Below are 112213 nucleotides of genomic sequence, written 5' to 3' on the forward strand. Positions count from 1 at the left end.
TCGCGCTGGCCGACAGCCGCACCGGCAGGCCGGCGGCTGACGAGGCCATGGGCGGCACGTTCAGCGTGACGGTCGGCGCCGTGGTGTCGGCGGGCGCACGCACGATCACCTGTGCCGACGCGACCTCGGCATTGCCCGCGGCGTCGATGGCGATCACGCGAATGATCTGCACGCCCGGCGCGGTCGGCGTCCAGTGGCAGGTGTAGGGCGGGGCGGTGAAGGTGCAGATCGGCAGGCTGTCGGTGCCGATCACCTTCACGCCGAAGACGCCGACGTTGTCGACCGCCACGGGCGCCAGCGCCACGGGCTGGCCCACGGTCGCCATCGCGGGTGCGGCCAGGGACACGGCCGGCTTCTGGCTGTCGGGCACGCCCAGTGGCAGGTCGATGGTGAAGGCCGCCTGCCCCTGCACCGCCTTCTGCTCGAAGGCATCGAAGATGGTGAACCAGGTGGCGCCCGGCGCGCGGCCCGGGGCCTGGGCCTTCACGAGCAGCGTGGTCTTGCCGACGGCGAAGCAGCTGAAGCCGCAGCGCCAGTCGAAGACGAAACGGCCGTCGGCATTCGTCGTGCCCTGCGCGATCGGCTCCAGCAGCTTGCCGGCGCCCGGGTCGCGCCACACCGAGACCGGCGCGCCGGCCAGCGCGGCGCCGCTCTCGCGCTCGGTCACGCGCACCTGCGTGGCGGTGGTCGCGGCCATGAACTTCGAGCTGCCGAGCTTGGGCCAGTCGCGCCAGTCGGTGTTGATCTGCGCCTTGGTGCCTTCGGTGAAACGGATCAGGCCGAGCGTGGCGACGCGGTTGGCGGCCGGGTCGTAGCGCTGCTCGAACACGGTGCCCAGCAGCGGGTCGAGGCGCCAGTGCTGGCGCGTCCACCAGTAGCGGTCGGTGTGCTTCACGAGGGCGAGGTCGCTGGCGGGCGCGGTCTCGGTGGTGTCGGCGACGGCGATGGCGTTGTAGTACTCGCCCGAGCCGGCGCCGAACACATGCTCCAGCTCGTGCAGCAGGGTCTTGAGCTGGCGGCCGAGGTAGTCCTTCTCGGTGGACTCGGGCGCGGCCGGCGTGATGGCGCGCGACAGGCGCAGCGGGTCGTGGATGGCGGTCCAGTTCAGGTTCCAGGTCACGCCGGTGGGCGGGAAGGTGGTGCTGGTGGTCAGGCCGCCGTGGCTGTAGCCGCGCTTCGAGGGGCCGGTGCACAGCACGATCTCGCCGCCGGCCACGCCGCTGAAGCCGCAGGGCGGCGCCGCGCCGGGCGCGACGATCTGCAGGTCTTTCGCGGGGTCGAAGGTGAAGCTGCGCACGGTCTCGCGCTGGAACACGGTGTTGAGGTCGGCCACGTACTGCGCGAGCCGGCGGCCGGCCTCGGGCGCGCCGATGTCGGCCGCCAGTTGCGGGTCGATGAAGAAGCGCAGTCGGTGCACGCTCGGCGTGGCGCGGCCGACTTCGTTCAGGGCCGCCCAGGTGGGAGCGGCGGACAACGGCAGCAGCAGGGCCCAAACGACAGGCAAGGCTGCGCCCAGCCGGCGCGCGAGCGCCAGCAGCGAATCAATGAAAGGCATCGATTTTTCTCCCCGTGCTCAGGGGAATCCGGCAGTGATCGACAACAAAGGGGACCGCTTCGGGCCGCGCGAAGGTGTCGCCCGGCGCCCAGCGCACAGACCCCGCGGCGACCGCCTTTGCCGGTCACGCTCCTGCATCGCATCGAGGTCGCCGAAGGCGATACGCCCTGACGGACGCCGATGCTTCTGAAGTGCGGGGGGACTACTGGTTGCTCATTCAGTGCAGAGGGCGGGCGGACCGCTCATTCCTCCACACGATGTGGCAACAATCAGTGAACCTTTATCTTAATTTCTGGGCTCGTAGGAAGGGAACTTGCCTCGCTGTAGTGGTGCCTGTTATTTGGGCACTTTCTCACGACAACGGCGGTACGAATGGCGCTTCGGTGGGCCCCATGAGGCCGGGCCGGAGCGGGCTGCCCCGCAATGCAGGGGGCTCCGGAAGAACGGTCATCCACCGGAACCGGTGGCGATTCTAGTGTGAATGTTCAATTGGTTGCAATTGTGTTGCATTCGTGCATCTTGGGCGATGCACCGCCCGCCTACAGCTGGAAGGCGACGGTCAGCAGCAGCCCTTCGGCCACGTCGCGCAGCAGCCCCGGGCGCCGCGCGCGGTAGGGCTCGCCGGCCGAGGCGGTGGTCTCGATCCATTCGGCCAGCCATTCGATGTCGTCGTGGCCGTAGAACACCACCGCCGCCTCGTGGTTCAGCAGCAGGCTGCGCAGGTCGAGGTTGATCGAGCCGCACATCGCCAGTTCGTCGTCGACCACCACGGCCTTGGCGTGGGCCATGAAGGGCAGCATGCGAAAGCTCACGCCCGCGCGTGCGAGGTCACGCATGGCGCGTGCGCGCACGAAGTCGGCCAGCCGGTGGTTCGACTGCGCGGGCATCGCGATGGTCACCTGCACGCCGCGCCGCGCGGCGAGGCGCAGCGCATCGCGCAGGCCGTCGCCGGGCACGAAGTAGGGCGTGATCGCAAGGATGCGGTGCTCGGCGCGAAAGCAGGCGTCGATGAGCAGCGCGTGCGCCGTGTCCTCGGTCTGGTCGGGGCCGCTCGGCAGGAACTGGGCCATCGCGCAGCCGGGGCCCGCGGGCACGTCGGCGGCGGTGATGGCGCGCGCCTTGCGCCCGCGCACCGAGCTCCAGTCGTGGTCGAACTGGCGCGCGGCGGCGGCGGCCACGCTGCCCTGCAGGTCGAACGACAGGTCGTGCCAGGCTTCGGGGTGTTTGTCGTTGCCGGAGAAGTACTCGCCCGCGAGGTTGCGCCCGCCCGACCACAGCCAGCGGTCGTCGGCGATGGTGAGCTTGCGGTGGTTGCGCAGGTTGCGCGGCCCGATGCGGCGCAGGCTGAAGAAGGGGCGGAACACCGCCACCTCGCCGCCGGCCGCGCGCAGCCGGTCGAAGTGATGGCGCGGCAGCGAGAGCGCGCCGAAGCCGTCGAGCAGCACGCGCACCTTGACGCCTTCGCGCGCGCGCTGCGCGAGCCGCGCCAGCACGGCGTGGCCGAGCGCGTCGTCGCCGATGATGAAGGTGCACACGTCCAGGCGCTGGCGCGCACCGTCGATCACCTCGAACAGCGCCTCGCGCGCGGCTTCGCCGTCAGCGTGCATGCGGATCGCGCAGCGCCCGGGCGGCGCCAGCCCGAAGCTCTCGATCAGGTCGGCCGCCCAGTGGCCCGGCGGCAGCGACCGCGGCGGCCGGGGCGCGCCGGCCGGGCGCAGCTTGCGCTGGCCGAACAGCAGGTACATCGGAAGGATCACGTACGGCATGAGCACCAGCCCCATGACCCACGCGATGGCGGTGGTGGGGGCGCGCTGCTCGCGGCGCGTGCGCGTGGTCAGCACATAGACCAGCAACGCGAAAGTGACGACAAGAAAGTGCTGCGAAGGGGAGGGCAGCCAGTCGAAGAGGGTGTCCGGCATGGGCGGGTGATGCCTCGGTGCCCGCTCAGCGCTGCAGGAAGGCCGGCACGCCGCGCCCTTGCGAAGCCAGGAACCGCATCATCGGATCGACCACCGTGCGCACCGCGGGCCGCGCGCCCACGCGCTCGCGCCACGCCACGAGGCGCGGCGTGGCGTCGGTCATGCCGGCGCCCTTGCGGTCGGCGAACACATGCGCCATGTAGAAGGCGATGTCGGCGAAGGAGTAGGGGCCGGCCAGGAACTCGCGCGTGGCGAGCAGGCCTTCCATCTCTTCGTAGAAGCGCGCGCAGCCGGCGCATGCGGCCACGGCCGGCGCGCTTTGCATGGCGTCCTGCAGGCCGAAGAGCTTGATGACGTTGGGGAAGAACACCTCGTCCGACTTCTGCTCCAGCTGCCGCGCGCGGGCCCGGTCGGCGATGCCTTCGGGCCACAGCGCGGGCTGGGGGTAGCGGTCTTCGAGGTACTCGAAGATCTGCGTCGAGTCGAACAGCGCCACCTCGTCGTCGACCAGCACTGGCACCTGCTGCTTCACCGGGTTCACGCGCAGCACCTCGGGGTGCTTGGGCTCGTAGGCGTCGTCGGTGGTGAACGGCACCATGGTGAGCTCGAAAGTGATGCCTTTTTCGTACGCGGCGATCTGTACCTTCGCGCCGAACATGCTGAGGGGGCCGGAGTAAATCTGCGTCGTCGTCATGCCCCCGACTTCAACAGAAAGCGCGCGTCAGGTCGAGCCCCAGACTTCCTGCGCCGTCTCGACCACGAGGCGCAGCTTGTTGCGCTGCGCTTCGACGGCGATGTTGTTGCCGTGCACGGTGCTGGAGAAGCCGCACTGCGGCGACAGCGCGAGCTGGTCGAGCGAGGCGTACTTGCTGGCGTCCTCGATGCGGCGCTTGAGCTCGTCCTTGTCTTCCATCTCGCCGAACTTCGTGGTCACGAGGCCGAGCACCACCGTCTTGCCCTTGGGCAGGTAGCGCAGCGGCTTGAAGTCGCCCGAGCGGGCGTCGTCGTACTCCATGAAGTAGGCGTCGAGGTCCATTTCCTTCAGCAGCGCCTCGGCCACCGGCTCGTAGTTGCCGGCCGCGGCGTGCGTGCTCTTGAAGTTGCCGCGGCACAGGTGCATGGCCAGCAGCATGCCCGGCGGCTTCTGCGCCACCACCTTGTTGATGAACGCGGCATAGCGGTGCGGCAGTTCGTTCGGGTCGTCGCCGCGCTTGCGGGCGGCTTCGCGCATGTGTTCGTCGCACAGGTAGGCGAGGTTGGTGTCGTCCATCTGCACGTAGGTGCAGCCGGCCGCGGCCAGCGAGCGCAGCTCGTCGCCATAGGCCTTGGCCACGTCGTCGTAGAACACCGGGTCGAGCTCGGGGTACGCGTCCTTGCTTATGCCGGCGCGTCCGCCGCGGAAGTGCAGCATCGTCGGCGACGGGATCGTCACCTTCGGCGTGCGGCCGGCCGAGACCTGGCTCTTGAGGTACTGGAAGTCGGCGAGCTGGATGTCCTTCACGTGGCGCACCTTGTCGATCACGCGCATCGCGGGCGGCGCCAGTTCCTCGGTGCCGTCGGGGCGGCGGATGGTGACCGGGATGTCGGTCTTCACGCCGCCGAGCTGGTCGAGGAAGTCGATGTGGAAGTAAGTGCGGCGGAACTCGCCGTCGGTGATGCTTTTCAGGCCGATGTCTTCCTGGAAGCGGACGATTTCGGTGATGGCCTTGTCTTCGACCTCGCGCAGTTGCTCGGGCGTGATCTGGCCCTTGGCTTTCTGCTCGCGGGCTTCGAGCAGGTACTGCGGGCGCAGGAAGCTGCCCACGTGGTCGTAGCGGGCGGGCAGGGCGGCATGCTGGGACATGGAATGAACTCCGTCGTGACTGTGAACGAGCGGAATCCTAGCGCCTTCGTGAAAAGCCTGTTTGTATACGTAGGAGTCAGTGTTTACCCTCGAATAAGGGGTTCAGCTCTGGAATTTCTCGCTGTTCTGTATACATTGCGTATTCATGAAGACGCCCACGACCGCCTTTCCGCTCAACGCTTGGTATGCCGCCGCCTACGACGTCGAAGTGCGTCACGCGCTGCTGCCACGCACCATCTGCAACCAGAAAGTGGTGCTGTTCCGCCGCACCGACGGCCAGGTGGCCGCGCTCGAAGACGCCTGCTGGCACCGGCTGATGCCGCTGTCGCTGGGCCGCCTCGAGGGCGACGAGCTGGTCTGCGGCTACCACGGCCTGGTCTACAACAGCCAGGGCCGCTGCACCCACATGCCGAGCCAGGAAACGCTCAACCCCTCGGCCTGCGTGCGCAGCTTTCCGGTGGTCGAGAAGCATCGCTTCGTGTGGATCTGGCCCGGCGACCCGGCCAAGGCCGACCCGGCGCTGGTGCCCGACATGCACTGGAACGACGACCCGGCCTGGGCCGGCGACGGCAAGATGATCCGCGTCCACTGCGACTACCGGCTCGTGGTCGACAACCTCATGGACCTCACGCACGAGACCTTCGTGCACGGCTCGTCGATCGGCAACCGCGAGGTGGCCGAGGCGCCCTTCGTGGCCACGCACGGCGACCGCTCGGCCACCGTCACGCGCTGGATGGAGAACATCGACGCGCCGCCGTTCTGGGGCAACCAGATCCGCCACGCGCGCGGCTACACGGGCAAGGTCGACCGCTGGCAGATCATCCGTTTCGAAGGCCCGTGCACGGTGAACATCGACGTCGGCGTGGCCGAGGCGGGCAGCGGCGCGGTGCCGTCGAACGACAACGCCGGTGACCGCAGCAAGGGCGTCAACGGTTATGTGCTCAACACCATCACGCCCGAGACCGACAAGACCTGCCTGTACTTCTGGGCCTTCGCGCGCAACTACTGCCTGGGCGAGCAGCGCCTCACGCACGAGCTGCGCGAGGGCGTCTCGGGCATCTTCCGCGAGGACGAGATCGTGCTCGAGGCACAGCAGAAAGCCATCGACGAGCACCCCGACCACCAGTTCTACAACCTCAACATCGACGCCGGCTCGATGTGGGCGCGCCGCCTCATCGACCGCATGATCGAGAAGGAGCGGCCCGCGCGCGCCGCGATCCCGATCCGTCCCGCCCCAGAGAGCCAGGCCGCGTGATGAAGGTCGCCACCGTCTCTCCCGCCGAGCCCGGCGACAGCGGCAGCTCGCAGGCCGTGAAGGCGCAGCTGCGGCTGCGCGAGATGATCCTGGCGGGCGAGTTGCCCGGCGGCGCACGCATTGCGGAGGTCGCCATTTCCGAACAGCTCGGCGTGTCGCGCACGCCGGTGCGCAGCGCGCTCATGCGTCTCGAACAGGAAGGGCTGCTCGAGGCGCTGCCCAACGGCGGCTATGCGGTGCGCACCTTTTCCGAACGCGACGTGGCCGACGCCATCGAGTTGCGCGGCACCCTCGAAGGCCTCGTGGCGCGGCTGGCGGCCGAGCGCGGCGCGGCGCCCGTGGTGCTGCGCGAGGCGCGCGCCTGCCTCACGCGCATCGACGAGCTGCTGCGCGAGCCCGCGCTCGACGACGCAGCCTTCTCGCGCTACGTCACGCACAACGAGAAATTCCATGCGCTGCTGTGCGAGATGGCGGGCAGCCCCGTCATCGCGCAACAGCTCGAACGCGTGGTCAACCTGCCGTTCGCCTCGCCCTCGGGCTTCGTCATCGTGCAGGCCAATTCGCCAGCCGCGCGCGACATGCTCGTGATCGCGCAGGACCAGCACCTGCAGGTGCTCGACGCCATCGAGTCCGGCGAGGGCTCGCGCGCCGAGGCGCTGATGCGCGAGCACAGCCGCATCGCGCGGCGCAACCTGCGCGAGGCGCTGCACGGCACGCCGAGCGCCGAACAGCGTCCGCTGCCGGGCGTGCAACTGATCCGCCGTCGCGGCTGATCGACGGCTTCTTTTTCTTCTCTTTCCCCGCTGGTGTTCCCCCGATGAAAAGCGATCTTCAATGGATGCAGGCGCAGGTGGTGGCGCTGCGCGACGTCACGCCCACCGTGCGCGAGTTCACGCTGCGCCCCGACACCGACTTCGTTGCCGCGCATGAGCCCGGTGCCCACCTGCAGGTGCAGGTGATGACCGAGCAGGGCCGCATGCAGACGCGCTCCTACTCGCTGGTGGGCGAGGGCGACGGCAGCTGCTGGCGCATCGCCGTCAAGCGGCTGGACGACGGCCGTGGCGGCTCGCGCGCGATGTGGCGGCTGGCCGAGGGCGACCGGCTGCAGGTGAGCGCGCCGCAGAACCACTTTCCGCTCGACCTCGCGGCGCCCGGCTACCTGCTCGTGGCCGGCGGCATCGGCATCACGCCGCTGGTGTTGATGGCGCAGCGCCTGGGCGCGCTGGCCCGACGCCGCGGCGTGCCGGTGGCCATGCTGTACGGCGCGCGCCACGCGGGCGAGTTCGGCTACCTCGACACCCTGCGCGACGCGCTGGGCGAGGCCGGTGTGCAGGCGCACGAAGGCGCCGCGCCCATCGACTTCGACGCCGCCATCGCCGCACTGCCGCCCGGCGGCCAGCTCTACACCTGCGGCCCGGTGCCGATGCTCGAGGCCGTCAAGCGCGCCTGGGCCGCAGCGGGCCGGCCGCTCGCCGACCTGCGCTTCGAAACCTTCGGCAGCAGCGGCCGGCTTGCCACGCAGGCCTTCACCGTGCGCATTCCGCGCCACGACCTGTCGATCACCGTGCCGGTCGACTGCACCCTGCTCGACGCGCTCGACGCGGCCGGCGTGCAGACCCTGTCGGACTGCAAGCGCGGCGAGTGCGGCCTGTGCGCCATGGACGTGCTGGCCGTGGACGGCGAAGTCGACCACCGCGACGTGTTCCTGAGCCCGCACGAGAAGCAGGCCACCACGCGCATCTGCGCCTGCGTGTCACGCGCCGTGGGTACGCTCACGCTCGATTCCGCGTACCGCACGGACCGTTGAAAACATCGGTTGCGCGATCATCGCGCAACCATTCGACTGATCGCGCAACAAAGACCCGTGCGGCGGGTGGGTAGGTGGTTGCCTGCTCCGTCAATTGTTGCGAATTGTTCAAAATACGCCCGGTTTCGCGTTCCGTCCCTCAAAGGAAAAATTCCATGCAAAGACGCCATCTCATCCAGACCGCCGGCCTTTCGGCGATTGCGCTCGCCACCGCGCTGTCGCTGCCTGTGGCCAGCGCCCAGGACAACAAGTTCAAGATCGGCCTGATCCTGCCGATGACGGGGCAGTCGGCCTCCACCGGCCGCCAGATCGAGGCCGCCGCGCGCCTGTACATGGCACAGAACGGCGACACCGTGGCCGGCAAGAAGGTCGAGCTGATCGTGAAGGACGACACCGGCCTGCCCGACGTGACCAAGCGCCTGGCGCAGGAGCTCATCGTCAACGACAAGGTCAACGTGATCGCCGGCTTCGGCATCACCCCGGCCGCGCTGGCCGCCGCGCCGCTGGCCACGCAGTCGAAGACGCCGCAGGTCGTGATGGCCGCGGCCACCTCGAGCATCACCGAGGCCTCGCCCTACATCGTGCGCAGCAGCTTCACGCTGCCGCAGGTGTCGGTGGTGATGGGCGACTGGGCGCCCAAGAACGGCGTGAAGTCGGTGGTCACGCTGGTCACCGACTACGGCCCCGGCAACGACGCCGAGAAGTTCTTCAGCGACCGCTTCCAGCTCAACGGCGGCAAGGTGCTCGAGAAGCTGCGCGTGCCGCTGCGCAACCCCGACTTCGCACCGTTCCTGCAGAAGGTGCGCGACGCCAAGCCCGACGCGCTGTTCGTCTTCGTGCCCTCGGGCGCGGGCGCGGCGGTGATGAAGCAGTTCCTGGAGCGCGGCATGGACAAGGCCGGCATCAAGATGATCGCCACCGGCGACGTGACGGATGACGATCAACTGAACGACATGGGCGACGGCGCGCTGGGCGTGGTCACCTCGCACCACTACTCGGCCGCGCACCCCTCGGCGCTGAACAAGAAGTTCGTCGAGGCCTTCCAGAAAGCCAACCCCAAGATGCGCCCCAACTTCATGGCCGTGGGCGGCTATGACGGCATGCGCGTGATCTACGAAGCCCTCAAGACCACCAAGGGCCAGGGCGGCGGCGAAGCGCTGCTGGCAGCCATGAAGGGCCAGGTCTTCGAAAGCCCGCGCGGCCAGGTGCTGATCGATGCGCAGACGCGCGACATCGTGCAGGACGTGTACCTGCGCAAGGTCGAGAAGAAGGACGGGCAACTCTACAACGTCGAGTTCGACGTGCTGAAGGGCGTGAAGGACCCGGGCAAGGCCAAGTAATTTCGCTTCGCCGGTGGGAGTGCTGCCGTTCAGGGCGTCGCTCCCGCCGACGGGGTGCCTTGCTCCGCGAATGTCCCCCGCCCTTCGGGCTCCTCCTTGATTTCGCTGCGCAAGGCACCCCATCGACGCGAGCGTGTTCAGAGCACTGGCTGATCGGCTGCGAACCGACAGCGTGCCTTGTGCTCAGGGCACAGGGTGCTTCCCGCAGCGAAATCAAGGAGGAGGGCGAAGCCCGGGGGACATTCGCGGAGGGAAGTACCCGGTGGCCTGTGCACGCACCCCGAACAGCAGCATCCTGAACGACCGCACCAGACCCAGACAACCGACATGCTGACCATTCTTTTCGACGGCATCGCCTACGGCATGCTGCTCTTCGTTCTCGCCGTGGGGCTGGCCGTGACGCTCGGGCTGATGAACTTCATCAACCTCGCGCACGGCGCCTTCGCCATGGCGGGCGGCTACCTCACCGTGTTCGCGATGCAGAAGTTCGGCGTGCCGTTCCTGGCCTGCCTGCCGCTCGCGTTCATCGTCGTCGCGCTGGCCGGCGCGCTGCTGGAGCGCACGCTCTACCGGCCGATGTACGGCAAGCCGCACCTGGACCAGGTGCTGTTTTCCATCGGCCTGGCGTTCATGGCCGTCGCGGCCGTCGACTACTTCGTCGGCTCGTCGCAGCAGAACCTGCAACTGCCCGAATGGCTGCGCGGGCGCAGCGAATTCGGCGACGGCGCGTTCCTGCTGGGCATGGGCCACTACCGCATCTTCATCATCGCCGTGTGCGCCGTGCTCACCGTGGTGCTGCAGCTCATCCTCTCGAAGACGCGCTTCGGCAGCCGCCTGCGCGCCGCCGTCGACGACCCGCGCGTGGCCGCCGGGCTGGGCATCAACGTCAACATCGTGTTCCTGCTGACCTTCGCCGTGGGCTCGGGCCTGGCCGGGCTGGGCGGCGCGCTGGGCGCGGAAATCCTCGGGCTCGACCCGACCTTCCCGCTCAAGTACATGATCTATTTCCTCATCGTGGTCTCGGTCGGCGGCACCTCGTCGATCACCGGGCCGCTCGCCGCTGCGCTGCTGCTCGGCATTGCCGACGTGGCCGGCAAGTACTTCATTCCGAAGATGGGCGCGTTCACCGTCTACCTGCTCATGATCCTGATCCTCATGTGGCGGCCCCAAGGCCTGTTCACACGCAAGGGAGGCCGCTGACATGAGCGCGCCAACCTATGAATCGGCCCTGCTGCGCACCGCGCGCTGGCGGCCCTGGGAGTTCGTGGTCTGGGCCGTGGCCTTCGCGCTGCCGCTGGCCATGCCCTCGCACTCGCTGCTGGTCAACGAGATCGCCATCGTCGCGCTGTTCGCGATGTCGCTCGATCTCATCCTCGGCTACACCGGCATCGTGTCGCTCGGCCACGCGGCCTTCTTCGGCTTCGGCGCGTACGCCGCCGCGCTGTTCGCCAAGCTCGTCATGCCCGACCCGACCGTCGGCCTCGTGTTCGCCACCGTGCTGTCGGCCGTGCTGGGCCTCGTGGCCAGCGTGACCATCCTGCGCGGCAGCGACCTCACGCGGCTCATGGTCACGCTGGGCACCGCGCTGCTGCTGCTCGAACTGGCCAACAAGCTCGACTGGCTCACCGGCGGCGCCGACGGCCTGCAGGGCGTGGTGATGGGGCCGGTGCTCGGCCTCTTCGAGTTCGACCTGTATGGCCGCACGGCCGCCTGGTACTCGCTGGCCGTGATGCTCGTGCTCTTCCTCGTGATGCGCCGCATCGTGCATTCGCCCTTCGGCGCCACGCTCAAGGCCATCCGCGACAACCGGCTGCGCGCCATGGCCATCGGCATTCCCGTGGTGTCGCGGCTCGCCGTGGTCTACACCGTGGCCGCCGGCATCGCGGGCGCCGCGGGCGCGCTGCTGGCGCAGACCACCGGCTTCGCCTCGCTCGACGTGCTGGCCTTCGACCGCTCGGCCGACGTGCTGCTGATGCTGGTCATCGGCGGCGTGGGCTGGCTGTACGGCGGCGTGGCTGGCGCCATCGTCTTCAAGCTGCTGCAGACCTGGCTGTCGTCGGTGACGCCGCAGTACTGGATGTTCTGGATCGGCCTCATCCTCGTGCTGCTGGTGCTCGTGGGACGCGACCGCCTGCTCAAGCCGTGGACCTGGTTCGGCGCTGCAAAGAAGAAGGGCGGTGCGGCATGACCACCGACACCGTGCTCTCGACGCAAGGCCTCGTGATGCGCTTCGGCGGCATCACGGCCACGAACAACGTCACGATGGAGCTCAAGCGCGGCGCGCGCCATGCGCTCATCGGCCCGAACGGCGCCGGCAAGACCACGCTGATCAACCTGCTGACGGGCGTGCTCACGCCCACCGAAGGCCGCATCTCGCTGCTCGGCGAAGACATCACCACGCTCGCGCCGCACAAGCGCGTGGCGCGCGGGCTGGTGCGCACCTTCCAGATCAACCAGCTCTTCGACTCGATGACGCCGCTGGAAACGCTGGCGCTCGTGGTGTCGCAGCACCAGGGCATCGGCGCGCAGTGGTGGCGCCCGCTGGGTGCGGACAAGCGCATCGCCGAGCGGGCGGGGCAACTGCTGGAGCAGTTCCACCTCGCCGACGTGGCGCAGCAGCAGACCAAGTTCATGGCCTACGGCAAGCGCCGCCTGCTGGAGATCGCCATCGCGCTGGCCTGCGAGCCGCGCGTGCTGCTGCTCGACGAGCCCGTGGCCGGCGTGCCCGCTGGCGAGCGCGAAGAGCTGCTGCAGACCGTGGCCGCGTTGCCGGCCGACGTGTCGGTGCTGCTCATCGAGCACGACATGGACCTGGTGTTCAGCTTCGCCGACCGCATGACCGTGCTGGTCAACGGCGCGCTGCTGACCGAAGGCGACCCCGAGACGATCGCCAACGACCCGAAGGTCAAAGAGGTCTACCTGGGCCACGGAGAACATGCCCATGTCTGAACTGCTGCGCATCGAGAACCTGAGCGCCGGCTACGGCGAGGCCGTGGTGCTGCACGACGTGGCGTTCACGCTCGGCGAGGGCCAGACGCTCGCGCTGCTGGGCCGCAACGGCACCGGCAAGACCACGCTCATCAACACGCTGGCCGGCGCCACGCGCCAGCACGGCGGCACCATCGCGCTCGGCGGGCAGGCGGCGCTGCACAAGCTGCAGCCGCACCAGCGCGCGGCGGCCGGCATCGGCTGGGTGCCGCAGGAGCGCAACATCTTCAAGTCGCTCACCGTGCACGAGAACCTCACCGCTGTGGAGCGCCCCGGCCAGTGGAACCCGCAGCGCGTGTACGAGATGTTCCCGCGCCTGGCCGAGCGCAAGACCAACCTGGGCACGCAGCTGTCGGGCGGCGAGCAGCAGATGCTGGCCGTGGGCCGCGCGCTGGTGCTCAACCCGAAGCTGCTGCTGCTCGACGAGCCGCTCGAAGGCCTGGCGCCCATCATCGTGGAAGAGCTGCTGCGCGCCATCCGCCGCATCACGCGTGACGAGGGGCTGGCCGCGATCATCGTGGAGCAGCACCCGCAGGCGATCCTCGCGATTTCCGACCAGGCCGTGGTGCTCGACCACGGGACCATCGTGCACGCCGACACGGCTGCGGCGCTGCGCGCGCAGCCGGAGGTGCTGGACCGGCTGCTGGGCGTGGCGCGGTAGCAGCGGCCGATCACAAAAAACAACCAGGAGACAGACAGATGGCGATCCCCCAGACAGTGTTCAGCGGGGGCGCCATGCTGGCGACCGCCGCCTTGCTCGCCGCATGCGGCACGGCCCCGACCGGCCCCACGCGCCTCGGCCTCGGCGCCGATCCGGCCCCCGCTTGCGCGGCGCTCACCGCGCCGGTGGCGGCCAGCGCCATCGGCCTGCCCAGCGGCGCGGCGACGATCGACTCGGCAGCGCTCGTGCCGGCGTCTGCACTGGCCGTGGCCGAGCGCGGTCCCAGCCCCGGGTCGCGCATCACGCCGGCGATGCCTGCGTACTGCAAGGTGCTCGGGCGCATCGCACCGGTCGACGCGAGCGCGCCGCCGATCCTGTTCCAGGTCAACCTGCCGCTCGCATGGAACGGGCGCAGCGTGCAGTACGGCGGCGGAGGCTTCAACGGCACGCTGATCACCGGCCTGGCGCTGGTGCCCGCCGCGCGCTTCGACCTGCCCACGCCGCTCGCGCAGGGCTACGTGACCTACGGCACCGACTCCGGTCACCAGAACGTGCAGGGCCAGCCGCCGCAGGCCTTTGCGCTCAACGACGAGGCGCTCGTGAACTTCGCGCACGCCTCGTACAAGAAGGTGCGCGACGTGGCAGTGGCGCTGACGCAGCGCGCCTACGGCCACGCGCCGCAGAAGCTCTACTTCATGGGCAGCTCCGAAGGCGGGCGCGAGGCGCTCACGATGGCGCAGCGCTATCCGCAGGACTTCGACGGCATCTTCAGCCGCGTGCCGGTGATCAACTGGACCGGGTTGCAGCATGCGGGCACGCGCAACGGCATCGCCACCTTCGGCGAAGGCTGGCTGCGGCCCGCGCAGGTGCAACTGGTGCACAACGCCGTGCTCGCGTCGTGCGACGCGACGGACGGCGTGGCCGACCGCATCGTGTCGAACCCGGTGGCCTGCCTGCAGCGCTTCGACCCGGCCACCTTGCGTTGCGCGTCGGGCACGAGCGGCGACAACTGCCTCAACGACGCGCAGGTGCAGGCGGTGCGCACGCTGCGCACGCCGTGGCGCTCGCCCGTGCCGCTGGCGCATGGCGTCACCGAGTACCCGGGCTGGGGCATCGGCGGCGAAGGCACGCCGGCCTTCGCCTCGATGGGCGGCTGGAACGCCTGGTGGACCGGCACCGCCGCACCGACCGTGCCGCCGCAGCCGAGCAACGGCATCGCGTGGTTCTATGGCAGCGGGGCGCTGCAGTATTTCTACGCGCGCAATCCGTCGCTCGACGTGCGCAACTACCGCGCCGAAGACTTCGCCGCGCGCATCGCCACCGTGTCGCAGCTGATGGACTCGACCAACCCCGACCTGAGCGCCTTCCAAGCGCGCGGCGGCAAATTGCTGATGCTGGAGCACATGGCCGACTACGCGCAGAGCCCGTTCGCGGGCATCCGCTATTACGAGTCGGTGGTGGCGCGCATGGGCCGCGAGAACGTGGACCGTTTCATGCGCCTGTACACCGCGCCCGGTGTGGACCATGTGGGCAGCGGCGCACCGGCCAACGTCGACATGCTCGGCGCGCTGGCCGACTGGGTCGAGCGTGGGCGTGCGCCGACCGGGCTGCAATTGCTTGAACAGGAGGTGCAGCCGCCATTCAAGACGACCCGTGCGCGTCCGCTGTGCGAGTGGCCGCTGTGGCCGCGCTATGTGAATGGCGATGCGTCGCAGGCGGCGAGCTTCCGGTGCAGCCGGTAGCGCGCGCTTGAAGCGGTCGCGATCTTCAAGGGGCGGTTGAAGGAGTTTCGGGGCGAGGGGGCTTTTTCAGGTGCGGGTGTCACCGCAGACTGCAGGCATCCGAACTTCACAACGACCCATGAGCACCACGCCCCTTATCAGCATCGCCGTCCTGAAGGCCAAGACCGGCCAGCGCGAGGCGCTGCGCGACGCCCTGAGCGCGCTGGTGGCGCCCACGCGGCAGGAGCCCGGCTGCCTCGACTACACCTTGTTCGAACTGCGCGACCAGCCCGGCAGTTTCTACATGCGCGAGTCGTTCCAGGACCAGGCCGCGCTGGATGCGCACTTCGCCACGTCGCATTTCCAGGCCTTCGAAAAGCGATTCGACGCGCTGCTGGACGCGCCGATCCGGCTGGTGTTCCTGGAGAAGGTCGCCTAGGCGCCAGCCTCAGAACTGGTACTTCGCGCTCGCGACCACCGCGCGGTCGCTGCCGGGGTAGTACTTGCTGTACGCGCGCGATGCGGCGTACTGGCGGTTGGCCAGGTTCGTGGCGCTCAAGGCGAAGCGCCAGGGCCCGCGCTTGTAGTGCACCGTGGCGTCGAGCAGCGCGACGCCGCCTTCGGACGAGGTGTTGCCCACGTCGTTCCAGCGCTTGCCGATGTAGCGCACGCCGCCGCCGAAGCCGAAGCCGTTGCCCATCGTGTAGTCGAGCCAGAGCGAGGCCGTGTTGCGGGGCACCTGGATCGGTGTCTTGCCGCGCTCGGTCTCGTTGGCGCTCTCGCGCACCTTGGTGTCGAGCCAGGTGTAGGAGGCCGTGAGGTTCAGGTCGCGCGCCAGCTCGGCCTTGGCTTCGAGTTCGAGCCCGCGCGAGCGGATGCGGCCGATCTGGCGCGCCTCGAAGGTGTTCTGGTCGTAGGTCACCACGTTGGATTTGCGCAGGTCGAACACGGCCGCGGTGAACAGCGCGCGCGTGCCCTCGGGCTGGAACTTGACGCCGGCCTCCACCTGCTTGCCGCGGCTCGGCCGGAACGGCGTGCTGTTCAGGTCGACGCCGCTGGTCGGCATGAAGGATTCGGCGTAGCTGAGGTACGGTGCCCAGCCGTTGCCGATGAGGTAGCTCAGGGCCGCACGGCCGCTGAACTTGTCGTCGGTCTGTGTCGTGCGTTCGCCTTTCAGCCGATCGTAGGTGGCGGACTTGACGTGGTCCTGCCGTCCACCGAGCGTGAGCAGCCAGTGGGGGCCGAACTTGATCTGGTCCTGTGCGTACACGCCGAGCTGCTCGGTGGTCTGCGTGAAGTTGCTGTCGGGCCGGAACGGTTCCGCCACCGGCAGGCCGTTGACGGGAAAGCGCAGGTCCAGGCTCGGCGCCGGCCCGGAGAACTGCTTGGCCGTGTACCGGACGCGCGACCAGTCGACGCCGAACAGCAGCGTGTGCTCGACGTCGCCGGTGCGCACGCGGCCCTGCAGCTGCGTGTCGGCGGTCCACTGGTTGACCCACTCGGGGGCGAAGCGCGCGGTTCGCCGCAGCGTGTAGCCGTCGGGCGCGAGGTTGACGACCACGTGGTGCTTGTCGGTGTCGAAGCTGAAGTAGCGCGTGTTCTGGCGCACCGTCCAGTCGTCGTTGATGTGGTGTTCGAACAGGTAGCCGAGCGACGATTGCTGCTGCTTGATCCGGCTGTAGTTCGGTTCGCCCTGGATGAGCCCGGTGTCGCGTCCCTTCGCGTCGGTCACGTTGAAGGTGTCGTCGCTGGCATCGCTTTTCAGGAATTCGCCGAGCAGGGTGAACGAGGTGGCGGCCGACGGCTGCCAGCGCAGCGAAGGCGCGAGGTAGCTGCGCTTCACTTCGGCGGGGGCGCCGTTGGGGTAGCGCTGCTGGCTGTTGCTGTCCAGCTCGACGCCCACGAGGCGGTAGCTCAGCGTGTCGCTCAGGGCGCCGCCCAGGTCCACGGCCAGCTGCTTGCGCTGGAAGCTGCCGTACTGCACTTCGATCTCGCGCGTGGGCGTGCTGCTCGGCATCTTGCTGACGCGGTTGACGATGCCGCCTGCATCGCCCAGACCGAACATCACCGACGACGGGCCGCGCAGCACCTCGACGCGCTCGACGCCGTAGGGCTCGGTCAGCGAATAGGCCGGCAGCAGCAGGCCGTCGCGGTACATGGCGTTGCCTGCGGTGGCGTCGAAGCCGCGCAGCAGCAGCCAGTCGATGCCGCGTGCGTCGTAGCCCCAGTTGCCGGCAACCACGCCGGGGGCGTAGCGCACGGCTTCCATCACGGTCTGCACGCCGCGCGCTTCGAGTTCTTCGCGGCCGATGACGGAGATCGACTGCGGCACTTCGAGGATCGGCGTGTCGGTCTTGGTGGCGCTCTGGCTGCGCCGGGCGACATAGCCCGGCACTGGGCCCAGGCTGGTTTCGAGTTCGGCCGTGGCGCTCACGGTCACGGCCGGCAGGGTGGCGCCGGCGGCACTTGGCGCTTTCTCGATCACCAGCGTGCTGCCCGCTACGCGCCCGGCCAGCCCGCTGCCCTGGAGCAGTTGCGCGGCGGCGGCCTGCACGCTGAGGCTGGCCTGCACCGGGCGGCCCTGCAGGCCCTGCAGCAGGCCCGGCGCCGCCAGCAGCTGCACGCCGGCCTGGCGCGCAAGCTGGTTCAGTGCCTGGTCCAGCGGCTGGGCGGGGATCGAGAAGGCGATGGTGGCGCCGGCGGCGGGCGGTGTCGCGCTCTGAGCCCAGGTGGTCTGGCTGGCTTGAGCGACCAGGCACAGCACGGCCGCCGCGATCAGGTGGCGCCGGCCGGCGGGGAGAAGAAGGTGGCGGGAGGGCATGCGGTTCTCTCGGTTCAGGTCGGGGTCATGAAAATTCCGGGACGTCCGCAGGGCGGTTGTTCCGGGCTCCATGGACTGATACGACCGAGCGAGCGCAATCCCTCATGCAGATCGCAAGAAAGACAAGACAAGGCCAGCGGGCGGATGCCGGCGTCAGGAGATCGGGCGGCGTTCGATGACCAGGGCGCGCTCCGCCCCGTCGTCTTCGCGCACCCGCACTGGCAGGCTGTTGGGCAGGAGGCGCAGCCAGGTGCCCGCCTCGGCGATGCGCACGCGCCCGAACACCGGGAGTTGCGCGGCCTCGGGCGCCACGCGCAGGGGGCGCGGGCTGTAGCGCGCCAGGCGCTCCACCACCTCGCCGAGCGGCTGGTGATGAAAGTCGAGCCAGCCGTCGCGCCACGGGGCCACGGCGCTGTTCACGGCGTTCGCGGCCGGTTGGGCCGCAGACAGCTGCAGCGCCGTGTCGATGAAGGCGCGGTCGCCCGCGCTGAGCACACGCGCGTCGCCGCTCGCGCTGCGCACCCGCACCTGGCCCGATTCCACCGCGACGCGCACGCCGCCGTCCTGCAGCGCAACCTCGAAGCGCGTGCCCAGCACCGTGATCTCGTGGCCCAGGGCGCTGACGATGAAGGGGCGCGCCTCGTCGCGCGCCACGTCGAAGAAGGCGCTGCCGGCCAGCAGCCGCACGGTGCGGCGCGCGGCGAAGTACTGGACCTCGGCGCGGCTCGCGGCGTCGAGCGTGAGGCGGCTGCCGTCGGGCAGCGCCTGCGCCTGGATGCGGCCGATGGCGGTGGCCAGGGTGGCGCTGTAGCCGGGCATCCACTGGCGCCAGGCCTGCCAGAGCGCGGCGCTGCCGACGCTGAGGCCGCCCACGCCGAGCAGGGCCGACAGCGCGCGGCGCCGCCCGGTCCGTGCCGGTGCAACCTCGCCGCGCCAGCGGTGCAGCGCGGCCTCGACGCTGTCGAGCGCCCGCATCACCTCGCGCTCCACGGTCTTGATCGACACGCCGTGGCGGCGCGCCAGCTCGGCATGGCAGGCGCCGTCGAGCCGGTCGGCCAGGAAGATGTCTCGGCTGCGCGGCGGCAGGGCCCGCAACGCGGCATCCACCGCGTCGAGTGCCTGCCGGTGGGCGACGCCATCGGCCACGTCCCGTGTGCTGTGGTGGTCGTGTCCCGTCGTCAGCCCGGTGTCGAGGTCGACGGGGGCGGGGCTGAAGCGCTCCGCGCTGCGCTGGCGGCGGCGCAGGTGGTCGATGGCGAGGTTCTCTGCCACGGTGTAGACGTAGGCGCGCACGGCGGCCTCGGGCGGGGCGGGGTCGGCGGTGGTGTCGTCCCGCGCTTGCGCACGCTCGGCCAGCCGGACCCACGTGTCATGCGCCAGCTCCCGCGCCTCGTGCGGGCTGCCGGTGCGGCGCGCGATGAAGCGCACCAGTTCCTGGTAGCTGTCCTGGAAGGCTTTCAGCAGCGGGCTGGAGGAGAGTTGGGCGGACATGGGCTGGGGTGTGGCGCGCGAATCGCAGGAGAATTATTGTCGAGAATAGTTCTCATTTGATGGCGGCATACCCGAATCGGCCCCGTTCTGTGGCGAACGGGGCCACCGCCGGCCCAGACCGGCGATGCGGCTAGATCGCGCAGCCGTCGGGGCCGCAGGCTTCCGGCGCAGCTGCATAAGGCGCCGGTGCGACGAAGGTGGCGAGCTGCGCCTTCCAGTCGTCCGCACGCCCCAGCCACGGCCCGATGTCGATGCGCCCCGCGCTGCCGTCGGCCTGCGCCAGCACGAAGGTCGGAAAGCCCTGGCCGCCCGCGCGCTGCAGCAGGTCGCGGCTCGCGGCGATGTGGCGTGCGGTGGCGTCGCCCGTGTGCTGCGCGAAGGCCGCGGCGAAGGCTTCGGCGTCGAAGCCGAGTTCAACCGCCAGTTCGGCGAGCACGCCGGCCTCCGCGATGCGCCGGCCCTCGACATAGTGGGCCTGCTGCACGCGGTGCGCCATGTCCAGCCCGCCGCCCGCGCGCAGCGATTCGGCCGCGAGGATGGCGGTGATCGGCGGTTCGGAGTCCATCACCGCGCCGGTGTCGCGCAGCAGGCCTTCGAAGTAGGCCTCGCCAAAGGGCTGGCCCGTGAGTTCGGCGATGCGCCTGTCGTGCGGGATCACGTAGTCGCGCCACTGCGGCGTGATGGGGCGGCGGTTGGCGCCGGTCATCATGCCGCCGGCGTGCAGCTCGACGCGCAGGCCCGGCACGGTGCGCGCGGCCTCGACCAGCGGCGCGGCGGCGTAGCACCAGCCGCACAGCGGATCGAAGATGCAGTGCAGGGTGGCGGTATCGCCGTTGTTGTCGGTTATTGCGGCCACTTCATTTCTCCCTTGATGACCTTGGCGCCTAGTTCGAGCGACGAGGCGTCTTCGAGCTTCGGGTAGCGCTGCTTCATGGCGGCGATGAGTGCGGCCGAGTCCTTGGCCTTGGTGGCTTCGGTCTCGAAGGCCTTCAGGTAATCGCGCGTGAACTTCACCGACGCCACGGTGTAGGGCGCCGAGCCGTCGGCGTTCGGCAGGTAGTGGCCGGGCACCACGGTCTTGGGGTGCAGCGCGGCGATGCGGTCGAGGGTCTTGAGCCAGTCGCGGCGCGACTGCACCGTCTGCGTGTCGGCCACCCAGACGTGGATGTTCGCCGACACCGGAATGCCGCCGACCACCGCCTTCAGCGAGGGAATCCACGCGAAGGTGCGCGCCGGCGAGGGGCCGTCCAGGCCAACGACCTGGATCTTCTTGCCTTCGAGCGTGAGGCTGTTGCCGGCCAGCGGCTCGGGCACGACCAGCGCCTGGGGTGCGTTGTCCTTGAGGATCGGGCCCCAGTGCGCGAGCTTGCCGTCCTTGGAGGCCTGGATGGCGGCCACGGTCTGCGGCGTGGCGACGATCTTCGCGTCGGGGAAGGCGGCGCGGATCACGTCCAGGCCGAAGTAGTAGTCGGGGTCGCTGTGGCTGATGTAGACCGTGGTCAGCTTCTTGCCGCTGTCCTTGATCTTCTGCACCAGCGCCTGCGCGTCGTTGCGCTGGAACTGGGCGTCGACCAGCACGGCGTCGGTGGCGCCGGCGACCAGCACCGACGACACGGGGAACATCGACTTCGTGCCGGGGTTGTAGACGTCGATCTTCAGCGGCTGGGCGGCCTGGGCGGCGAGGGGCGCGAGGGCGAATGCGGCGGACAGGGCGGCGGCGGCAACGAGGGTTCTGCGGAACATGGCGGTGTCTTTCGGTCGGTTGAGTTGAGGGTGACAGCGTGAACAGACCGGATGTTAGGTTGCGGGAAACGAAACAAAAACCACCGCCAGCACAATGGATCGTTTCTGATATCGGACGAATCAGGCGGTTTCCGAACGGTCCGTGGCGCAGCGCTCGAGGTGCGCGACCAGCAGTTGCGCCGAGGGCGACAGCGCCGCCTCGCTGCGAAAGCAGATCGCGAAACGCCGGCGCGCCCAGTCGTCCGTGAGCGGCATCAGCCGCAGCCCGAAGGCCTCGGTGAAGGGCCGGGCGACCTCCGCCGGCACGACGCTGATGGCCAGCCCGGCGCGCACCACGCGCAGCGCGGCGTCGAAGTTGGACACCAGCACGCGGTACACGAGCGGCTTGCCGGCCACGGCCGCTTCGCGCGCCAGCATCAGCTGCACGGCGCTGAGTGCGGGCATGCCGACGAACTCGTGGTCGAGCACCTGCTCGAAGCGCACCGCGTCATGGCGGGCCACGGGGTGCGACGGGTGGGCCACGATGGCCAGGTGGTCCGAGCGGTAGTCGCGCCGCTCCAGCCCGTCGAGGTCGGCCGCGTCCCAGCACAGGCCGATGGACGCGATGCCCTCGCGGATGCCGCGCACGATCTCGGGGCTTACGCGCTCTTCCATGTCGACGCGGATGTTGCGGTGCGCCGGGTCTTGCAGGAAGCCGGCCACGTCCTCGGCCAGCGACTCGGCCATGACCGAGGCCGAGGCCAGGATGCGCACATGCCCGCGCGCACCGCCCGCGTAGGCGGCCATGTCGCGCTCGATGCGGGTGGCGCTGCCGAGCATCGCGCGGGCGTGTTCGAGCAGCGTTTCGCCGGCCGGCGTGGGCACCACGCCGCGGCGCTTGCGCAGCAGCAACGGCGTGCCGACCGTGTCTTCGAGCTGGGCCAGGCGCTTGCTGATCGCCGAGCCGACGATGTTCGCTTGCTCGCCCGCGCGCGCGATGCTGCGGCTGTCGCAGACGGCGACGAACAAGCGCAGGGTGGTCAGGTCGAGGTCTCTCATGAAGTTCCAATCTGGAAGCAAACGGCTTCCAAAATATACCTTCAGGATCGAATCGGAACTTCTACGATCGGCGTCATTCAGTTCCTCACGACGGAGACACGCTCTTGATTCACGCCTTCCTGCCGCCGCGCGCGGTCGTCCGCGAAGTGGGCCTGCGCGACGGCCTGCAAAGCATCGCCCGCGTGCTGCCCACGGCACGCAAGCTCGAATGGATCCGCGACGCGCACGCGGCCGGCCAGCGCGAGATCGAGGTCGGCTCGTTCGTGCCGGCGCACCTGCTGCCGCAGCTGGCCGATACGGCCGAGCTGCTGGCTTTTGCGAAGACGCTGCCGGGGCTCTTCGCCTCGGTGCTGGTGCCCAACCTGAAGGGCGCCGAGCGCGCCATCGCGGGCGAGGCCGACCTGATGATGGTGCCGCTGTCGGCCAGCCACGCGCACAGCCTGGCCAACCTGCGCAAGACGCCCGACGAGGTGGTGGCCGAGGTCGGCCGCATCCGCGCGGCGCGCGATGCGGCGGGCTCGAAGACGCTGATCGACGGTGGCGTGGGCACGGCCTTCGGTTGCACGCTGCAGGGCCATGTCGACCCCGACGAGGTGCTGCGCCTGATGCAGGCGCTGCTCGATGCCGGCGCCGACCGCGTGAGCCTGGCCGACACGGTGGGCTACGCCGATCCGGCCATGGTGCGCAGCCTGTTCGAGCGCGCGCTGCGCATCGCGGGCGACCGCCTGTGGTGCGGGCATTTCCACGACACGCGCGGGCTGGGCCTGGCCAATGTCTACGCCGCGCTGGAAGTTGGCATCACGCGCTTCGACGCCTGCCTGGCCGGCATCGGCGGCTGTCCGCATGCACCGGGCGCGAGCGGCAATGTCGACACCGAAGACCTCGTCTTCATGCTCGAGAGCATGGGCGTGCAGACGGGTGTCGATCTGTCGAAGCTGCTCGATCTGAGGAAGCGCGTGGCCGGCTGGCTCGACGGCGAGACGCTGCAGGGCACGGTGTGGCGCGCGGGCTTTCCGAAGACCTTTGCACCGGCGGAAGGCGTCGCCGCATGAGCACCGAAGCCAAACGCCTGCCGCTCGCGGGCATCCGCGTGGTCGAGTTCACGCACATGGTCATGGGGCCGACCTGCGGCATGGTGCTGGCCGACCTGGGCGCCGAGGTCATTAAGGTCGAGCCCATCGACGGCGACCGCACGCGGCATCTGCTGGGCGCGGGTGCGGGCTTCTTCCCGATGTTCAACCGCAACAAGAAGAGCATCGCGCTCGACCTGCGCCATCCGCAGGGGCTCGAGGCCGCGCTGCGCCTGTGCGCCACGGCCGACGTGGTGGCGCAGAACTTCCGCCCCGGCACGATGGACAAATACGGCCTGGGCTATGCCGCGCTGGGCAAGCTCAATCCGCGCCTCGTGTACGTGAACCACACGGGCTTCCTGCCCGGCCCCTACGAGCATCGCACCGCGCTCGACGAGGTGGTGCAGATGATGGGCGGGCTCGCGTACATGACGGGGCGCCCCGGCGATCCGCTGCGTGCGGGAACGAGCGTGAACGACATCATGGGCGGCATGTTCGGCGCCATCGGCGCCATCGCCGCACTGATGCAGCGCGCCGAAACCGGCCGGGGGCAGGAGGTGCAGTCGGCGCTGTTCGAGAACAACGTGTTCCTCGTCGGCCAGCACATGCTGCAGTACGCCATCACGGGGCAGGCGGCCGCGCCGATGCCCGAGCGCATCTCGGCCTGGGCGCTGTACGACGTGTTCACCGTGAAGGACGGCGAGCAGATCTTCCTGGCGGCCGTGAGCGACGCGCAATGGAAGACCTTCTGCGATGCGCTGGGCTTCGACGACCTGAAGGCCGACGCCACGCTGCAGACCAACAACGACCGCGTGCGCCTGCGCTCGACCTTGCTGGCCGCGTTGCGCACCCGCCTGGCCGACCGTTCGGCCGCCGAGCTGTCGGCGATCTTCGAGGCGCGCGGCCTGCCGTTCGCGCCGATCACGCGGCCCGAAGACCTGTATGCCGATCCGCACCTGCAGGCCACCGGCGGCCTTGCCGACATCCGACTGCCCGACGGCGAGCGGGCCGGCGAGATGGCGCAGACCACGCTGTTCCCGATCACGCTCGGCGGCGAGCGGCTGGGTGTGCGCCTGCATCCGCCGACGCTGGGCGAGCACACGCGCGCGCTGCTGGCCGAGCTGGGCTACGCGCACGAACAGGTCGAGGCGCTGCATGCCGAAGCGGCCGTGGCCTGATCCTTCAAGCACCGACAAAGACAAAGAGAGACAAGACCCATGAGCCCGATTCCGTTTTCTTCTACTTCTTCTTCATTCAACCGCCGCGCGCTGCTCGGCCTGGGGGCGTCGGCGGTCGTGCTGTCGGCCGCCCGCCCGGTGTTCGCGCAGGGCGGCGACAAGCCCGTGCGCTTCATCCTGCCGATCAGCGCGGGCTCGGGCGTGGACGCCATCGCGCGCGCCGCCTCGGTCGCGCTCGGCAAGGCGCTGGGCCAGCCGGTGGTGATCGAGAACCTGCCGGGCGCCGGCGGCATCACCGGCACCTCGGCCGTGATCAAGGCGCCGCCCGACGGTTTCACGCTCGGCATGGTGTCGAACAACCACGTGATCAACCCGAGCGTGTTCAAGAAGATGCCCTTCGACGCCATCGCGGACATCACGCCCATCAGCGTGGTCGGCGCCACGCCGCTGGTGCTGGCCGTGAACCCGAAGCTGCCGGCCAAGAACGTGAAGGAGCTGGTGGCGCTGCTGCGCGCGAAACCCGAGGGCTACAACTACGCCTCGTCGGGCAACGGCACCATCATCCACCTTGCGGGCGAGATGTTCATGGACGAGGCCGGCGTGAAGGCGCGGCACATTCCGTACAAGGGCACCGGGCCGATGGTGACCGACATGATCGCGGGCCAGGTCGAGATGGGCGTGGTCGCGCTGCCGGCGGTGCAGCCACATCTCAAGAGCGGCGCACTGCGCGCCATCGGCCTGTGCGGCCCGGCGCGTTCGCCGGCCGCGCCCGAGATTGCGACGATCGCGGAGCAGGGGCTGACGAACTACGCGGTCGAAGGCTGGTTCGCGGTGATCGGCCCGCCGAAGATGCAGCCGGCCGACGTCAAGCGCGTGCACGAGGCCATCGTGGCCGCCTTTGCCGCGCCCGAGGTGCGCGAGGCGATGGACAAGCAGGGCAACATCGTCAAGCCCACGTCGCCCGAGCAGGCGGCGAGCTATTTCCGCAGCGAGGCCGCGCGCTACGCGGCGCTGGTGAAGAAGGCGAACGTGGTGCTGGAGTGAAGCCTTGCGCCTTCCCCCTTCGGCAGAGGGGGAGGCGACGTGCGGACGCTACGCCGGGCTCACCGCGCGGTACAGCGCCCGCACGAAATCCGACTGCGTGATCATCCCCGTCAGCCGCTTCTCTTCATCGATGATCGGAATGTGGTGGTGGCCGCCTTCGGAGAACAGCGGCACCAGCTCGACCACCGGCCGGTCGGCGCTGGCCACGCGCACCTGGCGCGTCATGATCTGGCCGACCACCTCGGGCTTGTTCGACATCACCGTGCGCGTGGCGCGGATCAGGTCGCGCAGCCGGCCGGCGATGCCGTCGTGGTGCTGCAGGTCGAGCTGGCGGAAGAAGTCGGCCTGCGTGACGATGCCGACCACGCGGCGCGTGCGGTCGGTCACCGGCAGGGCCTTGATGCGGTGCTGGTGCATCAGCGTCCAGGCCTCCTGCAGCGGCGTGCCGAACTCCACCGAGATCGGCGTGCGCGACATGATGTCGGCGCAGTGCAGCGTGCCCAGGCGGCGCTTGTACGACTCGAGCTCGGTCTGCTGGATGAGCGACTCGAGGTCGTCGCGGCTGATGTCGAGCACCTGGTTGTAGCGCGCCAGCACGGCGTCGATGTCGGCCTGGCTGAAGCGCGCGTCGGGCGAGGGCGGACGCGCCACCTGCACGTGCGGATAGCGCCGCCCCGTGAGCGTGTTGTAGGCCACGCCGGCCAGCACCAGCAGCAGCGAGTTCACGAGCACCGGGAACAGCGCCGCCGAAAAATCGGTGGTGTGCGTGAGCACCGCCAGCAGCGCCGCCGCGCCGCCGGGCGGGTGCAGGCAGCGCGTGAAGAACATGAGGCCGATGGCCAGCGCCACGGCCACGGCGGCAGCCACGGCGGTGTCGGGAATCCAGCTGGCGCAGGCGATGCCCACCAGCGTCGACAGCGTGTTGCCGCCGATCACCGACCAGGGCTGCGCCAGCGGACTGGCGGGCACGGCAAACACCAGCACGGCGGTGGCGCCCATCGGTGCGACCAGCCACACCGCATGCTCGAGCGGGACGGCCAGCCAGCGGCACAGCAGGCCGGTGATCAGCAGCCCGATGCCTGCGCCGCCCACGGCGCGCAGGCGCTCGCGCGCGTTGACGTTGGAAGGGCCCGGGAGCCAGGCGCGCAGGTAAGTCCACAGTGCGGCGAATCGCATCCCCCGTCCCCCTCAGGCTTCTTCGTGCGCCACCCGACGCCCGATGTCGGGCCAGCGGTGGTGCAGCCAGACCCAGGCGACCAGCCCGATCGTGAGCATCAGCGCAGAGGTGAGGGCCAGTGCCAGCGTGGAGTGCATCACCAGCGGCGCCACCGCGCCGGCCACGACGCCGTTGGCGGTGGAGCCGATCACGGCCTGCAACGACGAGGCCATGCCGCGGCGCTCGGGGTGCAGGTCGAGCACGAGCAGCGTGACCACCGGCACCATCAGCGCCCAGCCGAAGGCGAACACCGCCAGCGGCCACACGGCCCAGGCCACGTGTGCCTGGAAGAAGATGTTGGCCACCACGTTGACCACCGAGGTGACCATCATGATCAGGAAGCCGTCGCGGATCTGCCGCTTGGGTGCGACCTTGCCGGCCATGCGGCCGCTGGCACGGGCGCCGAGCATGATGCCGCCGATGGTCAGCAGGAAGAACCAGAAGAACTGCTGCGGCTGCAGCGCCAGGTGGTCGCCCAGGAACGCAGGCGCGGCCAGCACGTAGAGGAACATGCCGTTGAAGGGCACGCCGCTCGCGAAGGCCAGCAGCAGAAAGCGCGGGTCGGAGCACAGGTCGCGGTAGCCGCGCATCAGGTGGCGCACCTGGAAGGGCTGGCGGTGGTCCTTGTGCAGCGTCTCGGGCAGCAGCTTGTAGTTGGCGACGAACAGCGCCACGCCCACGGCCACGAGGAACCAGAAGATCGAGTGCCAGCCCGCGTGCACGAACAGGAAGCCGCCCACGATGGGCGCGATGGCCGGCGCCACGCCGAAGTAGATCGTGACCTGGCTCATGACCCGCTGCGCCTCGGCCGGCGGGAACATGTCGCGGATGACGGCGCGCGACACCACGATGCCGGCGCCGGTCGACAGGCCCTGCAGGCCGCGGAACAGCACCAGCTGCGTGATGTTCTGCGACAGCGCGCAGCCCAGCGAGGCCAGCGTGAACACCGCCAGCCCCCACAGCACCACGGGCCGGCGGCCGAAGCTGTCCGACAGCGCGCCGTGGAACAGGTTCATGAAGGCAAAGCCGAACAGGTAGGCCGACAGCGTCTGCTGCATCTCGGCCGGCGTCGCGCCGATCGATTTCGCGATGCCCGAGAAGGCCGGGATGTAGGTGTCGATGGAGAAGGGCCCGAGCATGCCCAGCACGGCGAGCAGCACGGCAAGCGCCCAGCGCGGGGCCTGCCAGAGTTTGTCTGCGTCGGGATTCATGGAAAGGCGGCTCCGTTGTACTTGTAGTGTGTCGGTGGAAAAACGAGAACGCCCGCCGCCCGGGTGAGGGGCAAGGCGGGCGCCTGGGCTTCAGCGAACCTGGATTACAGGGTGTCGATGAAGCTGCGCAGCTTGTCGGAACGCGACGGGTGCTTCAGCTTGCGCAGCGCCTTGGCTTCGATCTGGCGGATGCGTTCGCGGGTCACGTCGAACTGCTTGCCGACTTCTTCCAGCGTGTGGTCGGTGGACATCTCGATGCCGAAGCGCATGCGCAGCACCTTGGCTTCGCGCGGCGTGAGGGAGTCGAGGATGTCCTTGACCACGTCGCGAAGACCCGCTTGCATGGCGGCCTCGATGGGGGCCGTGTTGCTGCTGTCCTCGATGAAGTCGCCCAGGTGCGAATCGTCGTCGTCGCCGATGGGGGTTTCCATCGAGATCGGCTCCTTTGCGATCTTCATGATCTTGCGGATCTTGTCTTCCGGGATCTCCATCTTGGCGGCCAGGATGCCGGCGTCGGGCTCGAAGCCGAACTCCTGCAAGTGCTGGCGCGAGATGCGGTTCATCTTGTTGATCGTCTCGATCATGTGCACCGGGATGCGGATGGTGCGCGCCTGGTCGGCGATCGAGCGGGTGATGGCCTGGCGGATCCACCACGTGGCGTAGGTCGAGAACTTGTAGCCGCGGCGGTATTCGAACTTGTCGACCGCCTTCATCAGGCCGATGTTGCCTTCCTGGATCAGGTCCAGGAACTGCAGGCCGCGGTTGGTGTACTTCTTGGCGATGGAGATCACGAGGCGCAGGTTGGCCTCGATCATTTCCTTCTTGGCATCGCGCGAGGACGATTCGCCCTCGTTCATGCGCTTGTTGATGTCCTTGAGCTCGGTCAGCGGCACCACCACGCGCGACTGGATGTCGGTGAGCTTTTGCTGCAGTTCCTGCACCGGCGGGATGTTGCGCGCGAGCACGGCGCTCCAGGGCTTGCCGGCCGCGGCCTGCTTCTCGACCCACTTGAGGTTCAGCAGGTTGGAGGCGATGCGGTTGCCGTTCTTGTCGAAGCCGCTGAAGTCGCGGATGAACTCGTCCTGCGGGAAGCCGCACTTGTCCACGATGATGCGACGCAGTTCGCGTTCCTTCTTGCGCACGTCGTCCACCTGCGTGCGCACCAGGTCGCACAGCTTCTCGATGGTCTTGGCCGTGAAGCGGATGGTCATCAGCTCGTCGGACACGGCCTGCTGGGCCTTGGTGTACGCGGGCGTGCCGTAGCCTTCCTTCTCGTAGATCTTGTGGATCTTCTCGAACATCTCGGCGATGCGGTCGAAGCGCGAGAGGGCTTCGTTCTTGAGTTCTTCGAGCTTCTTGGTCAGGGCCTTGGAGCCGCCCTTGCCGTCGTCGTCGTCTTCTTCGTCGAATTCGTCGAAGTCTTCTTCGGCCACGTAGTCGTCGGCCTCGTTGGGGTTCGAGAATCCGTCCACGATGGTCGAGATGACGACCTTGCCTTCACGGATCGTCGCGGCCATTTCGAGGATCGCGGCGATGGTGGCGGGGGAGGCCGAAATGGCTTCCATCATGGCCATCAGGCCGCCTTCGATGCGCTTGGCGATTTCGATTTCGCCTTCGCGCGTCAGCAGCTCGACCGTGCCCATTTCGCGCATGTACATGCGAACGGGGTCGGTGGTGCGGCCGAATTCACTGTCCACCGTGGACAGGGCCGCTTCGGCTTCTTCCTCGGCTTCTTCCACCGTGGTGGCGGTGGGCGCGGTGTTGTTCAGCAGCAGGGTCTCGGCGTCGGGCGTCTGCTCGTACACCGCCACGCCCATGTCGTTGAGCATGGTGACCACGACTTCCATGGTCTCGGCGTCGACCAGCTTGTCGGGCAGGTGGTCGGAGATTTCGCCGTGCGTGAGGTAGCCGCGGGTCTTGCCCAGCGTGATCAGGGTCTTCAGGCGCGAGCGGCGCTTGGCCAGGTCTTCTTCGGAGAGCACGGTCTCGTCGAGGCCGAACTCCTTCATCAAGGCGCGTTCCTTCGCCTTGCTGATCTTCATGCGCAGCGGCTTGACCTTCTCTTCGGTGGTCGCGACGGCCGCGGGCTCGTCACCGGCCAGGTCTTCCTCGATGTCCGACAGGTCGATGTCGCTCTCGCCGGCTTCCTTGGCGGCCTTGGGCTTGCGCCCGCGCTTGGCGCCGGTGGCGGGCGCTGCGGCAGCGCCGGCGGCCTTGGGCGGACGGCCAACTTTCTTGGCGGCGGGGGCAGCCGTGGCAGTGGCCGCGGCTTTTTTTGGATCGTCGAGAGAGGTCGATTTCGTGGGCACGGTTTTCACTTTCGTTGCGGCTGCCGTTTTGGACGCGGCGGCAGCCGTCTTGGTTGCCGGTTTGGCACCGGCTTTCAGCGGTTTCTCTGCTGCGGGCTTGGTGGCGACGCTTTTGGCGCTTTTGGCAAGTGAAGGAGCAGGCTTCTTTGAACTGGGCATACGACCTCGTTACGACAAGAAAAGACAAGCGGGATCACAGGCGCGCTGCCACGCGGACAGCACCACCATGCCCGTGCACAGGCACGGACAAAACAATTGGGAAACGAGGAATTAATTCCTCACCAGGCAAGATGTCGGGCGAACATTTGGTGTGCAGTCCTTGCGGTTATTGACCCTTTCCGCCGGAATTTACCGTTGGAGTGCGTTGCGCTAGGGGTCGGCCCGGAGGTGCTGCTGTCGCTCTTGCCTAATTTCGCCAGTTGCGAAGCCCTACATTATAGCCTGTTGCGCAAATTTCAAGCAGTATCTGTCCCCGATGCGCGAATGCGGTCTCGCAATTCGAGCCGGCGCGCTTCCAATGCCTTGTAGCGTTCCAGGGCTTTCGGGTCTTTTCCAACCGAAGCGATGGCCTCGCTCTGCTGGGCCTTGAGCCGGTCGTCGAGCATGAAGTCGAGCACGCTCCCCAGCTCCTTGGCGGCCTCGGCCAGGTGTTGTTCTTCCTCGCCCTCGGGCACCGGCCCGGCCTCGGAAACGCTCATGAGGCGCTCGGCCAGCGGCGCGAAATCGAGCCCGCGCAGGCCTTCGCGCAACGCCGCCCAGGGCTGTACGCCATGCTCGTGCAGCTGGCTGTCCAGCCAGGTGAAGAGGGCGCCGTGTTCGCCCGGCAGGTCGCACAGCATCACGTGCAACTCGTGCGACAGCGCCTCCCACTGCGCCATGTTCGACAGCACCAGCCGCACCGCCACGTCGGGCCGGCTCGGCGGCTTGCCGCGCCCGCGCAGCGGCTCGATGGGCTCCTCGAACTTGCCACCCCAGCGCTTGCCCTTGGTGAACTTGCGCGGCTGGAACTTGGGCTTGCTCTCGTTTTCGTAGCGCGGGGGCTCGTAGTCCGGCGTTGGCGGCAGGTCCGGGTAGTAGTCACCGGAGTCGTTGCCGTAGTTGTCGGGCTCGCTGTGGCGCTGCGGCGCCTGGGACGGCGCACCGGCGCCCTTGCGCGGGCCGGGCGCGGCGGTGGCCCACAGGTCGGACAGCGCCGCGGCGTCGAGCTGGACCAGCGTGGCGATCTCGCTGAGCAGCTGTCGCTTGAGCGCGCCGTCGGGCATCGCGCTCCAGAGCGGGCGCACGTTGCTGGTCATGTGGGCGCGGCCTTCGGCGGAGCTCAGGTCGCAGCCTTCGCGGGCGGCCTCGAGCATGAAGCGCGACAGCGGCGTGGCCTCCGCCACGAAGCCCGCGAAGGCCTCGGCGCCGTGCGCGCGGATGTAGCTGTCGGGGTCGTGCTCGGCCGGCAGGAACAGGAACTTGATGCTGCGCGTGTCGGTGGCGTAGGGCAGGGCGCCGTCGAGCGCCTTGCGCGCGGCGCGGCGGCCGGCGGCGTCGCCGTCGAAGCTGAACACCACCGATTCGGTGAAGCGGAAGAGCTTCTGCACATGCTCGGTGGTGCAGGCCGTGCCCAGCGTGGCCACCGCGTTCGGAAAACCGAGCTGGGCCAGCGCCACCACGTCCATGTAGCCCTCGGTGACGAGCGCGTAGCCGCGGTCGCGGAAGGCGGCGCGCGCCTCGTACAGGCCGTAGAGCTCGCGGCCCTTGCTGAAGACGGGCGTCTCGGGCGAGTTCAGGTACTTGGGCTTTTCGTCGCCGAGCACGCGCCCGCCGAAGCCGATGCACTCGCCCTTGACGTTGCGGATCGGGAACATCACGCGGTCGCGGAAGCGGTCATAGCGCTTGGCTTCCTCGTCGCTGAGCTTGCCTTCCTCGTTGTTGACGATCACCAGCCCGCTCTCGGCGAGCAGCGGATCGTCGTAGTCGGGGAACACGCTGGCCAGCGCGCGCCAGCCAGCCGGCGCATAACCGATGCCGAACTGCTTGGCGATCTCGCCCGACACGCCGCGGCCCTTGAGGTAGTCGATGGCGCCGGGCGCCTGGCGCAGCGCCTTGCGGTAGGCGTCGCCGGCCTTTTCGAGCACGTCGGTCAGCGTGGCCTGCTTCTGGCGCTGGCTGGCGGCGCGGGCGCGCTCGGCCGGCGAGACGTCGTCCTCGGGCACCTGCAGGCCGTACTGGCCGGCCAGGTCGTGCACGGCCTCGACGAAGCCCATGCCCGCATGCTCCATGAGGAAGCCGATGGCGTTGCCGTGCACGCCGCAACCGAAGCAGTGATAGAACTGCTTGGTCGGGCTGACCGAGAACGAGGGCGACTTCTCGCCGTGGAAGGGGCACAGCCCCATGAAATTGGCGCCGGCCTTCTTGAGCTGGACGTAGCGGCCGACGATTTCGACCACATCGGCGCGCGCGATGAGTTCCTGGATGAATGAAGCGGGGATGGTCATGGCTGCGGGGAGCGGCAAATCATACGCAAGCGCACGGGCGGCATACTGAACCCCGCCGCAAATCCACATCACGCATGAAGACGCCACTGCCTTTGCAACACGCCGCGCCGCTGCTGCGCCATCCGCTGCGCTTCGTCTGGGGCGCGCTCAAGGACTTTCGCGCCAACCAGGGCCTGCTGCTGGCGGGGGCGGTGGCGTACTACGCGCTGCTGTCCATCGTGCCGCTGCTGATCGTGAGCGTGATGGCGCTGTCGCACGTGATCGACCAGGGCGAGCTGCTGCGCACCATCGGGCGCTACCTCGAATGGCTGCTGCCGGGGCAGTCGAAAGCGATCGTGGCGGAGCTGTCGAGCTTCCTGGACCACCGCTCGGTGCTCGGGCCGGTGCTGCTGGTGACGATGATCTTCTTCAGCTCGCTGGCGTTCAGCGTGCTCGAGAGCGCGATGGCGGTGATCTTTCACCACCGCAAGGACGACCACAAGCGCCACTTCCTCGTGTCGGTGGCGATGCCGTACCTCTACATCCTGAGCCTGTGCGCGGGGCTGCTGCTGGTCACGCTGGTGTCGGGGGCGCTGCAGCTGGTGGGACAGGAAAGCGTCGACCTGCTGGGGCGCAGCTGGTCGCTGTCGGGCATTTCGGGCCTGCTGCTGTACCTGCTGGGGCTGGGCGGCGAGATCTTCATGCTGACCTCGCTCTACCTCGTGATGCCGGCGGGGCGCATGTCGCTGCGGCATGCGCTACTCGGCGGCGTGACCGCAGCGCTCTTGTGGGAGGCCACGCGGCGCGTGCTGATCTGGTATTTCTCGACGCTGTCGCAGGTGAACATCGTCTACGGCTCGCTCACCACGGCGATCGTGGTGCTGCTGAGCCTGGAAATCGCCGCCATGCTGGTGCTGCTCGGGGCCCAGGTGATCGCGAATTACGAACGCCTGGACCGCACCGGCAGCACGAAGCCACCGGCGTCCGAGATCAGCGAGGGGCCAATCGAATCGCTCCGTCCAGACGAATCACCTCGCCGTTGAGCATGTCGTTCTCGATGATGTGCTTGGCCAGCTTGGCGTAGTCCTCGGGCGTGCCCAGGCGCGAGGGGAAGGGCACGCTGGCGGCCAGTGCGTCCTGCACTTCCTGCGGCATGCCGAACAGCATGGGCGTGCCGAAGATGCCGGGGGCGATGGTCATGTTGCGGATGCCGCTGCGCGCGAGGTCGCGGGCGATGGGCAGGGTCATGCCGACCACGCCGCCCTTCGAGGCGCTGTAGGCGGCCTGGCCGATCTGGCCGTCGTAGGCCGCGACCGAGGCGGTCGAGATCAGCACGCCGCGTTCGCCGGTGGCTTCGGGCTCGTTCTTGCCCATGGCGTCGGCCGCCAGGCGGATCATGTTGAAGCTGCCGATCAGGTTGACCGTGACGGTCTTGCTGAACACGGCCAGTGCGTGCGGGCCGTTCTTGCCCACGGTCTTTTCGGCCGGTGCGATGCCGGCGCAGTTCACGAGGCCGACCAGCTTGCCCAGCTTGAGCGCGGCGGCCACCGCGGCCTGGCCGTCGGCTTCCTGGCTCACGTCGCACTTGACGAACACGCCACCGATTTCGCGGGCGACGGCTTCGCCCTTGTCAGCCTGCATGTCGGCGATCACCACCTTGGCGCCGTTGGCGGCCAGCATGCGCGCCGTGCCTTCGCCGAGGCCCGAAGCGCCACCGGTCACGATAAAAACTTTGCCGTCGATCTGCATTGAGAGTCTCCTGAAATGAGACCCGCATTATCGAAGACGGCCGCCGGACGAAAAAAAAGGCCTCGTCGTGAGACGAGGCCCTGAATTGGATCCGTGAGGACCCAAGGAGACAACTGGTGGTGGTCGGTGCTTAGCGCTTGCGCGAAGCGGTGGCCGTCTTGGCAGCGGCGACGGCTTGGGTCGACACGGCGTTGAAGTTGGCTTCGGCGACGTCCGACGCTTGCTTGACGGCCTTCTGGACCGATTCGAAAGCGTTGTTGGCGGCGGCCACGGCGCTCTTGAGCACGGCGACGGCGGTTTCCGAACCGGCGGGGGCGTTCTTGGAAGCGCTGTCGACGAGGCCGACGAAGGCTTGCTGGGCTTCAGCGGCCTTGGCTTCGAAAGCCTTCGAGAATTCGGCGCTCGTGCCTTGGGCGATGTCGTACAGGTGACGGCTGTAGGCAGCGGTCTTTTCAGCCAGGGGCTGGAACAGGCTGGCTTGCAGCGTCAGCAGCTCTTGGGCGTCCTTGACGCTCAGGGCAGCCTGGGCGGTGCTCTGGGCTTCGGTCAGGGCGGCCTTGGAAGCGGTCACGTTCAGTTCGACCAGCTTTTCGACGCCTTCGAAGGCCTTGGTGGTCAGGCCGAACAGGGTTTCGAGGTTTGCTTTTTGAGCGGCGAGGATTTGGTCAGCGGTCAGGGCCATTTGAGATCTCCAGAAAGGATGATGGGGTGGTCGATTCACGTTGCGCTGCGCCTCGTCGTTCATGTTGCGGTGCAGCATGGCCTGAAGTATAGGCAGCTGAACGCAGCGATCAAGTGGTTTTTGCTGCTCTGCAGCAATTTAGAAGCGGCCTTCTAAATCCGGCCTGCGCGGCCAGAATGCGGCCATGCGTGCTTTCTATTCCGGGCAGTTCGTCCTGCCCCTGCCGCCGGGCCACCGCTTTCCCATGTCGCGCTACGCGATGCTGCGCGATCGCCTGCAGGAGCAGCTGCCGGCCGTCGAGATGGACCCGGCCCCGCGCGCCACCGATGACGAGTTGGCGCTGGCCCACACCCCCGAATGGATCGCCGCCGTCAGCGAAGGCCGCGTGAGCCCGCAGGCCATGCGCGAGATCGGCTTTCCGTGGAGCGAGGCGATGGTCGAGCGCTCGCGCCGCTCCACCGGCGCCACCATCGCCGCCTGCCGGGCCGCCTTCGCGGGCGGCGTGTCGGCCAACATGGCGGGCGGCACGCACCACGCCTACGCCGACAAGGGCAGCGGTTTCTGCGTCTTCAACGACGCGGCGGTGGCGGCCCGGCTGATGCAGGTCGAGCAGGCCCGTGCCGGGCGGCTGCTCAGGGTGGCCATGATCGACCTCGACGTGCACCAGGGCAACGGCACCGCCCGCATCTTCCAGGGCGACCCGAGCGTGTTCACGCTGTCGGTGCACGGCCAGAAGAACTTCCCGTTCCGCAAGGAGGCGAGCGACCTCGACGTGGAGCTGCCCGACGGCTGCGGCGACACCGACTACCTGGCGGCGCTGGAGCACGCGCTCGACGAGCTCGACCGCCGCTTCTCGCCCGGCCTCGTGATCTACCTGGCCGGCGCCGACCCCTTCGAGCGCGACCGGCTGGGCCGCCTCAAGCTGAGCTTCGACGGGCTGGAGGCGCGCGACCGCCGCGTGTTCGACTGGACCTGGCAGCGCCGCATCCCGACGGCCTTCGCGATGGCCGGCGGCTACGCCAGCGACATCGCCGAGACGGTGCAGGTGCAGCTGGGCACCTTCCGGGTGGCGCTCGATTACTGGCGCCGCTGGCAAAATGCCGCGCGATGAGCGCCCCGCCCCCCACCCCCAAGCCCACGCCCCACACCCGCAGCGCCTACCGCGCGTTTCGCAGCATCCCGACGCGCTGGGCCGACAACGACATGTACGGCCACGTCAACAACGTCGTCTACTACAGCTGGTTCGACACCGCGGTGAACGCGCTGCTCATCGAGCGCGGCGCGCTCGATATCCACGGCGGCCAGACCATCGGCTTCGTGGTCGAGACGCAGTGCAACTACTTCGCGCCGGTTGCCTTTCCGCAGACGGTGGAGGCGGGCATCCGCGTGGCGCAGGCGGGCCGCTCGAGCGTGCGCTACGAGATCGCGCTGTTCGCCGAGGGCGCCGACACCGCCGCGGCGCAGGGGCACTTCGTGCATGTGTACGTCGACCGCGGGACGCAGCGGCCGGTGCAGTTGCCCGAGGCGCTGCAGCAAGTGGTCGATTCGCTGCGCGCCTGAGCGCCCATGAAAAACGGCGCCCGCAGGCGCCGTCCGTGAGTGGGGGCGCAGCCCCGCTTACATCGTCTTCTTCATGGCCTTGATGTCGGCCTTGCCCTGAGCTTCATCAGCCTTGGCCTGCTTCACGCAAGCGTCCTTGGCTGCGCCATTCTGGTCGTCGCACTTTTCCTTCGCGACTTCATAGGCCGCCTTCACCTTTTCTTCGGCCACCTTGCGGGCATGGCTGTCGCTCGGCTGGTACTGCTGCTCCAGCTCGGCCTTGGCCACTTCTTCCTTGCCCTTGGCTTCCTTCTGGCAGACGTCCTTGGCGTTGTCCTTCATCGTGTCGCACTGAGCCTTGGCGACCTTGTAGTCGGCCTCGACCTTTTCCTTGGCGACCTTGTACTCGTCCTTGGTCATCGCCCCGGCCTGGCCGGCGACGAAGAAGGTGGAGGCGAGGGCGAGCATGACGAGGTGTTGTTTTTTCATGGTGTGTGTCCTTTGCGGTGGGTGGCAGGGCCGGATGGCCGGTGTCTTTCTCAGTTCTTCTCGAACCAGAGCGCGTCCGGCGAGCGGCCGTCGCGAGATTCCCAGTCCTTGACCTGCTTCTCGGCTTCGTCGCGGCTGATGCCGTGGCGTTCCTGGATGCGGCCCAGCAGCTGGTCGCGCTTGCCGGCGATGACGTCGAAGTCGTCGTCGGTCAGCTTGCCCCACTGCTCCTTGATCTTGCCCTTGAGCTGCTTCCAGTTGCCTTCGATGGTGTCCTTGTTCATGCGAATCTCCTTGAGAAAGAGTGATGACCCGGCGGAACATGCCGCCGCCGTGAAATCAATGTCGCGTGAGTGATTCCCCCTGCCGGTAGGACGTGCAGGCCGGCACTCGTAGGCACAGGCCGACGCAGGCCGTGATAATGGAACGGACGCCGACGACAGAGACCCGAGACACCGCGCACCGCACCATGATCATTCACAGCCTGCTCGACACCGACCTCTACAAGTTCACGATGATGCAGGTGGTCCTGCACCACTTTCCGGGGGCGCGGGTCGAGTACCGCTTCAAGTGCCGCAACCCGGGCGTCAACCTCGCGCAGTTCGCGGGACAGATCCGCGACGAGATCCGCAGCCTGTGCTCGCTGCAGTTCCGCGACGCCGAGCTCGCCTACCTGCGCTCGATGCGCTTCATCAAGAGCGACTTCGTCGACTTCCTGGGCCTGTTCCGGCTCAACGAGAAGTACATCAACGTCATCCCCCAGCCCTCGGGCGAGCTCGAGATCCGCATCAAGGGGCCGTGGCTGCACACCATCCTGTTCGAGATCCCGGTGCTGGCCATCGTGAACGAGGTCTACTTTCGCAACACGCAGAAGAACCCCGACTTCGAGGAAGGCCGCCGCCGTCTCGACCTCAAGATCAGCCAGCTGCAGGAAGCCGGCTTGGGCGACCTCAAGATCGCCGACTACGGCACGCGCCGCCGCTTCTCGAAGGACTGGCACGAGGAAGTGCTGCGCACCCTGACCCAGCGGCTCGGCGCCGTGGCCTCGCCGCCGGCCAAGTCGCCCGCGGGCGAGCGGCTGCCGCAACTGGCGGGCACCAGCAACGTGCTGTATGCCATGAAGCTGGGGCTCATCCCGCTGGGCACCATGGCGCACGAGTACCTGCAGGCCTGCCAGGCGCTGGGTCCGCGGCTGCGCGACAGCCAGATCTTCGGCTTCGAGAGCTGGGCCCGCGAGTACCGTGGCGACCTGGGCATCGCGCTGTCCGACGTGTACGGCATGAGCGCCTTCCTGCGCGACTTCGACCTCTACTTCTGCAAGCTCTTCGACGGCGCCCGCCACGACAGCGGTGACCCGTTCCAGTGGGGCGAGCGCATGCTGGCGCACTACCACGCGAACCGGGTCGATCCGCTCACCAAGACGCTGATCTTCAGCGACGGCCTCACGGTGCCGCGCACCATCGAGCTGTACCAGCAGTTCCGCGGGCGCTGCCTGCTGGCCTTCGGCATCGGTACCAACCTCACCAACGACCTGGGCTACGAGCCGCTGCAGATCGTCATCAAGATGATCCAGTGCAACGACCAGCCGGTGGCCAAGCTGTCGGACACGCCGTCCAAGAACATGTGCGAGGACGAGAAATACCTGGCCTACCTGCGCCAGGTGTTCGAGATCGAACAACCCCCCGTTTGAAGGCTGTACTGACCTGTCTGGTACGGTACAGCCCCCATGAAGAAAACGATCCGACTGACGGCAGCCGCGGCGCTGCCGATGCTCTTTCCCGCCCTGGCCTTCGCCGCCGATTTCGACGGTGCCGCGCTCTCGCCGCTGTGGGGCGTGCCGTTCGCCGGCATCCTGCTGTCCATCGCGCTGCTGCCGCTGGCCACGCCCGCGTTCTGGCACCACCACTACGGCAAGATTTCCGCCGCCTGGGCGCTGGCCTTCCTGCTGCCCTTTGCCGCGACCTACGGCGCGGGGCTGGCGGGCGTGCAGCTCGTGCATGCGCTGGTGGCCGAGTACATCCCGTTCATCATCCTGCTCACGGCGCTGTTCACCGTGGCGGGGGGCATCCACATCCGCGGCAACCTGCACGGCACGCCGGGGCTCAACACGGCGATCCTGGCCATCGGCGCGGTGCTCGCGAGCTTCATGGGAACCACGGGCGCCTCGATGCTGCTGATCCGGCCGCTGATCCGGGCCAACGACAACCGGCAGCGCAAGGTGCACGTGATCGTGTTCTTCATCTTCATCGTGTCGAACGCGGGCGGCTCGCTCACGCCGCTGGGCGATCCGCCGCTGTTCCTCGGCTTCCTCAAGGGCGTGGGCTTCTTCTGGACCGCGCAGCACATCCTGCCCGAGACGATCTTCATCCTGGCCGTGCTGCTGGCGCTGTTCTATGCCATCGACCGCCACTTCTACCGCAAGGACGGCGTGCTGCCCGTCGACCCGACGCCCGACACCCCGCGCCTGGGCTTCGACGGTGCGGCCAACTTCTGGCTCTTGGGCGGCATCGTCGCGCTGGTGCTGCTGAGCGGCTTCTGGAAATCGCCTGTGGTGTTCGACGTGTTCGGCACCGAGGTCGGCCTGCCGGGCCTGGTGCGCGACGTGGGGCTGGCGCTGATCGCCATCGTCTCGTACAAGCTCACGGCGCCCAAGGTGCACGCCGACAACCAGTTCGAGTGGGGCCCGATGGCCGAGGTGGCCAAGCTCTTCGCCGGCATCTTCCTGACCATCATCCCGGTGATCGCCATGCTCAAGGCCGGCACACAGGGCCCGTTCGGCGCCATCGTGGCGGCCGTGACGCGCGCCGACGGTCAGCCCGACCCGGCCATGTACTTCTGGGCCACCGGCATCCTGAGCTCGTTCCTGGACAACGCGCCGACCTACCTCGTGTTCTTCAACACGGCGGGCGGCGACCCGGTGGCGCTCATGACCACCTATGCCAGCACGCTGGCCGCCATCTCGGCCGGCGCCGTGTTCATGGGCGCCAACACCTACATCGGCAACGCGCCGAACCTGATGGTCAAGGCCATCGCCGAAAGCCGCGGCGTGCGCATGCCCAGCTTCTTCGGCTACATGGCGTGGTCGGGGGCGATCCTGGTCCCGCTGTTCGTCCTGTGCACCTTCATCTTCTTCCGTTGATCCTTCCAGCCCTTCAAAGAAAGAGACACGTTCCATGAGCAGCAGCAAGCCCAAGATCCTGGTCGCGCGCGCGGTGTTCCCCGAGACCCTCGCGCGTCTCGCGCAGCATTTCGAGGTCGAGTCGAACCAGGCCGACGAGACCTGGAGCAAGGACCAGCTGATCGCGAAACTGCAGGGCAAGCAGGGCGCCTTCACCACCGGCAGCGAGCGCATCGACGCCGCGGTGCTCGACGCCTGCCCCGAGCTGAAGATCTGCGCCAACATGGCCGTGGGCTACAACAACTTCGACGTCGACGCCATGGCCGCACGCGGCGTGCTGGGCACCAATGCGCCCGACGTGCTGACCGAAACCACGGCCGACTTCGGCTTCGCGCTGCTCATGGCCACCGCGCGCCGCATCACCGAGAGCGAACACTTCCTGCGCGCGGGCAAGTGGGAAAAGTGGAGCTACGACATGTTCGCCGGCTCCGACATCCACGGCTCGACGCTGGGCATCATCGGCATGGGCCGTATCGGGCAGGGCATTGCCAGGCGCGGCGCGCACGGCTTCGGCATGAACGTGATCTATCACAACCGCTCGCGCCTCGATGCCGCGCTCGAAGCCGAATGCAAGGCCCGCTACGTCGGCAAGGAAGAGCTGCTCAAGACCGCCGACCACGTCGTGCTGGTCGTGCCGTACTCGCCGGCCTCGCACCACACCATCGGCGCGGCCGAGATCGCGCTCATGAAGCCGACCGCCACGCTGGTCAACATCGCGCGCGGCGGCATCGTCGACGACGCGGCGCTGGCCGTGGCGCTGCGCGAGAAGCGCATCGCCGCCGCCGGCCTCGACGTGTTCGAGGGTGAGCCCAAGGTCCACCCCGACCTGCTCACCGTGCCCAACGTGGTGCTCACGCCACACATCGCCAGCGCCACCGTGCCCACGCGCCGCGCCATGGCCGACCTGGCGGCCGACAACCTCATCGCCTGGGGCACCGGCAAGGGGCCCTTGACCCCTGTCACGCCGGTGCCGGCGGCCACGAAGTAACCTGAAACCTGACCGCGAGCGCGACACGCCCCCACCTTGGAACTGACGGATCTGATTCTTCTCGCACTGGCCGCACTCGCCGTGGTGCAGCTGGTGCTGGTCATCTGGCTGCTGGCCCGCCGGCCACCCCCACCTGATCACAGCGAAATGCTGGGCGTGCTCGCCGCCATGGGCCGCGCCAACGAACGCACTGAGCGCGAGCTGCGCCACGAGATCGGTGAGGGCTCGCGCGGCGCACGCCAGGAAACCGCGCAGGCCTTCGCCACTTTCCAGCAGTCGCTGGTGCAGCAGGGCGCCGAAGCCACGCGCACGCAGAACGCGCAGCTCGACGCCTTCGCGCTGCAGCTCGCGTCGCTGCAGAAGACCCTGGCTGACACGCTGAACACCCAGCTGCAGGGCCTGAGCGAATCGAACGCGCGCCGCCTTTCCGAGGTGCGCACGACCATGGAAACCCAGCTCGCCCAGCTGCAGCAGAGCAACACCGCCAAACTCGACGAGATGCGCAAGACCGTCGACGAGAAGCTGCAGAGCACGCTCGAGGCGCGCCTGGGCGAAAGCTTCAAGCAGGTGGCCGACCGGCTCGAGCAGGTGCACAAGGGCCTGGGCGAGATGCAGACGCTGGCCGTCGGCGTCGGCAGCCTGCAGCGCGTGCTGACCAACGTGAAGACGCGCGGCGTGTTCGGCGAGGTGCAGCTCGAGGCGCTGCTCGAGCAGGTGCTCACGCCCGAGCAGTACGCGCGCCAGGTCGAGACCAAGCCGCGCAGCGGCCAGCGCGTCGACTTCGCGATCCGCTTTCCGGGGCGCGGCGACGACGGCGCGCCGGTGTGGCTGCCGATCGACGCCAAGTTTCCGCGCGACGACTACGAACGCCTCATCGACGCCCACGAGCGCGCCGATGCCGCCGGCGCCGAGGCCGCGGCCAAGGCGCTCGAAACGCGCATCCGCGTCGAGGCCAAGTCGATCGCGGAGAACTACCTCGCGGCGCCGCACACCACCGACTTCGCGATCCTGTTCCTGCCGGTCGAAAGCCTCTACGCCGAGGTGCTGCGCCGCCCCGGTCTGATGGACGCGATCCAGCGCCAGCACCGTGTGACGCTGGCCGGCCCGACCACCTTGCTCGCCATGCTCAACAGCCTGCACATGGGCTTTCGCACGCTGGCGCTGGAGCGCCAGGCCTCCGAGGTCTGGAAGGTGCTGGGCGCGGTCAAGACCGAGTTCGAGCGCTACGGCGAATGGGTGGCGCGCATCAAGGAGCAGGTGGCCAAGGCCTCCGACACCATCGACAAGGCCGACACGCGCGCCAAGCAGATGCGGCTGGCGCTGCGCAAGGTCGAGGCCTTGCCCGAGGCGCAATCGCAGGCGCTGCTGCCGCCCACGGCCGATACTGACAGCGAGGCCGACGACACCCCGTGAAAGGTTCTGAACTGCTGCGCGTCATCGTGGCGCAGGTCTGTTTGCACGCCACGATGGCGGGCATGCGGCTCGCCACACCGCTGCTGGCGCTGCAGCAAGGCTACAGCGCAGCGGCCGTCGGCCTGCTGATCGCGCTGTTCGCGCTGACCCAGGTGTTTCTTGCATTGCCGGCCGGGCGCTTCGCCGACCGGCACGGGCTCAAGCGTCCGCTGTGGCTGTCGGTGATCGCGGCCTCGGGCGGGGCGGGGCTGGCGCTGATTTTTCCGGTGTTCCCCGTCATGTGCATCGCCGCGTTGCTGACCGGCGGCGCCACCGGCGCGACCGTCATCGCGCTGCAGCGGCACGTGGGCCGCTCGGCCACCGACCCGACGCAGCTCAAGCGCGTGTTCAGCTGGCTGGCCATCGCGCCGGCGGCGGCGAATTTCGTCGGGCCCTTCCTGGCCGGGATGCTGATCGATCACGCCGGTCGCGCGCCGGCCGACCTGCTGGGCTTTCGCATCTGCTTCGCCGTGATGGCCTTTTTGCCGTTGCTGTGCTGGCTGCTGGCGCGCGGCGCGCACGAGCCGCCGCGGGTGGCGCCGGTGCCGGGCGCCGCGCCCACGCGGGCCTGGGACCTGCTGCGCGAGCCGATGTTCCGCCGCCTGCTGTTCGTGAACTGGCTGCAGTCGTCGAGCTGGGACGTGCACGCCTTCGTGCTGCCGGTGCTGGGCCACGACCGGGGCATCAGCGCCTCGGTGATCGGCTCCATCCTCGGCGCCTTCGCGATCGCCGCGGCAGTCATCCGCATCGTGTTGCCGCTGATCGCGTCGCGTGCGTCGGAGCGCAGCGTGATCCTGAGCTCGACCGTCGTCACTGCGGCCGTGTTCGCCATCTACCCGCTGCTGGATTCACCGTGGACCATGGGCATCTGCTCCGTGGTGCTGGGCTTCGCACTCGGCGCGGTGCAACCGATGGTGATGAGCATGCTGCACCAGATCACGCCGCATGCCCGGCACGGCGAGGCGCTGGGGCTGCGGCTGATGACCATCAACGCATCGAGCGTCGCGATGCCGATGCTGTTCGGCTCGCTCGGCGCGCTGATCGGCATTGCCGGCGTGTTCTGGGTGGTGGGCGGTGTGCTGGCGCTGGGCGCCAAGGCGACCTGGGGATTGAAGCTGTGACGGCGGTTTGAATCCCACGTTGCAAATAACAGTAATTCTCATTTGATTGACAGAATACTGACTTGAAGTCAGTATCGACGCCTTCTTTCTTCCTGACCCGAAGGCGTCCATGGACTCCCATTCCCCGTCGGCGGCTGCCGACCCGCGCCGCCGCCTGGCCCTGGTGGCGGCGGTCTACCTCGGCAGCTTCATCGCTACGCTCGACGTCAGCATCGTCAATGTCGCGCTGCCCACGCTGCAGCGCGCGCTCGCGACCGACCTGGCCGGGCTGCAGTGGGTGATCGACATCTACGCGCTGTGCCTGTCGGCCTTCATGCTGTCAGCCGGCCCGATCGGCGACCGCTACGGCCGCAAGCGCGCCTGGCTGGCCGGCGTGGTGGTCTTCACCGTGGGCTCGGCGATGTGTGCGATGGCGTCGGGCCTACCGATGCTGCTGGCGGGCCGCGCGGTGCAGGGCGTGGCCGGCGCGCTGATGATCCCGGGTGCGCTGTCGCTGCTGGCGCACGCCTTCCCCGAGCCGGCCAGCCGCGCGCGGGTGATCGGCGGCTGGTCGTCGTTCACGGCGCTGTCGTTGATCCTCGGGCCGATGCTCGGCGGGCTGCTGGTGGACCACGCGGGCTGGCAGAGCATCTTCCTCATCAACCTGCCGATCGGCGTGCTGACCGTGGCGCTGGGGATGTGGGGCCTGCGCGAGTCCTCGCACCCCGAGCATGCCGCGCTCGACCCGGCGGGCCAGGTGCTCAGCGTGCTCTGGCTGGGCGCGCTGACCTACGGGCTGATCGCTGCGGGCGAACACGGCTGGGGCTCGCGCCACGCGGCGGTCGCGCTCGTCGCGGCGGGTGTCGGGCTGGCGCTGTTCCTGGCGGTGGAGGCGCGCGTGGAACGGCCGCTGCTGCCGCTCGCGCTGTTCCGCGACGCGCGCTTTTCGGTCACCAACTTCGCCTCGTTCGTGCTGGGCTTCTCGACCTACGCCAGCCTGTTCTTCTTCTCGCTGTTCCTGCAGCAGGTGCAGGGTTGGTCGGCCAGCGAGACTGGTTGGCGGCTGGTGCCGCAGTTCGTGGCGACGGGCCTCGTGGCCTCGCAGTTCGGCCGGCTGGCGCGCCGCTTCGAGGTGCACACGCTGATGGTCGCGGGCTACGGGCTGATCGGCGTGGCGATGTTGCTGCTGACGTTCTTCTCGGCCGACACGCCCTACCTGCCGCTGGCGCTGCTCTTCGTGGCATTGGGTGCGGGCGCGGGCTTGGCCGTGCCGGCCACGAGCACGGCGGTGATGGCCTCGGTGCCCGCGCAGCGCTCGGGCATGGCCTCGGCGACCATGAACGCGCTGCGCCAGGGCGGCATGCTGATCGGCATCGCGCTGCTCGGCACGCTGATGCGCACGCGCGCCACCGCGCTGATGGCCGAGTCGCTCGCGCGCGCCGGCGTGCCCGATGCACCGCAGGCGGCCGTGGCGGCGGTGTCTCGCCACGACCTCGGCGCGCTGGCCGCGCTCGACGCCGGCATGGCGCAGCGGCTCCTGAGCGATGCGCTCGCGGGCGGCTTCCACGCCGCGATGGCCTGCGCCGGCGTGGCCGGCCTGGTGGCGGCGGGGCTGCTGCTGCGCGTCAGGCCGCGGGCCGCCGCGCTCGCAGCCCCCACGCGCGCCTGAGCTGTTCGCCATGCCCGCTGTCCGCATTCCCTTCCTGCGCCGCAGTGCCCGGCGCCTTCCGGCTGTCTGCAAGGAGTCGTTCATGATCCGTCACGAACTCAGTCAATGGCCGCTGGTCATCAGCGTGTCCGCAGGCCTGCAGACGCTGGAAAGCCTGCAGGCCTTCACCGAGGACTGGAACCGCTGGCTCGACCGCGGCGAGCCCTTTGTCTCGCTGCGCGTGTTCGCGGACGCCGACGCGCTGGTGCATCCCGAGGGCAGCGCCCAGAGTGCGAAGCAGTGGCTGCAGGCGCGCGGCGCCGACATCCGCCGCCATATGATGGGCATGGCGAGCGTGGTGCCCGCCGACCAGTTCGAGAAGATCAGCAAGATGAACGTCGAAAAACTCTTCGGCATTCCCGCCAGCACCTTCGCCCGCACCGACGAGGCCCTGGCCTGGCTGCGCGAGCGCGTGCTGGCCCCGCGCGGCCTGCGTCTGGATGCCGCGGCGGTGCACGCCGCCATCGACACGGCACGCGCCGGTGCCATGGCCGGTTCTTGACCATGACAAGCAGCAGCCCCGACGACGCCCCCGCCACCGCCGCGCGCCGCCGCACCAAGGCGCCGCAGACCCGCGCCGTCGCGCTGATGGACGCCGCCGAGCAGCTGTTCATCGCCAAGGGCATCCCCGCCACCAGCATCGACGACATCGCGGCCGGCGCGCAGGTGGCCAAGGGCACCTTCTATCTGTACTTTCCGTCGAAGGAGGCGCTGCTCGGCGCGCTGCAGCAGCGCTTCGTCGACACCTTCTGCGCCCGCCTGCAGGAGGCGATGGACCGACACGCGCCGGGCAAGTACCGCGCGCGGCTCAAGGCCTGGGTGGAAGCGGGGCTGGAGACCTACCTGGACAACGTTGCGTTGCACGACGTGGTGTTCCACGAGTACCGGCCCGAGGACCGGCGCATGCGCAACGACAACGTCGTCATCACGCAGCTGGTCACCCTGCTGAAGCAGGGCGACGCCGCGGGCGTGTGGGAGGTCGAGGACGCGACGCTGACGGCCGTGATCCTCTTCAACGCGCTGCACGGCGTGGCCGACGATGCCGTGGCCATGGGGCCGCACGCGAACCCCGTGGCCGACCGCCGCCGCCGCGCCCGCGCGCTCACGCGCTTCTTCGAGCAGGCCCTGCGGCCCGACGACAGCGACGACGCCTGACCGGGGCGGTCAGAGTTTGTAGAAACGCTTGATGGCGTCCCATGCGTCTTCGGGCGCGTCGACGTATTCGAAGAGCTTCACGTCGCCGGGCGAGATCACGCCTTCGTCGACCAGGAAGTCGAAGTCGATCAGCTTCTTCCAGTAGTCCGAGCCGAAGAGCACGATCGGCACCGGCTTCGACTTCTTGGTCTGCACCAGCGTGATCACCTCGAACAGCTCGTCGAGCGTGCCGAAGCCGCCCGGGAACGCCACCAGCGCTTTCGCACGCATCATGAAATGCATCTTGCGGATCGCGAAGTAGTGGAACTTGAAGCTCAGTGCCGGCGTGACGTAGGGGTTGGCTTCTTCTTCCATCGGCAGCGCGATGGCCAGGCCGACCGAGAGGCCGCCGGCTTCGTGCGCGCCGCGGTTGGCCGCCTGCATGATGCCGGGGCCGCCGCCGGTGCACACGAAGAGCTTGTCCTGCGGTTCCTTCTTCTCGCTGTACTGTGCGACCAGCTTGCCGAAGGTGCGCGCCTTCTCGTAGTAGTGCGAGTTGCGCGAGAGGCGGCGCCAGCGCTCGGCCAGGGCCGTGTCGCCGGCCGCCTCGGCCTGCGCGACCAGCGCGGCGGCTTCGTCTTCGCTGCGGAAACGCGCGCTGCCGAAGACCACCACCGTGTTCTCGATGCCGTGGGCGCGCTGCTCCAGGTCGGGCTTCATCAGCTCGAGCTGCATGCGGATGCCGCGCGTTTCGCGGCGCAGCAGGAACTCGGGGTCGGCGAAGGCCAGGCGCGAGGGATCGGGATCGAGGGGCAGGCCCCGGTCGGAATGGGACTGCAGCGTGGCCCAGGCATCGGCCAGGCGCTTGTCGTGAATGTTGTGCGTGTTGTTCATGAAACGGTCGTCGAACGGAATTGGCTTGGCATTGTGCGCCGATGCAACCCGCGTGCCCGCCAACGAAAAAGGCTCCTTGCGGAGCCTTCGTCGTGGTGGTGGTCAGCCGGGTGCAGACGCGCTCAGACGCGCTTGCGGTATTCGCCGGTGCGGGTGTCGATTTCGATCTTGTCGCCTTGCGACACGAACAGCGGCACGCCGACTTCGAAGCCGGTGGCGATCTTGGCGGGCTTCATGACCTTGCCCGAGGTGTCGCCCTTGACGGCCGGCTCGGTCCAGGTGATTTCGCGCTCGACGCTGGTCGGCAGTTCGACCGAGATGGCCTTGCCGTCGTAGAACACCACTTCGACGGCCATGCCGTCTTCGAGGTAGTTCAGGGCGTCGCCCATGTTCTCGGCTTCGACTTCGTACTGGTTGTACTCGGCGTCCATGCAGACGTACATCGGGTCGGCGAAGTAGGAGTAGGTGCACTCCTTCTTGTCCAGCACGATCTGGTCGATCTTGTCGTCGGCCTTGAAGACCACTTCGGTGTTGAAGTTGGCGATCAGGCTCTTCATCTTCATGCGCACGGTGGCGCTGTTGCGGCCGCCGCGGCTGTATTCGGTCTTGAGGACGACCATCGGGTCCTTGCCGTGCATGATGACGTTGCCGGCGCGGATTTCTTGAGCGATTTTCATATCAGGTTCTCTGGATGTTGGCCGCTCGGTGCGCGGGGCCCTCGGCGCTGCATGCCGTCGTATCTGGCCCCGCCGTACATGTCCCGCGGCAGGTTTGGCGAAAGGCCTCCCCGACCGTGGCGGCCAGGGCTGAATTCCGCAAAGCCCGCTATTTTAGCTTTTTCCGGCGACCAGCTGCCGCAACTGGGCCAGCAGATCGTCCTGCGCGAGCAGCCTGCCGCGCGCCGCACGGGCGGTTTCGCGCCAGGCGTCCAGCGGGCCGGGCGCGGGCAGGGGCGCGTCGCCGAAGCCGTTCCAGGCGTGGTGAAAAAGCCGCAGCTCGGGCGGGGCGCCGAGCCAGTCGAGCCAGGCGTTGAGCTTGACGTGGTGCGCGTCGTCGTCCTGCGGGTAGATCTGCCAGACCAGCGGCGCGCCGGCCCAGAGGGCGCGCACCAGCGAGTCTTCGCCGCGCACGAAATTGAGGTCGCAGGCCCACAGCAGGTGGTCGAAATCCGCCTGGCTGAGGTAGGGGAGATATGAAATTGATAGCGAACTTTGTGCGCCCATCGGTCGATCGAGCGCATCAAGGCTCGCCTGCACGGCGCGCGCGGCCCGGCCTGCAGTGACCAGCAGCCGCGTGGGCACCGGGTCGGCGGCCAGTTGGGCGAGCAGGGCAGCCAGCGCGGGCGGCTCATAACAGAAGAGCGACACCAGGCGCTCGCCTTCCTGCCAGGGAATCTGCTGCGCCTGCAGCCAGCGCGCCCGGTCGAAGCGCGCCTGGCGCGCCATCAGGTCGGGCTCGCGCAGCAGGCCCCCGGTCGCGGGCGTGAAGCCCGGGTAGAAGAAACGTTTCGTCAGCCCGGCGCCCGGACCCTTGAACACGGGCGAGGGCAGCCGGTGGAGTTTCTCGACATAGGGCTCGGCCGACAGGTACTCGAGGTTGATCCAGGCCTGCGCGTGGTCCGGGGCTTGCGCGAAACGCGCGACGAGCTCGGGCTCCGGGTCGCAACCGAAGGCCTCGACCAGCACCTCGGGCGCCGGGTCGGCGACAGCGCGGCGCACGGCTTCGGCGTCGGACCAGTCGATCACCTGCACGCCGTCGCAGCCGGCCGGCGCCATCCAGTTCAGCGCCGTCGGGTCGTCGACCCACAGCCGCGCGCGCTCGCCCGCCGCCGCCAGCTGGCAGGCCAGGCGCCAGCAGACGCCCAGGTCGCCGTGGTTGTCGATGACTTTGCAGAAGATGTCCCATTGCATGCGCGTGCCCATGGCCGCGAGTGTGCCTGTCTTCGCGGTCGCTCAGGCGCGGGCGAAAACGCGGCCCGCTTGCTATGCTGCCCTCGCCACAACAACCATCGGAGAGAGCCAGACCATGAGGATGCAGACCCGTCGCCGTTCGTCGTTTTCTTCTTCGCCCTTGAGCAGCGCCAAACGCGGCGTGCTCGCGCTCTCGCTGGCCCTGGCCGGCATCGCCGGCGCCCAGGCCCAGACCCAGACCCAGACCCAGACCCAGACCCAGACCCAGACCCAGACCGCGCCGCTCACCGCGCAGCAGCAGCGCTTTCGCGAGATCTACAAGGAACTGATCGAGATCAACACCACGCACTCGGTGGGCGACAACACGGTCGCGGCGCGGGCCATGGAAAAACGGCTGGTCGACGCGGGCTTCGCGCCCGGCGACATCCAGATCTTCGAGCCCTTCCCGAAGAAGGGGAACCTCGTGCTGCGCTTCAAGGGCGACGGCAGCAAGAAGCCGCTGCTGCTGCTGGCCCACATCGACGTGGTCGAGGCCCGCCGCGAAGACTGGAAGACCGACCCCTTCAAGCTGCAGGAAACCGGCGGCTACTTCACGGCGCGCGGCGCCATCGACGACAAGGCCATGGCCGCGGCGCTGGTCTCCGTGCTGGGGCAGCTCAAGCAGGAAGGCTTCAAGCCCAAGCGCGACATCATCCTGGCGCTCACCGCCGACGAGGAGCGCGGCGACGCGCTGAGCAACGGTGCCTTCTGGCTCATCAACAACAAGCCCGAGCTGCTGCAGGCCGAGTTCGGCATCAACGAGGGCGGCGGCGGCGAGCTGCGCGGCGGCAAGCCGAACCTGCACCGCATGCAGGTGGCCGAGAAGATGTACACCACCTACATGTTGGAGGCGCGCGACGTGGGCGGCCACAGCTCGGTGCCCACCAAGACCAACCCGATCTACGCGCTCTCGGCCGGCCTGGAGCGCCTGGGCAACTACGCCTTCCCGATCAAGCTCGCGGACGTCACCAAGACCTACTTCGCGCGCAGCGCCCCCTTCGCCACCGGCCAGCTGGCCGACGACATGCGCGCCATCGGCAGCGGCAACCCCGACGCCGGCGTGCTCGAGCGCATGACGGCCAACCCGGCCTACAACGCGCAGCTGCGCACCACCTGCGTGGCGACGATGGTGCAGGCCGGCCATGCCGAGAACGCGCTGCCGCAATCGGCCAAGGCCACGGTCAACTGCCGCATCCTGCCGCACGACGATCCCGAGGAGGTCGAGCGCTTGCTGACCCAGGCCGTGGGCAACGACAAGATCGTGGTGCGCAACATGGGCAAGCCGCTGCGCAGCCCGGCCTCGCCGCTCAACGGCGACCTCGTGAAGACGGTCGAGACGCTCACGCAGCAGATGTGGCCCGGCGTGCCCGTGGTGCCCGCCATGAGCACCGGCGCCACCGACAGCCGCTTCCTGCGCAACGCCGGCATCCCGATGTACGGCGTGACCGGCATGTTCCTGGAGCCGGCCGATGCGCGCGCGCACGGGCTGGACGAGCGCATCGAGATCCAGCGCCTGTACGACGGGCGCGAGTTCCTGTACCGGCTGGTGTCGGAAGTCGCGAAGTAAATCAACAGGTGATCAGGCAGGGGGGCTGGCGTGGCGAAGGCGGCGCCAGCCCCCTTGTCGTTCAGGGTGTGAAGGTGTCGCCCAGCACGATGCCTTCGCGGCGCGGGTCTGCGCCGCCGGTCAGCGCGGGCTTGCCGCCGACGTTCGTGCGGATGATGGTGCTCACGCCGCTGGACTGCGGTGTCACCGACACCTTGTGACCCAGCCCGACCAATCCGGCGACCAGCGGGTCGTTGAGGCCCGAGTTGGTCTCGTCGACATTCGGGTGCTCGCCGCCGACGTTGGTGGTCACGGAGTTGGGCGCCCCGAAGTCGACCAGCGACGTGGCTTGTTGCGCATCCAGCCCCCAGTCGAGCGCGCCGACCAGCGTCTTCACCACGTACTGGATGATGTTGCTGCCGCCGGGCGAGCCGGTGCCCATCACGAACTCGCCCATGCTGCCGTCGGAGTTCTTTTTGAACACCAGCGTTGGCGCCATCGAGCTGCGCGGACGCTTGCCTGGGGCGACGCGGTTGGCAACCTTGTAGGTCTGCGTGGGCCTGCCGTACGGTTCGTCCGAGAAATCGGTCAGCTGATTGTTCAGCAGGAAGCCCTGCGTCATGTGGGCCGACCCCATGCCGCCTTCCACCGTGGTAGTCATCACGACCACGTTGCCCTGCTTGTCGACGATGGTGAAATGCGTGGTGCCGTGCTCTTCGGTCTTGTCGATGCCGAGCGGAACGTCGCCAAGATCGCCGGGCTGGGCGGTGCCCATGCTCTTCGCCAGACTGATGAGGCTGGCACGGCCCTGCAGGTAGGGCTTATTGATCAGGGAATCGATCGAGCCGTACGGCAGCGGGACGAAGTCGGTGTCGGCCACGTACTTTTCGCGGTCGGCGTAGGCCAGGCGCTCGGCCTCGCTCACCAGGTGCACGCCCATCACGCTCGGCTTGCCGCCTTCGAGGTCGATGGCGGTCGGCTTATGCAGGCCGAGATTGAAGGTCTCAAGGATGCCGAGCGTCTGCATCACCGCAATGCCGCCCGAGGACGGCGGCGACATGCCGCACACGTAGTAATCGCGGTAGGTGCCGCAGACCGGGTCGCGGCGCTTGGCTTTGTAGCTGGCCAGGTCGGCCAGCGTGGTCTTGCCGGGCGTGATGGCCGAGCCGTCGTTGGCCGCGGTGGTGACGCCGATCTTGTCGACGATGCCCTTGGCGATGTCGCCCGCGTAGAAGACGTTGGCGCCTTGCGTGGCGATGGCGTTCAGCGTCTTGGCGTAGGCCGGGTTCGTGAGCTTGGTGCCCAGCGCCTTCGGCGTGCCGTCGGCGTTGAAGAAGTAGGCCGTGGCGTCGGCGTCGCGCTTCAGGTGTGTCGCGGAGCCCGCGATGGCGGTCGCCATGCGTCCGCCGATCAGGAAGCCGTCGGACGCGAGCGTGATGCCGTAGCCGAACAGGTCTTTCCAGGGCAGTTTGCCGTGGTCTTGATAAGCGATGTCGAGCATGCGTACGGCACCGGGCGTACCGATGGAACGGCCGCTCCAGCGGGCGCTGGGCACGGGCGCGCTGGTGTCGGTGGCATCGTCCACATAGCGCAGGTAGTTCTCGGTCGCCGCTGCGGGTGCGGTCTCGCGCCCGTCGTACGCCTGCACCTTCTTCGTCGCCGCGTCGTAATGGAGCATGAAGGCGCCGCCACCGAGCCCGCTCGATTGCGGCTCGACCAGGCCGAGCACGGCCTGCACCGCCACCGCCGCATCGACCGCGCTGCCGCCGGCTTTCAGCACGTCGCAGCCGGCGCGCGTGGCCAGCGGGTGGTTCGCGACCACCATGTAGTTCTTGGCATACACCAGTTTGTGGCCGGGCACATAGCCCGACGCCGGTTCCGGCGCGGCCGGATCGCCCGGGTCGCCCGAGCCGACGACCACGGAGGTGCCGCTGCTCGGAATCTGGCAGCCGTTGTCGGCGGCGGGCGGGGCCGTGGGCGTGGGCTGGTTGGCCGCGTTGATCGCGGCGATGGCCGCGACCAGTGCGGCGTTGTTCTGCGCGTTGTTGTTGCTGTTGCCGCCGCAGCCGGTCACGGCCAGAGAAAGCGCGAGGGGCGTCAACGCCCACCATGCGCGCACGGAGTTCTTCTTCATGAATATTTCCCTTTGCTGTTAATTTGAATGCCAAAAAAGACAATGGGCCCCCCCCGGCGCCCGCTGCGATCTTGAGCACATTCCGTTCCTGTCCGTGTCGCCTTTGCGTCGGGCCCAGCCGGCCCTCACGCCGCGCGCCACAATAGCCGCCATGTCCGACGTGCATTCCGATCAATTGCTCAGCGAAGTCGCGGCCCTGCCGCAGTTGCCGGGTGTCTACCGCTATTTCGACGCGGCCGGCGCCGTGCTGTATGTGGGCAAGGCGCGCAACCTGAAGAAGCGGGTCGCCAACTACTTCCAGAAGAGCCACGGGGGCACCCGCATCGGCCACATGATCTCGAAGATCGTGCGCATGGAGACCACCGTGGTGCGCTCCGAGGCCGAGGCGCTGCTGCTTGAGAACAACCTGATCAAGACGCTCAAGCCGCGCTACAACATCCTGTTTCGCGACGACAAGAGCTATCCCTACCTGAAGATCGCCTCGCACGGGTTTCCGCGGCTGGCCTACTACCGCGGCGCGGTCGACAAGAAGCACCGCTACTTCGGTCCGTACCCGAGCGCCTGGGCGGTGAAGGAATCGATCCAGCTGCTGCAGAAGGTGTTCCGCCTGCGCACCTGCGAGGACACGGTGTACGCCAACCGCACGCGGCCCTGCCTGCTGTACCAGATCAAGCGCTGCAGCGGCCCCTGCGTGGGCCTCATTTCGCCCGAGGCCTACGCGCAGGACGTGGCCAGCGCCGAGGCCTTCCTGCTCGGCGACACGCAGGGCGTGCTCTCCACGCTCGAACAGCGCATGACGGCGCACGCCGAGAAGCTCGAGTTCGAGCAGGCGGCCGAGCTGCGCAACCAGATGTCGGCGATCTCGCGCGTGCTGCACCAGCAGTCGATCGAGGTGGTGTCCGACAAGGACGTGGACATCCTCGCGGTCAAGGTGCAGGGCGGCAAGGCCTGCGTCAACCTTGCCATGGTGCGCGGCGGGCGCCACCTGGGCGACCGCGCGTACTTTCCGGTGCACGTGGACGACGCGGCGCAGATTCACCACGGCGAGCTCGACGCCGACGAGGGCGTCGACCCGGTGGTCGCCGACCCGATCGAGGTGCAGGTGCTCGAAGCCTTCATCGCCCAGCACTACATCGACGTGCCGGTGCCCGCCACGCTGGTGCTGGGCCGGCAGGTGAGCCGGGCGCTCATCGAGGCGATTTCGCAGCAGGCCGGCGCGCGCGTGACGGCCGTGTTCCAGCCGCACGAACAACGCCGCCACTGGCTCGAAATGGCCGAGACGAATGCCGGCCTGCAGTTGGCGCGGTTGCTGGCCGAAGAGGGCTCGCAGCAGGCGCGCACCCGCGCGCTGGCCGACGCGCTCGAGCTGGCGTCGGACGACCTGGACCACTTCCGCGTCGAATGCTTCGACATCTCGCACACGGCGGGCGAGGCCACGCAGGCCTCGTGCGTGGTGTTCGCGCACCACACGATGCAGAACCGCGAGTACCGCCGCTACAACATCGACGGCATCACGCCCGGCGACGACTACGCCGCCATGCGTCAGGTGCTGCACCGCCGCTACGGCAAGCTGGCCGAGGCGATGGCGGCCGAGACCGAGGCCCTGGCCCCGGGCGACGCGGAAAGCGAAGGGGCCGAAGGCGTCGAGGCGCCGCCGCCCAGGACGCCGGCCGCGCGCATGCCCGACCTGGTGTTGGTCGACGGCGGCAAGGGTCAGGTGTCGATGGCGCGCGAGGTGTTCAGCGAACTGGGCCTGCCGCTGTCGCTGATCGTTGGCGTCGAGAAGGGCGAAGGCCGCAAGGTCGGGCTTGAAGAACTGGTGTTTGCCGACGGCCGCGAGAAGGTCTACCTCGGCAAGGATTCGGCCGCCCTGATGCTCGTGGCCCAGATCCGCGACGAGGCGCACCGCTTCGCCATCACCGGCATGCGGGCCAAGCGCGCCAAGGTGCGCGTGGGCGGCAGCCAGCTCGAAGACATTCCGGGCATCGGCCCGAAGCGCCGGGCGCGCCTGCTGCAGCGTTTCGGCGGCATCCGCGGCGTGGCGGCGGCGAGCGTCGAAGACCTCGCCTCGGTCGAGGGCATTGCCACCGAACTGGCCGAGGAAATCTATCGCGCGCTGCGTTGAAGCCGGGATTGCCCCCGTCCTTCCGGCGCTTCACGCGTGCATGACACAATCGCCCGCATGTTCTGGACCCTACCGACCATCATGACCTGGACGCGCATCGTCGCGATTCCGTTGATCGTCGGCGTTTTCTACCTGCCGATCAGCGAACCGACGCGCAACCTGATCGCCACGGTCATGTTCATCGTGTTCGCCGCCACCGACTGGCTCGACGGCTACCTGGCGCGCAAGCTCAACCAGACCTCTTCCTTCGGCGCCTTCCTCGATCCGGTGGCCGACAAGTTTCTCGTCTGCGCCGCGTTGCTGGTGCTGGTGCATCTGCAGCGGGCCGACGTGTTCGTGGCGCTCATCATCATCGGCCGCGAGATCGCCATCTCGGCACTGCGCGAATGGATGGCGCGCATCGGCGCCGGCAAGAGCGTGGCGGTCCACATGATCGGCAAGGTCAAGACGACCGTGCAGATGGTCGCGATTCCCTTCCTGCTCTATGACGGGCACCTCTTCAAGGTGATCGACACCGGCCTGTGGGGCCAGTGGCTGATCTGGATCTCGGCGGTGCTCACCGTCTGGTCGATGGTCTATTACCTGCAAAAGGCCATTCCCGAGATCCGGGCCCACTCCAAATGACCGCGGCCGTCTCGGTCCGCAACGCAGGCTGGCTGCGGGCGATGCCGGCGGTCTTCGTGCTGATCTGGAGCACGGGTTTCATCGTTGCGCGCTATGGCATGCCCTACGCGCCGCCCCTCAAGTTCCTCGCCGTGCGCTATGCGCTGTCGCTCGCCTGCTTCGGCGTGTGGGTCATGCTCGCACGCGTGGCGTGGCCGGCAAAGCGCGCGCAATGGGGGCACCTGGCGGTCACGGGCGTGCTGATGCAGGCCGGCTACCTGGGCGGCGTCTGGGCGGCCGTGCATGCGGGCATGGGCGCGGGGCTGGTGGCGCTGCTGGTCGGCATCCAGCCGGTGCTCACGGCGGTCTGGCTTTCTTTCAACGGTGGGCGCATTTCGGGACGGCAGTGGACTGGGCTGGCCCTGGGTTTCGCCGGGCTGGTCTTGGTGGTGTCGCGCAAGCTGGGGCAGGGCACCGAGGTCAACGCGCTGACGATGGGGCTGGCCGTGATGGCGCTGCTGTCGATCACGGCGGGCACGCTGTACCAGAAGCGCTTCGTGGCGCCCTGCGACGTGCGCAGCGCCAGCGCGGTGCAGATGGCCGCCGCGCTGCTCGTGACCCTGCCTTTCGCCGCGCTCGAGGCGCAGGCCATCGAATGGAACACGCATTCGATCGGCGCCATGGCCTGGTCGGTGCTGGCGCTGTCGCTGGGCGGCAGCTCGCTGCTCTATATGTTGATCCAGCGCGGCACGGCCACCGCCGTCACCAGCCTGCTGTACCTCGTGCCGCCGTGCACGGCGCTGATGGCTTGGCTGCTGTTCGCCGAACCGATCACCTGGACCACGGTGCTGGGCATCGGGCTGACGGCCGTCGGCGTGAGCCTCGTGGTGCGCGCGGAGCGCTGACGGCGCTTTCTTCTTTCAGCGCCCGCCCGGCTTGGCCGGCTTCCAGGGCTCCGAACGGAACTGCTCGATGAGGTGATCGACCAGCAGGCGCACGCGGCGCGGCGTCTTCGGCCGCCACGGCGCGACCCAGTGGATGTCGGCGTCGGGCATGCCGTACTGCGGCAGCACGCGCACCAGCTCGCCGCTTGCGAGCTGCGGTGCGATGTCCCAGAGGCTGCGCAGCATGACACCGTGGCCCGCGAGGCACCAGTCGCGCACCATCTCACCTGAATTGCTCGTGAGCGGACCTTGCACCCGCACGCGCGCCGTGCTGCCGTCGCGCGCGTGGCGCAGCGTCCAGAGCGCGAACTGGCGCGATTGGGCGGCGTCGCCGTTCTCGCGCGCGATCAGGCAGTCGTGCGTGGCCAGCGCTTCCACCGCGGCCGGCGTGCCGCGGCGCGCCAGGTAGTCGGGCGAGGCGGCCAGCACGCGCTGGTTGCGCGCGATGCGGCGCGTGGTCCAGTCGGCGGCGCGGTGCTGCTGCACCGCCCACAGCCAGACCGCACCGTCGTAGCTTTCGGCGCCGAGGTCGGGCAGTTGCTCGGTCAGCAGCAGCTCGACCTGCAGGCCGGGGTGCTGCGCCTGGAAGTCCGCGAGTGCCGGGCCGAGCCAGTGCCGGCCAAAGCCGAAGGTGGCCGCGAGGCGGACCGTGCCGATCAGCGCGTTCTGCCGCTCGCCGAGTTCGCTTTCGAGCGCCGCGAAGCCTTCGAGCAGCGTGCGCGCATGCAGGCACACGGCCTCGCCTTCGGCCGTGACGCTGAGCCGCCGCGTCGTGCGGTCGAACAGCCGCTGCCCGAGCCGGGCCTCCAGCGCGCCGAGCCGCTTGGTGATGACCGAGGGCACCACGTCGAGCGTGGCGGCCGCGCCGGCCAGGCTGCCCTGGTCGCGGATGGCCAGCACCAGTTCGAGATCGCCGCGTTCCATCGCGTGGGGATTCATGCCAAAGTGGAAAGTATGAATTGGCTGATTGTTGCTTGATGGCCGCCGGGGTGCAACGCACAATCGCGGCGTGACGGCTTCCTTCCTCGACTTTCCCCGCTTCGACATCGCCCGCGATGGCGTGCGCATCCACGGTCGCATCGGCGGGCAGGGCGCCCCCTTGCTGCTGTTGCACGGCCATCCGCAGACACATGCGATCTGGCACCGCGTGGCCCCCGCGCTGGCCGAGCGCTTCACGGTGATCGCCGTGGACCTGCGCGGCTACGGTGACTCGGGCCGCCCGGCGGCCGATGCCGAACACGCGGTCTACAGCAAGCGGGAGATGGCGCTCGACGCGCTGGCCGCCATGCATCACCATGGCTTCGAACGCTTCGCCGTGCTCGCGCACGATCGCGGCGCGCGTGTGGCGCACCGGCTCGCAGCCGACCATCCCGACGCAGTCGAGCGCATGCTGCTGCTCGACATCGCGCCGACGCTGGCCATGTACGAACACACCTCCGAAGCGTTTGCCAAGGCTTATTGGCACTGGTTCTTCCTGATCCAGCCGCCGCCGCTGCCCGAGGCGCTGATTGCCTCCGACCCGGTGCGCTACGTGCGCAGCGTGATGGGCGGGCGGCATGCGGGGCTCGCGCCGTTCGCGCCCGAGGTGCTGGCCGAGTACGAACGCTGCATCGCCATCCCGGGCACGGCCGAATCCATCTGCGAGGACTACCGCGCCTCCGCCACCATCGACCTCGTGCACGACCGCGCCGACATCGCCGCCGGCCGCCGCCTCGCGCAGCCGGTGCGCGTGCTGTGGGGCGAACATGGGGCGGTGGGGCGCGCGTTCGATGTGCTTTCGCTGTGGCGCGAACGGGCCGACGACGTGTCGGGCCGCGCCTTGCCCTGCGGCCACTACATCCCCGAAGAAGCCCCCGATGCCTTGCTGGCCGAGGCGCTGAATTTTTTCGTTTCCCCCGAACACCCAGGAGCCACTTCATGAGCATCCACAGAATCGCAGTCATCGCCGGCGACGGCATCGGCAAGGAAGTCATGCCCGAGGGGCTGCGCGTGCTCGATGCGGCGGCGCGCAAATTCGGCATCGACCTGAAGTTCGACCACTTCGACTTCTCGAGCTGGGACTATTACGAGAAGCACGGCCAGATGCTGCCCGACAACTGGAAGGACCAGATCGGCGGCCACGACGCCATCTTCTTCGGTGCGGTCGGCTGGCCCGAGAAGATTCCCGACCACGTGTCGCTGTGGGGTTCGCTGCTCATGTTCCGCCGCGAGTTCGACCAGTACATCAACCTGCGTCCCGCGCGCCTGATGCCCGGCATCGTCGCGCCCGTGGTGCGCCGCGACGGCACGCCGCGCGCGCCTGGCGAGATCGACATGTACATCGTGCGCGAGAACACCGAGGGCGAATACTCGAGCATCGGCGGGCGCATGTACCAGGGCACGCCGCGCGAGATCGTGGTGCAGGAAACCGTGATGTCGCGCGTGGGCGTCGACCGCGTGCTGAAGTTCGCGTTCGAGCTCGCGCAGTCGCGGCCGAAGAAGCACCTGACGAGCGCCACCAAGTCGAACGGCATCTCGATCACCATGCCGTACTGGGACGAACGCGTGGTGGAAATGGCCAAGGGCTACCCGGGCATCACGCTGGACAAGTTCCACATCGACATCCTCACGGCGCACTTCGTGCAGCGACCCGACTTCTTCGACGTGGTGGTGGCGAGCAACCTGTTCGGCGACATCCTGTCCGACCTGGGCCCGGCCTGCACCGGCACCATCGGCATCGCGCCCAGCGCCAACCTCAACCCCGAGCGCACCACGCCCTCGCTGTTCGAGCCGGTGCACGGCTCGGCGCCGGACATCGCCGGGCAGGGCATCGCCAACCCGATCGGGCAGATCTGGTGCGGCGCGATGATGCTGGAGTTTCTCGGCCACAAGGACGCGCACGACGCGATCCTGGCGACCATCGAGAAGGTGCTCGCGCCCCAAAGCGGCGCACCGCGCACGCCGGACATCGGCGGCCGGGCGGGCACCGCCGACCTCGGAAAGGCAATTGCCGAGGCCCTTTGAAAAGTACGTCGCGAAACGCCCCTAAAATCGCGCGCTCCGCTGGGCTGCAGTGCGTTGTGTCTTATTGACACCCCGCAGACCAGTGGTTGTAATCCTCGCTGGCAGTGCGCTGCCGAGGCGTCAGGCCTGCCATGTTCTTGAGTCGCTCCCGTCGCGGCCAGGTCGCAGCTGACGAAAGCCGACCAACTTTTTTTCGACAAGGGGCCCTTGTGAACAAGACCGAACTGATTGAGCACATCGCAAAGAACGCCGATATTTCCAAAGCCGCAGCGACCCGTGCGCTCGAATCCACCATTGGCGCCATTCGTACCACGCTCAAGAAGGGCGGTTCCGTGTCGCTCGTCGGTTTCGGCACTTTCGCAGTCGGCAAACGCGCAGCCCGCACCGGCCGGAATCCCCGCACCGGCGACGCGATTAAAATCAAGGCAGCCAAGATCCCGAAGTTCCGTCCCGGCAAGGCGCTCAAAGACGCGCTGAACTGAGGCTGTAGACTCGGAGAGTATTCCAGGTGGGGTGCTTAGCTCAGTTGGTAGAGCGGCGCCCTTACAAGGCGTAGGTCGGGGGTTCGAGCCCCTCAGCACCCACCACCACCCGATGCAAAGGCGAACACCGGTTCGCCTTTTTTATTGCCGTCCGGCGCCCGTCGAAAAAGAGTGTTCAAGCATGTTTGATACCTTCCGCAAGTACAACAAAGTCGTGATGATTTTCTTGTTCTTGCTGATCATTCCCTCGTTCGTCTTCTTTGGTGTCGAGCGCTACCAGGGCATGGGCGGCGACGAGAAGGTGGCCCGCATCCAGGGCCATGACATCACCAAGCCCGAGTGGGACCAGCAGCACCGCGTCGAGACCGACCGCATCCGCCAGCAGTCGCCCAACGTCGATCCGACGCTGCTCGACTCCGACGCGCTGCGCTACGCCACGCTGGAACGCATGGTGCGCGATCGCGTGCTGGCGGCTGCGGCGGTCAAGACCAACATGTCGGTGTCCGAAGACCGCCTTACGCGCATGTTCGCGCAGGACGCCGGCCTGGCTGCGTTCCGCACGGCCGACGGCAAGTTCGACCGCGAAGCCTTCCTGCGCGCCACCGGCCGCACGCCCGAGCAGTACGAAGCGTCGGTGCGCGCCGACATGGCCTCGCAGCAGGTGCTGCTGGGCGTGACGGGCACGAGCTTCGCACCGGCGGCACTGACCGCGGCCACGGTGAATGCCTTCTACGACCGCCGTGAAATCCAGGTCGCGCGCTTCGCGCCCGAGAGCTTCGCCTCGAAGGTCACGGTCAGCGATGCCGACATCGAGACCTACTACAAGGACCACACGTCGCAGTTCCAGGCGCCGGAGCAGGCCAGCATCGAGTACCTCGTGCTCGACCTCGAAGCCGCGAAGAAGAACATCGTCGCGAACGAAGCCGACCTCAAGACCTACTACGAGCAGAACACCGCGCGCTTCGGCACCAAGGAAGAACGCCGTGCGAGCCACATCCTGATCACGGCGCCGGCCAGCATGTCCAGCGGCGACCGCGCAAAGGCGAAGGCCAAGGCCGAGCAGCTGCTGGCCGACGTGAAGAAGGCGCCGAACACCTTCGCCGACGTGGCACGCAAGAACTCGCAGGACCCCGGCTCGGCCGAGAAGGGCGGCGACCTTGACTTCGTCACGCGCGGCGCGATGGTCAAGCCTTTCGAAGATGCGATGTTCGCGCTCAAGAAGGGCGACATCAGCGACCTCGTCGAGACCGAGTTCGGCTATCACATCATCCAGCTGACCGACATCAAGCCGGCCGTGGTGCCGCCTTTCGAGAAGGTGCGCGCGACCATCGAGAACGACGTGCGCGCCCAACAGGCCACACAGGAATTCGCGAAGGCTGCGGAAATTTTCACGGACACCGTCTATCAGCAACCCGAAAGCCTCAAGCCGGCCGCCGAGAAGCTCAAGCTCACGATCCAGACCGCCACCAACGTGCCGCGCACACCCGCACCGGGCGCCACCACCGGCCCGCTCGCTAGCCGCAACTTCCTGCAGGCGCTGTATGCCTCCGACTCGCTGGACCGCAAGCAGAACACCGAAGCCATCGAAGTCGGTCCGAACCAGCTCGCATCGGGCCGCGTGACGCAGTACACGGCCGCGCATCCGATTCCGCTGGCCGAGGTGAAGGACAAGATCCGCGCACAGCTCATCACTGAGCGCGCAGCAGCACTGGCCAAGGCCGAGGGCGAAGCCAAGCTCGCCGCCTGGAAGGTGAAGGCCGACGGCGCCACCTTCGGCGCGCCGGTCACGGTGTCGCGCATCGACGCGCAGTCGCAGCCCGCACCGGTGATTGACGCCGCACTGCGTGCCGACGGCGCCAAGCTGCCCGCGCTGCTTGGCGTGGACCTTGGCACGCAAGGCTACGCCGTGGTTCGCGTGACCAAGGTCGTGCCGCGCACGCCGCCGACGGCCGAACAGGCGCAGCAGGAAAGCATGCAGATCGCCCAGTCGGTGACTGCCGCCGAAGCCGCTGCCTACTACGAGCTGCTGAAGCAACGCTTCAAGGTGGAGATCCTCGTGCCGAAGCCGGCCGACACGCTGCCGACCGCTGCGGCGGCTCGCTGACATAGACGAGCAGCTGCTGCTCGCACCAGGCCCGGGTCCGACGACCCGGGCTTTTTTTTGGTCGCACGAGGGACAAGCGCGTGTCGCGCTTCTTGCCAGAATCCGGCGCATGGGAACCCTTTACCTCGTGCGCCACGGGCAGGCCAGCTTCGGTGCTGCCGACTATGACAACCTGAGCGAGCTCGGACACCGGCAGTCCGTGCGCTTGGGCGAATACTGGCGCGAGCGCGGCATGCGTTTCGATGCCGTCATCACCGGTACGCTGAAGCGCCACAAGCAGACCTGGGAGGGCATCGCGCAGGGGCTCGGGCTGTCGCGCGACGACGTGCTGCCCTGGCCGGGGCTCAACGAATACGACAGCGAGGCCGTCATTGCCACGGTGCACCAGGGCAAGCTCGAGAAGCCCGATTCACCCGAGATGTACCGCCATCATTTCCGTCTGCTGCGCGATGGGCTCGGCGCGTGGATGCAGGGGCGCACGGCGCCGGTCGGCATGCCGAGCTACGTCGACTTCCTGGCCGGCGTGACCACGGCGCTCGACCATGTGCGCGAGCGGCACCACGGCGCGAAGGTGCTGGTGGTGTCGAGTGGCGGGCCGATCAGCACCGCGGTCGGCCACGTGCTGGGCACGAGCGCCGAGACGACCATCGAACTCAACCTGCGCATCCGCAACAGCTCGGTGACCGAGTTCGCCTTCACGCCGAAGCGGCACATGCTCGTGACCTACAACACCTTGCCGCACCTCGACGGCCCGGCGTATGCGGACTGGGTCACCTACTCCTGAACCGCGTCAGGCCTGCCAGACGCCGTAACCGGCGCGGCGCAGGGCGATGCCCAGGTCGACCTCCATCAGCCGCGCATCGTCATACGGCATCGGGTTGTAGCGTTCGTAGAGCGCGGGCAGCAGTCGCAGGCCGAACTCCTGCACGAAGCGGTTGGCCTGGATGCCGGCCTTGTGCTTGTCGAAACGGATGTCGGGGTCCAGGCCGGTCATGCCGACATAGACGAAGGGCTTGCCGAGCTGGTAGTCGGGGTTGGCGCGCCGGAAGCGGCCGTTGTTCCAGACGCGGTCGTCGAGTTCGACCACATAGACGTGGTGACGGGCGCGTGGTTTGCGGGGCATCGAGGGGAAGGCCTCGCGAGGCTGGCTGAAGAAGTGTGGGGCCCAGGCAGCCGGAAGAACCGCCGGCCGCGTTGCGCGGCACGGCGTCAGGGGCATCAGCTCTTGCGCTTGATGAGGCCGTAGAGAATCAGCAGCACGATCGCGCCCAGCACGGAGGCGATGAAGCCAGCGCCCTGGCCGGCGGTGTACCAGCCCATCGCCTGGCCGAGGTAGGTCACGCCCAGCGAACCTGCAATGCCGATCAGCGTGGTCACGATGAAGCCGGCGGAATCGTTGCCCGGCTTGACGGCCCGCGCCACGAGACCCACGACGAACCCGATCAGGATAGTCCAGACGATGCTCATGAAGAAGTTCCTTTGATGAAGTGAAGTGGCGAAAGCCGGGCCCGGTCGGGCCGCTCGCATTCATGATAGCGGAGCCATTCGCGGCTCAGCGTCGGCCAGGCACATCGAATGGGCGACTGCGAAGTTATGCCCATGGGGCAGGGCGCATGTGTGGCGGCAGGCCATCGCGGACGGCCTCTGAAGGCGCTGGGCTGCATGTCGATGTGGCATTTCAGCGTCTTTGGTGATCGCGGAAGCGAAAGCCGCGATTTTTAACGCTACAATCAGAGGCTCTACGGTGGCTGTAGCTCAGTTGGTAGAGTCCCAGATTGTGATTCTGGTCGTCGTGGGTTCGAGTCCCATCAGCCACCCCAAAAAATTCAGTCCCAGCGCTATTTCTCAATAGCACCCAAGGGATTCCAACGCCGGGCTTGCCCGGCGTTGTCATTTCTGGCTTCGCCGTCGCTTCAAGCGCTTGGTTGCACGCCGCATTCTTTCCCCGCTACCCTCGATTTTGAAAGTACCCAAAATGGTGCGCATGTGTTGCGGGTTGTTGCATTCCGCCAATGCGCCTGCATTTTTCTGCTGAAAAGGCGCTTGTGGCAAAAGTGGTTTGAATTAGAATTCAGCCGTTTTCAATTCACAACAGGAGTCCAACAATGGCTTCGTCACTCGCCGATATCAATTCCCAGATCCAGAAGCACGACGAGCAGATTGCGCAATTGCGCAAGCAGGCCGAAGACCTGCGCAACCAGGAACGGGCCGGCGTGATCGAAGAAGTGCGCAGGAAGATTGCGGAATACGGTTTGACCGCTTCCGATCTGAAGCTGGGTGGCGGCCGTGCCGCCGCAACCAAGCGCAGCGCAGGTCCTGCAGCCGCCAAGGCCGCGGCCAAATACCGCGGCCCGACGGGCGAAACCTGGTCCGGTGGCCGTGGCCGCAAGCCGCGCTGGGTCACGGAAGCCCTGGCAGCCGGCAAGTCGCTCTCCGATTACGAGATCAAGTGATTGCCTGCAGAATCAGTTGGACATTCGCCCAATAAAAAAGCCCGCTTCGGCGGGCTTTTTTATTGGATGGCGCGCACGGCGATGCGCGCGCGTTCGATCAGTTGACCATCACCAGTTTTCCCTTGACGCCGCGCGATCCCATGTGCGCATAGGCGGCCTTCAATTCGGCCATCGGCATCGTGCTGTCGATCACCGGCTTGATTTTTCCCTGGCCGTACCACTGGGCCAATTCGGCCATCATCTGCGCATTGGCCTTGGGTTCGCGCTTGGCGAAATCGCCCCAGAACACGCCTACCAGCGACGCGCCTTTGAGCAGCGTCAGATTCAATGGCAGCGACGGGATCGGGCCCGATGCAAAACCGACCACCAAATAGCGACCGCGCCAGCCAATCGAGCGGAATGCCGGTTCTGCGAAATCGCCGCCCACGGGGTCGTAAATCACATCCGGGCCTTTGCCGTCGGTCGCGGCTTTGATGGCGTCGCGGAAACCATTGGGCAGTGCATGCGTCGTGTAATTGATCGTCGCGTCGGCGCCGATCGAGCGGCACAGTTCGCACTTTTCGTCGGTCGATGCCGCGGCGATCACCTTGGCGCCCGCCGCCTTGGCGATCTGGATGGCCGCGGTGCCCACGCCGCCGGCCGCGCCGAGCACCAGCACGGTTTCGCCGGCCTTGAGCTGCGCGCGGTCCATCAGTGCGTGCCACGAGGTGGCGTAGATCATGATGAAAGCGGCTGCGTCGACATGGCCGAAACCTTCGGGCAGCGGCATGCACAGCGCGGCGGGCGCCAGCGTGTGGGTGCCGAAGCCGCCCGTGCCCGACAGGCACGCCACGTTCTGCCCGACCTTGAGGTGCGTCACGCCTTCGCCCACCGCCTGGATCACGCCCGCATATTCCGATCCGGGAACGAAGGGCAGCGGCGGCTTCATCTGGTACTTGTTCTGCACGATCAGCAGGTCGGGGAAATTCAGGCTGGCCGCCTTGATCTCGATCAGCACCTGGCCCGGGCCCGGCGTGGGGGTGGGCAGTTCTTTCCAGGTCAGCGCGTCGACGCCGGTGGGGTTTTCGCAAAGCCATGCGTGCATGCTCGGGGTCTCCTTCGAATGAGTCGTGTGGGCAATGAATTCGGGGCAATGATAGGCGGCGCTGTGGTGCGGCGTTGTCCCTGCTGCGACGCACCCCGCACCTACAATCCGCTGCACCCAGAAGCACCATGAAGATACTTATTTCCAATGACGATGGCTTTCAGGCGCCGGGCATCGTCGCGTTGCACGACGCACTCAAGGACATCGCCGACGTCGAGGTGGTGGCACCCGAGCACAACAACAGCGCCAAGTCGAATGCACTCACGCTGGCCGCGCCGCTGTACGTGCACAAGGCGCACAACGGTTTCCGCTACGTGACGGGCACGCCGGCCGATTGCGTGCACATCGCGCTCAAGGGCCTGCTCGACTACCGCCCCGACCTGGTGGTCTCGGGCATCAACAACGGCGCCAACATGGGCGACGACACCATCTATTCAGGCACCGTGGGCGCGGCGATGGAGGCCTACCTGTTCGGCATCCCGGCCATCGCCTTCTCGCAGATTGAAAAAGGCTGGGCACACGTGGATGCGGCGGCCCAGGTGGCGCGACGGCTGGTGCAGCAGATCGAGCGCGAGAAGATGCTCGGCGGCCCCGCCTTCCTGCTCAACGTGAACGTGCCGAACCGCCCGTTCGACGAGCTGAAGCCGGTCAAGGTCTGCCGCCTTGGCCGTCGCCACGCCGCCGAAAAGGTGATTACGCAGGACAGCCCGCGCGGTGAAACCATGTACTGGATCGCCGGTGCAGGCAGCGCCAAGGACAGCGGGGAGGGCACCGACTTCCATGCGACCGCGGCCGGCCACATCGCGCTGACGCCCTTGCAGATCGACCTGACCGACCACGCCAACCTGGGCCAATGGCGCGAGACGGTTGCCCGTCTCGGCAATTGACGACATGGCGACCCCTCCGCGGCCCAGTTTTCCGGTTCGACTGACCCCCACCGCCTCGGCCGCCACGCGCGGGCGCATGCCCGCCGTGCCGGTCAAGCCGATGGTCCCGTCCACGCCCTCGATGGCGTCCGACGCCGTGCGGGCGCGCATGGTGCAAAAGCTCGCGGCGCAGGGCATCTCCGATGCGCGCGTGCTGCGCGCCATGGGCACTGTCGAGCGGCATCGCTTCGTCGACAGCGCGCTGGTCAACCAGGCCTATGAAGACACCAGCCTGCCGATCGGGCTGGGGCAGACCATTTCCAAGCCCAATGTGGTGGCCCGCATGATCGAGCTGCTGCTGGGCGCGCCGGCGCTGGTCGGCAAGCCGCAGGAGCGGCTGGGCCGCGTGCTCGAGATCGGCACCGGCTGCGGCTACCAGGCCGCGGTGCTGAACGAAGTGGCGACCGAGGTCTACAGCATCGAACGCCTGCGCGGACTGCACGAGCGCGCGCGCACCAATCTGCGGCACTTCCGCCTGGCCACCGTCCACCTGATGTTGGGCGACGGCATGATCGGCTACGCGAAGGGCGCGCCGTACGCGGGCATCATCGCCGCGGCAGGCGGCGAGGCCGTGCCCGAGGCCTGGATCGCGCAGCTCGCGGTGGGCGGGCGCATCGTCGCGCCGACCCATTCCGCCACGGGTGGACAGGCCCTCGTCGTGATCGACAAGACCCCCCGTGGGCTCGAGCGGCGCATTCTTGAGGCGGTTCACTTTGTCCCCCTAAAATCGGGCATCGCTTGAAGGAATAACAAATGCAGGGTTTTGGCAATCGGAGTTTGTTCGCAGGCATCACGTTGGCTGTTGTGCTCGTGATCGCGGGCTGCTCCGCACCGCGCGGTCCCGCACCGGTCGAAGACCGGGGCACCATGACGCGCGCACCCGGGGCAACGACGCCCGGCGGTCCTCCCATCACGACCGACGCGTCCGGCAAACCGCTCCCCGGTATCGAGAACTACGGCAAGCCCGGCTACTACGCCGTGCGCCCCGGTGACTCCATCCGCCGCATCGGCAGCGAAACGGGCCAGCGCTGGCAGGACATCGTGCGCTGGAACAACCTCGACAACCCCGACCTGATCGAAGTCGGCCAGGTGTTGCGCGTGATTCCGCCGACCGGCGGGAGCACGGCGGTTGCCACGGCACCGTCCACCTCGGCGCCTGCTGCGCCCACCGAGGCGACCACCAAGCCGGTGACCCCGCAGGCGTCCGTCACGCCGGCCGTGCCGGCCAGCGGCGCGAGCGGCACCACCAAGCCGCCCGTCACGGCTTCGCCTTCGGGCCCGAGCAGCTCGGGTGACGACGACCTGGGCTGGATCTGGCCTGCGAGCGGTTCGCTGATCGCCGGTTTCGACGAAGCCAAGAACAAGGGCTACGACATCAGCGGCAAGGCCGGCGACCCCGTGCTGGCCGCGGCCGATGGCCGTGTGGTCTACGCCGGTGCCGGCCTGCGCGGCTACGGCAACCTGATCATCCTGAAGCACAACAACACCTACCTCACGGCGTATGCGCACAACCAGACGCTGCTCGTGAAGGAAGACCAGTCGGTTCAGAAGGGCCAGAAGATCGCCGAGATGGGCAACAGCGACGCCGATCGCGTGAAGCTGCATTTCGAGATCCGCCGCCAGGGCAAGCCCGTCGACCCGTCGCGCTACCTGCCCAACCGGTGATGCCATGGCTGCCTCCCGCCCTCTCCGCACACTGCCCGTGCGTGGGCTGGCGGGGCAGGGCAGCCCTTCACCTCGAAGTAACGGTGGCCGCAATGGTCATCAGGACAGCGGCGACGAGCCGCTGAGCACGGACTCTCTTCCCGACGACCCCGTAGCGGATCCGTCGATTCCCTCAGCAGCATCGGCCCCGCCCCACGGCACCGCCGCCGAGGTCATGGGCGGCGAGGGCGCCGATGCGCTGACCATCTACCTGCGCCAGGTCCGGCGTACCGGACTCTTCACTCCCGCCGAGGAATACACCACCGCCTGCGCCGCGCGCGCCGGCGACTTCGCGGCGCGGCAATCGATGATCGAGCACAACCTGCGGCTCGTGGTCAACATCGCCAAGAACTACCTGGGGCGCGGCATGCCGCTGTCCGACCTCATCGAGGAAGGCAACCTCGGGCTGATGCATGCCATCACCAAGTTCGAGCCCGAGCGGGGGTTTCGCTTCTCTACTTATGCGACCTGGTGGATCCGCCAGTCGGTCGAGCGCGCCGTCATCACGCAGTCACGGGCGATCCGCCTGCCGGTGCATGTCGTGCGCGAACTGCAGCAGGTTCTGAGGGCGCGCCGCACGCTCGAGGGCGACGCAGAGTTCCTCGCGAGCCGGCCGGACGGCGTGCGCGTCGAGGACGTGGCCGCGCTGCTCGGCCGCGAGGTGCAGGCGGTGGCCGACCTGCTGGCGCTGGCCGAGGCGCCGCGTTCGCTCGATGCGGGCGACGCGCGCGGCGAAGAAGGCTTCACGCTGGCCGACACCGTGGCCTCTGACGACGAGCAGGGCAACCCCGCCGGCGTGACACACACGCACGAGGTGGAGCGCCTGCTCGACCAGTGGGTGCAGGCCCTCAACGCGCGGGAGCGCGAGGTGCTCGAAGGCCGCTACGGCCTGCACGACCGGGAGCCCGAGACGCTCGAGGTGCTGAGCGTGCGGCTAGGCCTGACACGCGAGCGCGTGCGGCAGATCCAGAACGAGGCCCTGGCCAAGATGCGCAAGCAGCTGGCGCGCTCCGGCGTCGGCCGCGACGCGCTGTTCTAGCGGTGTGAAGAAAAGAAGGTAACCCGTCGCGCCGGGACCACCCCGGCCACGCTGAGACAATCGGGGGATGACGGAATCCATCGAAGAAAAGAAAGTCCCCGCGAACCCCGCCGATGAATGGCTCCAGGTCGAGTCGCTCGACCTGGACGCGCAAGGCGTCTCCCACAAGTCCGACGGCATGGTCGTGTTCATCGAAGGTGCATTGCCCTTCGAGGAAGTGCAGTTCAACGTCCACCGCCGCAAGAACAACTGGGAGCAGGGCACGGTCACGCAGATCCGCCGCGAGTCCTCGCAGCGCGTGCGCCCCGGCTGCCCGCACTTCGGCCTGCACACGGGCGCGTGCGGCGGCTGCAAGATGCAGCACCTGGACGCCGCCGCCCAGGTGGCGGTGAAGCAGCGTGCGCTGGAAGACAACCTCTGGCACCTGGGCAAGGTCAAGCCCGAGAACGTGCTGCGCCCGCTCGAAGGCCCGGCCTGGCACTACCGCTACCGCGCGCGCCTGTCGGTGCGCCATGTGGTCAAGAAGGGCACGGTGCTGATCGGCTTCCACGAGCGCAAGAGCCGCTACCTGGCCGACATGCAGGTCTGCCCCGTGCTGCCCAAGCAGGTCAGCGCCATGCTGATGCCGCTGCGCGCGCTGATCGGTTCCATGGACGCGCGTGACACCTGCCCGCAGATCGAGCTGGCCTGCGGCGACGCGCCGGATTCGACCGCGCTGGGCACCATCGCCCTGGTGCTGCGGCACCTGGAGCCGCTGTCGGGCGCCGACATCGGGCGGCTCAAGGCGTTCGCCGCCGAGAACGAAGGCGTTCAATGGTGGCTGCAGGCCAAGGGCCCGGACACCGTGAAGCTGCTGGAAGAGGGCGGCACGCCACTGGCCTACCGCCTGCCCGCGTTCGGCGTGACGATGCCGTTCAAGCCCACCGATTTCACCCAGGTCAACCCGCACATCAACCGTGCGCTGGTCGGCAAGGCGCTGCGCCTGCTCGACGTGCAGCCCGAGGAGCGCGTGATCGACTGGTTCTGCGGCCTGGGCAACTTCACGCTGCCGCTGGCGAGCCAGGCGCGCGAGGTGCTCGGCATCGAGGGCAGCGACACGCTGGTGGCACGCGCCACCGACAACTTCCAGAGAAACCAGCCTGCAACGCCCGAGCGGCGTGCGCTGTCGGCCACCCGGTTCGTGGCGCGCAACCTGTTCGACATGACGCCCGAGATGCTGGTGGCCGACGGCAGCGCCGACAAGTGGCTGGTCGACCCGCCGCGCGAAGGCGCTTTCGCGCTGGCCAAGGCGATGGCCGACTTGCACCAGCAGCCTGAACTGCGCACCGGTGGCTGGACGCCGCCCAAGCGCATCGTGTACGTGAGCTGCAACCCGTCGACGCTGGCGCGCGACGCCGGCCTGCTGGTGCACCAGGCGGGCTACCGCTGCACCTTCGCGGGGGTGGTGAACATGTTCCCGCACACGGCGCACGTCGAGTCGATCGCGGTCTTCGAGCTGGAATGAAAAAAGGCCCCGCGGGGCCTTTTTTCTTGGGTTCGGTGCGCCGCTCAGTCGCGCTCGCCGCCGAAGATGCCCAGCAGGGCCAGCAGGCTCTGGAACACGTTGAACATGTCCAGGTACAGGGCTAGCGTGGCGCTGATGTAGTTGGTTTCGCCGCCGTCCATGATCTGCTTCAGGTCATAGAGCATGTAGGCCGAGAAGATGCCGATGGCCGCCACCGAGATCACCAGCATGCCGGTGCTCGAGCCCACGAAGACGTTGATGACGGCGCCGAGCATCAGCACCAGGGCGCCGACGAACAGAAACTTGCCCATGCCCGACAGGTCGCGCTTGATGACCGTGGCCAGCGAAGCCATCACGAAGAACACGCCGGCGGTGCCGCCGAAGGCCGTCATGATCAGCTCGGGGCCGTTCTTGAAGCCCAGCACCATCGCGAGCAGGCGCGACAGCATCAGGCCCATGAAGAAGGTGAAGCCCAGCAGCACCGGCACGCCGGCGGCCGAGTTCTTGGTCTTCTCGATCGCGAACATGAAGCCGAAGGCGCCGCCGAGGAAGACGATCAGGCCGAGTCCGCCGGTGAGCGAGCGGGTAATGCCGGTGCTCACGCCGATCCAGGCGCCCAGCACGGTTGGCAGCAGGCTCAGCGCCAGCAGCCAGTAGGTATTGCGCAGCACGCGCTGGCGTTCGGCCTGCGGCAGTGTCTGGCCGTAGCCGGTGGAAGTGTCGAGGGTGGTCACACGGTCGTTCATGGCCGAAGCTCCTGAGGTTGCTGCATGCAATGGCACGCAGTTGGGCGCATTCTAGGGGGCTGCAAGAGGGGGCCTTGCAAAGACCGTATGCCCGTTGTTCTTAAGCCCCCGCGGGACGCTGCGGCGTCCCGCCGTTATGCTGTCAGGTTTCGACGCAACCTGAGCTTATCCATGAAGACCAAATCATTCCTCGAACTCGCCGACGTCAAGGCCATCGCCGCCGCAGCGGAAGCCGAGGCCCTGAAGAACAACTGGGCCGTGACCATCGCCATCTCCGACGACGCCGGCAACCTGCTCTGGCTGCAGCGCCTGGACGGTGCCGCCGCGCTGTCCTCGCACATCGCTCCCGCCAAGGCGCACACCGCCGCCATGGGCCGTCGCGAGAGCAAGGTCTATGAAGACATCATCAACGGCGGCCGCACCGCATTCCTGACGGCGCCCCTGGTGGAAGGCCTGCTCGAAGGCGGCGTGCCGATCGTGAAGGACGGCCACGTCATCGGCGCTGTGGGCGTGAGCGGCGTGAAGTCGAACGAAGATGCGCAGATCGCCAAGGCCGGCATCGCCGCGCTCGGCCTGTAAGCCGTTTCATTCGCCCAAAGCAAAACGCCGACCTGATGGTCGGCGTTTTCTTTTTTCGGGGCTTCAGCGTGAAAAAAAGCTTGGCTAGTCGGCGAACCGTTGGCTAGCAAAAAACGACCCTTCGGAGATGAATCTCCTCGAGTCGCCCCACGATGAAACTTGCGCGAGGGGCGGACTGAACGACCTACTTGGTCAGGATCAGCTTGCCGAGTTTGGTGGCCTGAAGCCGGTAGAGCGAGCCGTTGTGCATGATGCCCACGGTCTTGCTTCCTTTCAGAAGCTCCGTGCTTTCGACCATCGGCGCCGGACGCGCTGCCTGGATCGATGCATGACCGCCACCCGATTGGTCGAGCGAAGGGTGGTTCAGGACAGAAAAGGCATTCGGGGTGGCTGGCATCTGGAGTTCCCTTTATGGAAGCGATGAGTGAATGATATTGATTCTCAATATAAAGTCAATCGTCGCGATCAACTTTTTTTCGATCCGTCATTCACCCGTTCAGATCACTTCGTGTCGGGTTCGGTGATGAAGCCGATCTTGCGCACGCCGGCTTCGCGCGCCTCGGCCATGGCCTTGGCCACGCGCTCGTAACGCACGGCCTTGTCGCCGCGGATGTGCAGCTCGGGCTGCGGTTCCTTGGCGGCTTCGGCGGCCAGGCGGTTCGGAAGCTCGCTGTCGTCGATCTTCTGTTCGTTCCAGTAGTAGGCGCCGTCGGCCGTGACGCTGAACAGGATGTTCTGCGGCTTGGGCTGCTCGGGTTCGCTGCTGGCGCGGGGCAGGTCGATGTTGACCGCGTGCTTCATGACCGGCACGGTGATGATGAAGATGATCAGGAGCACCAGCATGACGTCGACCAGCGGCGTCATGTTGATCTCGTTCATCACCTCATCGGGTTCGTCTTGCGTTCCGAAAGCCATGATGCTGCTCAGCCCTTCTTGAGCGGAACCACGACGGCTTCGCCGCTGCCGCTTTGCACGCGGGCGCCGGTCACGAAGTAGGCGTGCAGGTCGTGGGCGAAGCTGTTGAGCTTGGTCAGCACGAACTTGTTGCCGCGCACCAGGGCGTTGTAGCCCAGCACGGCGGGGATGGCGACCGCCAGGCCCAGGGCCGTCATGATCAGTGCTTCGCCGATCGGGCCGGCCACCTTGTCGATGGTCGCCTGGCCGGCCGAGCCGATGCTCATCAGCGCGTGGTAGATGCCCCAGACGGTGCCGAACAGGCCGATGAACGGCGCCGTCGAACCCACCGAAGCGAGGATGGCGAGGCCGGTCTGCAGGCGCGCCGTGAAGGCGTCGATGCCGTTGCGCAGGGCGCGCGTGATCCAGTCGCTCACGTCGAGCGCGTCATGCAGGTGCGCCTTGGTGTTGCGGTGGTGGGCGGCGGCTTCGCGGCCTTCGAGCGCCAAGGCGCGGAACGGGTTGCTGTCGTCGGTGCCCAGCTTGTTCAGGGCGGTGGCGAAGTCTTCGCTGTGCCAGAAGTCCTGCGAGTGCTTGGCCAGGCGCTTGTATTTGATGACGTCGAGCGCCTTCACGATGATCACGATCCACGATGCGAGGGACATGCCGATCAACAGAACCGCGACAGCCTTGGTGACGAAGTCGCCCTGATTCCAGACGTTCATCAAGCCAAATTGGGAATCCATACGAAGTTGCTCCAGAGAAAAATTAGTTCAGGACGTAGTTGACGGGGGCGTCGTAAGACATGGCCTGCACCACGCCGTTGACCTTGCCGGGCACGAACCGGCATTTCATGATGTATTCGACGGCGGCTTCGTCGAGGCGGTCGAAGCCGCTGGATTTCTTGACCTCGGCGCTCTTGGGCAGGCCGTCGGCGCCCACGAGCACGCGCACGATCACCTTGCCCTGCTCGCCGAGCCGCTTGCTCATGGCGGGGTAGACCGCCTTCGGGTTCTGCAGGTAGTCGGCATTGCTCGACGGCAGCTGCACGGCGGGCGGCGCTGGAGGAGCCGGCGGCGGTGCGGGAGGGGCCGGCGGCGCGGGCGGTGCCGGTGGAGCAGGCGGGGGCGGCGGCTCGGTGGTGCCCGAGGTCGCGTTCGGCGCGGGCGTCGGCTTGGGTTCGCGGATGGCCTGCGGGCGTGGCGGCGGCGGCGCCTTGCTCACCTTGGGTTGCGGCGGCGGAGGCGGTGGGGGCGGCGGATCGGCCTTGGGTTTCGGCGGTTCGACGAACTGGCTCAGGATCTCGACGGGAATCACCACTTCGGCGGCCCGACGCAGCAGGCCGCTTTGCAGCGCCCACAGCGCGGCGCCGTGAAACAGGATCACGCCGCCGGCAATGACGACAGTGCGCGACAGGCCAAGAAAGGAGGGAGGGGGGGCAAAGCGGTCAGACACGATCAACCATTCGAATGCGGGCACTACAAATCGTGCCCCGATTGCAGCAAAACCGCTACAGAGACGCTACTTGCGAAAAATCCACCAGACAGAGCCGGCGACGAGGATCAGGCTGCCGCCGAGAGCCGAGACGAGTTCCATGCTTTGCTTTCCTTGATGGAGTTGGCAAGCTGGATCGCTCTCGGCGCCGATTCGCAGTTCAGGGCGGCGACCGGGTGAGAGACACTGCACTGCGCCACGATGTCGCGGGCACAACCTTCACACTGGCCACACTGGGTGGCCACGCCGAGTTCGAACTGGACTTCGTCGAAAGTCATGCCCGCGCGCACGTGACGTGCGATTTCACGGTCAGAGACTCGGCGGCAGACGCAAACGATCATGGCGGTGAAAGCGGCAGTTGGCTGGCTGTTGGATGTGAGTCATTATAAATAAGAATCCATCGCATTTGCAATCACTATGACTGACATGCCACCGGAGTTTGCAAGCCGGTGTTACACCTCGGCCCAGAGGCGCAGCAGATTGTGATAGTGGCCGGTGAGCGCCACGGTTTCCTCGCATTCGCCCAGGCGGGCGCGCAGTTTCTGGATGGTCTGGTCGAGTTCGAACAGCATCCCGCGCTGCGTGTCGCTGCGCACCATGCTCTGTAGCCAGAAGAACGAGCACACCCGCGCCCCGCGCGTGACCGGGTGTACGCGGTGCAGGCTGCTTGCCGGGTAAAGGATCAGGTCGCCGGCCGGCAGCTTCACTTCGTGCGAGCCGTAGGTGTCGATCACTTCCAGCTCGCCGCCTTCGTAATTCTCCGGATCGCTCAGGAAGAGGGTGCACGACAGGTCGGTGCGCAGCTGCTGGCTGCTGCCCGGCACCGCACGCACCGAGCCGTCGACATGCACGCCGTAGTGCTCGCCGCCCTCGTAGCGGTTGAACAGCGGCGGCACGAAACGCGCGGGCAGCGCCGCCGAGAAGAACAGCGCGTGGCGCGAGAGCGCTGCCAGGATGGTCGCGCCGAGCTCGCGCGAGACGGGCGAAGACTCCGGCAACTGGCGGTTGCGCTTCACCTGTGCGCCTTGGTCTCCTACGGTTTCGCGGCCGTCGACCCATTGGGTGGCGTCGAGCGCGGCGCGCATCTCGCGCACCTGGTCCGGGCTCAGCACGTCGGGCACATGCAGCATCATTTCGGTGAACTCCACAAGAAAAAAGCCCCGGCGCAGGCCGGGGCTCGAGTGTCGCACCGCGCCTGCCGCAGGGGCCGGCACGGAGGCGACGCGGTCGTCGGGATCAGAACGCGAAGTTCGCGGTGATCTTGGCCGAGCGAGGGATGCCCGGCGTGTAGCGGTAGCCGCTCTTGTTGATGGCGGCCGCGTACTGCTTGTCGAACACATTGGCGATGTTCAGCTGGATGTCGACGTTCTTGTTGATGCGGTACGACGCCATGGCATCGAACACCCAGTAGGAGTCGATGTAGGCCGGCGTGCCCACGGCGCCGTCGGTGCCGCGGTGCAGCTTGCCGTTGTAGCGCGCGCCGCCGCCGACCGTCAGGCCGAACGGGAACTGGTAGGTGGTCCAGGCCGTGAAGGAGTTCTTCGGCGTGTAGGTCAGCACGTTGGTGCCGTCGGCCGTGACGTTGGGGCCGCTTTGCACCTTGGTGTCCATCGTCGTGAAACCGGCGCTCATGCCCCAGCGTTCGGTGATGGTGCCCGCCACGCCCAGCTCGATGCCCTGCACGCGCTTCTTGCCGCTCTGGTAGTACAGCGCGGTGTTGGTCGGGTCCTGCACCACTTCATTGGTCACGTCGGTGCGGTAGACCGCGCCGGTCAGCGACAGCTTGTCGTCCAGCACGTCCCACTTCGTGCCCACTTCGAAGGTCTTGGCCTTTTGCGGCAGGAAGTCGGTGCGCGCCGCGCTGTTGCCCGTGCCGGCGGCCGACAGCGAGAAGTTCGCGCCGCCCGGGGGCTGGGCCGAGGTGCCGTAGGCCGCGTAGATGCTGCCGTTCTTCGCGGGCTTGTAGACCACGCCGATCTTGCCGGTGAACAGGTTGTCGGAGAGCTTGAGCGACGAGGGCACCAGCGTGCCGACCGGCAGGCCGGGGTTGGTCGTTGCGGTCGACAGCGTCGCGCTCTGGAACGAGGTGCTGTAGTGGTCGAAGCGCAGGCCGCCGGTGATCTGCCATTGCTCGTTGAGCTTGACGGTGTCGAAGGCGTACAGGCCGACCGTGTTGGTCACGCCCTTGCTGTCGGCGCCGCTGAGCATGCGGTTGTAGCCGTTCACGTAGGGGTTCGGCGCGTACAGGTTGGCCACGGGCCAGGCGCCGTTCTGCACGACCTTGCCGTTGAACGTGGCGCCGGGGCTGAAGTAGCCCAGGCTCGACTGCTCTTCACGGATCAGCTCGACGCCCGCGCTGAGCGAGTGGCTCAGGCTGCCGGTGTTGAACTTGGCGGTCACGTTCGTCTGGTTGACGAAGATCGTGTTTTCCTGGTTCTTGTTGGTCGGCAGGTTGCGCGTGGTCGTCCAGGTCGACGGCAGGCCCGGGATCGGCGTACTGAGGAACGCGGTGTTGCCCGAGGGCGGCGGGTTGCCGTTGGTGCCCAGGCCGCCGAGCATGAACGCCGTCAGCATGTAGTCCTGCTTCGTCTTGCCGTAGCGGGTCGTGTTGCGCAGCGTGATGTCGGGCGTGAAGTCGTGCTCCACGCGCGCGGTGAACATGTCGGCCGTCACCTTGTTGAAGTCGTAGGCGGTGCCGTAGAAGTTCTTCGGATCGACCGGTGCCGCGTAGTTCAGGAAGCTGCGGCGACGTGCACCGAGGGCGACCGGATCGGGGTTCGAGTAGCTGGGCAGGCCGATGGTCGGCACGCCGCCATCGGGCACGTTGTCCTGGTCGACGTGCAGGTAGTCGAAGTAAAAGCGCGTGGGCGAATTCAGGCCGAGTGCGATCGACGGTGCAATGGCCGTGCGCTTGTTCTTGACGAAGTCGCGGCCGGGCACGCCCGAGTCTTCCATCGCTGCATTCAGGCGGAAGGCGGCGCCGATGCCGTTGGCGCTGCTGAGCGACTTGTTCCAGTCGATGCTGCCGCGCTTGTAGTCGGCGCTGCCGAAACCGAGCGAGCCCAGGAAGCTGTCTTCGAGCTTCGGCTTCTTGGTGACGAGGTTGATGTAGCCGGTGGGCGAGGTGCGGCCCACGTCGGTGCCCGACGGGCCCTTCACGACTTCGACCTGCTCGATGTTGAACATGTCGCGCGAGACCGAGCCCAGGTCGCGGATGCCGTCCACGAAGATGCTGCTGGAGCTGTCGAAGCCGCGCATGAACACGGCGTCGCCGGTGTTCGTGTTGCCGTTCTCGCCCAGGAAGAAGGTGCCGACGCCGGCGGTATTGCGCAGCGCTTCGGTGAGCGTGGTCGCGCCCTGCTCGCGAATGATCTGTTCCTTGATCACCTGGATGGTCTGCGGCGTGTTCACCAGCGGGGCCGTGAACTTCGGGTTGGCCGAGGTGTCGGTCTTGTAGTCGGCGGCGCTCGAATCCTGCACGCGGACTTCAGGCAGTGCCCGCCCGGTCTGGGCAAAGGCGGCGGGGGCTGCGATGGCCAGCAGCGTGGCTGCGGCGGCACCCGAAAGGTGAGGAACGGCGCGTGCGACGGCGTGTTTGCGGCTCTTGATATAGGCCATGTTGTTTTCTCCAGAAAGGGCGGGCGGGCAGAGCTCGACTGGCTGGGTCCGGGCGGCGCACTCTCGGGGAGAAAAAGGGCGGCAAGACTGGCTGGGTGAGCTGATCTGCGAAGGGTTTTTGCAAATCGATGCAAATGATATTGCTTCTCAATACCAAGGTGCTCAACTGGCCGCTTTTAACCAGAAAGTTTCGCTCGCTCCGTTGCCGGCGCGCAACTGACGAGGCCGCGCGGGCCGTTCAATAGACGTCGCGGCGGTAGCGTCCGCTGGCCGACAGCTCGGCCCAGAGGTCGTCGCCGGCGATCTGCCGCAGCGCCGCGTCCACGCCCGATGCCATGCCCTGCAGGCTGCCGCAGACATAAACGGCGGCGCCGTCGCGCAGCCAGGCCTGCAGCGTGTCGGCCACCTGCAGCAGGCGGTGCTGCACGTAGAAGCGCTCGGTTTGGTCGCGCGAGAACACCATGTCGAGCCGGGCGAGCGTGCCGTCGGCCTGCCAGGCCTCGATTTCCTGGCGGCAGAGGAAGTCGTGGGCGGACTGGCGCTCGCCGAACACCAGCCAGTTGTCTTTTCGGCCAGCGGTGGCGCGTGCGCGCAGGTGGGCGCGCAGGCCGGCCAGTCCGGTGCCGTTGCCGATCAGGATCAGCGGACGGTTCTCGTTGCCCTCCAGCCGGAAGCCGCGGTGCGGCCGCAGGCGCAGCGCCACGGAGTCGCCGACCGAGAGCGTCGAGGTGAGCAGGCCCGACGCGGCGCCCATCGAGCCGTCGGGATGCTGCTCCTGCCGCACGAGCAGTTGCAGCTCGCCGTCGGCGGGCAGGGAGGCGATCGAGTAGTCGCGCGGCCGCGCCGGATCGCTCGCGACGGCGACCTGCACCAGGTCGCCCGACGCCCAGTGCGGCAGGGCGCCGGCTTGCGGCGTGAGGCCGAGATGGAAGACCGGGCCGCCCGTGCTGCCGGCGTTGAGCAGTTCGCGCCGCGTGAGCTTCCAGGGCGCAAAGCTCGCCGGGGCGTCGTCGCCGCCCTCCGGCGCATCGCCCCAGCGGGCGTGCCAATCGGCGAGCGCGGCGGGGTCGCTGTTGTCGACCTCGATGGGGGCGAAGTCGCGCACGGCGCCGGCCGTGTGGAGCCACGCATCGAGCGCGCGGCCGAAGCCGCAGAAGTGGGTGTACTGGCGGTCTCCCAGCGCCAGCACGGCGTAGCGCAGCGATGGCAGCGCCAGCGGCGCGCCCATCACGCGCTCGGCGAACACGCTGGCGCCGTCGGGCGCATCGCCTTCGCCGTAGGTGCTGGCCACGAAGAGGGCGCGGCGGGCCGAGGCCAGCGTGGCGCTGTCGAGGGCGTTGAGGGCCATTACGCGCACGGCGGTGCCCGCCGCGCGCAGCCGCCGCGCGGTCTGCCACGCGATGGTTTCCGCCTGGCCGGTCTGGCTGGCGAACAGCACGAGGGTGGGCGACGTTTGCTCGCCGTCACCGGCTGACAGTGCCGCGGCTTCGCGTGCGGCCGTGGCCTGCAGCCGTCGCTGGCGTGCGTAGATGCCCAGGCACAGCGCGGCATAGGCCGTGACCGTCGCGCTGGCGCCCAGCGCACGCCACAGGGTCTCGGTCATGCGCCCGCCTGCGCCTGCCACGCGGGCGTGGCGCGCTCGGAGAGCGACCCGTCGTCGGCGCGGGAGATGAACAGGGCCGCGATGTCGCGCTGCTGTGCGAAGGCCAGGCCCTCGTCGGGGCCGAGCACGGTCAGCACGGTGGCGAGCGCGTCCGCCTGCATGCACTGCGGGTGCAGCACGGTGACGCTGGCCAGCGCATGCGCCACCGGCTCGCCGTCACGCGGATCGATGGTGTGCGACCAGCTGCGGCCTTCGACCGCGCGCCGATGCCAGCGGTCGCCCGAGGTGGCCACGGCCATGTCGGCCAGGGCGATGCGTTGCGGGGGCGGCAGCTCGGTGTCGACCTGCACCTGCCACGGCGCGCCGCCGGGCCGCCGGCCAATGCCGCGCAACTCGCCGCCGATCTCGAACAGCAGGTCGGTGAGGCCGAGCGCGCGCAGCGCGTCGACGCCGTGGTCCACCGCGAAGCCCTTGGCGATGCCCGACAGGTCGAGCTGCACGCCGCCGGGTTGCAGCAGCGTGCGGTCGGTCGCATCGAAGGTCAGCCGTTGCCAGCCGACGTTCGAATGGAGTGCGGCCAGCGCGTCGGGCGAGGGCAGGGAGTTGTCCTGCGACGCTGCGGGGCCGAAGCCCCAGCGTGCCACCAGCGCACCGACCGTCGGATCGATCGCGCCGCCGCTGGCCTGCGCCCACGCGAGGGCGCACTGCATCACCTGTGCGAATTCGGCCGGCAGCGCATGGCGCGAGCCCGCGGGCGCGGCATTGAAGCGGCTGATGAGGGAGTCCGGCTCCCAGTGGCTCATTTGCGCGATCACACGCGCGAGTGCAGCCTCGACCGCCTCGCGCACTTGCGCGAGCGGCAGCATCCGCGGGTTGTCGAAGCGCAGCGACCAGGTCGTGCCCATCGTCTGCCCGCCGAGCTGCTGGAGGCTGGCGGGATCGGCGGGACGGGGAACGGCCGCGTTGGCGTAGCCGCCCGCGCGCCAGGTGCTGAAGGAAAGGCCCAAGGAAAAACGCAGGGTCAGGGCATCACTTCCAGGGTGGCCGCGTAGCTCAGGCGGCGTTCCTTGGCTTGGGGCACGGTGGTCTTGCTGTCCTTGGTGCTGGCGTCGAGCCAGTACATGCCGGCGCTCGGCCAGGTCACGCTGAACTGGCCCTTGTCGTCGGTCTTGAGCTTGAGCTCGTCGAGCTTGTCGCGGTACTGGGTGTTGCCGGCGGTCACCGTCACTTCGAGGTCCTTGGCAGGCTTGCCGTCCAGGTGCAGCGTGAAGGTGGCCTTCTCGCCCTTGGCCAGATCGGTCGGGCTGCCGGCGGCAATCAGTTCCAGGCCCTGGCCGATGGGCTTGAGCGCCGAGGGCTTGCCAACGGTCACGAAGGTTTCGATGCGGCCGGCCGATTGAGTGATGGTCACGTCCTGCGCATCGGCCGGGATTTCCTTGGCGATGGTCTCGGCGGTGCCGCGGGCGCGCTTGTTCTGGCCCGTGGCCTTGTCCTTCCAGGCGGCGAACGCGCCGTTGTTGACCACCGCGATGCGGTAGGTGCCCGGCTGTGCGACGTTCACGTCGAACACGTTGCGCAGCTTGAGCTTGGCTTCGGATTCCGGCTTGACCGTGCTGCCGTCGGGCGCGGTGATCTGCAGGCCGTCCAGGCGCAGCGGCGCGTGGTTGGCAACGAACAGGTCGTTCGAGACAGCGGCGTCGACGCTCACGGTGTCGGCCTTGGACAGCACGGTGGTCGAGGGCAGCAGCCAGGCGTTGTGCGCCTGGGTCACGGAGGCAACGGCCGAAAGAGCGAGGGCGAGGCCGGCGGCGCGCAGGGTGAAGCGGGTCATGGTGGTCCTTGGAATGAGAGGGCGAGCAGATGTGTGGTGACGGCGTTCAGGGCTTGAGTTCGAGCTTGATCTCGCCGAGCTCTTCCTTGCCGGCGGCAACCGGTTGCGCGGCGGCGGTGGGTGGCCACTGGAACGGGATGGTCACGACCTCGCGGCCGCCGACTTCACGGGCGGCTTCCACCACCAGCTTGTAGGCGCCGGGCGCGAGCTTGGGCATCGCGCCCGTGCCTTCGGTGAAGCTCAGCTGGTGCTTGCCCGCGGGCTTGCTGGCGCCGGTGACGCCGTCCACCGGCACGGCCAATTCACGGCCGCCGCGGCGCCACCACTGGCGCATGTCCTTGAGCCACTTGGTGCCTTCGCCTTCGGGGTTGTTGGTCTTGGTGCGCACGTCGTACCAGACGGCCAGCGTGCCGGCCATCGTGCTGTCGGCGCGCTCGATCCAGGTCGCCACGTAGGGGCGGTGGTACTCCGACACGTTGAGCCGGGGGATCTCGATGTTGACCGACAGGCCGGCAGCGATGGCCGGGGCCGCGAACAGCGCCGACATGGCGATCGGCGCGAGCGAGTAGCGAAGGTGCACGGGGAAACCTCTTTCTTCCTGAATCAGCAAAGACAACGCACCGGCCGATCCGTCGATCGGACCGGTCAGTGAATGAACAGCAACGCGAGCAGCACCGGCACCACCAGCCCCATGCCCACCATGGGCCAGGTGAAGGGGCGGTTGCCCGCGTGCATCTTGAGAATGAACAGCCCGGTGACCGAGAAGACCAGCGTGGCCGCCGCGAAGATGTCGATGAACCAGCTCCAGGCCGTGCCGGTGTTGCGGCCCTTGTGCAGGTCGTTGAAGTAGGAGAGCCAGCCTCGGTCGGTGCGCTCGTACTCGACCTCGCCTTCGGGCAGGCTCAGGCGCAGCCAGGCGTCGCCGCCGGGGCGGGGGAGCGAGAGGTAGATTTCGTCGTCGGACCACTCGGCCTGGCGGCCGGCGGTGTCGATGTCCCATTGGGTGCGCAGCCAAGCCTGCAGTTCGGCGGGCAGCGGGGCCTTGCCTTGCTGGGCCTTGGCGGCCGGCAGCTGTTGTTCGAGGCGGGCGCGCAGCGCATCGTCGACCGTGCCGTTGTGCGTGGTGACCACCGGCTTGGCCTCGATCTGCCCCGCGTGGTTGAGCGTAAAGCCCGTGACGCTGAACAGGATCATCCCGACGAGACAGATGGCAGAACTGACCCAATGCCACTCGTGGAGGGTCTTGAGCCAATAGGCGCGGCGGCGGTTGTCGGAACGGGCGGGGGCAGTCATCGAAAGCGCGAATTGTAGTTGCGCGAATGAGAATGACTGCTATTCAGTGGGTATAAAGTTAAGTAAAGGGCAATGAAAAACGGGGCCGAAGCCCCGTTTGTTTGCAATGTCGTGGCAGCGTTGCGTTGTGCTTACTCGAGCTCGCCCACCTGCAGCTGCAGGTAGTTCTGCAGGCCGACGCGGTCGATCAGGTCGATCTGCGTCTCGAGGAAGTCGATGTGCTCCTCGGTGTCGTCCAGGATCTCTTGCAGCAGGTCGCGCGAGACATAGTCGCGCACCGATTCGCAATGCGCGATGCCGTCCTTGATGGTGGCTTGCGCGCCGGTTTCGGCACCGAGGTCGCAACGCAGCAGCTCGGGCACGTCTTCGCCGATGTTCAGCTTGCCCAGGTCCTGCAGGTTCGGCAGGCCGTCGAGCATGAAGATGCGGTCCATGAGCTTGTCGGCGTGCTTCATCTCGCCGATGGATTCTTCGTATTCCTTCTTCGCCAGCTTGTCCAGGCCCCAGTGCTTGAGCATGCGGTAGTGGAGGAAGTACTGGTTGATCGCGGTCAGCTCGTTCTTGAGCTGCGCCTGCAGGTGTTCGATGACTTTGGGGTCGCCCTTCATGATTATTTTCCTTGTTCTGAAAGCGGTGATTGTCGGAGGGGCGAACACGCACTTGCAAGCAAACCCATGCTGCGCCGGTCTGCATGCGTGTGATGGTGATACACGTTCGTATTGACCTGACGCAAGGCGATGCGCGAGGCGATGGCAAACATAGCGGGTTCCAATACTTTCAATAGTTGATATCTATCAAAAACGATATATTGGTAGTTATACTCATGGCTCACGCTTATTTTTCCAACCGCAGCATCCAAGGAATCACATGTCCCTGATCAACACCGCAGTCCAACCCTTCAAGACCCAGGCCTACCTCAACGGCAAGTTCATCGATGTGTCCGACGAGACGCTCAAGGGCAAGTGGTCTGTGCTGATCTTCATGCCGGCGGCCTTCACCTTCAACTGCCCGACCGAAGTCGAAGACGCGGCCGACCACTACCCCGAGTTCCAGAAGCTGGGTGCCGAGGTCTACATCGTGACCACCGACACGCACTTCTCGCACAAGGTCTGGCACGACACGTCGCCGGCCGTCGGCAAGGCCAAGTTCCCCCTGGTGGGCGACCCGACCCACACGCTGACCAACGCGTTCGGCGTGCACATCCCCGAAGAAGGCCTGGCCCTGCGCGGCACCTTCGTGATCAACCCCGACGGCATCATCAAGACCGCCGAAGTGCACTCCAACGAAATCGCCCGCGACGTGAAGGAAACCCTGCGCAAGCTCAAGGCAGCGGTCTACACCGCCGAGCACCCGAACGAAGTCTGCCCGGCCAAGTGGAATGACGGCGACAAGACCATCGCTCCGTCGTTCGACCTCGTCGGCAAGATCTAAGCGCCCCGCGCAAAGCCCGGCGCTCACGAGGCCCCGGGCTTTTTTTGTCCCCAGTTGATAGTTTTCAGATATCGAAAGTGAGTCCCTCATGCTTGACGCCAGCACCAAAGCCCAATTGAAGAGTTATCTCGAGCGCGCCACGCAGCCGATCGAGATCGTTGCCTCGCTCGACGACAGCAAGGCTTCGGGCGAAATGCTGTCGCTGCTGAAGGACGTGGCCGAAGTCTCGCCGCTGGTCACGCTGACCGAAAGCCGCGACGACAGCCACCGCAAGCCCTCGTTCTCGGTCAACCGCCCGAGCGAAAACCACGGCCCGCGCTTTGCCGGCCTGCCGATGGGCCATGAATTCACGTCGCTGATCCTTGCGCTGCTGCAGATCGGCGGCTACCCCCCCAAGGTCGAGCAGGCCGTGCTCGACCAGATCAAGGCGCTCGACGGCGATTTCGAGTTCGAGATCTACGTCTCGCTCACCTGCCACAACTGCCCCGACGTGGTCCAGGCGCTGAACCTGATGGCCATCCAGAACCCGCGCATCCGCACCACGATGATCGAGGGTGGCACCTTCCAGGACGAAGTGAAGGAACGCCAGATCATGGCCGTGCCGACCGTGTTCCTGAACGGCACCGAGTTCGGCCAGGGCCGCATGAGCCTGGAAGAAATTCTGGCCAAGATCGACACCAGCGGCGTCGAACGCGAAGCCGCCAAGATCGCCGCCAAGGACGCCTTCGACGTGCTGATCGTCGGCGGTGGCCCCGCCGGTGCCGCTGCTGCCGTGTACGCCGCGCGCAAGGGCATCCGCACGGGCGTCGCCTCGGAGCGCTTCGGCGGCCAGGTGCTCGACACGCTGGGCATCGAGAACTTCATCTCGATCAAGGAAACCGAAGGACCGAAGTTCGCCCACGCCCTCGAAGAGCATGTGCGCGACTACGACGTCGACATCATGAACCTGCAGCGCGCCAAGGCACTGGTGCCGGGCAAGGACCTGATCGAGGTGCAGCTCGAAAGCGGCGCGTCGCTCAAGAGCAAGACCGTCATCATCTCGACCGGTGCCCGCTGGCGCAACATCAACGTGCCCGGCGAGCACGAGTTCAAGAACAAGGGCGTGGCCTACTGCCCGCACTGCGATGGCCCGCTGTTCAAGGGCAAGCGCGTGGCGGTGATCGGCGGCGGCAACTCGGGCGTCGAAGCCGCCATCGACCTGGCCGGCATCGTCGGCCACGTCACGCTGATCGAGTTCGACACGCAACTGCGCGCCGATGCCGTGCTGCAGCGCAAGCTCAAGAGTCTGAAGAACGTCGACATCTTCACCAACGCGCAAACCACCGAGATCACCGGCGACCAGAAGGTCAACGGGCTGGTCTACAAGGATCGCGCATCGGGCGAACTGAAGAAGGTCGAGCTCGAAGGCGTGTTCATCCAGATCGGCCTCGTGCCCAACACCGACTGGCTCAAGGGCACGGTCGAACTCACGAAGCACGGCGAGATCGTCGTCGACGCGCGCGGCCAGACCTCGGTGCCCGGCGTGTTCGCGGCGGGCGACGTGACCACGGTGCCGTTCAAGCAGATCATCATCGCGGCCGGCGACGGCGCGAAGGCGGCGCTCGGTGCGTTCGACCACCTGATCCGTACGACGGCCCCTGCGTAAAGTAGGCCTTTGGCAAGCATTGATATCGTTCAATTGAGAATTATTCTCATACAATAAATGAGCGGGCAATCACTGCCGATTGCCCCTCATTGCCAGCCAGGTCGCACGCGCGCAGTGTTCTCTCTGCGCCTCGAGGTCCAGCAAGCAGTTCATCAACTGTTTCCTGGACCTTTTTCGTGGCCGCTCATTTCCCTCGACCGTCTTCCCATCGACCCGCGCTGCTGCCCTGGCTGATCGCCTCCGCCTTCGGCATGGCCGCCGCGCCCGCGTGGTCCCAGCAACTCGCGGCGCTCGGCGAAGTGGTGGTGAGCGGATCGCGCTCCGAGCAGGCCAGGGACGACCTGCCGCTGAGCATCGAGGTCATCAACCGCCAGGACATCGAGAGCAAGCAGATCCACGACATCCGCGATGCCGTGCGCGACCTGCCCAACGTGTCGGTCAAGCGTTCGCCTGCGCGCTTCGGGTTGGCGCAGGGCAATACCGGCCGCGACAGCAATGCGGGCTTCAACATCCGCGGCCTGGACGGCAACCGCGTGCTGCTGCTGACCGACGGCATCCGCACGCCGCGCAGCTACGTGTTCAGCGCCAATGCGTTCGGACGCGACTACTTCGACATCAGCCTCGTCGAGCGCATCGAGATCATCAAGGGCCCGGCCTCGGCGCTCTACGGCTCGGACGGCCTGGCCGGGCTGGTCAACTTCATCACCCGCGAGCCCTCGTCCTTCCTGCGCGAGGGCAAGACCTTCGGCGGCAGCGCGAACATCGGCTACAGCGGCGAAGACAACGGCGTGCGCGGCGGCGTCACGCTGGCAGGCAAGGCGAACGACGTGCTCGAGTGGCTGGTGTCCGCCAACCTCGGGCACGCCAGCGAGCTCGAGAACCGGGGCTCGCTCAACGTGCCCAACCTCGACCGCACCACGCCCAACCCGCAGCGCGACCAGACCCGCTCGCTGCTGGCCAAGGCCATCCTCACGCCCAACGCCGACCAGCGCCACGCCTTCACCTTCGAACACGTCGAGAAGCGCAGCCGCTACAACCTGCTGTCGGGCGTGGCCAAGCCGCCGTATACGTCCACCTCGGTGATCGGCCTCAATGCCAAGACCGACCTCGACCGCGACCGCCTGACCTACGAAGGCCGGCTGCGCTTGAACAGCGTGGTGGCGGACAACCTGCTCGCCGTCGTGAGCTACCAGAAGGCCGGCTCGCGCGAGTACATCCACGAAGACCGCTTCACCGCGGCCGACCGCACGCGCGACGTCACCTACGACGAGAACACCTGGCAGTTCGGCCTGCAGGCCGACAAGACGATCCGCATGGGCAGCTGGGCCCAGAAGATCACCTACGGCCTGGACTACACGCGCACCAACGTCGAGAACCTGCAGACCGGCCTCGTGCCGCCGGCCGGCGAGAGCTACCCGCTCAAGCGCTTCCCCGACACGCGCGAAACCTCGAGCGCCTTCTACATCCAGGACGAGTTCATCCACGACCGCTGGAGCATCACGCCCGGCATCCGCTTCGACCGCTTCTCGCTCGACGCGAAGCAGGCGGGCTTCAACGCGCAGGCCGTGTCGCTGTCGGGCTCGGCCGTGTCGCCCAAGCTGGGCGTGCTGTTCCGCGCCACGCCGCAGTTCAGTGTGTACGGCAACTACGCCTCGGGCTTCAAGGCGCCCAACGCGTTCCAGGTGAACAACTTCTTCGAGAACGTGATCTCGGGCTACAAGACGATCCCGAACCCGAACCTCAAGCCCGAGAAGAGCCAGAACATCGAGCTGGGCGTGCGCGGGCGCACCGGCGTCCTGAGCTTCGACGTGGCCGCCTTCACCGGCGACTACAAGGACCTCATCGAGAACGACAAGCTCGTGGGCGGGCGCGGCATTCCGCGCATCGACCCGCTGATCTACCAGACCGTCAACGTCGGGCGCGCGCGCATCAGCGGCTTCGAGATCAAGGGCGAGCTCGACTTCACCGAGAACGGCAACGGTTTCTCCGTGCCCTTCGCCTACGGCCGCACGCAGGGCCGCGACCGCACCAACAACCGGCCGCTCAACTCGATCGATCCGCAGAAGTTCAGCGCCGGACTCAAGTACCAGGCGCCGTCCTGGAGCGTGCGCCTCGATGCGGTCCATCATGGCGCCAAGGAGTGGGAAGACGTCGATCGCAGCGAAGTGACCACGGGCCTGCAGTTCCGCACGCCGGCGGCCACCACGCTGGACATCAGCGCGCAATGGCGCATCCGCAAGGACCTGCGCCTGAACGCGTCGGTGACCAACCTCACCAACAAGCGCTACTGGATGTGGAGCGATGTGCGCGGCGTGACGACCACCTCGGCCATCCGCGACGCCTACACCCAGCCGGGCCGCAGCTTCAACGTCTCGCTCGTGGCGGACTTCTGACGCGCACCGCCACTTCTCTCCAAACAAAGGACACCCGATGAAAGCCGAAGACATCCGCACCCGTTTCGCCGAACTGCGCGCCAAGGGCATGCGCCACAAGGACGCGGCCGCAGCCATGGGCCTGAGCGAAGGCGCTGCCATTGCGGCGCACACGGGCCCGCACGACAAGGCGCTGCGCGCCACACGGCTGAAGGGCCCGTGGGTCGAGCTGCTGCAGGCGCTGGAGCTGTGCGGCCCCGTGCTGGCGCTCACGCGCAACGAGACCACGGTGCACGAGAAGACCGGCGTCTACGAGAAGGTGTCCGGCAGCGACGCGATGGGGCTCGCGCTGGGCGAGGTCATCGACCTGCGCCTGTTCTTCAGCCGCTGGCACGCGGGGTTCGCGGTCAGCGAGGCGGCGGCGAATGCCGGCGTGCCGCCGTCGCTGAGCCTGCAGTTCTTCAACCCGCAGGGCGTGGCGGTGCACAAGATCTTCGTGCGCGACGCGACCGACCGCGATGCGCTCCAGTCGGTCATCGACAGCTACACCGCCACATCCGATGCACCGGTGCAGTTCGTGCCCGTCGAGAAGAAGGCGGCGCCGCGCGACGACGCTGCCATCGATGCGGTCGCACTGGCTGAGGCCTGGCGCGGCATGCAGGACACGCACGAGTTCTTCGGGCTGCTCAACAAGTTCGACGTCGAGCGCCAGCAGAGCTTTCGCCTCACCGAGGGCGAGTTCACGCAGCGGGCCGAGACCGGCGCGGTGCGCGAGCTGCTGCTCGAGGCTTCGTTCGACGGCACGCCGATCATGGTGTTCGTCGGCAGCCCCGGCTGCATCCAGATCCATTCCGGGCCGGTCGTGCGCATCGAGCCGATGGAGATGCATGGCATGCAGTGGCTCAACGTGCTCGACCCCGGCTTCAACCTGCACCTGCGCGAAGACCGCATCGCGAGCGTGTGGATCGTCCAGAAGCCGACCAGCGACGGCATCGTGACCTCGGTGGAAGCCTTCGATGGCGAGGGCGAGCTGATGGCGATGTTCTTCGGTGCGCGCAAGCCCGGCGTGCCCGAGCGCGCCGAGTGGCGCCAGATCGTGGCCAAGCTCTCGCGCCTGGTCACTTCTGAGGTGCAAGCGCGATGAGTACCGAGGCCGTTCCGGGCGTGGTCGAGATCAAAGCCTTCGTGCCGGCGAAGGACTTCGCGCTGTCCGTGGCCTTCTATCAGGATCTGGGCTTCACGCTGGCCTCGAACGAGGATGGCATTGCTTACTTCTTCTGTGGCGAGAGCAGCTTCCTGCTGCAGGACTTCTACGTCCAGACCCATGCAGAGAACTTCATGATGCATCTGCTGGTCGACGACGCACTGGCCTGGTGGGACCGCGTGCAGGCGCAGCGGCTGACCGAACGCTATGCCGTGCAGGCCACGCCACCCGCCGAACGCCCGTGGGGCATGGTCGATTTCACATTGACCGACCCGACCGGCGTGCTCTGGCGCATCGCACACAACATTCCCCGGCGCGGCTGACGCGCATCCTTCTTTCGCTGTCCGTGACCCCATGACTGAACCACGCGATTCCTCTTTTCTTTCTTCTTCCGTGCCGCGTCGTCGTGATGCGCTGCGCCTGCTTTCCGCCGCAGCACTCGGTGCGGGCGCATGGCCCGCGTTCGCACAGGACAGCAAGCGCCTGCCGCGGCTGGTCACGGTCAGCGGTGCGATCACCGAGGTGGTCTATGCGCTCGGCGCCGAAGGCCAGCTGGTCGGCACGGACACGACCAGCCTGTTTCCCGCTGCCGCGCGCGCCACGCCGAAAGTGGGCTACATGCGCCAGCTGTCGGCCGAAGGGCTGCTGTCCCTGAAGCCCGACGCGATCATCGCGACCAACGAGTCGGGCCCGACCGTCGTGCTCGACCAGATCCGCACGGCCGGCGTGAAGGTCGAGATCATCGAGGCTGACCACAGCTGGGGCGAGGTGCAGCGCAAGGTGCAGGCCGTGGGCCGCGCCGCTGCCAAGGAGGCGCAGGCGCGCGAACTGCAGGCCCGGCTCGATGCCGAGTGGGCGCAGGTGCTGCAGCGCATCGGCGGCGTGAAGGGCCGCAAGCCGAAGGTGCTGTTCGTTCTGTCGCACAGTGCGAGCCCGCAGGTGTCCGGCGAGAAGACCGCGGCGCATGCGGTGATCGGCTTCGCGGGTGGCGTGAATGCACTGAGCGGTTTCAACGGCTATCGGCCGATGACGGCCGAGGCCATGGCCAGTGCGGCGCCCGACATCATCCTCACGAGCACGCAGAGCATCGAGGCGCACGGCGGCGTCGACAAGTTCTGGGAGCGGCCCGAACTGGCGCTGACGCCGGCTTATAAGAAGCGCGCGCTCATCACGCAGGACGCCTTGCTGCTGCTGGGCTTCGGCCCGCGCCTGCCGGCCGCCATCGGCGAGTTGCACGACAAGTTCCGGGCCGCGCTGGCATGAGTCAGCGCTTCGGGGCGCGTGCCGTGCTTTGCGGCAGCGCGGTGCTGCTCGTCGCAGCCTTCGCGGTGGGGGCCGTGTCGGGTGCCTACGCCATCAGTCTTTCGCAGCTCTGGAATGTGTTGACCTCACTGGGGCAGGGCGCAAGCAGCCAATCGCCCGAGCACCTCGTGTTCCTCAACATCCGTTTGCCGCGCCTGGTTCTCGGCGTGGCGGCGGGTGCGGGGCTCGGCATGGCGGGCACGCTGATGCAGGGGCTGTTCCGCAATCCGCTGGCCGACCCGGGGCTGATCGGCATCAGCAGCGGCGCGGCGCTGGCGGCCGGCGTGACCATCGTGCTGGGCGCCTCGTTCTGGCCGATGCTGCCGCGCACGCTCGGCAGCTGGACGCTGGTGCTCATGGCTTTCGGCGGTGGCTTCGTCGTGACCTTGCTGATCTACGGTCTGTCGCGCAGCGAAGGCGGCACGCGCATGGCGCTGATGCTGCTGGCGGGCATTGCGATCAATGCGCTGGCCGGTGCCGGCCTCGGCCTGCTGAGCGTGATGGCGACCGACGAGCAACTGCGCAGCCTGCAGTTCTGGCTGCTGGGCAGCCTGGGCGGCGCGCGCTGGAGCGCGGTCATCCTGGTGGGCGTGGCGGTGTTGCTCTCATGCTGGGCCGCGGCGTCGCTCGCTTCGCCCCTGAACGCCATCGCGCTCGGCGAGGCGCAGGCGGCGCTGCTGGGTGTGGACGTGGAACGCACCAAGCGGCGCGCCGTGGTCATCACGGCGGTGGCGGTGGGTGCGGTGACGGCCACGACCGGGATCATCGGTTTCATCGGCCTGATCGCGCCGCATTGGGTGCGCATGGTGGCCGGGCCCGACCACCGCATCGTGCTGCCGGCCTCGGCGCTGCTGGGCGCGGCACTGGTGCTCGCGGCCGACACGGTGGCGCGCACGGTGATGGCGCCGGCCGAACTGCCGCTGGGCGTGCTCACGGCCTTCATCGGCGTGCCGATGTTCCTCTTGATGCTGCGGCATTTCAGGGGGCGCATATGACGACGGCGACGGGACATGGGGCGCTGGCGTGCGCCGGCGTCGAGGTGCGCATCGGCGCGAAGACCTTGCTGGCGAATGCGTCGGTCGAACTGGCGCCGGGCCGCGTGACCGCGATCCTCGGCCCGAACGGCGCGGGCAAGTCGACGCTGCTGTCGGTGCTGGCCGGCCAGCGCGAGCCGACGCAGGGCAGGGCGATGCTCGACGGCCGGCCACTGTCAGACCACGGCATGCCCACGCTGGCATTGCGCCGGGCCCTGATGCCGCAGGAAAGCGCGGTCGCCTTCGACTTCACGGCGCAGGACATCGTCGCGCTCGGCCGCTACCCGCACCGCCGCGCGCCGACCCGCGACGAGGACGCGATCATGGCCGAGGCGATGGCCCTGACCGACGTCACGGCGCTGGCGCCGCGGATTCTCAACACGCTGTCGGGCGGCGAGAAGGCGCGGGTTCATCTGGCGCGGGCGCTGGCCCAGCTCTGGCATCCGCGCCCCGACGGCGCGAGCCGCTGGCTGCTGCTCGACGAGCCGACCGCCGCGCTCGACCTCGCGCACCAGCATTCGGCGATGCGCCTGCTGCGCGCCTGGGCGGCGCGGGGCGTGGGCGTGGTGGCCGTGCTGCACGACCTGAATCTGGCGCGGCGCTACGCCGATGAGGTCGTGGTGCTGGGGGCGCCCGGCGGCCTGCGCCAGGGGGCGACCGCCGACGTGCTGCGGCCCGCGCTGATCGAGGCCGTCTGGCGCATGCCCTGCCAGCCGGTGACCGGCGCGGACGGCGTCACGCAGTATCTGTTCGGATAGTCCGTCGGGTGGGCGGTGTTTGCTACTGAAAAGATAGCGGATCAGTAGACCAACCGCTCCGGCCGCAGCTCCTGCAGGATCGTGGTGGCGATTTCCTCGATCGACTTGGTGGTCGTCGAGAGCCAGCGGATGCCGGCGCGCCGCATCATGGCCTCGGCCTCGCTGATTTCGTGGCGGCAGTTCTCCAGGCTGGCGTAGCGCGAGTTGGGCCGGCGTTCGTTGCGGATCTCGCTCAGCCGCTCGGGCTGGATCGTCAGGCCGAAGATCTTCTTGCGGTGCGGGCTCAGCGCCGGCGGGAGCTGGCGGCGGTCGAAGTCTTCGGGAATCAGCGGGTAATTGGCCGCCTTCAGGCCGTGCTGCATCGCCAGGTAGAGCGAGGTGGGCGTCTTGCCGCTGCGGCTCACGCCGACCAGGATCACGTCGGCGCCTTCCAGGTCGCGGTGGCTCTGGCCGTCGTCGTGCTGCAGGCTGAAGTCGATGGCCGCGATGCGGTCGTTGTAGGCCTTGCTCTTGCTGACGTCGCTGAAGCGGCCGATGCGGTGGTTCGACTTCATGGCCAGCTCGATTTCCAGCGGCCGCACGAAGGTGCCGAACATGTCCAGCAGCATGCCCTTGCAGCCGGTTTCGATCACGCCCAGCACGTCCATGTTGGCCAGCGTGGTGAAGACGATGGGCCGAACGCCCTCGACTTCGGCCGTGTGGTTGATCTGCCGCACCGCCTGGTGCGCCTTGTCGACCGTGTCGGTGAACGGCAGCCGCACGTGGCGCGGCTTCATCTCGAACTGGGCCAGAACGGCGTTGCCGAAGGTTTCGGCGGTGATGCCGGTGCCGTCGGAGACGAAGAAAACGGTGCGTGTATGCATGGTGTTGCTTTTGCGGCGGAGTCCTGCGGCGCGCGCGACCTGCCACGCCTACAATCCGGGCCATTATCGGGAATCCGCTTTCCCCACCCCCTCGAATTCTTTCCATGCACACCGCGACCGCACCCAAAGCAACGACAACGATCGTGCTGCGCCGTCTGCATGCAGCGCCGGTTTCAACTTCTGGAGCTTCCCCATGTCTGCACTTTTCGAGGCGACCGCACTGGTCGTGCCATTTGAAAACCTGAGGATGACCGACGTCGAGTCGGTTGGCGGCAAGAACGCCAGCCTCGGCGAAATGATCTCGCAGCTGCCACAGGGCGTGCGCGTGCCGACTGGTTTTGCGACCACGGCCCACGCGTTCCGCCAGTTCCTGGCGCACGACGGCCTGGCCGACAAGATCAGCAAGCGCCTTGCCGCGCTGGACACCGAAGACGTGCGCGCCCTGGCCGCGGCCGGCGCTGAAATCCGCGCCATGGTCGAGGCCCAGCCATTCCCGGCCGACCTGCAGAAAGCCATCGGCGAGGCCTTTGCCACGCTGAGCGCCGGCAACCCCGCCGCCTCGTTCGCCGTGCGTTCCTCGGCCACCGCCGAAGACCTGCCCGACGCCTCGTTCGCCGGTCAGCAGGAAACCTTCCTGAACGTGGTCGGCATCGACGACGTGCTGCACAAGATGAAGGAGGTGTTCGCCTCCCTGTACAACGACCGTGCCATCAGCTACCGCGTGCACAAGGGCTTCGAGCACGACGTGGTCGCGCTGTCGGCCGGCGTGCAGCGCATGGTGCGCTCCGACCTCGGCGCTGCCGGCGTGATGTTCACCATCGACACCGAGTCGGGCTTCGACCAGGTGGTGTTCATCACCTCGAGCTACGGCCTGGGCGAGACGGTGGTGCAGGGCTCGGTGAATCCCGACGAGTTCTACGTGCACAAGCCGACCCTCAAGGCCGGCAAGAAGGCCGTGATCCGCCGCAACCTCGGCTCCAAGCTGATCCAGATGGAGTTCGCCACGCCCGAAGAGAAGAAGGCGAGCGGCAAGCTGGTCAAGACCACCGACGTCAAGGCCGAGCAGCGCAACCGCTACTCGCTGAGCGACGCCGATGTCGAGCAACTGGCCCGTTATGCGCTGGTGATCGAAGAGCACTACGGCCGCCCGATGGACATCGAGTGGGGCAAGGACGGCACCGACGGCCACCTCTACATCCTGCAGGCGCGTCCCGAAACGGTGAAGAGCCAGCAGCAGGGCAAGGCCGAGCAGCGCTACAAGCTGCTGGGCAAGGGCGCCGTGCTGGCCGAAGGCCGTGCCATCGGCCAGAAGATCGGCACGGGTGCCGTGCGCATCGTGCACAACATCAGCGAGATGGACCAGGTGCAGGCCGGCGACGTGCTCGTCACCGACATGACCGACCCCAACTGGGAACCGGTGATGAAGCGCGCCGCCGCCATCGTCACCAACCGCGGCGGTCGCACCTGCCACGCGGCCATCATCGCGCGCGAACTCGGCATTCCGGCCGTGGTCGGCTGCGGCGACGCCACCGACCTGCTCAAGGACGGCACGCTCGTCACCGTGAGCTGCGCCGAGGGCGACACCGGCTTCATCTACGACGGCCTGCTCGAGACCGAAGTGACCGAAGTGCAGCGCGGCGTGATGCCCGAGATCGATCTGAAGATCATGATGAACGTGGGCAACCCCCAGCTCGCCTTCGACTTCGCGCAGCTGCCGAACCACGGCGTGGGCCTGGCGCGCCTGGAGTTCATCATCAACAACAACATCGGCGTGCACCCGAAGGCGATCCTCGACTACCCGAACGTCGACAACGACCTGAAGAAGGCTGTCGAATCGGTGGCCCGCGGCCATGCCTCGCCGCGCGCGTTCTACGTCGACAAGGTGACCGAGGGCGTCGCGACCATCGCCGCCGCGTTCTGGCCCAAGCCCGTCATCGTGCGCCTGTCGGACTTCAAGTCGAACGAGTACCGCAAGCTGATCGGCGGCAGCCGCTACGAGCCCGAAGAAGAAAACCCGATGCTGGGTTTCCGCGGCGCGGCGCGCTACCTGAGCGCCGACTTCGGCGAAGCCTTTGCCATGGAGTGCGAGGCGCTCAAGCGCGTGCGCAACGACATGGGCCTGACCAACGTGCAGATCATGGTGCCCTTCGTGCGCACCCTGGGCCAGGCCGAGCGCGTGACCACGCTGCTGGGCGAGCATGGCCTCAAGCGCGGCGAGAACGCGCTCAAGCTGATCATGATGTGCGAAGTGCCGAGCAATGCCGTGTTGCCGGAAGAGTTCCTGAAGTTCTTCGACGGTTTCTCGATCGGTTCGAACGACCTGACCCAGCTCACGCTGGGCCTGGACCGCGACTCCGGCCTCGAGCTGCTGGCGGCTGACTTCGACGAACGCGACCCGGCCATCAAGGCGTTGCTGAGCCGCGTCATCAAGGCCTGCAAGGCCGAAGGCAAGTACGTCGGCATCTGCGGACAGGGCCCCAGCGACCACCCCGACTTCGCGCTGTGGTTGGCGGAGCAGGGCATCGAATCGATCTCGCTGAACCCGGACAGCGTGATCGACACCTGGCAGCAACTGGCCCAAAGAGGCTGAGTCAGCGCGCGGCGGGCATGCACCGCCGCGTGACGCAGCACGGCGAATGGCGGAAATCCCCATGGGGGATTCCCCCGTGCCTGCCCGTGCAAATGAAACAAAGTGCGTTTCCGGTGTCAAACTCGTGACATTCGCAGGCGGCGCAATCCGGCTGCCTGCCTGAGGTGATGCGGCCCGTCAGGGCCTGTGTCAGCACTTCGCCGGAGACCCCCATGATTCTTGTCAAGACGGAAGCCGGACAGCAGGTCCTCAAGGACCGCTCGGTGCCGTTGACGCCGCGCCAGCGCTCGGCCTTCATCCAGTTCGACGGCAAGCGCTCGATCGACGACGTGCTGGCCTCGGGCCTGGGCATCGGGCGCGAGGAGGTCGATCAGATGGTCGCGCTGGGCCTGCTGGCGCCTCTGGCCGGCCAGCCGCCAGCCGCGGCGCCCGCAGTTTCGGCAGCCCCGGCGCCTGCTGCACCTTCCGGCCGCAGCCGGCAGCAGCGCTACAAGGACGCGTACCCCATCGCCACCCAACTGACCGGCGGCCTGGGCCTGATGGGCTTCCGACTCAACCTCCAGGTCGAAGGCACGACCAGCTACGAAGACCTCCTGGCACTGGCACCCAAGATCCGCGCCGCCGTGGGCCCGGAGAAGGCCGCCGCCCTCGACAAGGCCCTCAACGACTGAGGTGCCTTGCCGGATTGCGGAACACAGGGCTATAATCGCCGGCTTTGCCTTGCCATACCGCGCCCGACGCTGCGGGTGGCTTTTCCTCTTCCACGGAAGAATCCACAAGGAGTGCCATGCGTCACTACGAAATCATCTTGCTCATCCACCCGGATCAGAGCGAACAAGTTCCGGCCATGCTGGAGCGTTACAAGGGCCTGATCACGGCCGGCGGTGGCAAGGTCCACCGCGTTGAAGACTGGGGCCGCCGTCAGCTGGCCTACCAGATCAACAAGCTCAACAAGGCCCACTACCTGTGCGTCAACATCGAAGCTGAACAAGCCGTGATGGGTGAACTGGAACACGCGTTCAAGTTCAACGATGCCGTGCTGCGTCACCTGACCGTTCAGAAGAAGAAGGCCGACACCGGTCCTTCGTCGATGATGAAGACGGTCGAGCGCGAAGAGGCCCGCAAGGCCCAGCAGGCCGAATACGCCGCCAACAACAACTGATGGCGTGACGGCTGCCGCTGCGGCGACCGGGGTCAACCAGCTTCTGCTGACCGCCTCTGTCGCCGAACTCGGAACCCTGCGATACACGCCAGCCGGCCTGCCCGCCCTCGATCTGAAGCTCGACCATGAGTCGACGCTCCAGGAGGCGGGAAAGCCCCGGCAGGTGAAGACGGCCCTCAAGGCCGTTGCGTTCGGCGCCATCGCCGAGCGGCTCGCAGCGCAGTCGATGGGAAGTCTCTGGCGATTCCAGGGGTTTCTCGCGACACCGGGCAACGGCAAGCATCCGGTCCTGCACATCCAGGATTTTCAGCAAGATTAATTTTCGACAAGAGGTCCCCCAATGGCCACGTTCAAGAAATTCAACAAAGACAAGCGCCCGAAGCGCAACACCCAGTCGCTGCTGTTCAAGCGCAAGCGCTTCTGCCGTTTCACCGTCGCTGGCGTCGAAGAAATCGACTACAAGGACATCGACACGCTGCGTGACTTCATCAGCGAAAACGGCAAGATCATCCCCGCACGCCTGACCGGCACGCGCGCGATCTACCAGCGTCAGCTGAACACCGCCATCAAGCGCGCGCGCTTCCTGGCCATGGTGCCGTACAGCGACCAGCACCGCGTCTAAGAAGGAGCACACACCATGCAAATCATTCTTCTGGACAAGGTTCTGAACGTCGGCGGCCTGGGCGACATCGTCAAGGTCAAGGACGGCTACGCACGCAACTTCCTGATCCCCTCGGGCCGCGCCCGTCGCGCCACCGCTGCCAACAAGGCCGAATTCGAAGCCAAGCGCGTCGAACTCGAAAAGGCTGCGGCCGCCAAGCTGGCCGAGTCGCAAGCCCAGGGCGAGAAGCTCGCCGGCTCGACCGTCAAGCTGACCCAAAAGGCTGGCGTGGACGGCCGTCTGTTCGGTTCGGTCACCAACGGCGACATCGCCGAAGAGCTGAACAAGCAGGGCTACAAGGTTGCCAAGTCGCAAGTGCGTCTGCCCAACGGCCCGATCAAGGTCGTTGGCGACAACACAGTGAGCGTCTCGCTGCACACCGACGTGGTCGTCGAGATCACCGTCACGGTCTACGGCGAAACCGCCTGATCGTTCGCAGCGCCCGGTGCGCTGACGCAAGAAAGCCGCCTTCGGGCGGCTTTTTCTTTTCTGCGCGCGAGTTGTCCACCTCGCCGCACCGGAAGTTCACTGTTTATTAACAACCTTGTCCACACACGCCGTGCCCTGCGCGGCTTAGCATGCAGGGTTGCAAGGGAAGTCCATGTCCGCCGTTTTCTCCTATGCCGACAATGATTCGTCGGCCGACCGCCAGATCGCGCAATTGCGCATTCCGCCTCACTCGATCGAGGCCGAATCCAGCGTGCTGGGGGGCTTGCTGCTGGACAACGGCGCCTGGGACCGCATGGGCGACCTGCTGGTCGACGGCGACTTCTACCGCCATGAGCACAAGCTGATCTACGCGGCCATCGGCGGGCTGATCAATGCCAGCAAGCCGGCCGACGTGATCACGGTCTTCGAGCAGCTGCAGAACCTGGGCAAGGCCGACGACATCGGCGGACTGGTCTACCTGAACTCGCTTGCGCAGTACGTGCCGAGTGCGAGCAACATCCGGCGCTACGCCGAGATCGTGCGCGAGCGCTCCATCCTGCGCAAGCTCGTGACCGCCGCCGACGAGATCGCTACCAACGCCTTCAATCCGCAGGGCAAGCCGGTCGACAAGATCCTGGACGAAGCCGAGCAGAAGATCTTCAACATCGGCGAAGAAGGCACGCGGATGAAGCAGGGCTTCCAGAGCATGGATTCCCTGGTGGTCGAACTGCTCGACCGCGTGACCGAGATGGCCGAGAACCCGAACGACATCACGGGCGTGCGCACGGGCTTCAACGACTTCGACAAGATGACCTCGGGCCTGCAGCCGGGCGACATGATCGTGCTGGCCGCGCGTCCCTCGATGGGCAAGACCTCGCTGGCGATCAACATCGCCGAGCACGTGGCGCTCGAAGAGGGGCTGCCGGTGGCGGTGTTCTCGATGGAAATGGGCGCCGCCCAGCTGGCGGTGCGTATCGTGGGTTCCATCGGCCGCATCGACCAGGGCCACCTGCGCACCGGCAAGCTCAGCGACGAGGAGTGGCCGCGCCTGACCGAGGCCATCGAGAAGCTGCGCACGGTGTCGCTGCACATCGACGAGACGCCGGGCCTCTCGTCCAGCGAACTGCGCGCCAACGCGCGCCGGCTGGCGCGCCAGTACGGGCGCCTGGGCCTGATCGTGGTCGACTACCTGCAGCTCATGTCCACCAGCAGCTCGGGCGACGAGAACCGCGCTACGGCCGTGGGCGAAATCTCGCGCGGCCTGAAGATGCTGGCCAAGGAACTGAAGTGCCCGGTGATCGCGCTGTCGCAGCTCAGCCGCGGCGTGGAAGCGCGTACCGACAAGCGCCCCATGATGAGCGACTTGCGCGAATCCGGCGCCATCGAGCAGGACGCGGACATCATCATGTTCATCTACCGCGACGACTACTACAACAAGGAGTCGAAGGAGCCGGGCGTGGCCGAGGTGATCATCAGCAAGCACCGGAACGGCCCCACAGGCACGGTCAAGCTGGCCTTCCTGAAGCCGATCACCAAGTTCGAGAACCTCGTCGGCTACAGCAACAACGACGAGTACTGACCGCAGGCCAGCTCGTCAGCCGGCATCGCTGCCGGGTTCGGACGTCGAGGCCGGCGGCTTCTGCTCCCACACCTTGTGGCGCTGTGCCTCGGCCTTCACCTGCCGCAGCAGGTCGGCCAGTGTCTTGCCCGGTTCGTCCTGGAAGCGCGTGGTGAGCACCTCCACGGCTTCCATGCGGTCGACCCGGAAGCCGCGGAAATCGTTGCGCAGCTCGCACCACGTCGAGAGCGTCCAGACCTTGCCCCAGTAGAAGCAGCCCAGCGGCCGCACCGTGCGCTCGCTGGCGTCGCCCGAGACATCGCGGTAGTGCAGGCGCAGCTTCTGATGGGCCTGCACGGCCTCGCGCAGCGTCTGCAGCCGGGTGCGCAGGGCGTCGTCGAGGCCGAGCGCGGGCGCATACAACGCCAGTGCCTCGGCCGACACGCGCGCCGCCGGTGGCAGCACCGACAGGATCTTGCCCAGGCCGGTCTCGATGTTGCGCGCCATCGCCGGATCGACCCAGCTCTGGGTCATGCGTGCGGCGGCCACGAGCGCCGACGCCTCGTCCTGCGTGAACATCAACGGTGGCAACTCGAAGCCGGCGCCGAGGCGGTAGCCGACGCCGGCCTCGCCCTCGATCGGCACGCCCTGGTGCTGCAGGTCGGCCACGTCGCGGTACACCGTGCGCTCCGAGACCTCCAGGCGTTGCGCCAGGAAGGCGGCCGTGGTGAGCCGGCGGCCGCGGATGAGCTGCACAAGCTGGAAGAGGCGGTCGGCGCGGCGCATCAACGCGTTCCGACGAGCTTCCTGGCGAAGTCCTCGACAAAGTAGCGCTTGCCGCGCTGGACCACTGTGTGGCCTTCGGCCTCGAGGCGCGACATCTGGGCCTCGATGCCGCCCGGGTACTTCGGGTTGAGCTCGCCGCCGATCTTGAGCGTGCGCCAGTACGGTGTGCCTGGCGTGCGACCGGCGCCCGTCGTCATGGCTTCCTCGGTGGCGTGGGCCACCATGTGGGCGAAGATGGCCGTGGTCACGGTGCAGCCGATGGTGGCCTGGTGGCGCGCCGCGATGTCTTCGCCGATGCCGAGCACGGTCGCGAGCCGGCCTTCGGGCACGCCGCGCATGGCCTCCTCGACTTCGGCGGGCGAGGGCGTGGCGATGGTGCCTTCGCCATGCCGCGCGCGCATGGCCGGGGGAATGGCCTTCACGTTCGGCAGGTTCGGGTAGCCGGCCAGCCTGTCGCGCCAGCCCTTGCGTGTGCTCATGAGACTCCGATGTGGATCGCCACTGCGTCCGGCCCCTCGTAGGCTTCGAAATCGCTGCGGTAGCGGCGAACGATTTCCGGGTGCGCCTCGAAATACTGCCAGATGCGCTGCCAGGTGGCGATCACCATCTGCGGCATCTCGCCGCGACCGGTGAACACGAGGTAGTCGCCGGCTTCGATGGCGACGCTGTTGGCGCCATCCGAGACGGCGACGCCAGCCGTCATGTCGAAGGCGCCGTGCGCGTCCGATTCGTAGGCGGAGTAGACGCTGAAGATGCGCGTGTCGCTGGTGCGGTGCGGCGTCGACTCGTAGGTCTGTTCGCCGAAGAAGCGGTTCCACAGCGCGCCGATGCGTGCGGTGGCGGGGTCGATCTCTTCGCGGTTGGTGGTGCGTACCGTGAGGCCGCAGACGCGGAAGGCGTCGTGGTGTTGGCGGATGGGGTCCATGCGTTTTTTCTCCGGAAGTGGCGGATGAGGAGGGCGAAAGCGCTCAAAACAGGAGCGCCTTCGGTTCGGCCTTCATCGTCTGCGCGATCAGTTTCATGTCGATGTCGGTGATGTCGAACAGGCCGAAGCGGAACTTGTAGCCCCATTGCTTCGGGGTTTCGATGAAGGCGAGGCGTTCGATCAGCGGGGCGATGGGCGCCTCGTGCGCGGCGACGTAGGCCACGTCGCGACGCCACGGGACGAAGCCGTTGCCCATGTCGAACTCATACGGATCGCCCGGCTGCACGATGCCCAGCGCCACGAAGCTTTGCAGCTTGTCCGTGCCGCCGAACACCGTGGCCGGCGCGTAGTAGGCCACGCGATCGCCCGCCGCCACGCGCTTGAGCGGCGCGAGCTTGCCGTGGCCCACCTGCATGAACCCGAGCGGCCGGTGGTCCCGGCCGCGCCGGGCGTGCTCGGCACTGGCGACCGCAATCCAGTTGCGTTGTGCCATGGTGTCTCAGGCGGGGGCGTGCAGGCCGACTTCGTTGCCTTCGGTGTCGCGCAGGTGGGCGATGAAGCCCATGCCCGGCGGCAGCGCCGACTTGGGGGCCACGATCTGCCCGCCGGCCGCTTCGACGCGCGAGAGCACGGCATCGATGCTGGGCATGCAGTCGAGGTACACGCGGATGCCGCTGCCCGCCTGCGCACTGGTGTTGGCGCCGGGCTTCAGCGCGCCGCCGGTGGCGGGGTCATCGTAGGGAAACACGGCCAGCGGGTTGCCGCCGAAGTCTTCGCGGCGCAGCTTGCGCGCGAGCACGGTTTCGTAGAAGGCCTGGGCGCGGTCCAGGTTGGCGACCGGAATCTCGAACCAGGTGATGGCATGGGTGGTCATGAAGAGCTCTCTTTCGTTCGTTGCGTTGGAAGGAGCCTGGATGGTGCGAGCCGCCTCCTGACAACGTCTTGTCAGTAGCCTGTCATGGCGGGCGAAAAAAAAGCCCGCGATGCTCCGGGAGCATGCGCGGGCTTGGGTCGGTCGGTGCCGATGGATTTACAGCACGTCGCTTGCGAAGTCGGCCAGGCGCGAGCGTTCGCCGCGCGCCAGTGTGATGTGCCCGCCGTGCGGCCAGCCCTTGAACTTGTCGACCGCGAAGGTGAGGCCCGACGAGCCTTCGGTGAGGTAGGGCGTGTCGATCTGCGCGAGGTTGCCCATGCAGATGATCTTCGTGCCGGGGCCGGCACGGGTGATCAGCGTCTTCATCTGCTTGGGCGTGAGGTTCTGCGCCTCGTCGATGATCACGTACTTGTTCAGGAAGGTCCGTCCGCGCATGAAGTTCATGCTCTTGACCTTGATGCGGCTGCGGATCAGCTCGTTGGTGGCCGCGCGGCCCCACTCGCCGGCACCGCCGCCGTCGCCCTTGGCCAGGAATTCGAGGTTGTCGTCGAGTGCGCCCATCCAGGGGCCCATCTTTTCTTCCTCGGTGCCGGGCAGGAAGCCGATGTCTTCACCGACGCTCACGGTGGCGCGGGTCATGATGATCTCGGTGTAGCGGCGGTCGTCGAGCACCTGCGTGAGGCCGGAGGCCAGTGCCATGAGTGTCTTGCCGGTGCCGGCGGTGCCGGTCAGCGTGACGAAGTCGATCTCGGGGTCCATCAGCAGGTTCATCGCGAAGTTCTGCTCGCGGTTGCGCGTGTTCACGCCCCACACCGCGTTCTTGCCCGAGCTGTAGTCCTTGAGCGTCTTGAGCACCGCGGTCTTGTCGCGGATTTCGGTGACGCGCGCGTACATGCTCGGTTCGCCGGGCGCCTCGAAGAAGACGAACTGGTTGATGTACAGGTTGGGCACCAGCGGACCGCTGATCCGGTAGAAGGTGTTGCTGCCGCTTTGCCAGCTTTCGACCGTCTTGCTCTGGCGGGTCCAGAAATCGGGCGGGAGTGCGAGCGAACCGGCGTAGAGCAGGTCGCCGTCTTCCAGCGTCTTGTCGTTCTGGTAGTCGTCGGCGGCCAGGCCCAGGGCGCGCGCCTTGACGCGCATGTTGATGTCCTTGGACACCAGCACCACTTCCTGCTTCGGCTTGCCCGGGCGGTCCTTGGCGTACTCGTCGCGCAGCGCGTGCACCACGCCCAGGATCTGGTTGTCGGCCTTGCCCTGGGGCAGGCTGATCGGCAGCGAGTAGTCGAGCGGGGCGGTCTGGAAGAAGAGGCGCCCGCCGGCTTCGCGGTGGCCGGTGGTGTCCAGCTTCAGGCCCTTGTCGATGTCGGCGTCCTGCGCGGCGGCCAGCGCATCGAGCGTGCGGCTGGTCTGGCGGCCGTTGCGCGCGACTTCGGTCGTGCCCTTCTTGTGGCCGTCGAGCTCTTCCAGCACGATCATCGGCAGGAAGATGTCGTGCTCCTCGAAGCGGAACAGGCACATCGGGTCGTGCAGCAGCACGTTCGTGTCGAGCACGAACAGCTTGGCGGGGCCCGTGGACTTGCGCTTGGGGCGTGCCGGGGCCTGCTGAGGTGCCGCGACGGGCGTGGCGGCGGCCGGGGCGGGCGTGGGTACGCGCGTCTCGACCTGCACCATCGCGGGTTGCTGCTGCTGCGGTGCGCTCACCGGTACCGACGTGGGCGCCGGGGCGGGTGCAGCCTTGGTTTTCGCGCGGCGTGCCGGGCGGGCGACAGGCGCATCGCCGCCGCCGCCTTCCGTGCCGAGGTTGTCGAACAGCTCCAGCGGCTGCGGTCCGCTCTTGGCGGGGGCGTCGTCGCGCGAATCGCCGGAACGGCGCGAGTTTCTGTGCGAGGGACGGGCGGGTGCGTCGATCGCGTCCGGCGAGAGCAATGCGGCGCGTTTCGTGGGGGCGGGAGGCAATGGCATGGGTCAGGTCGCTCGCAAGGAAGAAAGAGGAGGGCCGGAAAACGAAAAAGCCGCCTGTAGACCCAGGCGGCTTCGTTCGGAGGATGCGGTCGTGGAGCTCAACGGCATGAGGCCATTATGCACACCGCAAAAGACGCACCAGAGGCTCCTTGCACACCGCGTGGGGCAATTCCCACGACTTGATGCAAAAGCGCACGCCCGGTGCCTTGCGGCGCGATCAGGCGGCCTTCTTGAGTGCCTTGACGGCCTTGAGCACGTCTTCGACATGGCCCGGAACCTTGAGCCCGCGCCATTCGGCCTTCAGGATGCCGTCGGCGCCGATCAGGAAGGTGCTGCGCTCGATGCCCTTGACCTTCTTGCCGTACATGATCTTGTTCTTGACCACGCCGAACATGTGGCACATTTTTTCTTCGGTGTCGGCAATCAGTTCGAAGGGGAGTTCGAGCTTGGCCTTGAATTCGTCGTGCGACTTCATGTTGTCGCGCGAGACGCCGAAGACCGTGGCACCGGCTTTTTCGAAGTCTTTGTAGTGGTCGCGGAACTGCATCGCTTCGGTCGTGCAACCCGGAGTGTTATCTTTCGGGTAAAAATACATGACCATGACGTGGCCGAGGTGCGAGGTGTTCGAAACCTTGATGCCGCCCGTGGCGTTGGCGTCGAATTCAGGAATGGGTTTGTTGACAACGATCGCCATGAAACTTGTTTTCTCCGTTAGATTCCGTTCTCCGAGCCCTCTCAGCCTTTTTCGGGCTTGCTCGATGAACGGAGGATTGGTCGTTGCTAACTTGGGGTAGCTGGCCGGTTCGCAACCCGGTATTTTACCTCGAAAACCCCCCTCTCAGCCACCCGCCGGGCTCTCGACGAGCAGGGCGGCGATGACGTGCCGGCCTTCGCCGGCCAGGATGTTGTAGGTGCGGCAGGCTGCCGGGGTGTCCATGGTCTCCACGCCGGTGCGTTGCGCCATCAGGGGTTGCAGCCAGGCCGGCTGGGGAAATCGGATGCGGTTGCCGCTGCCGAAAATGACCAATTCGGCGCCCAACGAGGCCAATTGCGCGAATTGTTCGGGGCCCAGCTGGTCGAAACGCGTGCAATCCCAGGCAAAGCGTTCGCCACGCGAACCCACGACCACGCTGCCCTCCACCTTTTCGTTGTTGATCGCGACCCAGCCGGGGCCGTGTGCGGTGAGGGTCTGGACGTCGGATTTGTCGGGCTGGAGCTTCATCGGGGCACTGGGAACTGTGGTCAAATTATAGGTTTTCCCTAGTGACACGAGGCCCGCAGGGGCCTTTGACCTTCGAGTAAACCCGCCCGGGAGGGCCCCTTTGAAGCAGCTCAAGAAATCGGCCAAGCTGGCCAACGTCCTCTATGACATCCGCGGTCCCATCATGGACGCCGCCAAGCAGATGGAGGAAGAAGGCCAGAAGATCATCAAGCTCAACATCGGCAACCTCGCCGTGTTCGGCTTCGATGCGCCTGAGGAGATCCAGCAGGACATGATCCGCAACCTGCCGACCTCGGCGGGCTACTCGGACAGCAAGGGCGTTTTCGCGGCGCGCAAGGCCGTGATGCACGAGACCCAGAAGCAGGGCATCGCGGGCGTCACGCTCGACGACATCTACCTGGGCAACGGCGCCAGCGAGCTGATCGCCATGTCCACCAACGCGCTGCTCAACGACGGCGACGAGCTGCTGCTGCCGGCCCCCGACTACCCGCTGTGGACCGCCTCCACGAGCCTGTCGGGCGGCACGCCGGTGCACTACCTGTGCGACGAGGACAACGGCTGGATGCCGAACCTGGCTGACATCCGCGCCAAGATCACGCCCCGCACCAAGGGCATCGTGGTCATCAACCCGAACAACCCGACCGGCGCGCTCTATTCCGACGAGCTGCTCAAGAGCCTCGTCGAGATCGCCCGCGAGCACGGACTCGTGATCTTCGCCGACGAGGTCTACGACAAGGTGCTGTACGACGGCGTGAAGCACACGGCCATCGCCAGCCTGTCGACCGACGTGCTCACGCTGACCTTCAATTCGTTGTCCAAGAGCTACCGCTCGTGCGGCTACCGTGCCGGCTGGCTCGTGGTGTCGGGCGACAAGCGCAGCGCCCGCGACTACATCGAGGGCCTGAACATGCTCTCGAACATGCGCCTGTGCGCCAACGTGCCGGGCCAATGGGCGATCCAGACGGCGCTCGGCGGCTACCAGAGCATCAACGACCTCGTGTGCGAGGGCGGGCGCCTGCGCCGCCAGCGCGACCTGGCCTACGAGCTGATCACCGCTATTCCCGGCGTGAGCTGCGTCAAGCCCAGCGCTGCGCTCTACATGTTCCCCAAGCTCGACCCCGCGGTCTATCCGATCGCGGACGACCGCCAGTTCTTCCTCGAGCTGCTGAAGGAAACCCGTGTGATGCTGGTGCAGGGCACCGGCTTCAACTGGGCCACGCCGGACCACTTCCGCATCGTGTTCCTGCCCCATGAAGACGACTTGCGCGAGGCCATCAACCGCATCGCCAAGTTCCTGGAGCAGTACCGGTTGCGTCGCAAGACGGGACCATGAAATCCGCCTGCGTCGCTGCCGCGCTGCTGCTGGGCGCACTGTCTGTCGGCGCGGCCGGGAAGAAAGAGCCGGTCTCGTTCTCGCACAACGACTGGGAGCTGGTCTGCGACAACACGCTGACCTGCCGCGCCGCCGGCTACCAGGCGGACAGCGGGGAGTACCAGCAGGTGTCGATGCTGATCACCCGCGTGGCCGGGCCGAACACGGCCCTCGATATTCAACTGCAGATCGGCGATGACGGCAGTGCCAAGGGGCCGCTGCGCTTCAAGGTCGGCAAGGCCGCCTTGTCCGGCCTCGACGCGGGAACCGCCAGCTTCGACCAGGGCCAGATCCGCGCCGTGCTGCCCGAGCTGCTCAAGAGCGACGACGCCACCGTCACGGCCAACGGCGGCAAGAAGTGGACGCTGTCGCTCGCCGGCCTCAACGCCGTGCTGCTGAAAATGGACGAAACGCAAGGCCGCGTCGGCACCCCGGGTGCGCTGGTGCGCAAGGGCGCCAAGCCCGAATCTTCCGTGCTGCCGCCGGTGCCCATGCCCGTCGTCCAGGTGGTCAAGCCGCCGAAGGCGCGGCCTGGCGACGACGCGCTAGCCGCGCGCATCTTTCCGTCGCTCGACCTCAAAGACGCGCGCGAGCGGTGCAACAACCAGGACCAGGTCAACGCCAGGTCGGTGGAGGTTCACCGCCTGAGCGACCGCAAGGTGCTTCTGGCGCTGGGCTGCGGCGTGGGCGCGTACAACTACACCACGCTGCTCTGGACCGCCAACGACAAGCCGCCCTATGCGCCCGTGTCGCTCGAGGCGAGCGGCGAGTTCGACGACAAGGACGCCAGCGTCACCTCTTCCATGAAGGGCCGCGGCATCGGCGACTGCTGGTCGAGCGAAACCTGGCACTTCAACGGCACGACCTTCGTGCGCACCGGTGCGAACGGCGACGGCATGTGCCGCGGCTTTGCGGGCGGCGCCTGGAGCCTGCCGCGCTACGTCAGCCGCCTCGTGGACGCCGCAGCACCGTCTCTCACCCCATCCAAACCATGAACGCGACCCCTCCCATGAAATCCATCCAAGTAGGCCTGCTCGGTGCAGGCACGGTCGGCAGCGGCACCTTCAAGGTGCTCCAGCGCAATCAGGAAGAAATCAAGCGCCGCGCCGGCCGCGGCATCGAGATCACCATGGTGGCCGACCTCGACACCGCCCGTGCCCGCGAAGTGGCCGGCGAAGGCGTGAAGGTGGTCGCCGATGCGCGCGAAGTCATCGCCAACCCCGACATCGACATCGTCATCGAGCTCATCGGCGGCTACGGCATTGCCAAGCAGCTCGTGCTCGAAGCCATCGCAGCCGGCAAGCACGTGGTCACGGCCAACAAGGCGCTGCTCGCCGTGCACGGCACCGAGATCTTCGCGGCCGCGCATGCCAAGGGCGTGATGGTGGCCTTCGAGGCCGCGGTGGCCGGCGGCATCCCGATCATCAAGGCGCTGCGCGAAGGCCTCACGGCCAACAGCATCCAGTGGCTGGCCGGCATCATCAACGGCACCACCAACTTCATCCTGTCCGAGATGCGCGACAAGGGCCTGGACTTCGCCACCGTGCTGAAGGAAGCCCAGCGCCTGGGCTACGCCGAAGCCGACCCCACCTTCGACATCGAAGGCGTCGACGCCGCGCACAAGGTCACGCTGATGAGCGCCATCGCCTTCGGCATTCCCGTGCAATTCGACAAGGCCCACGTCGAAGGCATCACCAAGCTCGCCGCACAGGACATCAAGTACGCCGAACAGCTCGGCTACCGCATCAAGCTGCTGGGCGTGACCAAGCGCACCGCCCAGGGCATCGAGCTGCGCGTGCACCCGTCGCTCGTGCCGTCCAAGCGCCTGCTGGCGAACGTCGAGGGCGCCATGAACGCCGTGGTCGTGCACGGCGACGCCGTCGGCACCACGCTGTACTACGGCAAGGGTGCCGGCAGCGAGCCGACCGCCAGCGCCGTCATTGCCGACCTGGTCGACATCACGCGCCTGCACACCGCCGACGCCGCGCACCGCGTGCCGCACCTGGCTTTCCACCCCGACGCGATGAGCGACCTGAAGGTGCTGCCGATGGCCGAGGTCGTCACCAGCTACTACCTGCGCCTGCGCGTGGCCGACCAGGCCGGCGTGCTCGCCAAGGTGACGGGCCTGCTGGCCACCGCCGGCATCAGCATCGACGCGGTGCTGCAGCGCGAAGCCGACGAAGTGGGCGGCGAGGGGTCGACGCAGACCGACCTCATCATCCTCACGCACGACGCGCGCGAAGGCACCGTCGACGACGTCATGGCCGAGCTGCAGGCGCTGCCGACCGTGCTCGAGCCCATCGTGCGCATCCGCAAGGAAGAGTTGAAGTGAACTACCTCAGCACCCGCGGCCACGCCGACCGCAAGCGCTTCTGCGAAATCCTCCTTGAAGGCCTGGCGCCCGATGGCGGCCTGTACCTGCCGGAAACGTACCCGCAGGTCGACACCGCCACGCTCGCCAAATGGCGCACGCTGCCCTACGCCGAGCTGGCCTTCGAAATCCTGTCGCTGTACATCGACGACATTCCTGCACCCGACCTGAAGGCGATCTGCGCGAAGACCTACACGGCGGAAGTGTTCGGCACCGACGAGATCGTGCCGCTGCGCGAGCTCGAAGATGGCGTGTACCTCGAAGCCCTGTCCAATGGCCCCACGCTGGCCTTCAAGGACATGGCGATGCAGCTCTTGGGCAACCTGTTCGAGTACGAACTGGCCCGCCGCGGCGCCGAGCTCAACATCCTGGGCGCCACCAGCGGCGACACGGGCAGCGCGGCCGAGTACGCCATGCGCGGCAAGAAGGGCGTGCGCGTCTTCATGACCTCGCCAGACGGGCGCATGAGCCCGTTCCAGCAGGCGCAGATGTTCAGCCTGCAGGACGCCAACATCCACAACATCGCCATCACCGGCGTGTTCGACGACTGCCAGGACATCGTCAAGGCGGTGTCGAACGACCTGGGCTTCAAGCGCAAGTACCGCATCGGCACGGTCAACTCGATCAACTGGGCGCGCCTGCTGGCGCAGGTCGTCTACTACTTCGCGGGCTACTTCCAGGCCACGGCGAGCAACGACAAGCCCGTGAGCTTCACGGTGCCCTCGGGCAACTTCGGCAACGTCTGCGCGGGCCATGTGGCACGCATGATGGGCCTGCCGATCCAGACGCTGGTGGTCGCCACCAACGAGAACGACGTGCTCGACGAGTTCTTCCGCACCGGCGTGTACCGCGTGCGCGCGGCGGTCGACACGCACGAAACCTCCAGCCCGTCGATGGACATCAGCAAGGCCAGCAACTTCGAGCGCTTCGTGTTCGACCTGGTCGGCCGCGACGCGGCCCGCCTGCGCCAGCTGTTCGTGGACGACCTGGGCCTGACGGGCAGCTTCGACCTGAGCGCCGACCCGGCGTTCAAGCAGGCTGCCGAGCGCTTCGGCTTTCGCAGCGGCCGCAGCACGCACGCCGACCGGCTCGCGATGATCCGCGACACCGAGAAGCGCTTCGCCACGCTGATCGACCCGCACACCGCCGACGGCCTCAAGGCCGCGCGAGAGCAGCTCACGCCCGGCGTGCCGATGGTGGTGCTCGAGACTGCGCTGCCGATCAAGTTCGCGGCCACGGTGGTCGAGGCGCTGGGCGAGGAGCCCGCGCGCCCGAAGAAGTTCGAAGGCATCGAAGCCTTGCCCAAGCGCGTGGTCCAGCTGCCGGCCGATGCCGAGGCCGTCAAGGCCTACATCGCCCAGCACTGCGACTGACCGGGGCGTCCGCGGCATGAAGGTCGTCGGCTTCGCCGGGTATTCCGGCGCAGGCAAGACCACGCTGGTGGAACGCCTGATTCCCGTGCTCAAGCAGCGCGGGCTGCGCGTGTCGGTGGTCAAGCATGCGCACCACCGCTTCGACATCGACCACGTCGGCAAGGACACCTGGCGCCACCGGCAGGCCGGGGCCTTCGAGGTGGTCGTCGCGTCCGACCAGCGGCTGGCGCTGATGCGCGAATTCGAGGTGCCGGTCGAGCTCACGGTGCACCAGCTGCTCGCCGAGCTGCATCCGGCGGTCGACTGGGCACTGGTCGAGGGCTTCCGGCACAGCGACGTGCTCAAGATCGAGGTCTGGCGACCGAGCGGCGACGGCGAGGCGCCGCGCCCCGCGCTCTACATCGACGACCCCTTTGTCACCGCCATCGCCACCGATGCGCCGGACGGCCTGCCCGAGGCCACGGCGCGCCCGGTGCTCGACCTCAACGACGCCGAGGCCATTGCCACGTGGTTGATCGACAGCGGCGAGCGCTTCGACTACAACCCCGGACACCATGGCTGATTCCTCTCCCGTTCCCTTCGCCGCCTCGTCCTCGCGCCCGCCGTTGATGCCGCTCGATGAAGCGATCGCGGTGCTGCTCGCCAAGGCCCGGCCGCTGCTGCCGGCCGAAAGCGTCGGCACCTTCGACGCCGACGGGCGCGTGCTGGCGCAGGACCTCGTCTCGGGCCTCACCGTGCCGCCGCGCGACAACAGCGCGATGGACGGCTACGCCGTGCGCGCGGCCGATTGCGCCACGCCCGGCACCGAGCTGGCCGTGACGCAGCGCATTCCCGCCGGCACCGTCGGCACGCCGCTCGCGGCTGGTACGGCGGCGCGCATCTTCACGGGCGCGCAGATTCCCGAAGGCGCCGACGCGGTCGTCATGCAGGAAGACACGGCCGCCACGCCTCAAGAGGGCGGCCTGGGGTCGGTGCGCATCGCCATCGCGCCCGTGGCCGGCCAGTGGGTGCGCCGCGCAGGCGAGGACGTGGCCTCGGGCGACGTGGTCCTCCAGCGCGGCGAACGCCTCACGCCC

General features: G+C 67.5%; 110 protein-coding genes, 2 tRNA genes and 1 pseudogene (2 of these 113 cut by a window edge). 65 read left to right on the plus strand and 48 right to left on the minus strand.

Annotation, left to right across the window (positions count from 1 at the left end; genetic code table 11):
* The 4 genes from ACAM42_RS12015 to ACAM42_RS12030 form a co-directional block, all read right to left on the minus strand.
* Nucleotides 1-1555: the 5' portion of an Ig-like domain-containing protein gene (locus tag ACAM42_RS12015; RefSeq protein WP_369632146.1), read on the minus strand. The gene continues 209 nt to the left of window position 1, outside the view; only the first 1555 of its 1764 coding nucleotides appear in the window; its start codon is at nt 1553-1555; the stop codon falls past the left edge of the window.
* Between the two features lie 539 nt (nt 1556-2094).
* Nucleotides 2095-3474 (minus strand): phospholipase D-like domain-containing protein, encoded by a 1380-nt coding sequence (locus tag ACAM42_RS12020; RefSeq protein WP_095744593.1) that lies wholly within the window; start codon nt 3472-3474, stop codon nt 2095-2097.
* A 25-nt stretch (nt 3475-3499) separates the two neighbouring features.
* A complete protein-coding gene (locus ACAM42_RS12025) occupies nt 3500-4168 on the minus strand; it encodes a glutathione S-transferase family protein (protein WP_369632147.1) in 669 nt (222 codons plus the stop codon).
* 27 nt (nt 4169-4195) lie between these two features.
* Nucleotides 4196-5317: a 5-methyltetrahydropteroyltriglutamate--homocysteine S-methyltransferase gene (locus ACAM42_RS12030; protein ID WP_062470629.1), complete on the minus strand. Its 1122-nt coding sequence runs from the start codon at nt 5315-5317 to the stop codon at nt 4196-4198.
* A 145-nt stretch (nt 5318-5462) separates the two neighbouring features.
* On the opposite strand from ACAM42_RS12030, the gene ACAM42_RS12035 reads away from it, so the two are divergent.
* From ACAM42_RS12035 to ACAM42_RS12080, 10 genes are all read left to right on the plus strand, one after another.
* The gene (locus tag ACAM42_RS12035) at nt 5463-6572 is read left to right on the plus strand and encodes an aromatic ring-hydroxylating dioxygenase subunit alpha (RefSeq protein WP_062470627.1); all 1110 of its coding nucleotides are present in this window, start codon (nt 5463-5465) and stop codon (nt 6570-6572) included.
* Nucleotides 6572-7345: a GntR family transcriptional regulator gene (locus ACAM42_RS12040; RefSeq protein ID WP_062470623.1), complete on the plus strand. Its 774-nt coding sequence runs from the start codon at nt 6572-6574 to the stop codon at nt 7343-7345. Before ACAM42_RS12035 ends, ACAM42_RS12040 begins: the two co-directional genes overlap by 1 nt.
* 44 nt (nt 7346-7389) lie before the next feature.
* A complete protein-coding gene (locus ACAM42_RS12045) occupies nt 7390-8379 on the plus strand; it encodes a 2Fe-2S iron-sulfur cluster-binding protein (RefSeq protein ID WP_369632148.1) in 990 nt (329 codons plus the stop codon).
* A 155-nt stretch (nt 8380-8534) separates the two neighbouring features.
* Nucleotides 8535-9719 (plus strand): ABC transporter substrate-binding protein, encoded by a 1185-nt coding sequence (locus tag ACAM42_RS12050; protein ID WP_062470617.1) that lies wholly within the window; start codon nt 8535-8537, stop codon nt 9717-9719.
* Nucleotides 9720-10046: 327 nt separating this feature from the next.
* Nucleotides 10047-10919: a branched-chain amino acid ABC transporter permease gene (locus ACAM42_RS12055; protein WP_056582994.1), complete on the plus strand. Its 873-nt coding sequence runs from the start codon at nt 10047-10049 to the stop codon at nt 10917-10919.
* A gap of 1 nt (nt 10920) precedes the next feature.
* The gene (locus ACAM42_RS12060) at nt 10921-11907 is read left to right on the plus strand and encodes a branched-chain amino acid ABC transporter permease (RefSeq protein ID WP_369632149.1); all 987 of its coding nucleotides are present in this window, start codon (nt 10921-10923) and stop codon (nt 11905-11907) included.
* Nucleotides 11904-12668, plus strand: a complete 765-nt coding sequence (locus tag ACAM42_RS12065; protein ID WP_095744598.1) for an ABC transporter ATP-binding protein — start codon at nt 11904-11906, stop codon at nt 12666-12668. Before ACAM42_RS12060 ends, ACAM42_RS12065 begins: the two co-directional genes overlap by 4 nt.
* Nucleotides 12661-13368 (plus strand): ABC transporter ATP-binding protein, encoded by a 708-nt coding sequence (locus ACAM42_RS12070; RefSeq protein WP_095744599.1) that lies wholly within the window; start codon nt 12661-12663, stop codon nt 13366-13368. Before ACAM42_RS12065 ends, ACAM42_RS12070 begins: the two co-directional genes overlap by 8 nt.
* 38 nt (nt 13369-13406) lie before the next feature.
* Nucleotides 13407-15110 (plus strand): tannase/feruloyl esterase family alpha/beta hydrolase, encoded by a 1704-nt coding sequence (locus ACAM42_RS12075; protein WP_369632150.1) that lies wholly within the window; start codon nt 13407-13409, stop codon nt 15108-15110.
* 118 nt (nt 15111-15228) lie between these two features.
* Complete coding sequence (locus ACAM42_RS12080; protein WP_369632151.1) at nt 15229-15528, plus strand: putative quinol monooxygenase; 300 nt, start codon at nt 15229-15231, stop codon at nt 15526-15528.
* 9 nt (nt 15529-15537) lie between these two features.
* Here the strand turns inward: ACAM42_RS12080 and ACAM42_RS12085 are convergent, their stop codons facing one another.
* From ACAM42_RS12085 to ACAM42_RS12105, 5 genes and pseudogenes are all read right to left on the minus strand, one after another.
* On the minus strand, nt 15538-17910 hold the full coding sequence (locus ACAM42_RS12085; protein WP_369632152.1) for a TonB-dependent siderophore receptor: 2373 nt from the start codon (nt 17908-17910) through the stop codon (nt 15538-15540).
* A gap of 153 nt (nt 17911-18063) precedes the next feature.
* Entirely contained in the window at nt 18064-19401 is a 1338-nt protein-coding gene (locus tag ACAM42_RS12090) for a sigma-70 family RNA polymerase sigma factor (protein WP_369632153.1), read from the minus strand.
* Nucleotides 19402-19531: 130 nt separating this feature from the next.
* Nucleotides 19532-20257, minus strand: coding sequence for a DsbA family protein (locus ACAM42_RS12095; protein ID WP_369632154.1), 726 nt, complete (start codon nt 20255-20257; stop codon nt 19532-19534).
* A pseudogene (locus tag ACAM42_RS12100) lies at nt 20251-21144 on the minus strand (MBL fold metallo-hydrolase); the annotation flags it as partial. The gene ACAM42_RS12095 and the pseudogene ACAM42_RS12100, both read right to left, overlap by 7 nt.
* Nucleotides 21145-21264: 120 nt before the next feature.
* Complete coding sequence (locus tag ACAM42_RS12105) at nt 21265-22182, minus strand: LysR family transcriptional regulator (protein WP_369632155.1); 918 nt, start codon at nt 22180-22182, stop codon at nt 21265-21267.
* Between the two features lie 104 nt (nt 22183-22286).
* Here ACAM42_RS12105 and ACAM42_RS12110 point away from each other — a divergent pair, with 104 nt between their 5' ends.
* The 3 genes from ACAM42_RS12110 to ACAM42_RS12120 are packed head-to-tail and all read left to right on the plus strand — an operon-like array spanning nt 22287 to nt 25474.
* A complete protein-coding gene (locus tag ACAM42_RS12110) occupies nt 22287-23234 on the plus strand; it encodes a hydroxymethylglutaryl-CoA lyase (protein ID WP_369632156.1) in 948 nt (315 codons plus the stop codon).
* Nucleotides 23231-24430 (plus strand): CaiB/BaiF CoA transferase family protein, encoded by a 1200-nt coding sequence (locus ACAM42_RS12115; protein ID WP_369632157.1) that lies wholly within the window; start codon nt 23231-23233, stop codon nt 24428-24430. The genes ACAM42_RS12110 and ACAM42_RS12115 overlap by 4 nt, the downstream gene beginning before the upstream one ends.
* Before the next feature lie 39 nt (nt 24431-24469).
* Nucleotides 24470-25474, plus strand: a complete 1005-nt coding sequence (locus tag ACAM42_RS12120) for a Bug family tripartite tricarboxylate transporter substrate binding protein (RefSeq protein ID WP_369632158.1) — start codon at nt 24470-24472, stop codon at nt 25472-25474.
* Nucleotides 25475-25522: 48 nt separating this feature from the next.
* Here the strand turns inward: ACAM42_RS12120 and ACAM42_RS12125 are convergent, their stop codons facing one another.
* The 3 genes from ACAM42_RS12125 to rpoD form a co-directional block, all read right to left on the minus strand.
* Nucleotides 25523-26650, minus strand: a complete 1128-nt coding sequence (locus ACAM42_RS12125; RefSeq protein ID WP_159272592.1) for an HPP family protein — start codon at nt 26648-26650, stop codon at nt 25523-25525.
* Between the two features lie 12 nt (nt 26651-26662).
* Nucleotides 26663-27901 carry a multidrug effflux MFS transporter gene (locus tag ACAM42_RS12130; protein WP_354347233.1) on the minus strand — a complete coding sequence of 413 codons (1239 nt, stop codon included), beginning with the start codon at nt 27899-27901 and terminating at the stop codon, nt 26663-26665.
* Between the two features lie 104 nt (nt 27902-28005).
* Entirely contained in the window at nt 28006-30210 is a 2205-nt protein-coding gene (gene rpoD, locus ACAM42_RS12135) for an RNA polymerase sigma factor RpoD (RefSeq protein ID WP_254668039.1), read from the minus strand.
* Between rpoD and ACAM42_RS12140 the strand changes: the two genes are divergently transcribed.
* Entirely contained in the window at nt 30203-30484 is a 282-nt protein-coding gene (locus tag ACAM42_RS12140; RefSeq protein ID WP_369632159.1) for a hypothetical protein, read from the plus strand. The two genes, rpoD and ACAM42_RS12140, sit on opposite strands and share 8 nt — an antisense overlap.
* 181 nt (nt 30485-30665) lie before the next feature.
* Here the strand turns inward: ACAM42_RS12140 and dnaG are convergent, their stop codons facing one another.
* The gene (gene dnaG / locus ACAM42_RS12145) at nt 30666-32693 is read right to left on the minus strand and encodes a DNA primase (RefSeq protein WP_369632160.1); all 2028 of its coding nucleotides are present in this window, start codon (nt 32691-32693) and stop codon (nt 30666-30668) included.
* A 74-nt stretch (nt 32694-32767) separates the two neighbouring features.
* Between dnaG and ACAM42_RS12150 the strand changes: the two genes are divergently transcribed.
* A complete protein-coding gene (locus ACAM42_RS12150) occupies nt 32768-33715 on the plus strand; it encodes a YihY/virulence factor BrkB family protein (protein ID WP_369632161.1) in 948 nt (315 codons plus the stop codon).
* On the opposite strand, the gene ACAM42_RS12155 is transcribed toward ACAM42_RS12150, so the two are convergent.
* On the minus strand, nt 33663-34421 hold the full coding sequence (locus ACAM42_RS12155; protein WP_056590186.1) for a 3-hydroxyacyl-CoA dehydrogenase: 759 nt from the start codon (nt 34419-34421) through the stop codon (nt 33663-33665). The two genes, ACAM42_RS12150 and ACAM42_RS12155, sit on opposite strands and share 53 nt — an antisense overlap.
* A gap of 130 nt (nt 34422-34551) precedes the next feature.
* Entirely contained in the window at nt 34552-35103 is a 552-nt protein-coding gene (locus ACAM42_RS12160) for a phasin family protein (protein ID WP_062470565.1), read from the minus strand.
* A 184-nt stretch (nt 35104-35287) separates the two neighbouring features.
* Here ACAM42_RS12160 and ACAM42_RS12165 point away from each other — a divergent pair, with 184 nt between their 5' ends.
* A complete protein-coding gene (locus tag ACAM42_RS12165) occupies nt 35288-36214 on the plus strand; it encodes a histone deacetylase (protein WP_369632162.1) in 927 nt (308 codons plus the stop codon).
* Nucleotides 36211-36663, plus strand: coding sequence for an acyl-CoA thioesterase (locus ACAM42_RS12170; RefSeq protein WP_369632163.1), 453 nt, complete (start codon nt 36211-36213; stop codon nt 36661-36663). The genes ACAM42_RS12165 and ACAM42_RS12170 overlap by 4 nt, the downstream gene beginning before the upstream one ends.
* A gap of 57 nt (nt 36664-36720) precedes the next feature.
* Here ACAM42_RS12170 and ACAM42_RS12175 read toward each other — a convergent pair whose 3' ends face one another.
* Complete coding sequence (locus ACAM42_RS12175; RefSeq protein WP_095950978.1) at nt 36721-37131, minus strand: hypothetical protein; 411 nt, start codon at nt 37129-37131, stop codon at nt 36721-36723.
* A 50-nt stretch (nt 37132-37181) separates the two neighbouring features.
* Nucleotides 37182-37415: a CsbD family protein gene (locus ACAM42_RS12180; RefSeq protein ID WP_095950977.1), complete on the minus strand. Its 234-nt coding sequence runs from the start codon at nt 37413-37415 to the stop codon at nt 37182-37184.
* A gap of 185 nt (nt 37416-37600) precedes the next feature.
* Between ACAM42_RS12180 and pncB the strand changes: the two genes are divergently transcribed.
* The 8 genes from pncB to ACAM42_RS12220 all read left to right on the plus strand — a co-directional run bounded on the left by pncB (nt 37601) and on the right by ACAM42_RS12220 (nt 46712).
* The gene (gene pncB, locus ACAM42_RS12185) at nt 37601-38821 is read left to right on the plus strand and encodes a nicotinate phosphoribosyltransferase (protein ID WP_070059637.1); all 1221 of its coding nucleotides are present in this window, start codon (nt 37601-37603) and stop codon (nt 38819-38821) included.
* Nucleotides 38822-38857: 36 nt separating this feature from the next.
* On the plus strand, nt 38858-40270 hold the full coding sequence (locus tag ACAM42_RS12190) for a sodium:proton antiporter (RefSeq protein WP_369632164.1): 1413 nt from the start codon (nt 38858-38860) through the stop codon (nt 40268-40270).
* Between the two features lie 34 nt (nt 40271-40304).
* Nucleotides 40305-41297 (plus strand): 2-hydroxyacid dehydrogenase, encoded by a 993-nt coding sequence (locus ACAM42_RS12195; RefSeq protein WP_369632165.1) that lies wholly within the window; start codon nt 40305-40307, stop codon nt 41295-41297.
* A 42-nt stretch (nt 41298-41339) separates the two neighbouring features.
* Nucleotides 41340-42710: a DNA recombination protein RmuC gene (locus tag ACAM42_RS12200; RefSeq protein ID WP_369632760.1), complete on the plus strand. Its 1371-nt coding sequence runs from the start codon at nt 41340-41342 to the stop codon at nt 42708-42710.
* Entirely contained in the window at nt 42707-43870 is a 1164-nt protein-coding gene (locus ACAM42_RS12205) for an MFS transporter (protein ID WP_369632166.1), read from the plus strand. The genes ACAM42_RS12200 and ACAM42_RS12205 overlap by 4 nt, the downstream gene beginning before the upstream one ends.
* 109 nt (nt 43871-43979) lie before the next feature.
* Nucleotides 43980-45518: an MFS transporter gene (locus tag ACAM42_RS12210; protein ID WP_369632167.1), complete on the plus strand. Its 1539-nt coding sequence runs from the start codon at nt 43980-43982 to the stop codon at nt 45516-45518.
* Nucleotides 45519-45600: 82 nt separating this feature from the next.
* Nucleotides 45601-46059 carry a hypothetical protein gene (locus tag ACAM42_RS12215; RefSeq protein WP_095950973.1) on the plus strand — a complete coding sequence of 153 codons (459 nt, stop codon included), beginning with the start codon at nt 45601-45603 and terminating at the stop codon, nt 46057-46059.
* 2 nt (nt 46060-46061) lie between these two features.
* Complete coding sequence (locus tag ACAM42_RS12220) at nt 46062-46712, plus strand: TetR/AcrR family transcriptional regulator (protein ID WP_354347215.1); 651 nt, start codon at nt 46062-46064, stop codon at nt 46710-46712.
* A gap of 9 nt (nt 46713-46721) precedes the next feature.
* Here the strand turns inward: ACAM42_RS12220 and ACAM42_RS12225 are convergent, their stop codons facing one another.
* From ACAM42_RS12225 to earP, 3 genes are all read right to left on the minus strand, one after another.
* A complete protein-coding gene (locus ACAM42_RS12225; protein WP_070059745.1) occupies nt 46722-47585 on the minus strand; it encodes a TIGR00730 family Rossman fold protein in 864 nt (287 codons plus the stop codon).
* Between the two features lie 122 nt (nt 47586-47707).
* Complete coding sequence (gene efp, locus ACAM42_RS12230; protein WP_062479082.1) at nt 47708-48262, minus strand: elongation factor P; 555 nt, start codon at nt 48260-48262, stop codon at nt 47708-47710.
* A 153-nt stretch (nt 48263-48415) separates the two neighbouring features.
* Complete coding sequence (earP, locus tag ACAM42_RS12235; RefSeq protein WP_369632168.1) at nt 48416-49507, minus strand: elongation factor P maturation arginine rhamnosyltransferase EarP; 1092 nt, start codon at nt 49505-49507, stop codon at nt 48416-48418.
* A gap of 103 nt (nt 49508-49610) precedes the next feature.
* Between earP and ACAM42_RS12240 the strand changes: the two genes are divergently transcribed.
* Nucleotides 49611-51101 (plus strand): M20/M25/M40 family metallo-hydrolase, encoded by a 1491-nt coding sequence (locus ACAM42_RS12240; RefSeq protein ID WP_369632169.1) that lies wholly within the window; start codon nt 49611-49613, stop codon nt 51099-51101.
* A gap of 61 nt (nt 51102-51162) precedes the next feature.
* Here ACAM42_RS12240 and ggt read toward each other — a convergent pair whose 3' ends face one another.
* Nucleotides 51163-53214 carry a gamma-glutamyltransferase gene (gene ggt / locus ACAM42_RS12245; RefSeq protein ID WP_369632170.1) on the minus strand — a complete coding sequence of 684 codons (2052 nt, stop codon included), beginning with the start codon at nt 53212-53214 and terminating at the stop codon, nt 51163-51165.
* Between the two features lie 151 nt (nt 53215-53365).
* On the opposite strand from ggt, the gene uvrC reads away from it, so the two are divergent.
* From uvrC to ACAM42_RS12260, 3 genes are read left to right on the plus strand one after another with little or no spacing between them, the layout of a single operon-like run.
* Nucleotides 53366-55339 carry an excinuclease ABC subunit UvrC gene (gene uvrC / locus ACAM42_RS12250; protein WP_369632171.1) on the plus strand — a complete coding sequence of 658 codons (1974 nt, stop codon included), beginning with the start codon at nt 53366-53368 and terminating at the stop codon, nt 55337-55339.
* 57 nt (nt 55340-55396) lie between these two features.
* Complete coding sequence (pgsA, locus tag ACAM42_RS12255) at nt 55397-55963, plus strand: CDP-diacylglycerol--glycerol-3-phosphate 3-phosphatidyltransferase (RefSeq protein ID WP_062479069.1); 567 nt, start codon at nt 55397-55399, stop codon at nt 55961-55963.
* Nucleotides 55960-56847, plus strand: a complete 888-nt coding sequence (locus ACAM42_RS12260; RefSeq protein ID WP_062479066.1) for a DMT family transporter — start codon at nt 55960-55962, stop codon at nt 56845-56847. Before pgsA ends, ACAM42_RS12260 begins: the two co-directional genes overlap by 4 nt.
* A 15-nt stretch (nt 56848-56862) precedes the next feature.
* On the opposite strand, the gene ACAM42_RS12265 is transcribed toward ACAM42_RS12260, so the two are convergent.
* The gene (locus tag ACAM42_RS12265) at nt 56863-57825 is read right to left on the minus strand and encodes a LysR family transcriptional regulator (protein WP_369632172.1); all 963 of its coding nucleotides are present in this window, start codon (nt 57823-57825) and stop codon (nt 56863-56865) included.
* A gap of 70 nt (nt 57826-57895) precedes the next feature.
* Between ACAM42_RS12265 and ACAM42_RS12270 the strand changes: the two genes are divergently transcribed.
* The 6 genes from ACAM42_RS12270 to ACAM42_RS12295 all read left to right on the plus strand — a co-directional run bounded on the left by ACAM42_RS12270 (nt 57896) and on the right by ACAM42_RS12295 (nt 63259).
* Nucleotides 57896-58807, plus strand: a complete 912-nt coding sequence (locus ACAM42_RS12270) for an alpha/beta fold hydrolase (protein ID WP_369632173.1) — start codon at nt 57896-57898, stop codon at nt 58805-58807.
* Nucleotides 58804-59889: a tartrate dehydrogenase gene (locus ACAM42_RS12275; RefSeq protein ID WP_369632174.1), complete on the plus strand. Its 1086-nt coding sequence runs from the start codon at nt 58804-58806 to the stop codon at nt 59887-59889. The genes ACAM42_RS12270 and ACAM42_RS12275 overlap by 4 nt, the downstream gene beginning before the upstream one ends.
* Nucleotides 59890-60098: 209 nt before the next feature.
* Nucleotides 60099-60371, plus strand: coding sequence for an HU family DNA-binding protein (locus tag ACAM42_RS12280; protein ID WP_007830705.1), 273 nt, complete (start codon nt 60099-60101; stop codon nt 60369-60371).
* Nucleotides 60372-60400: 29 nt separating this feature from the next.
* Nucleotides 60401-60476, plus strand: a tRNA-Val gene (locus ACAM42_RS12285).
* A 76-nt stretch (nt 60477-60552) separates the two neighbouring features.
* Nucleotides 60553-62475 carry a SurA N-terminal domain-containing protein gene (locus ACAM42_RS12290; protein WP_369632175.1) on the plus strand — a complete coding sequence of 641 codons (1923 nt, stop codon included), beginning with the start codon at nt 60553-60555 and terminating at the stop codon, nt 62473-62475.
* Nucleotides 62476-62584: 109 nt separating this feature from the next.
* The gene (locus ACAM42_RS12295) at nt 62585-63259 is read left to right on the plus strand and encodes a histidine phosphatase family protein (protein WP_139706101.1); all 675 of its coding nucleotides are present in this window, start codon (nt 62585-62587) and stop codon (nt 63257-63259) included.
* Nucleotides 63260-63265: 6 nt separating this feature from the next.
* Here ACAM42_RS12295 and ACAM42_RS12300 read toward each other — a convergent pair whose 3' ends face one another.
* The gene (locus tag ACAM42_RS12300; RefSeq protein ID WP_095744681.1) at nt 63266-63598 is read right to left on the minus strand and encodes a hypothetical protein; all 333 of its coding nucleotides are present in this window, start codon (nt 63596-63598) and stop codon (nt 63266-63268) included.
* 95 nt (nt 63599-63693) lie between these two features.
* Nucleotides 63694-63942: a GlsB/YeaQ/YmgE family stress response membrane protein gene (locus ACAM42_RS12305; protein WP_062479046.1), complete on the minus strand. Its 249-nt coding sequence runs from the start codon at nt 63940-63942 to the stop codon at nt 63694-63696.
* Between the two features lie 277 nt (nt 63943-64219).
* Here ACAM42_RS12305 and ACAM42_RS12310 point away from each other — a divergent pair.
* A tRNA-His gene (locus ACAM42_RS12310) sits at nt 64220-64295 on the plus strand.
* A gap of 285 nt (nt 64296-64580) precedes the next feature.
* A complete protein-coding gene (locus ACAM42_RS12315; RefSeq protein WP_056583066.1) occupies nt 64581-64928 on the plus strand; it encodes an H-NS family nucleoid-associated regulatory protein in 348 nt (115 codons plus the stop codon).
* Nucleotides 64929-65025: 97 nt separating this feature from the next.
* On the opposite strand, the gene ACAM42_RS12320 is transcribed toward ACAM42_RS12315, so the two are convergent.
* Nucleotides 65026-66012, minus strand: a complete 987-nt coding sequence (locus ACAM42_RS12320; protein ID WP_095744683.1) for an NADPH:quinone oxidoreductase family protein — start codon at nt 66010-66012, stop codon at nt 65026-65028.
* 128 nt (nt 66013-66140) lie between these two features.
* Here ACAM42_RS12320 and surE point away from each other — a divergent pair, with 128 nt between their 5' ends.
* The 5 genes from surE to rlmD all read left to right on the plus strand — a co-directional run bounded on the left by surE (nt 66141) and on the right by rlmD (nt 71185).
* Nucleotides 66141-66899, plus strand: coding sequence for a 5'/3'-nucleotidase SurE (gene surE / locus ACAM42_RS12325; RefSeq protein WP_062479041.1), 759 nt, complete (start codon nt 66141-66143; stop codon nt 66897-66899).
* A 4-nt stretch (nt 66900-66903) separates the two neighbouring features.
* Nucleotides 66904-67680 (plus strand): protein-L-isoaspartate(D-aspartate) O-methyltransferase, encoded by a 777-nt coding sequence (locus ACAM42_RS12330; RefSeq protein WP_369632176.1) that lies wholly within the window; start codon nt 66904-66906, stop codon nt 67678-67680.
* Nucleotides 67681-67691: 11 nt separating this feature from the next.
* Nucleotides 67692-68603: a peptidoglycan DD-metalloendopeptidase family protein gene (locus ACAM42_RS12335; protein ID WP_095950963.1), complete on the plus strand. Its 912-nt coding sequence runs from the start codon at nt 67692-67694 to the stop codon at nt 68601-68603.
* 4 nt (nt 68604-68607) lie between these two features.
* A complete protein-coding gene (locus ACAM42_RS12340) occupies nt 68608-69681 on the plus strand; it encodes a sigma-70 family RNA polymerase sigma factor (protein WP_369632177.1) in 1074 nt (357 codons plus the stop codon).
* 67 nt (nt 69682-69748) lie between these two features.
* Nucleotides 69749-71185, plus strand: coding sequence for a 23S rRNA (uracil(1939)-C(5))-methyltransferase RlmD (gene rlmD / locus ACAM42_RS12345; RefSeq protein ID WP_354347189.1), 1437 nt, complete (start codon nt 69749-69751; stop codon nt 71183-71185).
* Between the two features lie 44 nt (nt 71186-71229).
* Here rlmD and ACAM42_RS12350 read toward each other — a convergent pair whose 3' ends face one another.
* The gene (locus tag ACAM42_RS12350; RefSeq protein WP_062479032.1) at nt 71230-71931 is read right to left on the minus strand and encodes a Bax inhibitor-1/YccA family protein; all 702 of its coding nucleotides are present in this window, start codon (nt 71929-71931) and stop codon (nt 71230-71232) included.
* Between the two features lie 171 nt (nt 71932-72102).
* Between ACAM42_RS12350 and ACAM42_RS12355 the strand changes: the two genes are divergently transcribed.
* The gene (locus tag ACAM42_RS12355; protein ID WP_056583078.1) at nt 72103-72510 is read left to right on the plus strand and encodes a heme-binding protein; all 408 of its coding nucleotides are present in this window, start codon (nt 72103-72105) and stop codon (nt 72508-72510) included.
* A 184-nt stretch (nt 72511-72694) separates the two neighbouring features.
* Here the strand turns inward: ACAM42_RS12355 and hemP are convergent, their stop codons facing one another.
* The 7 genes from hemP to ACAM42_RS12390 form a co-directional block, all read right to left on the minus strand.
* Nucleotides 72695-72907, minus strand: a complete 213-nt coding sequence (hemP, locus tag ACAM42_RS12360; protein ID WP_062479029.1) for a hemin uptake protein HemP — start codon at nt 72905-72907, stop codon at nt 72695-72697.
* A 104-nt stretch (nt 72908-73011) separates the two neighbouring features.
* Nucleotides 73012-73425, minus strand: a complete 414-nt coding sequence (locus ACAM42_RS12365; protein ID WP_062479026.1) for a biopolymer transporter ExbD — start codon at nt 73423-73425, stop codon at nt 73012-73014.
* A gap of 8 nt (nt 73426-73433) precedes the next feature.
* Nucleotides 73434-74150, minus strand: coding sequence for a MotA/TolQ/ExbB proton channel family protein (locus ACAM42_RS12370; RefSeq protein WP_062479023.1), 717 nt, complete (start codon nt 74148-74150; stop codon nt 73434-73436).
* 22 nt (nt 74151-74172) lie between these two features.
* Nucleotides 74173-74865 carry an energy transducer TonB gene (locus ACAM42_RS12375; RefSeq protein WP_307586160.1) on the minus strand — a complete coding sequence of 231 codons (693 nt, stop codon included), beginning with the start codon at nt 74863-74865 and terminating at the stop codon, nt 74173-74175.
* 101 nt (nt 74866-74966) lie between these two features.
* Nucleotides 74967-75239 (minus strand): bacterioferritin-associated ferredoxin, encoded by a 273-nt coding sequence (locus ACAM42_RS12380; RefSeq protein WP_062473051.1) that lies wholly within the window; start codon nt 75237-75239, stop codon nt 74967-74969.
* Nucleotides 75240-75350: 111 nt separating this feature from the next.
* Entirely contained in the window at nt 75351-76031 is a 681-nt protein-coding gene (locus ACAM42_RS12385) for a Fe2+-dependent dioxygenase (protein ID WP_369632761.1), read from the minus strand.
* Nucleotides 76032-76134: 103 nt separating this feature from the next.
* Nucleotides 76135-78516, minus strand: a complete 2382-nt coding sequence (locus ACAM42_RS12390) for a catecholate siderophore receptor Fiu (RefSeq protein WP_307586075.1) — start codon at nt 78514-78516, stop codon at nt 76135-76137.
* Between ACAM42_RS12390 and ACAM42_RS12395 the strand changes: the two genes are divergently transcribed.
* Nucleotides 78515-78736: a hypothetical protein gene (locus ACAM42_RS12395; protein ID WP_159272569.1), complete on the plus strand. Its 222-nt coding sequence runs from the start codon at nt 78515-78517 to the stop codon at nt 78734-78736. The two genes, ACAM42_RS12390 and ACAM42_RS12395, sit on opposite strands and share 2 nt — an antisense overlap.
* An 18-nt stretch (nt 78737-78754) precedes the next feature.
* Here the strand turns inward: ACAM42_RS12395 and ACAM42_RS12400 are convergent, their stop codons facing one another.
* From ACAM42_RS12400 to bfr, 6 genes are all read right to left on the minus strand, one after another.
* Nucleotides 78755-80119 carry a sulfite reductase subunit alpha gene (locus ACAM42_RS12400; protein ID WP_369632178.1) on the minus strand — a complete coding sequence of 455 codons (1365 nt, stop codon included), beginning with the start codon at nt 80117-80119 and terminating at the stop codon, nt 78755-78757.
* Nucleotides 80116-81126, minus strand: coding sequence for an FAD:protein FMN transferase (locus tag ACAM42_RS12405; protein WP_369632179.1), 1011 nt, complete (start codon nt 81124-81126; stop codon nt 80116-80118). The genes ACAM42_RS12400 and ACAM42_RS12405 overlap by 4 nt, the downstream gene beginning before the upstream one ends.
* 14 nt (nt 81127-81140) lie before the next feature.
* Nucleotides 81141-81950 (minus strand): DUF4198 domain-containing protein, encoded by an 810-nt coding sequence (locus ACAM42_RS12410; RefSeq protein ID WP_095744690.1) that lies wholly within the window; start codon nt 81948-81950, stop codon nt 81141-81143.
* Nucleotides 81951-81996: 46 nt separating this feature from the next.
* Nucleotides 81997-82497: a DUF2271 domain-containing protein gene (locus tag ACAM42_RS12415; RefSeq protein WP_185993643.1), complete on the minus strand. Its 501-nt coding sequence runs from the start codon at nt 82495-82497 to the stop codon at nt 81997-81999.
* 98 nt (nt 82498-82595) lie between these two features.
* Nucleotides 82596-83243, minus strand: a complete 648-nt coding sequence (locus tag ACAM42_RS12420) for a PepSY-associated TM helix domain-containing protein (RefSeq protein ID WP_369632180.1) — start codon at nt 83241-83243, stop codon at nt 82596-82598.
* Between the two features lie 131 nt (nt 83244-83374).
* The gene (gene bfr, locus ACAM42_RS12425; protein WP_062473038.1) at nt 83375-83851 is read right to left on the minus strand and encodes a bacterioferritin; all 477 of its coding nucleotides are present in this window, start codon (nt 83849-83851) and stop codon (nt 83375-83377) included.
* Between the two features lie 259 nt (nt 83852-84110).
* Between bfr and ahpC the strand changes: the two genes are divergently transcribed.
* From ahpC to ACAM42_RS12465, 8 genes are all read left to right on the plus strand, one after another.
* The gene (ahpC, locus tag ACAM42_RS12430) at nt 84111-84674 is read left to right on the plus strand and encodes an alkyl hydroperoxide reductase subunit C (protein ID WP_062473036.1); all 564 of its coding nucleotides are present in this window, start codon (nt 84111-84113) and stop codon (nt 84672-84674) included.
* A gap of 88 nt (nt 84675-84762) precedes the next feature.
* A complete protein-coding gene (ahpF, locus tag ACAM42_RS12435; RefSeq protein ID WP_095950792.1) occupies nt 84763-86319 on the plus strand; it encodes an alkyl hydroperoxide reductase subunit F in 1557 nt (518 codons plus the stop codon).
* A gap of 176 nt (nt 86320-86495) precedes the next feature.
* Nucleotides 86496-88712 carry a TonB-dependent hemoglobin/transferrin/lactoferrin family receptor gene (locus ACAM42_RS12440; RefSeq protein ID WP_369632181.1) on the plus strand — a complete coding sequence of 739 codons (2217 nt, stop codon included), beginning with the start codon at nt 86496-86498 and terminating at the stop codon, nt 88710-88712.
* A gap of 37 nt (nt 88713-88749) precedes the next feature.
* A complete protein-coding gene (locus tag ACAM42_RS12445; RefSeq protein ID WP_369632182.1) occupies nt 88750-89835 on the plus strand; it encodes a hemin-degrading factor in 1086 nt (361 codons plus the stop codon).
* A complete protein-coding gene (locus ACAM42_RS12450; protein WP_369632183.1) occupies nt 89832-90218 on the plus strand; it encodes a VOC family protein in 387 nt (128 codons plus the stop codon). Before ACAM42_RS12445 ends, ACAM42_RS12450 begins: the two co-directional genes overlap by 4 nt.
* A gap of 31 nt (nt 90219-90249) precedes the next feature.
* The gene (locus ACAM42_RS12455) at nt 90250-91158 is read left to right on the plus strand and encodes a hemin ABC transporter substrate-binding protein (RefSeq protein WP_369632184.1); all 909 of its coding nucleotides are present in this window, start codon (nt 90250-90252) and stop codon (nt 91156-91158) included.
* A complete protein-coding gene (locus ACAM42_RS12460) occupies nt 91155-92192 on the plus strand; it encodes a FecCD family ABC transporter permease (RefSeq protein WP_369632185.1) in 1038 nt (345 codons plus the stop codon). Before ACAM42_RS12455 ends, ACAM42_RS12460 begins: the two co-directional genes overlap by 4 nt.
* Nucleotides 92189-92989: a heme ABC transporter ATP-binding protein gene (locus tag ACAM42_RS12465; RefSeq protein ID WP_369632186.1), complete on the plus strand. Its 801-nt coding sequence runs from the start codon at nt 92189-92191 to the stop codon at nt 92987-92989. The genes ACAM42_RS12460 and ACAM42_RS12465 overlap by 4 nt, the downstream gene beginning before the upstream one ends.
* Nucleotides 92990-93030: 41 nt before the next feature.
* On the opposite strand, the gene ACAM42_RS12470 is transcribed toward ACAM42_RS12465, so the two are convergent.
* A complete protein-coding gene (locus tag ACAM42_RS12470) occupies nt 93031-93852 on the minus strand; it encodes a pyruvate, water dikinase regulatory protein (RefSeq protein ID WP_062473023.1) in 822 nt (273 codons plus the stop codon).
* A gap of 193 nt (nt 93853-94045) precedes the next feature.
* On the opposite strand from ACAM42_RS12470, the gene ppsA reads away from it, so the two are divergent.
* The 7 genes from ppsA to dnaB all read left to right on the plus strand — a co-directional run bounded on the left by ppsA (nt 94046) and on the right by dnaB (nt 100273).
* Complete coding sequence (gene ppsA, locus ACAM42_RS12475) at nt 94046-96442, plus strand: phosphoenolpyruvate synthase (RefSeq protein ID WP_062473021.1); 2397 nt, start codon at nt 94046-94048, stop codon at nt 96440-96442.
* 212 nt (nt 96443-96654) lie between these two features.
* Nucleotides 96655-97113 carry a hypothetical protein gene (locus ACAM42_RS12480; protein WP_369632187.1) on the plus strand — a complete coding sequence of 153 codons (459 nt, stop codon included), beginning with the start codon at nt 96655-96657 and terminating at the stop codon, nt 97111-97113.
* 116 nt (nt 97114-97229) lie between these two features.
* Complete coding sequence (gene rpsF / locus ACAM42_RS12485) at nt 97230-97604, plus strand: 30S ribosomal protein S6 (RefSeq protein WP_062473016.1); 375 nt, start codon at nt 97230-97232, stop codon at nt 97602-97604.
* A 4-nt stretch (nt 97605-97608) separates the two neighbouring features.
* The gene (gene priB / locus ACAM42_RS12490; RefSeq protein WP_062473014.1) at nt 97609-97923 is read left to right on the plus strand and encodes a primosomal replication protein N; all 315 of its coding nucleotides are present in this window, start codon (nt 97609-97611) and stop codon (nt 97921-97923) included.
* Nucleotides 97924-97944: 21 nt separating this feature from the next.
* Nucleotides 97945-98226 carry a 30S ribosomal protein S18 gene (rpsR, locus tag ACAM42_RS12495; protein ID WP_007830781.1) on the plus strand — a complete coding sequence of 94 codons (282 nt, stop codon included), beginning with the start codon at nt 97945-97947 and terminating at the stop codon, nt 98224-98226.
* 15 nt (nt 98227-98241) lie between these two features.
* The gene (gene rplI, locus ACAM42_RS12500) at nt 98242-98694 is read left to right on the plus strand and encodes a 50S ribosomal protein L9 (RefSeq protein ID WP_056583114.1); all 453 of its coding nucleotides are present in this window, start codon (nt 98242-98244) and stop codon (nt 98692-98694) included.
* A 172-nt stretch (nt 98695-98866) separates the two neighbouring features.
* On the plus strand, nt 98867-100273 hold the full coding sequence (gene dnaB / locus ACAM42_RS12505) for a replicative DNA helicase (protein WP_062473012.1): 1407 nt from the start codon (nt 98867-98869) through the stop codon (nt 100271-100273).
* A 15-nt stretch (nt 100274-100288) separates the two neighbouring features.
* On the opposite strand, the gene ACAM42_RS12510 is transcribed toward dnaB, so the two are convergent.
* From ACAM42_RS12510 to ACAM42_RS12545, 8 genes are all read right to left on the minus strand, one after another.
* The gene (locus ACAM42_RS12510) at nt 100289-101038 is read right to left on the minus strand and encodes a YafY family protein (protein ID WP_070059603.1); all 750 of its coding nucleotides are present in this window, start codon (nt 101036-101038) and stop codon (nt 100289-100291) included.
* Nucleotides 101038-101517 carry an MGMT family protein gene (locus tag ACAM42_RS12515; protein WP_095744698.1) on the minus strand — a complete coding sequence of 160 codons (480 nt, stop codon included), beginning with the start codon at nt 101515-101517 and terminating at the stop codon, nt 101038-101040. Before ACAM42_RS12515 ends, ACAM42_RS12510 begins: the two co-directional genes overlap by 1 nt.
* Entirely contained in the window at nt 101514-101963 is a 450-nt protein-coding gene (locus ACAM42_RS12520) for a GyrI-like domain-containing protein (protein ID WP_139706139.1), read from the minus strand. The genes ACAM42_RS12515 and ACAM42_RS12520 overlap by 4 nt, the downstream gene beginning before the upstream one ends.
* Nucleotides 101964-102006: 43 nt before the next feature.
* The gene (locus ACAM42_RS12525) at nt 102007-102456 is read right to left on the minus strand and encodes an EVE domain-containing protein (RefSeq protein ID WP_070059600.1); all 450 of its coding nucleotides are present in this window, start codon (nt 102454-102456) and stop codon (nt 102007-102009) included.
* Nucleotides 102457-102462: 6 nt separating this feature from the next.
* Nucleotides 102463-102837 (minus strand): VOC family protein, encoded by a 375-nt coding sequence (locus ACAM42_RS12530; protein ID WP_062473002.1) that lies wholly within the window; start codon nt 102835-102837, stop codon nt 102463-102465.
* A gap of 156 nt (nt 102838-102993) precedes the next feature.
* Nucleotides 102994-104799 carry a PhoH family protein gene (locus ACAM42_RS12535; protein ID WP_369632188.1) on the minus strand — a complete coding sequence of 602 codons (1806 nt, stop codon included), beginning with the start codon at nt 104797-104799 and terminating at the stop codon, nt 102994-102996.
* A 217-nt stretch (nt 104800-105016) separates the two neighbouring features.
* A complete protein-coding gene (locus tag ACAM42_RS12540) occupies nt 105017-105493 on the minus strand; it encodes a peroxiredoxin (protein ID WP_062472998.1) in 477 nt (158 codons plus the stop codon).
* A 144-nt stretch (nt 105494-105637) separates the two neighbouring features.
* Nucleotides 105638-106021: an Mth938-like domain-containing protein gene (locus tag ACAM42_RS12545; RefSeq protein WP_062472996.1), complete on the minus strand. Its 384-nt coding sequence runs from the start codon at nt 106019-106021 to the stop codon at nt 105638-105640.
* Between the two features lie 100 nt (nt 106022-106121).
* Here ACAM42_RS12545 and ACAM42_RS12550 point away from each other — a divergent pair, with 100 nt between their 5' ends.
* The 6 genes in view from ACAM42_RS12550 to glp are tightly spaced (at most 16 nt apart) and all read left to right on the plus strand, a layout consistent with a single transcriptional unit that may run on beyond the window.
* A complete protein-coding gene (locus ACAM42_RS12550) occupies nt 106122-107354 on the plus strand; it encodes a pyridoxal phosphate-dependent aminotransferase (protein ID WP_062472994.1) in 1233 nt (410 codons plus the stop codon).
* On the plus strand, nt 107351-108388 hold the full coding sequence (locus ACAM42_RS12555; RefSeq protein WP_369632189.1) for a DUF1176 domain-containing protein: 1038 nt from the start codon (nt 107351-107353) through the stop codon (nt 108386-108388). Before ACAM42_RS12550 ends, ACAM42_RS12555 begins: the two co-directional genes overlap by 4 nt.
* A gap of 14 nt (nt 108389-108402) precedes the next feature.
* Complete coding sequence (locus tag ACAM42_RS12560; RefSeq protein WP_369632190.1) at nt 108403-109725, plus strand: homoserine dehydrogenase; 1323 nt, start codon at nt 108403-108405, stop codon at nt 109723-109725.
* Nucleotides 109722-111137, plus strand: coding sequence for a threonine synthase (thrC, locus tag ACAM42_RS12565; protein WP_369632191.1), 1416 nt, complete (start codon nt 109722-109724; stop codon nt 111135-111137). The genes ACAM42_RS12560 and thrC overlap by 4 nt, the downstream gene beginning before the upstream one ends.
* A gap of 16 nt (nt 111138-111153) precedes the next feature.
* Nucleotides 111154-111699 (plus strand): molybdopterin-guanine dinucleotide biosynthesis protein B, encoded by a 546-nt coding sequence (mobB, locus tag ACAM42_RS12570; protein WP_095744706.1) that lies wholly within the window; start codon nt 111154-111156, stop codon nt 111697-111699.
* Nucleotides 111692-112213 carry the start of a gephyrin-like molybdotransferase Glp gene (glp, locus tag ACAM42_RS12575; RefSeq protein WP_369632192.1) on the plus strand. Its footprint extends 768 nt past the window's final position, so only the first 522 of its 1290 coding nucleotides appear in the window; its start codon is at nt 111692-111694; its stop codon lies beyond the right edge, outside the window. Before mobB ends, glp begins: the two co-directional genes overlap by 8 nt.

This window comes from Variovorax sp. V35 (genome assembly GCF_041154465.1).
GTDB classification, from domain to species: domain Bacteria; phylum Pseudomonadota; class Gammaproteobacteria; order Burkholderiales; family Burkholderiaceae_C; genus Variovorax; species Variovorax boronicumulans.

Coding starts and splice junctions, on each gene's coding strand:
- ACAM42_RS12545 (WP_062472996.1), bottom strand. CDS start 106,021: ATGAAGCTCCAGCCCGACAAATCCGACGTCCAGACCCTCACCGCACAC.
- ACAM42_RS12295 (WP_139706101.1), top strand. CDS start 62,585: ATGGGAACCCTTTACCTCGTGCGCCACGGGCAGGCCAGCTTCGGTGCT.
- ACAM42_RS12460 (WP_369632185.1), top strand. CDS start 91,155: ATGAGTCAGCGCTTCGGGGCGCGTGCCGTGCTTTGCGGCAGCGCGGTG.
- ACAM42_RS12385 (WP_369632761.1), bottom strand. CDS start 76,031: ATGATGCTGCATGTGCCCGACGTGCTGAGCCCGGACCAGGTGCGCGAG.
- ACAM42_RS12220 (WP_354347215.1), top strand. CDS start 46,062: ATGACAAGCAGCAGCCCCGACGACGCCCCCGCCACCGCCGCGCGCCGC.
- ACAM42_RS12180 (WP_095950977.1), bottom strand. CDS start 37,415: ATGAACAAGGACACCATCGAAGGCAACTGGAAGCAGCTCAAGGGCAAG.
- ACAM42_RS12555 (WP_369632189.1), top strand. CDS start 107,351: ATGAAATCCGCCTGCGTCGCTGCCGCGCTGCTGCTGGGCGCACTGTCT.
- pgsA (WP_062479069.1), top strand. CDS start 55,397: ATGTTCTGGACCCTACCGACCATCATGACCTGGACGCGCATCGTCGCG.
- ACAM42_RS12420 (WP_369632180.1), bottom strand. CDS start 83,243: ATGACTGCCCCCGCCCGTTCCGACAACCGCCGCCGCGCCTATTGGCTC.
- ACAM42_RS12380 (WP_062473051.1), bottom strand. CDS start 75,239: ATGATCGTTTGCGTCTGCCGCCGAGTCTCTGACCGTGAAATCGCACGT.
- ACAM42_RS12305 (WP_062479046.1), bottom strand. CDS start 63,942: ATGAGCATCGTCTGGACTATCCTGATCGGGTTCGTCGTGGGTCTCGTG.
- ACAM42_RS12365 (WP_062479026.1), bottom strand. CDS start 73,425: ATGGCTTTCGGAACGCAAGACGAACCCGATGAGGTGATGAACGAGATC.
- ACAM42_RS12450 (WP_369632183.1), top strand. CDS start 89,832: ATGAGTACCGAGGCCGTTCCGGGCGTGGTCGAGATCAAAGCCTTCGTG.
- ACAM42_RS12040 (WP_062470623.1), top strand. CDS start 6,572: ATGAAGGTCGCCACCGTCTCTCCCGCCGAGCCCGGCGACAGCGGCAGC.
- ACAM42_RS12025 (WP_369632147.1), bottom strand. CDS start 4,168: ATGACGACGACGCAGATTTACTCCGGCCCCCTCAGCATGTTCGGCGCG.
- ACAM42_RS12525 (WP_070059600.1), bottom strand. CDS start 102,456: ATGGCACAACGCAACTGGATTGCGGTCGCCAGTGCCGAGCACGCCCGG.
- ACAM42_RS12165 (WP_369632162.1), top strand. CDS start 35,288: ATGCGTGCTTTCTATTCCGGGCAGTTCGTCCTGCCCCTGCCGCCGGGC.
- ACAM42_RS12175 (WP_095950978.1), bottom strand. CDS start 37,131: ATGAAAAAACAACACCTCGTCATGCTCGCCCTCGCCTCCACCTTCTTC.
- rplI (WP_056583114.1), top strand. CDS start 98,242: ATGCAAATCATTCTTCTGGACAAGGTTCTGAACGTCGGCGGCCTGGGC.
- ACAM42_RS12455 (WP_369632184.1), top strand. CDS start 90,250: ATGACTGAACCACGCGATTCCTCTTTTCTTTCTTCTTCCGTGCCGCGT.
- ACAM42_RS12085 (WP_369632152.1), bottom strand. CDS start 17,910: ATGCCCTCCCGCCACCTTCTTCTCCCCGCCGGCCGGCGCCACCTGATC.
- ACAM42_RS12350 (WP_062479032.1), bottom strand. CDS start 71,931: ATGAACGACCGTGTGACCACCCTCGACACTTCCACCGGCTACGGCCAG.
- ACAM42_RS12395 (WP_159272569.1), top strand. CDS start 78,515: ATGTTGTTTTCTCCAGAAAGGGCGGGCGGGCAGAGCTCGACTGGCTGG.
- ACAM42_RS12170 (WP_369632163.1), top strand. CDS start 36,211: ATGAGCGCCCCGCCCCCCACCCCCAAGCCCACGCCCCACACCCGCAGC.
- ACAM42_RS12480 (WP_369632187.1), top strand. CDS start 96,655: ATGATTCTTGTCAAGACGGAAGCCGGACAGCAGGTCCTCAAGGACCGC.
- ACAM42_RS12370 (WP_062479023.1), bottom strand. CDS start 74,150: ATGGATTCCCAATTTGGCTTGATGAACGTCTGGAATCAGGGCGACTTC.
- ACAM42_RS12335 (WP_095950963.1), top strand. CDS start 67,692: ATGCAGGGTTTTGGCAATCGGAGTTTGTTCGCAGGCATCACGTTGGCT.
- ACAM42_RS12050 (WP_062470617.1), top strand. CDS start 8,535: ATGCAAAGACGCCATCTCATCCAGACCGCCGGCCTTTCGGCGATTGCG.
- ACAM42_RS12030 (WP_062470629.1), bottom strand. CDS start 5,317: ATGTCCCAGCATGCCGCCCTGCCCGCCCGCTACGACCACGTGGGCAGC.
- uvrC (WP_369632171.1), top strand. CDS start 53,366: ATGTCCGACGTGCATTCCGATCAATTGCTCAGCGAAGTCGCGGCCCTG.
- ACAM42_RS12115 (WP_369632157.1), top strand. CDS start 23,231: ATGAGCACCGAAGCCAAACGCCTGCCGCTCGCGGGCATCCGCGTGGTC.
- ACAM42_RS12070 (WP_095744599.1), top strand. CDS start 12,661: ATGTCTGAACTGCTGCGCATCGAGAACCTGAGCGCCGGCTACGGCGAG.
- ACAM42_RS12465 (WP_369632186.1), top strand. CDS start 92,189: ATGACGACGGCGACGGGACATGGGGCGCTGGCGTGCGCCGGCGTCGAG.
- ACAM42_RS12300 (WP_095744681.1), bottom strand. CDS start 63,598: ATGCCCCGCAAACCACGCGCCCGTCACCACGTCTATGTGGTCGAACTC.
- ACAM42_RS12260 (WP_062479066.1), top strand. CDS start 55,960: ATGACCGCGGCCGTCTCGGTCCGCAACGCAGGCTGGCTGCGGGCGATG.
- ACAM42_RS12150 (WP_369632161.1), top strand. CDS start 32,768: ATGAAGACGCCACTGCCTTTGCAACACGCCGCGCCGCTGCTGCGCCAT.
- ACAM42_RS12225 (WP_070059745.1), bottom strand. CDS start 47,585: ATGAACAACACGCACAACATTCACGACAAGCGCCTGGCCGATGCCTGG.
- ACAM42_RS12035 (WP_062470627.1), top strand. CDS start 5,463: ATGAAGACGCCCACGACCGCCTTTCCGCTCAACGCTTGGTATGCCGCC.
- ACAM42_RS12105 (WP_369632155.1), bottom strand. CDS start 22,182: ATGAGAGACCTCGACCTGACCACCCTGCGCTTGTTCGTCGCCGTCTGC.
- ACAM42_RS12515 (WP_095744698.1), bottom strand. CDS start 101,517: ATGAGCACACGCAAGGGCTGGCGCGACAGGCTGGCCGGCTACCCGAAC.
- ACAM42_RS12315 (WP_056583066.1), top strand. CDS start 64,581: ATGGCTTCGTCACTCGCCGATATCAATTCCCAGATCCAGAAGCACGAC.
- pncB (WP_070059637.1), top strand. CDS start 37,601: ATGATCATTCACAGCCTGCTCGACACCGACCTCTACAAGTTCACGATG.
- ACAM42_RS12415 (WP_185993643.1), bottom strand. CDS start 82,497: ATGTCGGCGCTGTTCGCGGCCCCGGCCATCGCTGCCGGCCTGTCGGTC.
- rpsR (WP_007830781.1), top strand. CDS start 97,945: ATGGCCACGTTCAAGAAATTCAACAAAGACAAGCGCCCGAAGCGCAAC.
- ACAM42_RS12265 (WP_369632172.1), bottom strand. CDS start 57,825: ATGAATCCCCACGCGATGGAACGCGGCGATCTCGAACTGGTGCTGGCC.
- surE (WP_062479041.1), top strand. CDS start 66,141: ATGAAGATACTTATTTCCAATGACGATGGCTTTCAGGCGCCGGGCATC.
- ACAM42_RS12130 (WP_354347233.1), bottom strand. CDS start 27,901: ATGAATCCCGACGCAGACAAACTCTGGCAGGCCCCGCGCTGGGCGCTT.
- ACAM42_RS12445 (WP_369632182.1), top strand. CDS start 88,750: ATGAAAGCCGAAGACATCCGCACCCGTTTCGCCGAACTGCGCGCCAAG.
- ACAM42_RS12160 (WP_062470565.1), bottom strand. CDS start 35,103: ATGGCCCTGACCGCTGACCAAATCCTCGCCGCTCAAAAAGCAAACCTC.
- ACAM42_RS12075 (WP_369632150.1), top strand. CDS start 13,407: ATGGCGATCCCCCAGACAGTGTTCAGCGGGGGCGCCATGCTGGCGACC.
- ggt (WP_369632170.1), bottom strand. CDS start 53,214: ATGAAGAAGAACTCCGTGCGCGCATGGTGGGCGTTGACGCCCCTCGCG.
- ACAM42_RS12330 (WP_369632176.1), top strand. CDS start 66,904: ATGGCGACCCCTCCGCGGCCCAGTTTTCCGGTTCGACTGACCCCCACC.
- efp (WP_062479082.1), bottom strand. CDS start 48,262: ATGAAAATCGCTCAAGAAATCCGCGCCGGCAACGTCATCATGCACGGC.
- ACAM42_RS12470 (WP_062473023.1), bottom strand. CDS start 93,852: ATGCATACACGCACCGTTTTCTTCGTCTCCGACGGCACCGGCATCACC.
- ACAM42_RS12210 (WP_369632167.1), top strand. CDS start 43,980: ATGGACTCCCATTCCCCGTCGGCGGCTGCCGACCCGCGCCGCCGCCTG.
- ACAM42_RS12410 (WP_095744690.1), bottom strand. CDS start 81,950: ATGACCCGCTTCACCCTGCGCGCCGCCGGCCTCGCCCTCGCTCTTTCG.
- rpsF (WP_062473016.1), top strand. CDS start 97,230: ATGCGTCACTACGAAATCATCTTGCTCATCCACCCGGATCAGAGCGAA.
- ACAM42_RS12190 (WP_369632164.1), top strand. CDS start 38,858: ATGAAGAAAACGATCCGACTGACGGCAGCCGCGGCGCTGCCGATGCTC.
- ACAM42_RS12560 (WP_369632190.1), top strand. CDS start 108,403: ATGAAATCCATCCAAGTAGGCCTGCTCGGTGCAGGCACGGTCGGCAGC.
- ACAM42_RS12020 (WP_095744593.1), bottom strand. CDS start 3,474: ATGCCGGACACCCTCTTCGACTGGCTGCCCTCCCCTTCGCAGCACTTT.
- ACAM42_RS12520 (WP_139706139.1), bottom strand. CDS start 101,963: ATGGACCCCATCCGCCAACACCACGACGCCTTCCGCGTCTGCGGCCTC.
- ACAM42_RS12355 (WP_056583078.1), top strand. CDS start 72,103: ATGAAGACCAAATCATTCCTCGAACTCGCCGACGTCAAGGCCATCGCC.
- ACAM42_RS12240 (WP_369632169.1), top strand. CDS start 49,611: ATGAGGATGCAGACCCGTCGCCGTTCGTCGTTTTCTTCTTCGCCCTTG.
- mobB (WP_095744706.1), top strand. CDS start 111,154: ATGAAGGTCGTCGGCTTCGCCGGGTATTCCGGCGCAGGCAAGACCACG.
- ACAM42_RS12275 (WP_369632174.1), top strand. CDS start 58,804: ATGAGCATCCACAGAATCGCAGTCATCGCCGGCGACGGCATCGGCAAG.
- ppsA (WP_062473021.1), top strand. CDS start 94,046: ATGTCTGCACTTTTCGAGGCGACCGCACTGGTCGTGCCATTTGAAAAC.
- earP (WP_369632168.1), bottom strand. CDS start 49,507: ATGGGCACGCGCATGCAATGGGACATCTTCTGCAAAGTCATCGACAAC.
- ahpC (WP_062473036.1), top strand. CDS start 84,111: ATGTCCCTGATCAACACCGCAGTCCAACCCTTCAAGACCCAGGCCTAC.
- ACAM42_RS12215 (WP_095950973.1), top strand. CDS start 45,601: ATGATCCGTCACGAACTCAGTCAATGGCCGCTGGTCATCAGCGTGTCC.
- ahpF (WP_095950792.1), top strand. CDS start 84,763: ATGCTTGACGCCAGCACCAAAGCCCAATTGAAGAGTTATCTCGAGCGC.
- ACAM42_RS12340 (WP_369632177.1), top strand. CDS start 68,608: ATGGCTGCCTCCCGCCCTCTCCGCACACTGCCCGTGCGTGGGCTGGCG.
- ACAM42_RS12530 (WP_062473002.1), bottom strand. CDS start 102,837: ATGACCACCCATGCCATCACCTGGTTCGAGATTCCGGTCGCCAACCTG.
- ACAM42_RS12045 (WP_369632148.1), top strand. CDS start 7,390: ATGAAAAGCGATCTTCAATGGATGCAGGCGCAGGTGGTGGCGCTGCGC.
- ACAM42_RS12400 (WP_369632178.1), bottom strand. CDS start 80,119: ATGACCGAGACCCTGTGGCGTGCGCTGGGCGCCAGCGCGACGGTCACG.
- ACAM42_RS12090 (WP_369632153.1), bottom strand. CDS start 19,401: ATGTCCGCCCAACTCTCCTCCAGCCCGCTGCTGAAAGCCTTCCAGGAC.
- ACAM42_RS12320 (WP_095744683.1), bottom strand. CDS start 66,012: ATGCACGCATGGCTTTGCGAAAACCCCACCGGCGTCGACGCGCTGACC.
- ACAM42_RS12195 (WP_369632165.1), top strand. CDS start 40,305: ATGAGCAGCAGCAAGCCCAAGATCCTGGTCGCGCGCGCGGTGTTCCCC.
- ACAM42_RS12060 (WP_369632149.1), top strand. CDS start 10,921: ATGAGCGCGCCAACCTATGAATCGGCCCTGCTGCGCACCGCGCGCTGG.
- ACAM42_RS12125 (WP_159272592.1), bottom strand. CDS start 26,650: ATGCGATTCGCCGCACTGTGGACTTACCTGCGCGCCTGGCTCCCGGGC.
- ACAM42_RS12535 (WP_369632188.1), bottom strand. CDS start 104,799: ATGCCATTGCCTCCCGCCCCCACGAAACGCGCCGCATTGCTCTCGCCG.
- hemP (WP_062479029.1), bottom strand. CDS start 72,907: ATGCCAGCCACCCCGAATGCCTTTTCTGTCCTGAACCACCCTTCGCTC.
- ACAM42_RS12055 (WP_056582994.1), top strand. CDS start 10,047: ATGCTGACCATTCTTTTCGACGGCATCGCCTACGGCATGCTGCTCTTC.
- dnaB (WP_062473012.1), top strand. CDS start 98,867: ATGTCCGCCGTTTTCTCCTATGCCGACAATGATTCGTCGGCCGACCGC.
- bfr (WP_062473038.1), bottom strand. CDS start 83,851: ATGAAGGGCGACCCCAAAGTCATCGAACACCTGCAGGCGCAGCTCAAG.
- dnaG (WP_369632160.1), bottom strand. CDS start 32,693: ATGACCATCCCCGCTTCATTCATCCAGGAACTCATCGCGCGCGCCGAT.
- ACAM42_RS12155 (WP_056590186.1), bottom strand. CDS start 34,421: ATGCAGATCGACGGCAAAGTTTTTATCGTGACCGGTGGCGCTTCGGGC.
- ACAM42_RS12065 (WP_095744598.1), top strand. CDS start 11,904: ATGACCACCGACACCGTGCTCTCGACGCAAGGCCTCGTGATGCGCTTC.
- ACAM42_RS12290 (WP_369632175.1), top strand. CDS start 60,553: ATGTTTGATACCTTCCGCAAGTACAACAAAGTCGTGATGATTTTCTTG.
- ACAM42_RS12540 (WP_062472998.1), bottom strand. CDS start 105,493: ATGGCGATCGTTGTCAACAAACCCATTCCTGAATTCGACGCCAACGCC.
- ACAM42_RS12120 (WP_369632158.1), top strand. CDS start 24,470: ATGAGCCCGATTCCGTTTTCTTCTACTTCTTCTTCATTCAACCGCCGC.
- rlmD (WP_354347189.1), top strand. CDS start 69,749: ATGACGGAATCCATCGAAGAAAAGAAAGTCCCCGCGAACCCCGCCGAT.
- ACAM42_RS12390 (WP_307586075.1), bottom strand. CDS start 78,516: ATGGCCTATATCAAGAGCCGCAAACACGCCGTCGCACGCGCCGTTCCT.
- ACAM42_RS12080 (WP_369632151.1), top strand. CDS start 15,229: ATGAGCACCACGCCCCTTATCAGCATCGCCGTCCTGAAGGCCAAGACC.
- ACAM42_RS12510 (WP_070059603.1), bottom strand. CDS start 101,038: ATGCGCCGCGCCGACCGCCTCTTCCAGCTTGTGCAGCTCATCCGCGGC.